Raw genomic sequence first — 115,343 nt, 5'->3', positions numbered from 1 at the left:
CGATGCCATCCTCGCGGCAGAATAGAGATGTCCTCGGGTAGCCCTGGATTGCTCGGCTTCGTGCTGCGGCGGGTCATGTTCGGGGTTCCGACCCTGTTCATCGTGGTGAGCGCCGTCTTCATGATGGTTCACCTGGCGCCGGGCAATCCGCTGAACTTCATCACGGGCGACGCGGACCTCAGCGACGCCCAACTCGCCGAGCTCAAGCGCGCATACGGTTTGGATCAGTCGCTCGGCGTCCAGTACTACCTGTACGTATCGAAGATCCTGACCGGCGATTTCGGCATGTCGTACCGGTACCAGGAATCGGTCGCGTCCCTGATCATCGACCGGCTGCCGGCGACGTTGATCCTGATGGTGCCGGCGATGATCCTCTTCATCAGCATCGGCATCCTTCTGGGGGTCCTGGCCGCGCGCTATCCGAACTCGCGGGCGGGATTGGTGCTGAGCGGCATCGGCCTGTTCGGCTGGTCGGTGCCGGTGTTCTGGCTGGGTCAGCTGCTGGTCATCGTCTTCGCCCTCAAGCTCGGGCTTTTCCCGACGCAGGGCATGCTCAACCTGCGGAACCCGACCGAGGGCTGGGGGAAAGTGCTCGACATCGCCCTGCACCTGGCGCTGCCCGCGCTGGCGCTCGGCATGCGCTTCGTCGCGCTCAGCATGCGCATGACGCGATCGAGCATGATGCAGGTGCTTCGCCTGGACTACATGACGACGGCACGCGCGAAGGGGCTCAGCGAACGCGCCATGCTGTCGACGCACGCGCTGCCGAACGCGTTGTTGCCGGTCATCACGATCGTCGGCATGGATTTCGGCACGATGCTGACCGGATCGGTCCTGGTCGAAGTCGTCTTCGCGTGGCCAGGCATGGGCCGCCTGCTCTACGACGGCGTCATGGCGCGGGACTACCCGCTGATCACCGGAATCATCCTGTGCGCGACCGTCGCGGTGATCCTGGTCAACCTGGTGACCGATATTCTCTACGCGCTCATCGACCCCCGCATTCGCTACAGCTGAACGGACCGTGCCGGCTATGTCGCAATTCTGGTCTCGCCTTCAGCGCAGCCCATCCGCCGTCGTCGGCCTGGCCGTCGTCCTGATCGCGCTGTCGATCGCGATCATCGGGCCGCTGCTCGCCGGCTCGGGCTCGGAGATGGGCGCGGAGGCGTTCTGCCCGCCCGGCCCGGGCTGCATCTTCGGCTCGGATGATCTGGGCCGCGACATGTTCGTCCGGATGGCGCGCGGCGCCCAGGTCTCGCTGATCGTCGGTTTCGCGGCGGCGATCTGCTCCTGCATCATCGGCATCCTCATCGGTTCCGTCGCGGGCTATACCGGCGGCGTCACCGACGAATTGCTGATGCGGGTCTCGGAAGGTTTCCAGATCATCCCGCAATTCTTCCTGGCGATCCTGATCGTGGCCCTGTTCGGCCCGTCCCTGACCAAGATCGTCATCGTCATCGGAATCCTGAGCTGGCCGAGTACGGCGCGCATCGTCAGGGCGGAATTCCTCCGTCTGCGCAGCACGGATTTCGTTGCCGCCGCCGAGGTCGCCGGAGCCTCCCGGGTCCGGATCATCTTCAAGGAGATCCTGCCGAACGCATTGCCGCCCGTCATCGTCAATGCGTCGCTGCAAATCGCCAGCGCCATCCTGACCGAGGCCAATCTCAGCTTTCTGGGATTGGGCGACCCGGACAAGATCAGCTGGGGCCAGCTCCTGTTCAGCGCGCAGCCCTTCCTGGCTCAGGCCTGGTGGATGGCCGTCTTTCCGGGCTGCGCGATCCTGATCACGACCCTGGGTTTCAACCTTCTGGGCGATGGCCTCAACGACTTGCTCGATCCACGCCAGAACGGAAACAGGCGGTGATTCCGGCGCAGGAAGACCGGCGCGGCCAGCGCGCGCCCGTGACGGGACGAGCGCGGCCATTATCTTTTTCAAGGCGGCTCGAAGCCGGCGAAGACTGAATTCTATCGACGGGAGCGCTCCTGATGTCCCTGGCTACCGCGTTCGCTCAATTCTGCCATGACAGCGCCGGCCGGCCGCTGCCGAAGGACGTGAGCGACCGTGCACGACTATGCTTCATCGATCACCTCCATGCGGTGCTCTACGGCCTGAGAAGCGAAACCGGAGACTTGCTGCGAGCCTATCTCCCCGCCGATGCGACCGGCCTGTCGGGTGAACAGCTGGCGCTCTGCCTCGGCGCTGCATCCACCGTCGACGAGATCGACGACGTGCATTTCGACACGTCGCTGCATACGGGATCCGTCGTCGTGGCGGCTGCGATCGCGGCGACTCGCTACCGCCCGGTGCCTTTCGACACGGTGCTCGCCGCGATTGCGGTCGGCTACGACGTCGCCGTTCGCCTCGGCGTCATCGCCGGGCCTAGCCACTATCGCTATTTTCACACCACCGCGACATGCGGTGCGATCGGCGCGGCTGCGGCCGCCTCTGTCGTCCTTGGGCTCTCGCGCGACCAGATCCGCAATGCGATCGGCATCGCCGCGACCTCGGCGAGCGGGCTCTGGGAAGGCATCAGCACCGAGGCGATCGGCCTCAAGCACATGCATTCGGGCTTTGCCGCCGAGAGGGCCGTGCGTTCCGCGAGGCTGGCCGGGCTCGGCCTCAAGGCGTCGCCGGCGAGCCTGGACGGCCAGAAGGGCTTCCTGAACGCGCTGGATGCCGAAGCTGACGGCGGCGACGGTCTGGACGCGAAAGATCGCTACGGCCTTCACGACCTCGGCCAGCGCTGGTCGATCCTGCGCAACATCTTCAAGCGCTACCCATTCTGCCTGGGTTGCTTCGAGCCGTTGGAAGGCGTGAAGGCCCTGCTGGCGGCGGCGAAGCGACCACTCCACCATCTCCGACGCGTGGATGCCGTCCTGTGTCCACCGACCGCCGAGCTCGTCTCGGTGCGGGAGCCCGGCAATCTGCTCGCGGCGAAATTCAGCGTGCAGTTCGCCATCGCATTGGTTCTGGCGGGCTACCCGGCCGAGCAGGTCCGCCCGCCCGCGGCCTGGTTGAGCGATCCGGATGTGGGCAAGTGGTATCCCCTTATCCATAGCGGCGGGGACCCGTCGCTTCCGCCAAGATTTGCCCGCGTGACCCTGACCTGGGACGACGGCACGAGGCAGGAGGGAGCGGAACCGCTCAGCAATCTCTCCGTCTCCGATGTCGAGCGCAGGTTCGCGGCCGTCTGCGCCTCATATGACGGCGCGGCAGTCGCTTCGCTGCAAAGGCTGGCGACGACCTGCGCGTCGGCAGATGACGTGGCCGGGCTCGCTCACCTCCTCGCCGGCATCGTGACCTCGATGACCCCCACGGAGCGAGCTCACCATGATGTTCGCGCTGAAGGTGCCTATATTGTGCAAGGCTGAGCGTTTCGAGGCAGCATGATCCCGCGGGGAAGCCGGGTGCCTCCCATCTGCATCCTGCCGAAGCGCGCGCCAGCCTATCCGCCGCTCGAACGCAGGATCAGTTGGACCGCTCCTTGCTTGGCAGGCTGGAGGGAAAGCGGATTGGATAGGTTCGGAGTGGCTCAATCGGCTCTCGAGGTCAGCACGAGGCATGTTCCATGAAGGCCGTTTCTCTTCATGAGCGGATCCTGAGAGACATAGAAGGCTCGATCCTGTCGGGCGAGTGGCCGCCGGGCTATCGGATCCCGATCGAGCAGGCGCTGACCGAGCGCTATAACTGCTCGCGCATGACTGTGAGCAAGGTCTTGACCCAGCTCACCGGCGCCGGGCTGATCGAGCGGCGCCGCAAGGCCGGCAGCTTCGTGCGGCAGCCCCATACCCAGCATGCGGTGCTGGAGATCATGGACATCAGGGCGGAAGTATCAGCCCTCGGAGCGCCCTACCGCTTCGACATCACGGCGAGGCGCAAGCGGCGCGCGAATTCGGCCGAGCGCATGGCTCTCAACCTGCCTCCGAACGCCTATGTCCTCGATCTGGCCTGTCGTCACTTCGCCCGCGATACGCCGTTCTGCCTCGAAGAGCGCGTCATCAGCCTGGACGGCGTTCCGGAGGCCGAAGGCGAGCGGTTCGAGACCGAGCCGCCAGGCACCTGGATGAAAAATTCCATCCCGTGGACATCGGCCGAGCACCGCATCATGGCGATCGCCGCGTCGGCGGAAGGAGCCGAGCAGCTGGATGTCGAGCAGGGGAGCCCTTGCCTCGTCGTCGAACGGCGGACATGGCGTCGCAAGCAGGGCCTGACCCAGGTGCGGCTCACCTATCCTGGAAACGCGCATGAGCTGATCGCGCGGTTTTCGCCAAGTCTTTCAACGGAATAGGGCGGTCACTCTACGGAATAGGCGCTTCGTTCGCCGCTGGATCATCGGACCTGATTGTCGTATCCGGTCCGATGATCCAGCTTCGTGTTTTCGCATCGGCTTTTCCGAAAACCGCAAGCCACTTTTCGGGCCGATGCGCCAGCCCGCCTGTGCTGGCCGCCACATCGGGCGAGCGGCTGGATGGCGATGCTCGAAACCGCATCGAAAAGGCGCGGGCGCGACCTCTGATATATAGACATAACCCTTTAAGCATAGACATTATCGGGCCGACAGCACATAGTCGAAGTGTCGGCAAAGCTGTTGCCGGCAAGAGCGAAGCCGGTCAGATACCGCTGAAGAAGCGCAAGACGCCGACACGCCAAGGACCTTCGGGAGGTTTCACATGCCAGCATTGAGTTTCAGGAGCGTGCTCCGCGCTGTGGCGCTGCTCGTCTGCGTCACGCTCTTGAGCCATTCGCCGGCTTCGGCGCAGGCGGAGAAGCCGCGCGTCGGCGGCGCGATGATCGTCGGGCTCGCCGGCGAGCCCGGCATTCTCAACGCCGCGATCAGCGCGAATCTCCTCGAGAAGACCGTCTCGAGCAATGTCTTCAGCATGCTGATCAGGCTCAATTTCAAGTTCGAGCCCGTTCCGGACCTGGCGGAAACCTGGAGCGTATCCGATGACGGCCTGAGCTACACGTTCAACCTCCGCAAGGGCGTCAAATGGCATGACGGTCAGCCATTCTCCTCGGCGGATGTGAAGTTCACGATCGAGAACGTCATCATCCCGCTGCATGGCCGTGGCTCGACCTATGGCAGCATCATCTCCAAGGTCGATGCGCCCGACGACAACACCGTCATCATCCGGCTGAAGACGCCGTTCGGCCCGCTGATGAACGCTCTGGGCTACGACTTCTTCATCCTGCCCAAGCACCTCTACGAGGGCACGGACATCCGCAGCAATCCCTACAATTCGAAGCCGATCGGAACGGGCCCGTTCAAGTTCGCCGAATGGAAGAAGGGCTCGCACATCACCCTCGAGCGGAACAAGGATTTCTACGACGCGAACAAGCCGCATCTCGATCGCCTGATCTTCCAGGTCATTCCTGACGCCTCCAGCCGCGTCCTTGCGCTCGAGTCCGGCGATATCGACTACCTGTCCTACGAGTCGGTTCCGTCCTCGGCGGCCGGGCGCCTGCTGAAGAATCCGAAGCTGACCTCGACGAAAAAGGGCTTCGAGTCGCTCGCCTCGATCGCGATGCTGACCTTCAACCAGGACAATGCGATCCTCAAGGATGTGCGCGTCCGCCGCGCGCTGGCCTATGCCACCAACAAGCAGCTGATCGCGGAGCGGGCGGATTATAGCATCGGCAAGCCCGCCACGGGACCGATCGCCTCCAGCAGCTGGGCCTATGAGCCGAATGTCGAGCTCTACAAGTTCGATCCGGCCGTGGCGGCAAAAATGCTCGACGAGGCCGGCTATCCGGTCAAGGCGGACGGGACACGGTTCAGCCTGCGCCTGACCGCCGATGGCGGCGTCGAATTCAACCGCAAGACCGCCGAGATCCTGAAGGAGCAGTACGGGCAGATCGGCGTCAAAGTCGAGATCCAGCTCGTCGAGCGCAACGTCATGCTCGATCGCGTCTACAGCAAGCGCGAGTACGACACGTTCCTGCACACGTTCTCGACGGGTGCCGACCCCGCCATCGACGTGTCGCGGCTCTACGTGTCGACGAATATCCGCCCGGTCAATTTCACGAATGGCGCCGGCTACAGGAGCGAAGCGATCGACAAGCTGATGCTCGAAGGCCAGAACACCTCGTCGACCGAGAAGAGGACGCAGGCATATCGTGAGGCCCAGCGTGTCCTGGCCCAGGACGAGCCGATGATCTGGCTGGTCGAGATCGGCATTCTCGGCGTCTGGAACAAGAAGATCCACGGCCTGCACGAATGGAGCGCCTATTCCTATTATTCGTTCTGGGACGCCTGGTCGGAGGACGGCAAGCCGTCGAAGTAAGCCGCGAATGACATCAGACATCCCGGGCCGCACGCCGCCGCCCGGGACATATGCTTTCCGCAGCGTGGTCTTGAGCATTTCCGCGTTTCTTCGGATCGCGAAAATACTCTAGGCTTTTGTTTTGTCGCATTTTCTTCACGCGAACCGGTAGCCACTTCGCTCGAAAATGCTCTAACGAGCCAGGCCCGGTTCAGCACCGCGCTGCAACCCGGACCCGTCACCCTTCCGCCTGCCGCATCAGGCATAGGCTGTCGAGCCGTCCGGGCGGCGCGGGACCTTGCGCTCCCAGTGGACGTAGTCCTCCCTGGCCAGGACGTCCATGTCCATTTCGACGCCCCAGCCGGGGCGGTCGGGTCGCAAGTCGAGATAGCCGTCCTTCGGCAAATAGGGGTCCTTGACGTACCATGCCCCCTGCGAGCGATCCGGCTGCGCATTGGCATCGCCCCTGCCGTCGCCGAAGGCGTAATTGGGGCCATGCGGGAGCCGGTACTCGAGGATCCGGAAGTTGGGCTGCGCCGCCGAGAAATGCAGGTTCACCGCGGTGGCCAGTGGTCCCATCGGGTTATGGGGCGCGATGGTCACGTAATGCGCTTCGGCAATGGCGGCGATCTTTCGCATCTCCAGCAGGCCGCCGACGACGCAGATATCGGGCTGGATGATGTCGCAGCCCTTGACCGAGAGCAGCCGCAGGAACTCGAACCGGCTGTACAGGGACTCGCCGGTCGCGAGCGTGCAGCTCAGTCCGCGCTTGAGCTCGCCCCAGGCCTCAAAGTTCTCGGGCCGCAGCGGCTCCTCGAAGAAGAGCGGATCATAGGGGGCGAGCGCATTGCCGAGTTGCATCGCCTGCCCGACCTCGAAGATCTTGGCATGGGCGTCGAAGGCGATTTCATAATCCGAACGCACGGTCTCGCGCAGGGCGCGGAAATACTCGGCGCTGGTGCGCACGACCTCGCCCCAGCGATGGGCATGCATGTCGATCCGGTAGGGGCTGAGCTTGAACGCCGTCAGCCCCCATTGCTCGTTCAGCGCATCGAGCGCATCGCGCGCGATGGCCGGGTCCGGCGCGGTATAGACGCCGGCATAGACGCGGACCCGGTCGCGGACATTGCCGCCGAGCAGCCTATAGACGGGAACGCCGAGCGCCTTGGCCGATATATCCCAAAGGCAGTGGTCGATGGCCGAGATCGCCGCCAGCCCGAGCGCGCCGGGCGGGAAACGGCTCTGCTGCAACAGATAGAGGATCAGGTATTCGATCCGTCGCGGGTCTTGGCCGCGGATGAACTCGAACAGATAGTCGAGCAGCGGCAGCAACGCCTTGTCGGGCCCGTGATTGTAGCACTCGCCCCAGCCAGTCAATCCGTCATCGGTGTCGATTGCGACAACGACGCGGGGACGATCCTTGTCGCGCGACATATAGGCCCGCAGGCGCTCGATCTTCATAGGCTCAACCCTTGAAATAGACGCCGCGCTTCCAGCGCGTCTGGACATAGACATGCTCGTGAAAGGTGCCCTCGGCATAGGAGCCGGCGCCCTCCGTCACAGGGATCGAGACGTTCATCTCGCTCGGCCATCGCGCGACGAAATCCTCGTCGATCTCGACGCCAAGGCCGTGGCGGTCGGGCACGTCGAGATAGCCGTCGCGCGAGGTCGGGTGCGGGATGACCGTCTGGGCGCGGCCATCCCAATCGTCCTCGATGCGCTCAAGGATCAGGCCGTTCGGGCAGCTCGCGAGCAGATGCAGCGCGGCATATTCCGCGACCGGCCCGAGCGAGCCGGAATGAGGCGCCAGCATGATGTGATGCGCCTCCGCCATCGCCGCGATCTTCTTGAGCTGCGTGATGCCGCCGGCCCGTCCGGTGTCGGGCTGCACCACATCGATCAGCTCGCGCTCGATCAGCTCGCGTTCGCCGAAGATCGTCGCCATGCGCTCGCCAGCCGCCAGCGTCACCGCCGAGTGGTCGCGGATACGGCGGTAGCCGTCGAGATTGTCGGGCGCAATCGGATCCTCGACCCACATCATCTTGAAGGGTTCGAGGGCACGGCAGACCTGCGTCGCATCGGCCGGCGTCAGCCATGGCGGGCCGTGCAGGTCGATGGCGATGTCCATCTCCTCACCGACCGCTTCGCGCAGCGCCGCGACCTTCCTGACGGGATCGGAGACGCCTCCGCATTTGATCGCGGTGACGCCGCGCTGCTTCAGCGACAGCGCGGTCTCCGGGGTATTCGCATGGCCATAGATGCGGATCTTGTCGCGCAGCTTGCCGCCGAGCAGGTTCCAGACCGGTGTTTTCAGCGCCTTGCCCTTGATGTCCCAGAGCGCCATGTCAATGCCGGTCATGGCGCCGGCGCCGACCACGCCGGTCATGCCGTGGCCCATGATTGCGATCTGCATCTTCTGCCAGAGCCGCTCGATATGCGTCGGATCCTCACCGACCAGCAGCGATTTCAGGTCCTCGACCGCGGTTCTGATCACGCGCGGCCAGCCCGAGCATTCGCCTATGCCGGTGATGCCTTCATCGGTGACAACCTTGACGAACAGCCAGTTGCGGCTGCCGGTGAGGTTCTTCGAGAATTGCTGCGTGCCGAATGATCCGTCGGACGCCCAGCTCTTGAGGTTGGGCGCACCCGCATGCATCAGGAAGGTCCTGATATCGACGATCTTCATGGCTATGCCCCGGGGTTCAACTAGCCGACATAGCGATGCCGGCGGTGGATGCTGCGAGCCCTGGGATCGGGCCGCGGAATCGCCGAGAGCAGTGCCTGGGTATAGGGGTGCGTCGGCGCATTGCAGACCTGCTCGGCCGGGCCGGTCTCGACCACCTTGCCGCGATACATCACCGCGACCCGGTCGCACATGTAGCGGATGACGCCGATATCGTGGCTGATGAAGACGTAGGACAGCCCGAGCTTGTCCTGCAGGCTCATCATCAGATCGAGCATCTGCGAGCGCAGCGAAACATCGAGCGCCGAGGTCGCCTCGTCGGCGACGATAATGCGCGGATTGAGCGCGATGGCGCGTGCGATGCCTATGCGCTGGCGCTGGCCGCCGGAGAAAGCATGCGGGTAGCGCTCCCGCCAGGACGGTTCAAGGCCGACCTGCCGCAACAGCGCGGCTACGCGCTCGTCGAGCTCCTTGCCCTCCGCGATCCGGTTGACGAGCAGCGGCTCGCCGATGATCTGGGCCACGGTCATGCGCGGGTTGAGTGAGCCGACCGGATCCTGGAAGATCATCCGGATCTCGCGCCGGCAGGCCTTCAGCGTCTCCTTGTCGGCCTTGAGCAGGTCGACGACCTTGCCGTCGGCGCGGCGATAGTCGATCGTTCCGGCCTGCGGCTCGTAGACCCGCAGCAGGCAGCGCCCCATCGTGGTCTTGCCTGAGCCGGATTCTCCAACGATGCCGAGTGTCTCGCCCGGCCTGACCTCCAGCGATACATCGTCGACGGCCCTGAGCGGCGTCTTCAGCGAGCCGAAATACATCGCCAGGTTCCGGACCTGCAGAACCGGCGGGGCCTCTTCCGCAATCGGCGCCCGCTTCAGCCGGATTTCGGCCTTCTGTTCCAACTTCAGCACGGAGCCGATCAGCATGCGGGTGTAGTCGTCCTGCGGCCTGTGGAAGATGGCGTCGACCGGCCCGCTCTCCCTCACTTTGCCGTGGTGCATCACCAGCACGTCGTCGGCGACCTCGGCGACCACGCCCATGTCATGAGTGATGAACATCACCGCCATGCCATGCTGCTTCTGCAGCCGCCTGATCAGGTCGAGGATCTCGGCCTGAGTGGTGACGTCGAGCGCCGTGGTCGGCTCGTCCGCGATCAGCAGCGAGGGATTGCAGGCAAGCGCCATTGCGATCATCACGCGCTGGCGCATGCCGCCCGAGAATTCGAACGTGTAGCGATCCACCGCCGTTTCGGTATTGGGGATCTCGACCTGCCTGAGCAGCTCGACGCAGCGTGCGCGGGCCTCCTTCTTGCCCATGCCGAGATGCAGCCGCAGCACCTCCATGATCTGGTCGCCGACCGTGTGGACTGGCGAGAGCGACGACATCGGCTCCTGGAAGATCATCGCGATCTCGCGGCCGCGTACCGCGCGGATGTCCCGACCGCGCGGATTCAGCTTCGCGAGATCGACCGACGTTCCGTCGGGCCGGTGCAGGATCATCGAGCCCGAGACAATACGCCCCGGCGTATCGACGATCTGCAGGATCGAGCGCGCGGTCACGCTCTTGCCCGAGCCGCTCTCGCCGACGATGCAGAGCGTCTTGCCGCGTTGCAGCGTGAAGGACACGCCGTCGACGGCCTTGACGATGCCGCTGCGCACCGGGAAATGCGTCACGAGGTTCTTCACCTCGAGGATTGTCGGCGCCTGGGTTGCGGCGCGGACCTCCTCGCCGGTGGCGAGATCGACGACGCTCATTTGTTGTACGGATCGGCGGCGTCGCGCAATCCGTCTCCCAGGAAGTTGAGGGCGATCACGGCAACCACCACGGCGACGCCAGGCGCGAACAGCCAGGGCGCTGTCGCGATCGAGCGGATGTTCTGGGCCTCGCGCAGCAGCACGCCCCAGGAGATGGTCGGCGGCTGCAGACCCAGTCCGAGGAAGCTGAGCGCGGTCTCGGCCAGGATCATCGCCGGGATCGCCAGCGAGATCGAGGCGATGATGTGGCTGGCGAAGCTCGGCAGCATATGGCGGAAGATCACCCGCCCTTCCGAGACGCCGTCGAGCCGTGCCGCAGTGACGAATTCCTCCGTGCGCAGGCTCAGGAAGCGGCCGCGCACGACCCGGGCGAGCTGAGCCCAGCCGGTCAGCGAGAGGATCAGCGTGATCATGAAGTAGTTGAGCGTCGCCGGCCAATCCTGCGGCAGGGCCGCCGAGAGCGCGAGCCAGATCGGGATGCTGGGCAATGACAGCACGAACTCGATGACGCGCTGCACCGCGAAATCGATCCGCCCGCCGAAATAGCCGGAGATGCCGCCGAGCAGGATCCCGATGGTCAGGGAGAGCAGCACGCCGACCAGGCCGACCGAGAGGGAAATCTGGGTGCCCTGGATGATGCGGCTGAAGACGCAGCGGCCGAGGCGGTCCGTCCCGAGCAGGAAGATCGGCTGAGCCTTGTTCTCCGAGGCGATCAGGTGGGTGGTCGTGCTGAACAGGCCGAACAGGCTGTACTCATAGCCCGTGCCGAAGAACCGGATATAGCTCTTGCGGGTCTTGTCCTCGCTATAGATGGCCGAGAGCGTCTGCGGATCGCGCTTGAAGACGGAGGGATGGATGAAGGGGCGGAACGCCCAGCTCCCATCCTCGGCCCTGTCGATGAAATGGATCACCTGCGGCGGATGAAAGGCAGCCCGCGCATTCTGCAGCGACGGGTCGTTGATGGCGAAGAAGCCGGGCGCGATGGCGATGATGTAGAGCAGGACCGTGACGACCAGCCCGGCCATGGCGAGGTGGTGGCGCTTGAACGCCCACCAGACGAGTTGCCATTGCGAGGCGACGGCCAGCCGCTTGCTGTCGACGGATGAGAGGGCAGCGTCGGTCATTGCCTATTCCAGCCTGATGCGTGGATCGACGAGGGCGAGCAGGATGTCGCTGATCAGCGAGCCGACCAGCGTGAGCGCGCAGATCAGCAGCACGAAGGCGCCGGCCAGATACATGTCCTGGCTCATCAGCGACTGGAGCAGGAGGGGCCCCGCCGTCGGCAGGCTGAGCACGATGGCGACGATGATCGAGCCGGAGACGAGGTTCGGCAGCAGCCAGGAAATCGTCGAGATGAACGGGTTGAGCGCGAGGCGGAGCGGGTATTTCACCAGCAGGTGGAATTCCGAGAGGCCCTTGGCGCGCGCGGTCGTGACATAGGGCTTGTTGAGCTCGTCCAGCATGTTGGCGCGCATGACGCGGATCAGGCTGGCGGTGCCGGAGACGGCCAGGATGATCACCGGAATCCAGAGGTGCTGCAGCAGGTCGATGACCTTGCCGATGCTCCAGGGGGCCGTGAGGTACTGCTCGGAGAAGAGCCCGCCGACCTCCTGCCCGAACTCGACCGCCGCGACATACATCAGCACGAGCGCGAGCAGGAAGCTCGGAATGGCAAGGCCGAGGAAGCTGAAGAAGGTGACGATATAGTCGCCGATCGAATATTTCCTGACCGCCGAGAACACGCCGATCGGCAGCGCGATGCCCCAGGTCGCGAGCAGCGTCGAGAAGGTCAGCACCAGGGTCAGCGCCATCCGTTCCCAGATCAGGTCGCCGACCGGCTGCTGCCATTCGAAGCTGAGGCCGAAATCGCCTCTGAGCACGATGCCGCTGATCCACTTGAAATATTGGACGATCATCGGCTGGTCGAGCCCGAAGCGAAGCCTGAGATCGGCAGCCGTGTTCTGGTCGACCACTTCGTTCGAGGCGGCGAGCGTGGCGATATAGGTCGTGACGAAGTCGCCCGGCGGGAGCTGGATCAGCACGAAGGCGAGAAAGCTGACGACGATCAGCGAGGGCACCATCCAGAGGAGGCGCTTGGCGATGAAGCGAAGCATGGCACTGCCTGTCTCGATTGGCGGAGCCCGGTCGCGCCGACGGCGCCACCGGGCTCCCGCCGATCAGGTCGCGAAGAAGAACTGCTGCGGCAGGGCCGGGCCGGGATTGGGCCAGGTCCAGGCGTTTGGATATTTCTGCGGCACGTTCTGCAGGTTGTTCTTGCAGATGCCGAAGGCGTTGACCGCGAGGCAGATGCCGATCGTCTCGAACGCCTCGGCCGTCAGGTCGAAGACCTGCTTCATGAGCGCCGCACGCTTCTCCAGGTCGGCGGTGGCGCGGGCCTGATCGAAGAGCTTCATCCGCTGCTTCTGGCCCTCCGGCGGCTCCTGGCCGTCCTTGCCTCCCGAGACGTACCATTGCGCCCACGGAATCGCGTAGCGCGAGCCCTGGGTGTGCTGGGCGAAGTAGTCGCGCGGATCGAGCATCGGATCGAGCCCGCCGGGTCCCGGCCAGACGGCGGCGTCATGGTCGTTATTGTCGCCGCGCGTGTAGTAGAGCGCGCGCTCGATCGTATTGACCTTGATGTCGACGCCGATCTCGGCCCAGTGCCGCTTCACCAGTTCGAGCGCGTCGACCTCGTCGGGATACAGGGTCGGGATGACGTCGATGGCGAAGAAGATCCTCTGCCCGTCCGGCCGCAGCCTGATGCCATTGGCGTCCTTTTTGGTGTAGCCGAGCTTGTCCAGGATGGCGTTGGCCTGGGCCGGGTCGTGGCTGGTGAACTGCTCGGACAGGCCCGCGTGATACCAGGGGTGGCCCGGGCGCGGTCCGGTCTGGTGCGGCTGCGACTGGCCGAGATAGACGAGGTCGATGATTTCCTTGCGGTCCATGCCCAGCGAGAGCGCCTTGCGGAACTCCTTGTTGGCGAACATCTCCCGCATCTTCGCGTCCTTGTGCGTCATGTTCAGGTAGATCTGAACCTGCTGCGACGAGGAGCTGACCAACTCGATCAGGCGGTAGCCGCCCTTCTGCATGTTCTGCGACAGGGTCGGCTTGTTCTGGAGCGTGTCGAGATGGCGCTCCTGGATGTCGAGGCGCCCGGAAATCGCATCGAGCATCAGCGACTCGACGTCCTGCGAGATGCTGAAAGTGAGCCTGTCGATATAGGGTAGCTGGTTGCCGGCGGTGTCGACCTGCCAGAAATAGGGATTGCGCTCCATCACCACGCGCGTCGCGCCGCCGGTATAGGGCTCCTTGATGACCCAGGGGTCGAGTGTCGGCTTGTCGGCATTGCCCCAGCGCGACGGAATCTCGATATCGCCGCACTTGTTGCGGAACAGCGTGCCCCAGTCGGAGAGGTTCGCCGCCTTGACCAGCTCCGCCACGCCGGGATTGTACTTCGGGTGGAACTGGCTGCAGTAGTGCTTGGCGAACAGCGTCGGGTGCTGCCCGAGCGGGGTCGCCATCATCTCGAGGAACAGGGCATAGGGGCTGGCGAAGGTGAACTTGACCGTGGTTTCGTCGATCCTGGTCGCGGTGCCCGCCTTGTTGTCGATCACGATCGGCGAAGGGGGCGACTTGTAGAGCTCGGTATTCTTGGCGCAGTCCTCGATCGAGAAGACGACGTCATCGGCCGTGAACGGCTTGCCGTCGGACCATTTCATGCCCTTGCGGAGATGGAAGGTGAATTCGGTCGAATCCGCGTTGACCTCCCATTTGTCGGCCACGTTCGGCAGGACTGCGGTGAAGGCAAGGTTCCAGCGCACGAGGCCCTGGTTGCCGACCATGCGCAGGATGCCGTTATGGTCGGACGAGCCGCGCAGGCCCCGCCTGAGCGAGCCGCCATAGCGGCCGACCTTATCCACCGTGATGACCAGCGGATTTGCCGAGATGCGCTCTGCCAGCGGCGGCAGCTTGCCTTCGGCCGCCAGCTTCGCGAGAGCCGGCGCTTCCTTGGCCGCCTGGGCGAAAGCCCTATCGGGCAGAGCCGAGAGCGCGGTGGCGCCGGCAAGCCCCTTCAGCATGTCGCGACGATCGAGGCCTGGGCGCAGACGTGGTCCGTGTTCGGTATCCCTGCTCATGCTTTCCTCCCGATAGAGATGATGCCCGGCCTTTTGGCCTTGTCGCCTTGGGTAGAATGGTCGCTGCCGCCTTTCGGCTCACCTCATGCCAGCTCGATCCACATGCTGGCCGAGATCGCCTCGCCGGCGCGCAGCACCCGGGCGCCGGTGCCCGCTTTTCCTGAAGCCGCGAGGTTGAAAGCGTCGGCGACATGGCTCACCGGCTCGAGGCACAGGTAGCGCCCGCCGGCGGGGACGTGGAACACGAGGTGGTCGAGCGGGGCGCTCGCCGCGATCACGACCTGCGTGCCATCGCGCCGATCGAGCGATGCCGTGCCGCCCCAGCCGGCGTGATAGGTCGTGACCTCATCCTCGCCATGACGTGAATCGTGGAGGCGGGCACTGCCCGTGAGCGTCAAGAGCTCCCGGCCGCAGCCGTCGGCATCCGCTTTCCACACGGCATCGGCGGCAAACCGGATGCGGTCGCCCGGCGATACCGCGAAATAGGGATGAAGTCCCAGGCCGATCGGCATCGGCGACGCCGCCCGGCTTTCGACGCCGATCTCGTGGATCACGCCGGACGCGTCCAGCGTAATGCGCTGGAGGGCTTCGAATTCCCAGGGCCAGGCATCCGGAGCGCTCTCCGGGACGTGCCGATAGCGCATCTCGACCTGCGCCTGCGAGCGCCGGGTCACGGTCCATGGCCGCATCTGGCAGAAGCCATGCAGCGCATGTGGCGCCGCGGCCGGGTGCGACGCAAGCGCGACCGGGGTTTCGCCGAACCGGAACGCAGCTGCACGGATGCGGTTGGAAAACGGAACGAGCGGATACGTGCCGGCCTTCGGCCAGAACAGCGGGTCGAAGCCGGTCTCGGGCATCGGCACCAGCACGTCCGTACGGCCGCCCCCGGGCTCCTCCCGCCACAGTGACGCGAGCCGCCCGCCATCGAGCGGCCTCACGCTCGCGCGCATCCGTCCCGCCGTCAGGGCGTGGACGTGAGGCGAGGCCTCGGCCGAACGGAGTGGTGACGTCGTCGCGTCCACCATTGCCACGTTTCGTCCCCACTGAGCCGGGAGAACCCCGATCTTGCGGAAAGGCTAGGAGTGGCTGCGCAGGCTGTCAACGACCATTCTTACTATGTATGAAAAGCAGAGTTACTTCTCGCGTTGTGCAGCTGTTATTCTCACATCGTGATACTGGTCCATTGCGGCCGATTGCGTGTCTGCGTAAGCTGCGGCCCGCTCCGCCTCAGCCCGCTCCGACAGGCCGCCCCCGTTTCATGCCTCATCGCCTCGTCAGCCTCGAACCGGATGTCGCGCCCGAAGACGAGGGGCCGAAGGGCCGTGCCGTCACCGAGATTCGCGGCACGAGGCTCGTCGGCAAGGCGCTGAACCTGATCGATCTGATCGCCGCCTCGCCGGGCGAGCACCGGGCGCAGACCCTGGCCGACGAGCTGGGCGTTCCACGCAGCACGGTCTACCGCATCATCAACACGTTGCAGCAGCGCGGCCTGGTGCGCGTCGAGGCGAGCGGGCAGGGCTTTTTCCCGGGCTTCCGGTTCCTCGAATACGCCCAGGCCGTCTGGCCGATGCCGGACCTGCCGATGCTCGCCATGACGGAGATCCGCTGGCTTCACGAGCTCAGCGGGGAGACCGTCTATTTCGCCGCGCCGGGCGGCACCAACATGATCATCATTCAGAAGATCATGAGCCTTTATCCGATCAGCACGGGAGCTCCGCTCGGCAGCCTGCGGCCGCTCTATTGCTCCGGAATGGGCAAGGCGCATCTCGCGGCGCTCGCACCTGCCGAGCGCGAGGCCCTGATCGGTGGCATGAGCTTCGAACGCGTCACGGACCGCACGATCACGGATCCGGCCCAGCTGCGCTCGCAGCTCGATGTTTTCCGGCAGCGGGGATACGCGATCGACGACGAGGAGTTCATGGAGGGGGTTCGTTGCGTCAGCGCCGCCGTGCCGGGCGAGGGCGACGTCCCGCTCGGAGCCTTCACGGTATCGGGCCCCTGCTATCGGATGACGCTGGAGCGGGTGCACCAGATCGGGCCCGAGGTTGCAACCGCCGCCCGGCGGCTCGGCGAGGCCGTCAGGCGGCAGGGCGGGGTCCGTCCGCGCGCCAGGCCCGATGGCGCGGAAGTGCCGCTCGCCGCCATCGGGCGTTCCTTCCTGGGAAAGTCGCCGAGCTGGGATGCGCAGACGGGTTCGCTGCTCTGGCTGGATGCGCTGGCACCTGCGATCATGCGTGCGGGAGCCGGCGAATCCGGGGCTCCGTCCCGCTCGGAGGTGATGGCGAAGTTTACCGCACCTGCGCTGGCCCTGACCACGATCGGGGAGGGGCGCTGGTTCGTGGCGACGGAAAAGGGCGCCATGACCGTCGACCGCAATGCGCAATTCGCCTCCCTGGACCCGCCCTTGCCGTTGGAATTGCTGGCCGGGATCTCGTCCGCCTGCCACGGGCCGGATGGGCAGATCTGGTTCGGGACCGGCGAGACGTCGTCCTCTCCTGACGGGCCCGGCCTGTACCGGTTTGCGGCCGGGAAGCCTGTTCTGGAAGTGAAATTGCCGGCCGCCGCGACCGATATCCTGATCGACCCGGCCCGGCGTCATCTCTATGCGGCCTTGAGAGATGTTGGCGAGATCATCCGTGTCCGGATCGCCCCGGACGGAACATGCGCGGGCCAGGAGCTGGTCGCGCGGGTCGACGCCATCGATGGCCGCCCCATGGCCCTTGCCCTGGAAGAGCCCGATCATCTCTGGGTTGCCCTCTGGGATGGCTGGAGCCTGGCGCGTCTGCGGCGCGATGGGTCCGACATGCGGCTCTTGTCCCTGCCGGTGCCGCGTCCCACCGGACTGGCCTTCGGCGGGCAAGACGGGGACCTGCTCTACGTCACGAGTGGCCGGATTGGACTGACGCCGCAGCAGATTGCCGAAGCCCCGGCATCCGGGAGCGTCTTTGCCCTCGACGGGCGGCTTCGTGCCGCCCTGCTGCGCTGAACCGGAGACGCATCGGGCCCACTCATTCGCTCAAGAACAAAAGCCGGGAGAAGACGCATGGTACCAAAAGAGCCGACCGTCATTCGCAACCTTCTGATCACGGGCGGCGCCGGCAATATCGGGCGAAAACTGCGCCACGAACTCGGCGCGCGCTTCACGCGCATCCGCATAATCGATGCCGTCGCTCCAGCCGCCCTTGCCGCCAACGAGGAGGCCGTACAGGCCGATGTCTCCGACATCGCCGCCGTCGAGCGGGCCATGGAGGGCATGGATGCAGTGATCCACATGGCGGGTGTGGTGCGCGAAGCGCCGTTCGAGGCCATCCTGCAGGCCAATGTCGTCGGCACCTGGAATGTCTATGAAGCGGCGCGACGCCAGGGCGTCGGGCGCGTCGTCTTCGGTTCGAGCAACCATGCCGTCGGCTTCTATCCCAGGCATCAGCGCCTCGACGAGTCGGTCCTGCCGCGCCCGGACGGCCGCTACGGGCTGAGCAAATGCTGGGGGGAGGCGGTTGGCGCCCTCTATGCCGACAAATACGGCATCCGCAGCATGCATGTCCGGATCGGCAATGCCGCCGACATTCCCGGCAATGCCCGCACGCTGAAGATCTGGATCAGCGGACGCGATCTCGCCCAGCTCTGCCTGATCGGCCTGGAGCATCCCGACATCCATAACACCATCGTCTACGGCGTCTCGGACAATGCCGGCGGCTGGTACGACAATGCCGTCGCCCGTCGACTGGGCTACAGGCCCCAGGATCATGCCGAGGCCTACACGCAGGAGGCCATGGCCGGGGAGGCCGAGCTCACGCACGAGCCGCCGGCGCTCTATTTCCAGGGCGGCGGCTTCTGCTCCCTCGAATATGCCGGCGCACCCGTTCCTCCGACCGCGCCACTTGCCTGAGTCGCCAGCTCGCCCCGCGACGATCCAACTCACTGCCCCCGACCTGCCCCCAATCCTGCCGAGGCCTCAGATGCGCATCGTTGATGTCCGTGTCACTCCGATTGCCTTCCGCGACCCGCCGCTTCTGAACGTCTCCGGCGTGCACGAGCCCTGGGCCCTGCGCAGCATCATCGAAGTCGAAACCGCCGACGGCCATGTCGGGCTCGGCGAGAGCTATGGCGATCTGGAGACCCTGGCCAATCTCGGCAAGGCGAGAGCCGGCCTGATCGGGCTCGATCCCTTCGACCTGAACGGGCTGACGCGCGTCGTCTACGCGGCTGTCGGCGACGACGCGAATCCCGGCCAGACCTTCGCGCCGGCCGGCGACAAGGCCCGCGCCTCGGCGCTCGCCGCCTTCGAGGTCGCCTTCCTCGATCTCCAGGGCCAGATCACCGGCCGCCCGCTCTACGACATCCTTGGCGGCAAGCTGCGCGACCGCGTGCCCTACAGCGCCTATCTTTTCTACAAGTTCGCACGGCACAAGGATGATCCCGGTTATCCCGCCGATGATTGGGGCGAGGCGCTCGACCATGAGCAGATGGTCGAGCAGGCGCGCCGGATGGTGAGCGAGTTCGGCTTCGGCTCCATCAAGCTCAAGGCGGGCGTGTTCGAGCCGGATTTCGAGATCGAGACGCTCCGCCACCTGCGCAAGGCGTTTCCGGACCACCCCCTGCGGATCGACCCCAATGCCGGCTGGTCGGTCGAGACGACGCGGCGCGTGATGCCGCAATTGGAGGGATTGCTCGAATATCTCGAGGATCCCACCCGGACGCTCGCCGAGATGGGGCAGGTCGCGACATTCGCGCCGATGCCGCTCGCCACCAACATGGTCACGATCGCCTTCGGCCATATTCCCGAAACGATCCGCCTGAACGCTGTTCATGTCGTCTTGTCCGACCATCATTACTGGGGCGGCCTGCGCGCCACCCAGCATCTCGCACATCTCGGCCGGGTTTTCGGCTTCGGCATCTCGATGCACTCGAACTCACATATGGGCATCAGCCTGGCGGCGATGACCCATGTCGGCGCCACGATCCCCAATCTCGCCTATGCCTGCGACACGCATTATCCTTGGCAGGTCGAGGAGGTCATCGAGGGTGGCAAGCTCAGAATCGAGGACGGCTCGCTTGCGCCGCCGGAAGGCCCCGGGCTTGGCGTGCGGCTGGACCGCACCGCACTGGCGCGCTTTCACCAGCAATATCTCGATTGCGGCATCCGGGTGCGCGACGACGCCAAGGAGATGCGCAAGTACCGGCCGGACTTCAATCCGGCGCGCCCGCGCTTCTGAAACCGGCCCTGCGCCAGGACACTTCAAGCCTGGCCGATCAGCAACGTGAAGATGAAGACGGCGCCATTTGGCTGGTTCTTCTCAGTCCACAACTGTCCGCCGTGAGACTCGACGATCGAACGGCAGATGGCGAGCCCCATGCCCATCCCGTGCTCTTTTGTCGTGAAGAACGGATCGAATATTTTCTCCGATGATTCAATGCCGACGCCCCGATCACGGATCTCGGTTCGCACGACATCCCCGATCCGGTGCACGCGCAGCTCAAGCGCCTTTTCGCCGGCAACAGAATCCATCGCATCGAAACCATTGCGAATGAGATTGATCAGAACCTGCTGAATTTGTACGCGATCGAATGCGATCGGCGGCAGATTGCGCTCAACATCAATGGTCATCCGGATACGGCGCCGTGCCGCTTCGTCGGCCATGAGGTTACGCGCTTCGTCAATGACGCCATCGAACGCGGTATAGTTCCTTGGCTCCACGGACTGCTTGAACAAGGCGCGGATGCGACCGACGACATCCGCCGCGGAGTTGGCGTCTCGGATGACCCGCTCCACAGTGGTCTGCGCGCGCTCCAGATTGGGCGGTTCAGTCTTGAGCCAACGCTGGCAGGCATGCGAATTGGCCACGATCGCGGCGAGCGGTTGATTGACCTCATGCGCGATCGAAGCCGAGAGCTCTGCCAGACTCGCCGCTTGGCTGGCACGGGCAACGGCGTCCCGAGCCAGGCGCAATTCCTCCTGCGCCCGAACCTCACCGTCGATGTCGATGGAAATGCCGTACCATTGAAGGATCGCGCCATGCTGATCCCGCACCGGCTCTCCCCGGCCTTCCATCCAGCGGTACACACCGTCAGCGCGACGGACGCGGTACCTGTTGGCATAGCTCTCACCGGTGGCAAGGGCGTGGCTGATCGTCTCTTTCAGGCTCGCAGCATCGTCCGGATGCACGAGAACCTGGACGGTTCCGGCCAATCCGCTCATGCCAAGCTTGTCCAATTCAGCCAGGTCCAGTCCGACAAAATCCACCAGGCGCTTGTTGAAGAACATCGTCTCGCCTTCGGGTGAAAGGCGCCTGATATGGACCGGCAACAGGTTCACCAGCTGCGACAACTCCCGCTCGCTCCGCTGCAACGCCTCCTGGGCTGTGACCAGGTCATGGACATCGACGCTCACGCCGTACCAGCGCAGAACCTCGCCAGACTCGTCGCGCAACGGCTCCGCCCTGCTTTCGGTCCAACGATAGGTGCCGTCGCTTCGAATCTGGCGATATCGGACGACATAGGAGCGACCGCTCTCGAATGCGCTGGCGCGGACTTGTTCCGCTGCTGCCCTGTCATCGGGATGTGCCATGGCGGCCAAGGGGGAGGAGTAGCCCCCTGTCACCGTGAAATCCTTGAGAGATGCGCCCGTCGTATTGGCGTGGCGCTTGTTGCGATAGAGTGGCGTTCCATCGCGCGCAGTGCACCAGATCGAAGCCGGTACGGCATCGACCAATTGCTGCAATTGTCGCTCGCTTTTTCGCAAAGCCTCTTCGGCATGCATCTGACCGTCGATGTCGTGGCACAGGCCGTACCATTGGACGATACGGCGGGCGTCATCCCGCATTGGCTCCGCGCGACTTGACATCCAGCGATACACGCCATCGGCGCGGCGCAAGCGGTAGCGCAAGTCGAAGCTGTCGCCAGTAATCAGACAGCTGCTGAGGGTTTTTCTCAGTAGCGCCGCGTCCTCCGGATGCACGGCGCGTTCTATGAACGCCGCCAGCCTGGTCACGCCCGGCTTATCTGTGCCCACGACGTCAAGGCCAAGAAAGTTCACCATGCGCTTGTTGAAGAAAATCGGCTCGCCGTCCGGCGCCAGGCGCCAGATGAGGCTCGGAACCATGTCGACGAGATGCGAGAGTTCGCGTTCCCGATCGCGCAAAGCCGCCACGGTTCTCTTGTAGACATCGACGTCAAGCGCGATGCCATACCATCCGGTGATGCGACCCTGCTCGTCGCGTGTCGGCCGAGCGGCCGCGCGAGCCCAGACATAGCCGCCAGTCACGCGCCGAAAGCGAAACTCCACATTGAAATGATCTCCAGTCTGCAGGCAATGACGCCATGCGTCGTCGACCCGGTCATAGTCATCAGGGTGAAGCAATTTCTTCCAGGCGGCATGCCCGTCCTCCAACGGAGCATTCAGGTCGTCCAGCGTCATTCCGAGGGAGCTCTGGGCGAACGGATGCAGGTAAATCCACCTTCCGTCCGCGTCGAACGCCCATCCGTCGCCGAACAGGCTCTCGATCACCCTCGCCGACCTCATTGGCTCGGGTTCGTTTTCGACGAACCGGCTTGACGCGGTGGCTCGTGGAGGCTCCCTCTCTGTCACCAGGTCATTGATATCGACGCTGACGACATATCCGGGCTCTGAGCGTGTTTCCGTCCAACGATAGCTGCCGTCGGACTGGCGTCGCCGATGTCTCGTGACCTGGGGGACGCCAGTCCAGAAGGCGCGGGCGGCCGCATGAGCCGCCGCTTGCCGGTCCTCCGGGTGAATAAGGTTCAAGGACGACACCACATCGGCCGCGGTCGTTTCGTCGAAACTGGCCCGGGCTGCAGCAGGTCGTGACGTTCCTTTATCGGATGGGCTCTGGGTCGCGAGCCCTGCTGTCCCGACATCACGCGATGCTGACACCCTGGTGGTCACGATGGCGCCGATGCAGAGCGCCACGGCAAAGAAGGCCGGCCACGACAAGGTGACGATGGCACCTGCACCGACGTAAGTCATAAGCAGTGACCCGGCGAACCCGATTGCCAAGGCAAGATTCAGGAACAGGACTCCACGATCGCGCACACAAAGGAAGAGTGCCGCGATGGGAACCAGCAAGCCGCACATCGTCCCGGTGAGCGATGAGACCGCGATCCCGGCCGCCGATACCACGATCAAAAAGGCCAGCTTTTGCGGAGGCACAACGATCATTAACCGGCTGCTCCTGCCGTGTTTCAGGATCTCGCTTGGCATTCCGCTTCACCGACTGGGGGATGGCTGACCGCCCAGCCTAGTGCCCGCTGCCACCGGTTGCACCCTATGGAAATCCATGCCCCCCGGCGCACCGCCTGCATCTCTGCGCTCGATCGGAAACACACGTTCCCATGGCTCACATCATTCGACCTTGATGGCCGCGTTCTTGAGGACGCGCGCCCAGCGCTGGTTCTCCTCGTTCAGGAACGAAAGAAGCGCCTCGGGACCGGCAGGCATCGGCTCGATGATCTGCGATCCAAGAAATTCACGAAACGCCTTCGACTCGGCAACAGCGCGAGACTTCTCCTGGAGCAATTCAAGCACGGCGGGAGGTGTTCCGGACGGCGCAACAAGACTGAACCAGCTCTTGTTCACCAGATCCGAAAATCCTGCCTCCTCGAAGGTTGGAACATCCGGCAAATACGGAGATCTATTCTCTGCTGAAATTGCTAGCGCCGTAACCTCGCCAGACTTGATCAACGGCATGATGGAATCAATGTTCTGGAACAGCGCATCCACATGCCGTCCAAGCAGCGCTGTCGTCGCTTGCGGGCTGCCATTGAAGGGGATGTGCACAATGTCCACTTGTGCCTGCTGCTTGAACAGTTCTCCTGCCAGATGCGGCGGGGTTGCGATGCCGCCACTCGCATAGTTCAGCGTTCCCGGCTCGGCTTTGGCACGTTTGACAAACTCGCCAATTGTTCTTGCGACTGATGGGTGAACCACAAGAACGTGCGGCGTCGCCCCCAACAACGTAATCGGCGCAAAGTCGCGTCGCACAACATAGCTCAGATTGGCGCGCAGATGCGGCAACACCGCCAGGGCGGTCGTATGTCCGAGAAGAATTGTGTATCCGTCAGGCGCCGCCTTTGCTGCAGCCGCAGTTCCGATTGCGCCGGAACCTCCACCTCGATTTTCAACGACGATTGGCTGGCCGAGCTCGGTTTCGAGCCCTCGAGCCACAGCCCGCGCGATGACATCGGCGCTTCCGCCCGGTACGAATGGAACGATCAGAGTGATGGGATGCGCAGGATAGAGTGTCTGCGAACAGGCCAGTTCTGACTGAAATACCAACGCTGCAATTGAGATAAACAAGAATTGCAAGCGTCTCATGCGCAGTTTCCGTTGAGTCAATAGCAGCAAGATCTCTCGGTCGCTGCGAGGCCACAAGCCATACTAGAACGACTGATCGAGAACAGCATTTCCAATTTGAGGCGAGAAAGAGAGTGCCACTGGCGCACCGCTTTTGCCAAATTCGGCACCAGCCAAATGGCAGGCCCGATCTCTCCGCCAGGCCCGATCTCTCCGCCAGGCTCCTGCACCGGTCGGGCTGCCAAGGACCGCGGGCAAGCCGATGCGGCCCCTCCGCCATGATTTCCGGGTTGCGGGGCAGGGGGCGGCGCGCCCGCCCCGGTATCAGCCGCGCCTGGGCGGGCGGGCGAAGCCTGCTCCGGTGATCGGCCATTCCCGCCGGCGCGGAGCCCAGGGACAGGCGGGCGTACCTGATCGCCGTTGAAGAGACGCTTCGTGAGGCAACACCGTCAACGATGCCACCCGCCAATGGCTGTCGCCGGAGCCAATGCCAAAAACCACCCGCTTGACATCTGTGTAACGTTTTAGTGTAAGGTTTTACTAGCCGCATCCAAGACGGCCGTGATGGAATTCGGGAAGGAACGTCCATGAGCATTTCACGCCGCGCCCTGCTGGGTGGCGCCGTCGGCGGCGCCGCCACGGCTGTCGTCAGCCCCTCGATCCTGCGTGCGCAAACGCCGGTCTCGTTTCGCGTCTCGTCATCGATGCCGGCGGACCGGAACGCTGCCCATTTCGTCTGGTTCGAACGCTTCCAGGCGCTGGTGAAGGACCGCGTCGGCGACAAGATCAAGCTCGACTATTTCGCCAACAGCCAGCTCGGCCGCGAGGCCGACGTGGTGCAGCAGGTCGTGCTGGGCTCGACCGACATCATGATCACCGGTTCCTCGATCTGGGCGACGTCGGTGGCGGAATGGGGCATGCTCGACCTCGGCTATGTCTTCGACAGCCAGGACCATGCCGTGAAGGCCATCGACGCCGGGCTCGGCGATGCGCTGGGCAAGCTGCTGCTCGAACGGCGCGGCGCCGAGGTGCTGGGCTGGGGCTTCCATTTCGGCGCCCGCAACGTCTACACCAAGGCCAATGTCGCGAGCCTGACCGATCTGAAGGGGGTCAAGCTGCGGGTTCTGCCGGCGCCGGCCTTCATCGAGACCTTCAAGATCATGGGCGCCGTTCCGGTGCCGATCCCGTTCAACGAGCTCTACACCGCGCTGCAGACGGGCGTCGTCGACGGCTTCGAGCACGATGCCGCCAGCGTCATCGCCAACCGGCTCTATGAAGTCACCAAGCATTGCTACCAGACCGACCATCTGTTCAGCCCGATGGTCGCGGTGATCGGCAAGCGCGGCATGGGCAAGGTCCCGCCCGAGGCGAAGGCGGCCTTCCTCGCCTGCGCCCAGGAGGCGACGGCCTTCCAACGCGCCGAGGCGGCCTCGAGGGGCGCCGGCGCGATCGCGGAACTGAAGGGGCTCGGCCTGAGCTTCACGCCGATGCCGAAGGAGGAGCGGGCCGCGATCCTGCAGCCGATGTCGGAGAAGCTCTACGCCGACTTCTCCAGGCAGTACCCGCCGACCAAGGCGCTGTTCGAGATCGTCGCCAAGGCGCGCGGCTGACGCCTGCCGCCGCAATCGTGCAGCCGGCTGCCGAACGGCGCCGGCTGCTGGCTCCTTCCTTTCGTGGTCTCGTCATGCATGCATCCGATGCGGGCGTCATGCCCATGCTCTACCCCGGCTTCGGCTCGACCGGCCGGGTCCTGCGCGGATTGCTCCACATCATGGAAGCGCTCGCCGCCTTCGCGCTCGCGGTCGACGTGCTCGTGGTCTTCGTCTCGGTGATCTTCCGCTACGCGCTGCACGAGCCGCTGGAATGGGCCGAGGAGGTCGCGCGCGCCATCATGGTGCTGTTGGTGTTCTTCGGCGCGGGCACCGTGCTGGGCCGGGGGCGGCACGCGGGCGTCGACGTCATTCGCGGGCTGCTGCCGGTCCATTGGCGCCCGGCCCTGGTGCAGATGTGCTGCTGGATCATCGTCGCGGTCGCGCTGGCGCTCTGCGTCACCTCGGTCGGCCTGACCATCGAGACCAGCGACCAGACCACCCCGCTGGGCCTGCCGCAGGCGATCTATCTCTGGCCGGTCGTCGCCGGCAGTCTGTTCATCGCGATCTTCGGCGTCGCCAACGCGCTGGAGGGGCCGCCGCGCCTGGTCTGGGGCACGCTCGCCGCCGGCCTCGCGATCGTCGCCGCGGTCTATGCCTGGAACCACCTGCTGATGCCGGGCCTGGCGTTGAGGCCGCTTTGGCTGCTGATCCTGACCTTCGTCGGCAGCGTGATCATCGGCGTGCCGATCGCCTTCGCGCTCGCCTTCGCCTCGCTGATCTATTTCCTGAACGACCCCTCGCTGCCGCTGGTGATCTACGCCCAGCAGATGGCCTCGGGCGCGGATCATTTCGTGCTGCTCGCCATCCCGTTCTTCGTTGTGGCGGGTCTGGCGATGGAGGCGAACGGCATGTCGGCGCGGCTGATCGAGCTCCTGCTGCGCATGATGGGGCGGCTGAAGGGCGGCCTCAACCTGATCAGCATCGTCGCAACCGCGCTGTTCTCCGGCATTTCGGGCTCGAAGCTCGCGGATATCGCGGCGGTCAGCGGCATCATCATGCCGGCCGTGCGCAAGACGAAGCAGGACCCCAACGAGGCCGCCGGCCTGCTCGCCTGCACGGCGGTGATGTCGGAAACCATTCCGCCCTGCGTCAACATGATCATCTTCGCCTTCGTCGCGAACATCTCGGTCGGGGGGCTGTTCATGGCGGGCCTCATCCCCGCCGCCGTGCTGGCCCTGTGCCTTGCCGCCGTGGCGATCTGGTTCGGCAGCAGGATCGACCCGTCCGACGTGACGAGCGGGCGGACCTTGCTGCAACTGATCGCCGGCTCGCTGATCGCGCTCGTCATGGTCGTCATGATCGGCCGCGGCGTCACCTCCGGCATCGCGACCTCCACCGAGATCTCGGCCTTCGCCGTGGTCTATGCGCTGGTCGTCGGCGGGCTCTCCTTCCGCGAACTGACGCTGCGCTCGACCATCGCCCTGTTCACGCAATCGGCCTCGATGGCGGGCGGTATCCTGTTCATCGTCGCGGCTGCCTCGAACTTCGCCTTCGCCCTGACCATCGAGCAGATTCCGGCGGCGCTGTCGCATTCGCTGGTCGCGTTCGGGCAGGCCTATGGCAGCCTCATGTTCATCGCGCTGGCGGCGGTGCTGATGGTGTTCTTCGGAGCCGTGCTCGAAGGCGCGCCGGCGCTGATCATCTTCGGACCGCTATTGACGCCGATCGCCCTGCAGCTCGGGGTGAACCCGCTGCATTTCGGCACGATCATGGTGATCGCCATGGGGCTCGGCCTGTTCGCGCCGCCGGTCGGGCTCGGACTCTTCGCGACCTGCGCCATGACCGGCACGAAGATGGAGGATGTCGCGCGGCCGATGGCGAAATATTTGGCGGTGCTGGTGCTTGGCCTTATCCTGCTGATCCTGTTTCCGTCGCTTTCGCTGTGGCTGCCCACCCGCCTCGGCCTGACCTGAGTTCAAGAGAGACCGTGTCGACCATCATCGACGTTGCAAGGCTGGCCGGCGTGTCGATCACGACCGTCTCGAACGTGCTCAACGGGCGTGCCGACCGGATGAAGAAGGACACGTTGTCCCGCGTCGAGCGGGCGATGGCGGAGCTCGGCTTCCAGCCCAATCGCGCCGCGCGCCAACTCAAGACCGGGCAGGCCGAGCTCTTCGGCCTGCTCGTACCGTCGCTGGCCAATCCGAGCTACAGCATGCTGGCGCGCGAGATCGAGGCTGCGGCGCGCGCGGCCCATGGCTATCGCGTCATCGTCGCCAGCACGTATCGCGATCCGGAGCAGGAGCGCGCCTTCCTCGACGATCTCTGGTCGCATGGGGCAAGAGGGGCGATCGTCGTCTCCTCCTTGCCCGACGAGCGGCATTTCGAGGAGCCGATCGCACGCGGCATGGTCGTCGTCAGCTATGACAGCCATGCCAGGCGCGATGCCATGCCGATCCTCGACTACATCTCGGTGGACAATGCCGCCGCCGCCGGGCTCGCCACCGAGCATCTGATCGGGCTCGGGCATCGCACGATCGCCTTCGTCACGCCTTCGGGCTGGACTTTCAGCCGCGCCGAGAAGCGGCAAGGCTTTTTCGATGCCGCGGCAAAGCACGGCGTCGCCACGGTCGTCGTCGAAGGCGCCACGGCCTCGACCTATTCCGACGCCGAGATGGCCGAGCTCGGCCAGGCGCTGGCGGGCGAGATCGTCGCGCATCCCGCGAAGCCGACCGCCGCAGTCACGATCAACGACATGATGGCGATCGGCCTGATCGCGGGATTGCGCGAGGTCGGGCTCACCGCGCCGGAGGACATGTCCGTCGTCGGCTTCGACGCGCTGTCGCTCGGCACCTATTTCGCACCGGCCCTGACCACGATCCGCACCCCGCTCGCGGAGATGGCCCAAACCATGGTGAACCGCATCATCACCCGTCTCGAAGCGCCCGGCACGCCGCTCGGCGAATTCCGGTTCGCGCCGGAACTGCTCGTCCGCCGTTCGACCGCCGCCGCACCCCGCCATCACGGCAGCGACAGAGCCCGGCAGCCGCAGCGGGCATGACCATGCGCGTGCTCCTGACCCACACGCCGCATGTCCGCGCGAACTACTATGGCGATGTCGCGCTGGCGCGCTTGCGCGAGCTCGTCGAGGTGCGGCTTCACGAGAGCGACGCGCCGCTCGATACGGCCGGGCTGATCGCGCAGGCCAGGGATTGCGACGTCATCATCGCCGATCGGCAGACGGACGGCGAAGCGGCGCTGTTCGAGGCGCTGCCCGGTCTCGTCGCCTTCCTGCGCTGTGCGATGGATATCCGCTCCATCGATGTTCCGGCCGCCAGCCGTGCCGGCGTCCTGGTCACGCGGGCGACCGCGGGCTTTGTCGATGCCGTCGCCGAGCTCGCCATCGGCTTCATGATCGATCTGTCGCGCGGGGTCAGCCGGGCCACCGCATCCTACCGCGCCGGTGACATGCCGGCGATCGAGATGGGCGTGCAATTGTCGACGGCGACCGTCGGCATCATCGGTTTCGGCGCGATCGGCCGGCAGGTCGGAACGCTTGCGGGCGCGCTCGGCATGACCGTCCTCGCCAGCGACCCGGTCTTGATCGCGCAGCCGGGCATCGAGCAGGTCGAAATGGCGGAGCTGCTGGGCCGGAGCGATTTCGTGATCTGCCTGGCGCCGGTGCTGCCCGAGACCGAGAACCTGATGGATGCGCGCGCCTTCGCGGCCATGCGCCGGGGAAGCTTCTTCATCAACCTGGCCCGCGGCGAACTCGTCGACGAGGCGAGCCTCATCGCGGCGCTGGATCGTGGCCATCTGCGCGGCGCAGCCGTCGATGTCGGCCGCGCGCCCAACCAGATGCCCTCTCCCGCGCTGGCGGGCCGGGCCGACGTGATCGCGACGCCCCATATCGGAGGGCTGACGCCGGAAGCGACACAGCATCAGGCCTTCGACACGGTCGAGCAGGTTGCGGCGCTGCTGCAAGGACGCCTGCCGCCCGGTGCCGTCAACGCCGAGCATGCCGACCGGCTGAAGCGCTTGCTGAGGGAAACGGCGTGACGGACAGCCTCGCGCCGCCCGGCACCTGCGACTGCCATGTCCATATCTTCGATCCCGCCCATCCCCTGCCCGGACGCCCGCCCAGTTACCCTTTATCCCATTCGCGTGGAATGACCGCTTCCGGGCAGTGAGCCCCTTATCTTCAGTCTTGTGGATGCAACACGCGCTCAGGCGAGCCTGCTGTAGGAAGGGGGCGCTACATCAGCCCCCCCCACATCGCGAGCTTTATCACCCCGGCGATGACGGCTATCGGAAGCATGCGGCTATCGCTGGGACGAAGCGCCCCGTCTGCTCCTCTATCGACTAGGCGCGAGGTTTTAGTAATCCCCATTCTCGACAAATGAGATCCGGTACTCTGGCTGCGCCTTTCCTTGTTCATCCCATCGCTGTTGGTATCGAAGCGGTTCAACGTGAAGTGGTGGCGGAACTCGGCCTAATGCACCCCACGCCCGCGAACGGGCAGCCACGGCAGCTTCCTCCTGACCGCAATCAGCAGAACGGATAGTTGCATCGAGATGCACGCAAATTACCTCAGCTTGACCGGGATAGCGAGGCGCCTGAGATATAGCAAGATTAGCCCACCATTCTAGCATCGAGCGGTTCAACCGCGGGTCCGTCAGCGTGCCAGTAGGAAACGATCCTATATATGGCAATCTTCCACCTATATAGTCAATCATCTGCTGATGAGCCGCCGCAGATCTACTAATATCAATTGGAACGCCGGGGTTATCTATTAAATTCGTCAGGAACGAAAATATCGTATCTCGAAATGCGCCATGAGCGACTAATGGTGTTTGGTAATGAATGGCATTGATAATTAATTCTGTACAATCGCGACCGCGCTTCTTACATGCCTTGGCTGCGTACTCGTGCGCCAACGCCGTCGGCAAAGCGACTATCAGATTAAATGGATTAAATGTATGCCTTCTCGCCAAGCGATCTATGCCAGCCACGACGTCAATAAGCTCGTGGAAACTATCGGTGTCGTTCATTTCCGATAGTGCAAAAGCATGTATCCGCCATGCATCTAGGCAAGCACCAACCGGGCTGGAGATGGATAAGAACGGCTTGACAATTCTCTCGACTTGCCGCGCCCTGCTTCTGGTTTCATCAATATTATTGCGATGAGCGCGCGACGCCGCCGAGAGAATAGACGCATATTGCGCCTCGACATGCATATGGCCGACCCAATTGCTCCGTCTCGAATCGATTATACTCAATAATTCGTTCCATTCGCTGATGTATGACTGTCCCTCTAATTTATCATATACAGATGATCTTTTGATGTATGCCGAATTACATAGCATAAAAGATTCATATGAACGCGCGTTCAAAGTGTTTTGCTCTATCTTTGTGTTCAATATCTCAACAAAGCGATGCGCGAGATCGTCCTGATCCACGTGAAAAGACAACGCGTTCTGCACAAGTTCGTGCAAAGTACCGTGTGCTGCGCCTATTTGAGCCACAAAATTGTTGCCATCTGACGCATAAATCTGCAAAGATTGTATTAGCTCTATGCCGTAGAGAAGGCCTACCATTTCGAGATAAGCGAGTGAACGCCAGTTATCGGCGTAAGCACCTCCCCACGCGTCGATCGCGCCTAATATCCGGTCAAATTCTGCAGATAGATCGGCCTTATCTAAGCACCTGATCCCAGCGACTGAAAGAGATACTGCAAATAGTTTGTAATTTGGACTGTGGCTCTTCGAATTTGCTAGTTCAAATACTCGTCTAAATGTCTCGGCCAAAATTTGAGAGGCTGGATTTATAAAACCATCTCCCATGCGGGCAACATGGACCATATCAGAGCGATTTTTTAAATCACTCAATACCGCGATCAATTCTGAAACTATGCCGTCTTCTTTTGCATTTCCGGTGCGGATGGATAGTATAAGGAACTTGAATAAGCCGCTCGTCCAATCAGATAGGATAATTTCTGGAAGTCCATTAACCAGTTCATCGTAGATTAGCCCATCTTGCCCTTCGCACCTGGCGAGCCAAAGCTCTCTCAGGATTCCTGCCGCAAGGTCCGCTTGAGGACTGCCTTGCAGAGCCAGTCCCCAATTATTGTTTACTTGGCGCAATCCCTCGACGATGGTCCACAGCCACGTCAGACGCGCATCTGTGAATGCGTTGATGTCCTGCAACTCCGAACGCCAGAGGTGGAGTAGAAGCACTGCAGCTTCAGGTCCTCGCACGATCTGTTTGTTACGATCTGGAATAAGCAGCGTCATCAAATGAGCGCGGGCCCTGTTCGCTTCTTCCGGCGACAGGTTGCGGCACAGTGCTTGAACATCCTCCCACAGAGGCGCCGAGACCTCACTGCAGCCGCGGTCCCAGACGGTTCTAGGTACAAGCACTGCCTCCTCGATATAGGCGATAGCCAGCGTCAGAGGAGGAATGGCCATACCGTTTAGCGGACCAACCGAGAGCGCTCGGGCCAGCACATCATCGGAGGTCTTGTCACTCCGTGTTGTGACTGCTGCACGTAGCGTTGCGCGGGGCGCGGCTTTCCAAGCAGCATCAGCAATCCGTTGAGCAATTTTTCGTTGCTCATCCTCTCCTTCGAAGGCTGCAATTATTCGACGAACTACTGCGAGCCCAATCCGTCTCGGGCGGACTGGTGGTATCCATGTCGTGAGATCGAGGCCGTCGAAGAGGTCTTGAGGAACCGCACCACCCAACGATTTGCGAGCCGCATCAGCCGGCAAAGCTTCCGGGAAACTGTGAAGAAGGGTGGATCGGGCTACAGGACCCAGGTCATCGGCCCCGCCCGCCAAAGTCGCCGCCGCAAAAAGCGCGAGGCTTTCTCGGCTATGAAGCCCTGCAGACTGAATTGCTTGGATGACACGATCCGCTCGCTCTGAGAGGAGTTTACTGGTGTCAATCGCCTCAATGCCGCGACGCTGCCAAAGAGCCACTAGTGCGAGTTCAACTAGAAACGGGTTGCCCTCGGTTGCCGCGAGGAACTCATCTATTGCAGCGGTCTGACGATTGCCCCAACTCTGATCTGAGCACTCCAGCAGCGCGCTAGGCAACCAATCACGAAAGCCGTCTAGACCCGTCAATGCTCTGATATCTGCAGCATCAAAGCCAGATGCATCGTTCAGAACAATTGGCTTTCCATCGAACCTCGCTAGTGGCGTGAGTGAGCCGCCCGCGTCGTGTTCAAGCTGCAGATCCTCAGCAACACTTGCTCCCACAATAATTAGGCGCACAGGATGGTGATGAGATGCGTGCGATAGGGCATTGATAACTCTTGCCGCATCGCCCGGATAGGCATCGTCAAGTACGAGGATCGTCGGTCGCCGAGGGCGCCAGTCCGAAAGTCGCGATAGATATGACTCAGTAAGTCGTTTGCGATGTTGGCGCGGAGTGTGGGGACTGCCGGCGACTGATATTTCCTCCACCGATCCTATCCAGCCTGCATCCCAGCGAATGCCAGCCTGCGATCGATTGAAAATGGCTTCTCGAAAGACCCGAAACCGCTGCGCTGTAGTAGCTTTTGCGGCATCGCTCGTGGGCTTCGGCCGCTGCGCCAGGTATCGCGCGAATTCCAGTGCCAGCCTGCTCTTACCGATACCGTTTCGTCCTGTTAGGATCGTCCAGCGCATTCCCCCGGCCGGCCCCGATGCGTCCACATCTGCCCTTGCGAAGCGGAGGAGATCATTCCACGCGGCTGCTAGTGCCGGCCGCCGCTTCGGATCCATGTCATCATGAGGGAATGGAAGAGGGAAAAGCAGACGCCTCCTTCTGCTCTCTGCTCCGAGGTCTTTGCGGCCCGGTTTGCCTTGATCGTCCAAAAGGGCGGCAGCTATTTTTTCACCTTCCGTTCGATTAGCCCCCAGAAAATCCGCTACTTCGAGTCCGCGAAAGGGATCGAATGGCTTTGCTCTTCCAATACGCCCTAAGAGAGCATCGTCGAATGCCCGAAACCGATTGCTAAGCCACTGCGCTGGCCACTCAACTACCGGCATCAAGACAATGGCGACGGCCACACCGGCAGCGATTTCTATTGGCCATTCAGGGGGCAGCAGTTTGGCGGCTTCGCGCACCCAAGCGCTCACACGATCGACGAACCCGCCCGGAGACCACCTCGATAGCGCGGCGAAAATACCAGCCCCAAGTAGGCCTCCAGTCGCGACCAGACCAGCGCGCCAGGCCCAGATTACACCGCCGTCTGACTTCATTGTTCGCCGCCCCCGCCCAGACTAAGCGTCATACGAACGGGGTTGAAGAATACAAGCACGACTTAATGCGTGGTTGAGCGTTGCTCGTCGTCATAGGACGGAATGGGGATTTCTGCGAAGCAGTTACCACGCAGACATCTGGCGACTTGTTAGTTGCAACCTATTTGAAAAATACAGAATTTTGTGACGAAATGCCGCCTGCAGCTACGCAGTAACGGGTGCCATCAACGCCGATCTCCGGACGCAAGGCTCCCGATCTCCGGTTTCAGGTCGATGTTTGACGTGAGGACTTGGCGCGAAGACGCCCATGGTCCCTGACCGCGAGTGCGCCGGGCCAGCCCGGTTTGGCTGGCCCGGCGCTGTCATTGATCACGCCACGAGGAAGCCGGCGTCGACCGGATCGTCGCGGTTGATCGTCCAGCGTGCCGTACCAAGCAGGCCCGCGGTGCCCTTCACGGTCGGGCGCACGGCGCGGGTGCCGTTGAGGCTGGCTTCGCCGATCAGGCAGCCCTCGAATGTGCCGGAGCCGAGCAGGCCCTCGGAGCGGATCGGCTGCTGCAGCTTCATCAGGCCGCGCGCCTCGAACATCGCCATCATCGCGCTCGTGCCGGTGCCGCCCGGCGAGCGGTCGAGCTGGCCGGCCGAGAAGACGTGGACGTTCTTGTAGAAGGCGCCTTCGATCGTCGGCTCGTGCCAGAAGGTGACGAAGTTGAAGTTGTTGATATGGGCCGAAGCCGGATGCTGGATCGCGACCTTCTGGCGGAGCTGCTCGCGCGCGATGATGCCGAGGCGCGAGAGCTCCGAGCCGTTTTCCGGCGAGATCCTGAGCGAGGTCCCGCGCAGGTCGATGATGCCGAAATAGTTGCCGCCCCAGACGATGTCGGCCTTGAGCGGGCCGACGCCCGGCAGGTCGAACGGCACGTCCTGCGCCGCGACATAGGCCGGCACGTTCTCGAAGCGCGTCCAGAGCACCTCGGGCCCGTCATTGGCGACCTCTGCCGTGACCAGCCCGGCGGTGGTCTCGAAGCGGATGGTGGTGCGGCCGTTCTCGCCGCGCCGGACGAGGCCGAGCGCGACCATCGCCATGCCGACCGCGATCGTGCCGTGCCCGCACATATGGGAATACTGCGTGCCGTCGATATAGATCAGGCCGGCATCGTAGTCCGGGCTCGACGGCGGCGTCAGGAAGACGCCGAACATGTCCTTGTGCCCGCGCGGCTCGCGCATCAGGGCGCAGCGCAGCCAGTCATAGTTCTCCTCGAGGAAGCGGCGCTTCTCCAGGATGCTCGATCCGGCCGGATACGGAATCCCGCTATGGATGATACAGAGGGGCTCACCCTCGGTATGCGTGTATACGACGTCGAAGACATTCTGCTGGCGCATGGTCGGCTCCTTGGGAAAACAGTCGGTTGAGTGGCTTAGCGGCGTCGCTCCGAGAGCACGTCGAGGCCGATGGTGAGATCGAGCACGACGATCACCACGGCGGCGACGATGATCGTCAGGCCGGAGACCGCCGCGATCGTCGGGTCGATCGTGTACTGGACGTAGTTGAACAGCTTGACCGGGATCGTCGTCAGCTCGGCCGTGGTGTTGAAGATGCTGAGCTCGACATTGATCCAGGAGGCGATGAAGGCGAAGATCGCGCCGCTGACCAGCCCGCTGCGGATCTGCGGCAGGGTCACGAGGAAGAAGGTGGTCAGCGGCCGGGCTCCGAGATCGGCGGAAGCCTCTTCCAGGCTGCGCTGCTCGTCGCTGAGCTGCGGCAGCACGGCGCGCAGGACGAAGGGCATGATGATCACGACATGCCCGACGAGCAGCGCCGGGAAGCTGCGGACCAGTCCGATCGCGCTGCCGTACTGCAGCAGCGCCGCGCCGAGCACGACATGCGGCAGGATCAGCGGCGACATCAGCGTCTCCGCGAGCAGGGTGCGGCCAGGGAAGCGATAGCGCGCGATCGCGATCGCCGCCGGCACGGCCAGCGCCACGGCGACGATGGTCGCGGCGACCGCGAGAACCGTGCTGATCAGGAAGGCCGAAACATAGGACGGATCGCCCAGCATCTTGCCGTACCAGGCAAGCGTCAGCCCCTGCGGCGGGAAGGCGAGGAAGCTGGTCGTGGTCAGGGACGCCCCGACGAGCACGACGAGGGGCAGAGCCAGATAGGCCAGTGCGGCGAAGGAGACGATCCGGATGAGAGCTGAGACCATCTCAGGCCCTCCTCGGCTCACTGAGGCGCCCGGCGATGGCGACGAGCGCCAGCGTCAGCACCAGCATGGTGATGCTGAGGGCGCCGCCATAGTTGAAATCGAAGACCGAGCTGTATTGCTGGAAGATCAGCATCGAGAAGACGGTGATCCGCCCGCCGCTGAGCAGTGCCGGCGTCACATAGGCGCTGACGGCCAGCATGAAGACCATCACCGCGCCGGCCATCAGGCCGGGCAGGCTGAGCGGGAAGATGATCGTGCGGAACGTGCCGGCCGGCGTCGCGCCGAGATCGGCGGAGGCGTCCTCCAGAGCCGGATCGACCTTGGCGAGCGCATTGCCGACGGCGAGCACGATGAAGGGCAGCAGGATGTAGACGAGGCCGATCAGGATGCCGAGCTCGGTGCCGAGGAAGCGCATCGGCCGTTCGATCAGGCCGAGCCCGATCAACCCGTCATTGACGAGGCCGTTGCGACCGAGCAGCACCATCCAGCCGAAGGAACGGACGATGTTGCTGGTGAACAGCGGCACGACCAGGAGGATCACGCAGAACCGGCGCCAGGGTCGCCATTTGACGATGCGGACGAGATACCACGCGAGCGGATAGCCGATGAGCACGCAGACGAGCGTGGTCCGCGCGCCGATCCGGAAGGTCACCCAGAGCACGTCCCAGTGATAGGCGTCGGCGAGGATGCGCAGATAATGCGCGAAGGTCGGCTGGCCCGCCGGCGTCGTCAGGCTCGCGATCAGGACGACCGCCATCGGCGCCAGGAAGAAGGCGACGAAGAAGGCCGCCGGCAGGGCGCAGAGCAGCAGGACCGGGCGCAGCGTTCCGCTCATCACGCATCCCCCGGCACGAGACTGAGGTCGGCGAGGCGGATATTGGCGAAGACGGGCTGGCTGGTAGTCAGTCCGGCCAGTGCGGACGGGGCGAGACGGGCCGTCAGGGTGGTGGCACCGACAGTCAGTGCCACCGAGGCATGGCTGCCGACATGGACGATCTCTGAAACGACGGCCGGCAGGGCGAGGCGCCCGGCGGCGGGCTCGGTCCCGACGAGGATATCCTCCGGCCGCAGCACGCCGGTGAACGCGCCTTGCTGTTCATCCGAAGCAGGCAGGATGATCGCGCCGTCGAGCAGCGAGACGCTGCCGTCGCCGCGCCGTTCGGCCGCGAGCAGATTGGCATCGCCGATGAAATCGGCGGCGAAGCGGGTCGCCGGGCGGGCATAGATGTCCTGGCCACGGCCGATCTGCTCGATGCGGCCGCGATTCATCAAGACGATCCGGTCGGCCATCGTCATCGCCTCCTCCTGGTCGTGCGTGACGAACAGGAAGGCGATGCCGAGCCGGTGCTGGATCTGCTTGAGCTCGCCCTGGACCTTCTTGCGCAGCTTCAGGTCGAGCGCGCTGAGCGGCTCGTCGAGCAGCAGCAATTGCGGCCGGTTGACGATGGCCCGCGCCAGCGCCACGCGCTGCTGCTGGCCGCCCGAAAGCTGCGCCGGCAGGCGCTCGCCGAAGCCGGCGAGGCCGACGAGCTCCAGCGCCTCGGCCGCCCGCTTCGCCGCCTGGCCCTTCGGCGTGCCTTGCCGGCACGGCCCATAGGCGACGTTGTCGGCGACGCTCATATGCGGGAACAGCGCGTAGTTCTGGAACACCGTGTTGAGCGGGCGCCGATAGGGCGGCAGCCGCGTCACGTCTTCGCCCGCCAGCCGGATCGTGCCGGCCTCGGGGCTCAGGAAGCCGGCGATGCAACGCAGCAGCGTGGTCTTGCCGCAGCCCGAGGGCCCGAGCAGCGCGATGAACTCGCCCTGCTCGACGGCGAGCTCGATCGCCGTCAGCGCCGGCTGTCCGCCGAAATGCTTGGACAGGCCGTCTATGGCGAGGATGGGGGCGCTCATGCTGCGGCTCGCGATGCTCTGACCGGTTCGCTCACTTGCGGGCGATCTGGCGGTTCCAGTCGTCTACCACGCGCGAGCGCAGGCCATTGATCTCGGCCCAATCGAACAGTTGCAGGTTCTTGACCGAGCCGGTCTCGCCCCAGGGCAGCTTGCGGGCAGTCTCGGGCTTGACCGTGACGTTCTTCACGGAGGGGCCGAGATAGAGCTTTTCCGCCAGGCAGCCGGACGCTTCCGGCGTCAGCGCCTGGTTGATGAACTTCACGGCCGCGTCCTTCTTCGGCGTGCCCTTGACCAGATGCAGGCGGGCATCGGTCGCCCAGGCGCCTTCCTTCGGCACGACGAACCCGATCGGCAGGCCCTTGTCGGCGAGGTCCCAGGCGCCGACGTTGAAATGCGCGCCGATGATCGCCTCGCCGCTCTGATAGGCGTTGGTGGCGGCGCCCGAGGAATCGAAGAACAGCGCCGCCTTCAGCTCCTTGATCTTCTTGAAGGTCGGGGCGAGATCGCTGGCCGGATGGCCCCAGATCTTCGACAGGAACATCACGAAGGGGACGCCGGAGGAATTCGCCGGCGAGGGGATGGTGACGGCGTCCTCGAATTCCGGCTTCCAGAGATCGTTCCAGGAGGTCGGGACCGCCTTGACCTTCTGGGTGTTGTAGGTCAACCCGAGCGAATAATAGCCGGTGCCGACCGCATAGGTCGTCGCGCCGCTCTTGTAGATCGCCTCCGGCAGGGTGTTGGCGAGATTGGGGATCGCCGCCGGGTCGAGATTGTCGGTCACCTCGGCGGCCAGCGCGAGCTCGCTGATCCCGCCATCCATCCAGGCGACGTCGATGGTCGGGGCCGCCTTCTGCTGCTGCAGCTTCGCCAGGGTGACGGTCGAGGTTCCGATCTCGGCATTGACGGCGATGCCGGTCGCCTTGGTGAAGGGCTCGGCGACGCACGCCTTGAAGGCGTCGCCCCAGTTGCCGCCGTACCAGGCGACCGTGATCGACGAGGGCTGCTGCGCCAGGGCCGAGGCGGGCAGCAAGGTGGTGGCGAGCATGGCCGTGGCCAGCCGGACGGTCGGGGTCATCGTCGTTCTCCTCTGCTCAGCGTCTTCGCGCTTCTGTCGGGACATGTTGGCGCGCAGGCCGCAAAAGGCACTAGAATGCGCCGGCCCAAAATTTGAATAATCGCGACATGAGCATCATCGAACTCGTCCAACCGGCCAGCGAGCGGCCACAGTCCGCGCCCGTCCCCGTGTCGCGGCTGCGGATCGGTTTCCTGCTGCTCGACCAGTTCACGCTCGCCGCCTTCTCAGGTCTGATCGACGTGCTGCGGCTGGCGGCGGACCATGGCGGACGCAGCCGCCAGCTTCATGCGAGCTGGACCGTGATGAGCCTCGATGGCGAGCCCCGGCGTTCGAGCTGCGGCGTCTCGGTCACCCCGAATGCAGGCCTGCTCGACCCTGCCGGCTTCGACTATGTCGCGGTCTGCGGCGGCAATGACTATCTCAACGACGCCTTGCCCGAGAGCCTGCTGGGCTATCTGCGCCGGGCTGCGACATCAGGCGTGCGGCTGCTCGGCATCTGCACCGGCACCTTCGCCATCGCCCGCGCCGGCCTCGTCGGCCCACGCCGGGTCTGCGTGCACTGGAATGTGCTCGACGCCTTCAAGGAGCGCTTTCCCAAGGTCTCGGCAGGGGTCGAGCGCCTCTTCATCGACGAGGGCGATCTGATCACCTGCGCCGGCTCGACCGCGGCGATCGACCTCGGACTCTATCTGGTTGCCCGCCATTGCGGCCGCGACAAGGCCCAGCAGGCGATGCGGCACATGATGCTGCAGGACATGCGCCCGGCCGAGATGACGCAACCGCATTTCTACGCCGCGCTCGGCCCGAACCTGGATGTCCGCGTGCAGCAGGCGACGCATTTCATCGAACAGCGGCTCGACAATCCCCCGCCGATCGCTGCGGTCGCGCGCTATGTCGGTGTCAGCCCGCGCCAGCTCGAGCGCTTGTTCGGCGCCTCGCTGGGCCAGAGTCCCGCGGCCTTCCAGCGCAAGCTCCGGCTCGAATATGCACGCTGGCTGATCCTCAACAGCAAGCGCTCGCTCACCGACGTCGCCATGGGCGCCGGCTTCGCCGACAGCGCCCATCTCTCGCGCGATTTCAAAGCGGCGTTCGGGGAAACGCCGCGTTCCCTGCGCCAGAATGCGGCGCCGGTCCGCTAGGGGAATTCACCGGCCAATGTCGGCTTTGCGGCCGACGCCCAGGTTCCGCCCCTGGCGGGGGGCGGATTGGCCGAGCGGCGCGCCCGAACCTCCGCTCGACCCCAATTGCAGAGCTTATCCCGGACGGCAACGGCCCGATCCACGATCGCCTGGTTGACACGTCCCGGATTCGTGGCTGCCGCCACCCTTCACCCCGCTACGACTGATCTCGCACAAGCCCCGCAGGCGGCAGCTCGCCCATGCCGATCCCGAGTGGGAGGCTTGGGCGGACCGGCGCTATAACCAGTCCGATACAGCGTTCCCGGTTTGACGTGAGGTTGCGCGGCACGATGATGTGCTGGCGCGCAAGCGAGGCATTGCATGAAGCATCGAGACAAGACGGTCATCGTGACGGGAGCCGCGCAGGGGCTGGGCCTGGCCTGCGCCGAGCGCTTTCATGCCGACGGCGCCAATGTGCTGCTCGTGGATATTCTCGCCGACGAGGCGAAGCACCAGGCGGAGCGTCTTGGCGAGCGCGCCTCCTGGTGGGCTGGCGATCTCGCCGAGGTGTCGCCGGCCATGGCGAAGGAGATCGTCGACAAGGCATCGGCTGAATTCGGCGGCGTCGATGTCCTGATCAACAATGCCGGCATCATCCACCAGGCCGAGTTCGTCGATTTTCCCGAGGATGTCTTCGACCGCATCCAGCGGATCAACCTGAAGGCGCCGTTCCTGCTCGGCCAGGCCGTCGCGAGAGCGATGATCGCGCAGAAGCGCGGCGGCTCGATCATCAACATGTCGTCGATCAACGCGATCCTGGCGATCCCGAACTCGGTCGGCTACGCCGTGTCGAAGGGCGGCATCAAGCAATTGACCGCGGTGATGGCGGTGTCGCTGATCCGTCACGGCATCCGGGTCAACGCGATCGGCCCGGGCACGATCCTCACCGATCTGGCCAAGGCCGTCATGGCGAACGACGCCCAGCGCCGGGCCGTGCTCTCGCGCACGCCGATCGGACGCTGCGGCGAGCCCTCGGAAGTGGCGAGCGTCGCCTCCTTCCTCGCCAGCGACGATGCCTCCTATATCGTCGGCCAGACGATCTATCCCGATGGCGGGCGGCTGATCCTGAACTACACCGTGCCGGTCGAGGATTGAATTGGCGCGGGCGCAGCCGGAACCCGGCGCGCCCGCGCGACCATGGCGGATTGCTCCTGGCCGAGCCGGTGCTTCAGGCGGCCGCCTTGAGCGAGCTCATGTCGATCACGAAGCGGTACTTGACGTCGTTCTTCGCCAGCCGTTCCCAGGCCTCGTTGACCTCTTGGATCGAAACGATCTCGACATCCGAGACGATGCCGTGCTCCGCGCAGAAATCGATCATCTCCTGGGTCTCTTCCATGCCGCCGATGGCCGAGCCGGCGATGCTCTTGCGGCCGATGATGAGATTGACGCCGTTGACCGCCGGCGTCAGCTCCTCCAGCGCCCCGACCAGGCACATGGTCGCGTCGCGCTTCAGCAGCGCGAGATAGGGATTGACGTCGTGGCCGACCGGGATGGTGTTGAGCAGGAAATCGAAGCTTCCGGCGTGCCTTGCCATCGCTTCCGCATCCCGCGAGACCAGCACCTCGTCGGCCCCCAGCCGCGCCGCATCGCGCCCTTTCTCGGGAGAGGTCGTGATCATCACCACATGGGCGCCCAGCGCCTTGGCGAACTTGACGCCCATATGGCCGAGGCCTCCGAGACCGATGACGCCGACCTTGTCGCCCGCTCCGACTTTCCAATGGCGCAGCGGCGAATAGGTCGTGATGCCCGCGCAGAGCAGCGGCGCGGCTCCCTTGAGGTCGAGCGTTTCCGGCACCTTCACGACGAAATGCTCCTTGACCACGATCTGGTCGGAATAGCCGCCAAAGGTCGGCGTGACGCCGTCGCACTCCATGCCGTTATAGGTGAGGGTCGGGCCGTGCTCGCAATATTGTTCGAGGTCGTCGTCGCAGGCCGAGCAGTGCAGGCAGGAATCGACGATGCAGCCGACACCGGCATAGTCGCCGACCTTGAGCTTCACGACATGGGAGCCGATTGCGGCGACGCGGCCGATGATCTAGTGACCCGGCACCATCGGGAAGATCGCGGCGCCCCAGTCGGCATGGGCCTGGTGCAGGTCGGAATGGCAGATGCCGGCATAGAGGATCTCGATCCGGACATCATGCGGACCGACCTCGCGGCGCTGGAAGCTGAAAGGCGTCAGCGGGGCATTGGCTTGAAGGGCGGCATAGCCGCGGACCTGAAGCATGGGATTGTTTCCGGGATGGTGACGCGCGAAGGACGCCGGTGGGACCGGCCGCAACGCGTCGATTGATCTGGACAGCGGGATAATTACGAGTGCCGGCGCTTTCGGACAAAAGGCTTTTCCGGCATGAGTTGTTGAGGAGATTTCAATAATCGTGCCGGCGCCCAACCTCTCGCACCTGACCGTCTTCGCTGCCGTCGCCCGGCACCTGAGCTTCCAGCGCGCCGGGCAGGAGACCGGTCTGTCGACCTCGGCGGTGAGCCATGCGATCCGCGGGCTGGAGGAGCGGCTGGGCGTGACGCTGTTCAACCGCACGACACGCAGCGTCGCGCTGACCGAGGCGGGGCAGCATTTCCTGGAGCGGCTGGCGCCGGCGCTGCACCATGTCGACGAGGCGGTCGAGGCCATGAACCTCTTCCGCGCCTCCCCGACGGGGACGGTGAGGATCAATACCTCACTGGTGGCGGCGCATATGGTGATTGCCCCGGTGGTCGCCCGTTTCCTGGCGGCCTATCCCGATCTCTGCCTCGAGATCGTCGAGGACATGGAACTGATCGACGTGGTCGGCGCCGGCTTCGACGCCGGCATCCGCTATCCCGACGCGGTGCCGGAGGACATGGTCGCAGTGCCGCTCGGGCCGTCCTGCCGTTTCGCGGTGGTGGCGACGCCGGCCTGGATCGCGGCGCATGAGCCGATCGAACATCCGCGCGACCTGCTCGCGCATGAATGCGTGCGCTACCGCCTGACCCATGGCCGAATCTTCCGCTGGGAATTCGAGAAGGACGGGCAGGAGCTCATGCTCGACGTCGCCGGGCGGCTCACGGTCGGCGAGCAGGAGCTCGCGCTACGCGCGGCGCTCGACGGCGTGGGGCCGGCCTTCGTATTCGAGCAGCCGGCTCTGCCCTTCCTGGCCTCCGGCCGTCTGGTCCGGCTGCTGGAGGATTGGTGCCCGCCGCTGCCGAGCTTCGTGCTCTATTATCCGCGCCAGCGACAGGTGAGCTCGGCACTGCGCGCCTTTATCGATATCGCGCGCGATGGAGCCGGGTAGGGGGCCGCTGCTCGTGGCGGGACCCGGTGGGTGATCTCGCCACATGTCGGTCAATGTCATCGCTATTGCTGCTATAGATCGCGCCTCAAGCGTGAGCGCAAAGCAGGAGCGGATTGTGACGGAGCGATTTGAACGGCACCGCCAACCCTGGACCTCCGAGGAGCTTCAGAAGCTGAAACTGCTCGCTGGGAAGGGCATGGCCTTGAAGGCGATTGCGAAAGCGATGACGCGCAGCGAAGAATCGATCAAGGACCGCGCGAAACTCGACGGTATCGGTATCGCCAAACTCCGCTAGAGCATTTTCGAGCGAAGTGGATTCCGGTTCGCGTGAAGAAAATGCGTTAACACAAAGGGATAGAGAATTTTCGCGATTCGGAGAAACGCGGAAATGCTCTAGACTCGGCGGCCCAGGAGCCGGCACCTCGCGCCCGGGCCTTCAGGTGGACCTGATGGCGGCGATCAAGCCGCGCTGGCCGATGATGGTCTCAGGGCCCTTTTTGGCTTGGGTGCGCGGCAGCCAGGCCCTCCGATAGCTCCTTGTAGGCCTGATGTTGCCAGCTCAATTCGAGAGCGCGCGGCGGGCAAGGCCGACCACTTGGCGGCGACGTCGTCTTCACGATCGGTGCCGAGACCTCGCTGACGCTGAAGGGCGTCCAGCTCGCCAGCCTCGCCCAGGACGACTTCCGCTTCGCCTGAGCGGCCGCGGGCCGACGCCGACAGAAAGGGCCCCGCAAGGCGCCATTTTCCTTGGGGATGGTCATTCGAGCCTAGCCGAACGACACCATGGTTTCAGGAGGCATTCGTCTCGGGTGCAGGGCGGCTCGAAGCCGCCCTGCACCCAGATCTCTCAGGCCGCGATCTGTATCGCGACCTTCCCGCGATGCTGGCCGCTGCGCAGCCGCTCGAAGGCTTCGTCTGCCCGCTCGAACGGGAAGACCTCGTCGATGACCGGGCGAATGCCGGATCGCAGCGCGGCGGACAGGTCGGACACGGATCCGACATAGACGCCACGGACATTGATGGCCTTCATCAGGATCGCGCCGGTATTGACGTCCCCGCCGAAGCCGGTGAGCACGCCGACCAGGGATACTTCCCCGCCGGGGCGTACGGCCTGGAGCGCCTGGTTGATCGTCCCGGAGCCGCCGACTTCCACCACATGGTCCACGCCTTCGCCTCCCGCGATCTGCGCCGCCCGGGCGCCCCAGTCCGGCGTGTCGCGGTAGTTGATGCCGATCTCGGCCCCCAGCTTGCGCGCCTGCGCGAGCTTGTCGTCGGAACTCGAGGTGACGATGACCCGGGCTCCGGCGGCTCGCGCAAGCTGCAAGGCGAAGGTGGAGACACCACCCGTGCCCTCGACCAGCACCGTGTCGCCCGCCCGGATGCCGCGACCGCCGAACAGGCAGTTCCACGCGGTCACGCCCGCGCACGGATAGGCAGCGCCCTCCACGAATGACCAGTCGTCGGGCAGCCGCGCGACGCCGCCGGCCGGGACGACGATCCGCTCGGCCAGGACACCGTCGACGAAACCGCCGCCCAGTGCTTCGGCCTGCTTGGCCGCGGTGAACGGTCCTTCGATCCATCTCGGCATGAAGCCGATCGCGACACGCTCGCCGATCCGCTCTTGCGGGACGCCTTCGCCGACAGCCGCGACGATTCCCGCGCCATCCGACAGGGGTATGAGGTCGGCGCGCTGCTCGCCGCCATAGCGGGCCTCGCGCACGATCGTGTCGCGATAGTTCAGGGTCGCGGCCTTCAGGTCGATCAGCAACTCGCCCGGGCCCGGTCGCGGATCCGCCTCCTCGACGCGCGCCAACGGCGCAGTCGCTCCATTCAAACGGTATGCTCGCATGACGTCTCTCCTGGTTTGTCAGCCGGGATGGACGTAGCGTCGTGGGGTGACTAGGATAAGTACGTACAAAAGGAACATGTACGCTCATGAATGATAGTGTCAGCGGCCAGCGCCGCCGCGCGACCAAGACCGGATGTGCCGTCGAGGCGACGATGAGCGTGGTCGGCGGGCTCTGGAAGCCGGTCCTGGTGTTTCACCTGCTCGAGGGGCGGGTTCGCTTCAACGCGCTGTGCCGGCTGACGCCGAATGCGACGCCGCGCATGGTCACGCTGCAACTGCGTGAGCTGGAAGCGGATGGTGTCATCTGGCGGATCGTCTATCCGGAGGTGCCGCCGCGCGTCGAGTATGAGCTGACGCCGTTCGGGAGAACGCTCGAGCCGGTGCTGATAAGCCTGCGCGACTGGGGCGAGGCGTTCCAGGCGCATACATTGCCTGACGCCGTCACCGCCACGGCCTGCGAGGCTGCGAAGAGCCCCGCCGGTGCAGAAGGGTAGGGGGGCCTCGCTGCGTCCAGGTCGCCTTGACGGGTCAGCGGGTTTTTCGCCGTCCGGGATCGGCGCTCACCAGCGCCTGCCATAGGGCTCAACAACCGGTCGATTATTATAGTATGCGGCGCGGCGAATGCCTGCACGAATGACAGGCCGGCCATAATAGCCGCCCCCGTAATAGCCGCCTCCGTAGTAACCACCGCCATAATACCCGCTGCCGCCATAATAGGTCGAGGCTGGCGTGTTGTAATAAACGGTTTGCGGATAGCCGCTCACGGTTCCCGGATCGCAATAGGTGCCGCCGGAATAAACGGTGGTGGCATAGGGCGCGGCGCTATAGCCGGCATTGCCATAGTAGCCGTAACTGGCTGGAGCGGCGTAGTCATAGCCGGAACCGTAGCCGTAGCCGGAACCGTAGCCATAGCCGCTGCCGTAATAGGCGGCACCTGCAGCGAGGCCGACACCGGCTGCGAGCGCACGGCCGCCATAATAGCGGTTGCCGTAATAGGCGCCGCGATAGGCTGCCCCACGGTAGGCTCCACGGTACCCGGCGCGGTAGGCGGCACGATATCCACCTCTGTAGCCGACGGCAGCGCCTCGGTACCCACCCCGGTAGCCACCGCCCACGGCAGCGCCGCGGTAACCCCCGCCCGCGCCGAAACCACGGCCCTGGGCTTCTGCATCACTGGCGCTGAAGACGAGACTGCCAAAGCCGATCAGAGCGGCAACAGGGAGCGCGAGCAGCGTATTCATGGCTTCACCTGCAATGTTTCGGGCGCCACACCCGCAGGCTAACGTAAGGGGATTGCTGCGAGCAATCCATCGCCATTTAGGGAAGGTTGCGCTTTGCGATGGGATGTGCAGCGCCTGGCGCCCGTCCTTGCTCGGCGATGATCTCTACCACCTTTGGGGCCTGCTCAGGCTCGCCGATATCCGGTCCGATGATCCAGATCGCGGCAACGGCCGCGCTGAAGGCCGGACATGCAAACAGCCCGGCGCAGGGCGCCGGGCTGTTCCAGAAGTCCGAAAGGCTGTGCGTCAGAACTTGTAGTTCACGCCGACGCGCAGGATGCCGCCGGCGCCGTTGCCGTCGGTGGTCGCGGTATAGAGACCGGCGGGAAGCACGCCGCCCGGCCCGTTGACGAAGGCGCGGCTCTTACGTCCCTCGCCGTTCTCGATGTAGAGACCTTCGATCTTCATCGTCCAGTTGTTGGTGAAGGCGTATTCGACGCCGCCGCCGATGGTCCAGCCGATATTGCTGGTGTTGTTGCCGGTCAGCGGATTGCTGTTCAGGCCACCATAGGCCAGACCGCCGGTGATATAGATCAGGGTCCGGTCGATGGCGTAACCGATACGGGCGCGGACGGTGCCGAGATAGCCGCCGTCATTTCCGCCGCGGGCCCACCAGCTATAGGCACCCCACGAGACGTCGCCGCCGACATCGACATACTGGATGTCGGTCTCGACACCGTAGACGATCGAGCCGACCTGGAAGTTATAGCCGATCTGGCCGCCGCCGACGAAGACGCCGTCGCCGCCGCCGCCGGACAGGATGCCGGAGGAGCCCGGCGTCGGTCCGGTGATGACGACGTTACGCGAATCCGACCAGCCCACGCCGGCGTTGAGACCGACATAGAAGCCGGTCCAGGTGAACGCAGGAGCGTAGACCATGGGAGGCTCGGCCTTACGGGACGGCAGATCGGCCGCGTAGCTCGACGTCGCCAGGAAGGTCGCCAGGACGGCCGTGGATACGAGATTTAGGCGCATACAAGTCTCCCTTATAGGCGGTTCATCAATCGCATGTTCGCATGCGCAACTAAGACTGTGAAGCACGATAATGTCTTGCTTCGGCCTGATCGTCGTCGAAAGTGCCTGGACGTGATATTTTGACAACTTTCCGTAGGGGCCGTGAAACGAATTCTTATTTATCTTGAGGTGTCTGGCTGAGGTTGCAAGAATTCTGGTTGAATATTGCCGTTGTCATTCGTGCCTGAAGTTGTCGGTGGTGCCGTTAAATAGTATTTTTGACAGGCTAAGCTATTCGGAGATTTATTCCCTGCTTCCCAATACCGCCTGGCCGGGGCTGGCCATGTCGGGGACAATTTCGCCGGGCGTTGGACGGCAGCCCGCCCGGCTCCCGATTGACCTTCGGTCGCAGCTCCGTGTCGGCGCGCTATCGGCGCATGTCCGTTCGAGGTTCCGCCCGAGGGCCTGCAAAAGTTCGGTCAGTGGGACGCACGTGTCGACCCGGTACAGGCACCGGTAGCAGTGGTATGATCCGCTGCGGTACCGCTGATGAGAAAAGCGTTCTTAGATCGATGCGGGCGAGCGCGGGCGACCGTATTCGATCGCGCGGCTCTCCGTGAGGATATCGCCCTCGCCGAAGAGGGAGAGATCGCCTGGGCGATCCGCAAGGTCAGCCCGAAGCTGAGATAAGGTGCCTGGCCATGAGGCCCGCGCGTGAATTGAGCCAGGGGGGATGGTTCAATGGACAGAAGAACGAAAGATCTCGGCACCCCGGTCACGTCTTCGACCATGATCGACATCGCGATCCGGATCGGTCTGGTGGCGTTGCTGGCCTATGCCTGCATCCGCATCGTCCTGCCCTTTGCTTTCCTGTTGATCTGGTCGGCGATCCTGGCGGTGATGCTGCATCCGCTCCACCGGCGCCTGGCGGCATGGTTGGGGAATCGTGGCTCGGCGCTGCTGCTCGGGCTGATCGGCATCGCCGTGATGCTGGGGCCGATGGTGATCGTTGTGACGTCGCTCGCGACCTCGCTCTATTCATTGCTTCCGGGATTGCAGGCCCAGGACCTGGCATTGCCACCGCCACCACAATGGCTCGACGGCACCCCTTTGGTGGGCAAGAAGCTGACGGAGATCTGGGCTCTCGTCGCCTCCAACCTGCCGGCGGCACTCAAACAATACGGTCATCTCCTCAGCGGCCCCGCGGCATGGCTGGCTTCGTTCGCCGGTGGCCTCGCCATTGGCGAGCTCTCCTTCGTGGTTTCGTTCGCGATCGCCGCGGCCCTCGTCGCCTATGGCGATGAGGGCATCAGCTTCACCCGGCAGGTGCTGGAGCGCATTACGGGAAGCAACTCGCGCGCGGTGCATCTGGTCGGCTTGACCGCGGCCACGATCCGGGGAGTGGGGCTTGGCGTGATCGGCGTCGCGCTGATCCAGTCGCTGCTGCTGGGCCTCGGCTATTTCGCCATCGGGCTTCAGGCCGCCGGGCCCTTGACGCTTGTCGCGCTTCTACTGGGCATCATGCAGGTGCCGTTGATGTTACTGACGCTGCCGGTCGTCGTTTATGTCTTCATGACCGAAGCAACGCAGCCGGCTGTCATCTTCCTGATCTGGAACATCATCGCGGGGCTAAGCGACAATGTCCTGAGACCCTTGATGCTCGGCCGGGGCCTGGAAGTCCCGATGCCGGTCATCCTGATCGGTGTCATCGGCGGCATGATCGTCGACGGGCTTCTGGGGATCTTCGTCGGGCCCGTCCTTCTGGCCGTCAGCTACGTGCTGCTGCAGGAATGGTTGCAGCAGCAGCCGACATGATCCGCCTCCAGATCCAGGGCCGGCCTTGTTGAGCTAGCGGCCGAGCGGGGAGGACATTGGCGGATCGTTGCCCTGGCGAAGGTCATCGGCCCTTTGCGGAAGTCTGTTCGGCACGCCGCGCCGGTGCGTCGTCGATGGACTCGACGCCGCCTATTCATATTCATCGGCTTCGGCGCACTCCACGCTCAGCGCCCAAGGCTGCCGAGGGGCAGCCTCAGGACCCGGTCGGCTTGTTTTCATCCTGAGCCGCAAAAACACAATGCGCGTAGGCGTCCAGAATCGACTCTGAGCGGGCGAGGCGGTCGACGGCTTCGTCTGCACGTCGGGCCTTATAGAAATCGAGCTTCTGGATCCTGGCGATCCAGGTCCTGAATTTTTGCAGTTCCTGCTCGTTTTCTTCGAGCTCCGCAAAGGTGAAATGCTTGACGCGGGTTTCTTCCTCGATCTCCGCTTCGAACGCGATGCATTTCTCGATGAATTCCTTGTATTCGTCGTCGCGATCGGCGTTGAAGCGCGCGATGATCTTCTCTTGCTGCTTCTGGTCGAGCCCGACGGTCGCCAGCAGGACGGCCTCTCCCTCGGCCTCTGCGATTTCGTTTTCGAGCATCTTCAGGCGCCGCAGATGGTCATCGGTCTTCGGCAGCACGCAGACGCCGCCCTGCAGGTAGATCGCACCCATCCCCTTGAGCTTGCGCCAGATCGAGACCCGCTTGCGGGCCGGCTCGGCCGGGACCTTGTAGGTCAGCAGCAACCACTCCAACGCAGCCATGGCACCCCTTGATTGTTACGGTCGTTACATTTAATTCGTTAGATGGGTAGGCAGAAGTGCATACCACCGTCACGTCAGAATTTGCACACTCGCTATGAGGAAGCCAAGCCATGATGTCTTGGACAACTGCCGGGCCGGCCATAACCGCGAGTTTTCTCGCCTCCCTGGTCGAGGTGGTCGAAGCCTTCACGATCGTATTGGCCGTCGGCACGGTCGGAGGCTGGCGCCCGGCCCTGACGGGCACTGCCGCAGGGCTCGGGCTGCTTGGCCTGCTGGTGCTGGCCCTTGGTCCGGTCGTTGAGCGCCTTCCGCTCGAAATCATCCAGCTCGTGATCGGCATCTTGCTGTTGCTGTTCGGGATGCGCTGGCTCCGGAAAGCGATCCTTCGCTCGGCCGGCATTATCGCCCTCCACGACGAAGAACTCGCCTATGCCAGGGAGACGGCGAGCCTGGGCGAGGCGGCCAGCCGTGAAGCGACGCGCCGAAACTGGATCGCAGGTCTTGCCGCATTCAAGGCGATCGTGCTCGAGGGCATCGAGATCGTCTTCGTCGTGGTCGCGGTCGGCGCCGGGCGCGGGCTGCTCTGGCCCGCTGCGCTGGGAGCGCTCGCCGCCTGCGCGATCGTCCTCGTGGCCGGAATCGCGATCCACAAGCCGCTCTCCCGGGTCCCTGAGAACTCGCTGAAATTCGGCGTCGGCGTCATGCTCTCCGCCTTCGGTGTCTACTGGACCGGAGAGGGGCTGGGTGTGGCGTGGCCCGGCCACGACCTCGCGCTTTTGGCACTGGCGGGAACATTTCTCGCCGCTGGCCTGGCCCTCGTTCCGATCGCTCGCCGGCCGCAAGGAGCTACGCGATGAACCTGCTCCGCAGCATTCTTGCAGAGATCATGGGTCTGTTCGTCGACGATGAGAAATTGGCCGTTTCGATCCTGGGCGTCGTGGGCGCGTGCTGGCTCATCGCCCATGTCACTCACGACGCCAGCTACCGGCTTGGCCTTCTGCTGTTGCTTGGCCTCTTGGGCGTGCTGCTGGCGAGCGTCCTGAAGGGCGCCCGCCGATAATCGGACGGGACCTTCGCTCGCTTCGCCAGGGCGTCCGCTTCGGGCCTGCGCTCCGACTGAGCGGCTGAGTTCGACGGGCGACAACGGCGCCACGCCGCCATGCGCTGTCCCGGACCGATCAGTTCTTGTCGGGGATGGTGAGTTCGGGATCGGCATCGTCGACGACGAAGACCGCGAGGATTTTTGCGGGACGGACCCGGCTCGCATTGGCGCTGACGCGATGATGGTCCCCCGGCAGTTCCGTCCAGTTCTGTCCGGTCCTGTAGGTGACGACGGGCCCGTCGCCGACCTGGCTGCGCACGGAGCCTTCGATGACGGTCGCGTAGATGACCGCGGATTTCGCGTGGGTATGTGAGGGCGAATAGCCGCCGGGGCCATATTCGACCAGAACGCCCTTGAGGCTCTTTCCGGGGATGCCCGGCAAGGCGCGCTGGTAGACTTGCGTGACCTTGGCGTTCTTTGCCCCGGCAAAGGTCACGCTCCTTCCCTGATCTCCGGGTTCTCGCGCCTTGTCCTGGGCATTCGCACTTGCGACGATCAGCAACAAGGCTGTTGCCGCAGCGCTCAGCGTCGTTCTCATTGACATGCTCCTGTCCTGAAATCTTGTCCGTCAGGCATGGGCTCGCCGGCTGCGGCGGGTTCATGCTGGCGCGCCGCGCGCTTGCCGTCATCGACCCGGCAACGGCCGCATGAAACGCAGGCCGGGGGCATCTCAATCGACTTTATACACGTGGCAGCGCATCGACGCGCGCCTTCTGCAGGGATCGTCTTGAGCTCGGCAAGCGCCGCGCCGGTCGCGAGATGGCTCGATCCGATATCCCAGCTCATGATCGTCCTCCCGCTTTGCGCCCGCCGCAGCCTCGCGAACTCTACGGTCAGTGCCCGCCTGCGATCGATCATGTCGAGGGAGGGCGTGAGCACTCCCGAAGTCCAGGTTGCGCTATCCAGGCGGCGGGGTAGCGCCATCTCGGCATGGTGAGGCGATAAATGCCGGTGGATGCAGCTTGGCGTGGGCGTCACCGACATGTTCGCGCCCCTGGCCGCAGATTTGCCTGCGCCAGCCTCTGCCGAACCGGCTGAGCTCAGCCTCGTCCAGCCTCACTGAGGCGGGAAAGGCGAAGCCTCATCATGTGATGATACAGAGACAGACCATGGACAAGCACATCCTCACCCGCGAGATGATCGAGAGCGGCGGCATCGACGCCCTCGTCGCCCGCGAAGCCCCAACGATGCGTGTCCTGACCGAGGCCGAGCGTTCGGCCTCGCTTCAGGCGACGCTTGCCGCCCGGCCGGAGGGCGATGCCTGGCTCTTCGCCTATGGCTCGCTGATCTGGAACCCGACCATCGCTGCGGTGGAAAGCCGGACGGCCCGCATCATCGGCTGGCACCGCGCCTTCTGCCTCTCGACCATGATCGGGCGCGGCTCGCTCGCCAATCCCGGCCTCGTGCTCGGCCTCGACGCGGGCGGCGAGTGCACCGGCGTCGCCCTCCGCCTCTGCGAGGAGAAGCTCGAATCCGAGCTCTCCATCCTGTGGAAGCGCGAGATGCTGTCAGGCGCCTATATCCCGCGCTGGCTCGACCTGTTCGACGAGAGCGGCGCGCGCTTCGGCAGCGCCATCGCCTTCACCATCGACCCGGCCGGCCTCAACTATGCCGGCGGATTGGCCCCTGCCGACATGATCCGACGGTTGGCGACGGCGACCGGGGCTCTCGGCAGCTCGGCGGATTATCTCTTCCAGACCCGCGACGGGCTGCACGCCCACGGCATTCCCGATCCGGCGCTCGACCGGCTCGCTGAGAGCGTGCTGGCAGCCCAGGCGGCGGGCAAAACAGGCGAATAGGGCCGCTCGGGGACTTGATCGATCCAGGCCGCGGGCCGACCTGGATTTGGATCCCGCTGCCTCGTCCCGAGCGCGGGTCGCTACCGGTTGGCCATCGAGCTCAGTCATATCGCGCTCATCGCTGGGCGCGACCGCTCGTACCGTCCATTCGATCGTCGAGATATCCTGGCCGCGTTATACGCAGGAGACGATGCTTGACAGCGTATTGGCGCAAAATGGCAAGTAATCTCGCTGACTCCGAGCGATTGATGCGCGTCAAAGTCTTACCGGCCCAAACGGCCAGGCGTCCGGTGAGCGCGCCGGTACGGCGCATCGTCGGGAGCCTCCATGCCGCTGTCCACCGTCACCGATCCGGCAAAGCTGAAAAAGCTGGTTGAAGCATTCGACGACGCCTGGTTGCTGGTCAACCGCCAGGCTCCAGTGCCGCCCGAAGCACAGATGACGGCGAAAGACGACCTGGGCGAGATTGTCGTTCGCCTCTGGCGCGCGGACCCGGATGGCCCGCTAGCCGAGCTGGCGGCAGCGCTGTATGGCGCAAACCGTGGCGCCGACCGGATGGGTGGTCGGTAGCCTTCATCATCTCACCTCAGGAGTTGGCGCGCCGACCTTGCCGCAACCGGGGGGAGGAGTCGATAAAGGCCTTCCGCACATTCGGCAGGCATGGCGACCACGATCCTCTCCGCGCTGGCCCGTATTCGCGCTTCTCGGGCAGCCGAAGCCGGATGAGACCGGGCGCGATGCGCACGCGGCGCAGGACGCGGTTCCCGACAATCGTTGCGCTCAAGCGCCGGCACCAGGGCTCTTGCCCTCGTAGTATTTCGCGAGCTGCAACGCGCGTGGGCCGCCTTCGGCAAGGCGGCGCATGATCGCGCCGAGCTGCCTGAATTCCTCTTCCGTCAGGGTCTCGAATAGCGCGTCGTTGACGGGCCTCTGGAAGGCCGCCAGATGCGTCAGCTTCTCCCAGCCGGCCTTGGTCGCGACGAGCTGGACCCGCCGACCATCGGTCGGGTGCGGTCTCTTGTCGACCAGCCCCTCCTGGACGAGCTTGTTGATCTCGTTGGTGACGAACGCGCCGGAGAGATGGAGCCGGGCGGCGACCTGGTTGACGCCGACCGGAGCCTTCGGATCGGCGCGCGCGATCACGATCAGGCTGAAATATTGCGTGGGCGTCAGCCCGACATAGCTCGCAAACCCGGTCCGGGCCGTCTCGAGCGTGCTCCCGAAAGCGAAGAAATCATAGAGCATCGCGCGGAACGCCGTGTCCTGCGCCTCGCTGAGCAATTCTGGCCGCGTCACCGTCAAAAGCCTCTCATCCATCGCCGTCTCGACCTCGCGCTCCACGCCCCAAGTCTAGGTCCGTTCCGATCCCGTGGGGAGCACGAAATCTTGCTTGACTAGGTTTTAAAACTAGCTTTCTATGAAAGCTATCTTAAAAAGCATAGCCGTGATCGGAGTTGGCGATGACCGATCGATCGTTCAGGCGTGCCTTGGGAGAATTCGCGACAGGCGTGGCCATCGTCACCGCCCGCGGCTCCGGAAACGGACTCATCGGCATGACGATGAGCTCCTTCAACTCCGTATCGGTCGATCCGCCACTCGTGCTGTTCAGCGTCGACCGCCGGGCGAACAGCCTGCCGGCCATGCTCGAGGCCGACGTCTTCGCTGTGAACGTGCTGGCCCGGGATCAGGAGGCGCTCTCGAACCAGTTCGCGCGCGCCATGTCGGACAAATGGAGCACTGTCCGGGCCATCCTCGCCGAACGGAAAGCGCCGCTGATCGCCGGTGCGCTGGTCCATTTCGAATGCGAGCCCTACGCCCATCACGACGGTGGCGACCATGTCATCTTCGTCGCGCGGGTCCGTGACTACAGCGTTGGGCCCGAGGCCGCCGCCCCCCTGATCTTTTTCCGCGGGCGTTACCGCGACCTGCGCGAGGAGTCCGAGCGCGAACCAGCCTGGCCGCTGCCGATCCACTACTGATCCATCATTTCAACCAGAGGGGAGACGGGTGATGAGGACCGGAGCCGATTATCTCGCAAGCCTCAAGGACGAACGCTGCATCTATATCGATGGCGAGCGTGTCGCGGACGTCACGTCTTCGAGCGCCTTTCGCAACGTCGCGGCATCGATGGCCGGGCTGTTCGATTTCTCCGGCGACCCCGGCAATCGCGAGCTGATGACCTACGAGACAAGCGAGGGCGGCCGCGCCAACCGGATCTGGCAGCTGCCGACGACGCTGGCGGAGTTGCAGCAGCGGCGCAAGGCCCTGGAGGCCTGGGCCGGGCTGCATGCCGGGTTCATGGGGCGGGCGCCCGACCATGTCGCTTCCTGCGTTTCGGGAATGGTCATGGGGCTCGATGTCTTCGAGGCCTACGATCACGCGCGCGCCTCGGCGCTGGCCGAGTACTATCGCTTTGCGCGCGATCGCGACCTCTACCTCACCTATGTCATCATCAATCCCCAGGCCGACCGCTCGAAGGAGGCGGGGCAACAGGCCGATCCGTTCCTGACGGCCGGCATCGTCGACCGCGACGCGAGCGGCATCACGGTGCGCGGCGCCAAGATGCTGGCGACGGGCGGTGTCATCGCCGACGAGGTCTTCGTCAGCTGCATCCAGCCGCTCGCGCCGGGCGAGGAGCGTTATGCGCTGTCCTTCGCCGTTCCGATGAATGCCAGGGGCCTCACGATGCTGTCGCGCAAATCCTACGAGCGCGCGGCCGGGTCCGTCTTCGACAACCCGCTCTCCAGCCGCTACGACGAGAACGATTCCGTCCTCTATTTCGAGGATGTGCACGTCCCCTGGGAGCGGGTCTTCGTGCATGGCGATGTCGCGATGTGCCAGAAGCAGTTCCACGCGACGCCCTGCCATGTCTACCAGAACTACCAGGCCATGGTGCGGCTCAGCGTCAAGCTGAGGTTCCTGGTCGGGCTCGGCCACCGCATCGCCGAGATCAATGGCGTCACCGCCTTCCCGCAGGTCAGGGAGATCCTCGGCCAGCTCGCGGCCGAAGCCGCCATGGTCGACGCGCTCGTCACGGCGATCGAGGTGAAGGGAAGCATGGCCGGCGGCTACTTCGTCCCCGACCGCCACACGCTCTATACGGCGCAGGTGCTGACCCAGCAGCTCTACCCGAAAGTGCTCAACACGCTGCGCGAGCTCGCCGGCGGCGGCATGATCATGCTGCCTTCATCCGCGGCTGATTTCGCCGACCCCGCCATCGCGGCCCTGATCGACAGGACGCAACGCTCCCCGAGCTCCGCCTCGCGCGACCGCGTCAAGTTCTACAAGCTGGCCTGGGACGCGGTCGGCTCCGAATTCGGCTCGCGCCATCACCAGTATGAGATGTTCTACGCGGGAGCGACCTTCGTCACCAAGGGCCACTCCTTCCGCACCTATGACTGGTCGGCGGCGGACCGCCTCGTCCAGACGATGCTCAACTCCTACCAGCTCGATATCGCGGAGAGGCCCGCCGCCGTGGCGTGAGGATGGGGCGCAGCTTGTGCCACGGCGCCGTCAACCGATGCCGGTGGCGGTAGCCGGAGGCATGGTTGGATGCCATTCGGCCTGCCTGTCCGTTCGGAGCGTGGGCGGCAGCGCCTCCGCCGCCCGCAGCGCGCGCTCTCGGCCTCCGCGAGTTCTTCGCACATGTCGCGAAAGTCGCCGTCGCGAGCGATCAGCGCCTCGATCGTCCGGCAGCACGCCGGAAACCGTCGCAATAGAGCAAGCTCTCCCGCCCTTAGTTGCCCGTCCGACATCGACGTTGCCTTCGTCGTTCTGCTCGGAATTTCTGTGGGTGATCTACAGGCGGTGGCGGCGAAACCTGCGTAAATTACGCAGGTAACACGGGGGTAGCGCGCGTACCCCGACCGCATTGCCAGAGAGAACGGGTGCTTTGCTATGTCGCTCGGCCTCAGACAACGCCGGCCCCCGCCTTGCGCGGTCGCTCCTTCACTATGTCTGGACATGGAGACGCGCGGCTCGTTCGGCTTCGTCGGTTCGTCGGTGGTTGTGGAAGCTCGGGCTCGGCGTGGCAAAGGCCGCCGCCGTACAGCCTGATCACCTGGTGGGCATGGCTTGTGTCCGGCGGGGGCTTGAGCTGAACTGACGTGGTGCTCCGCGCCTCACACAGGAAAGCATGACGTGCTGTTTATTCCGGATATCGCTCGCCTTGCTGCCATCTTCTCGCAGGCGACCGCACCCGCCTTTTTCCTCGGCGCTGTCGCTGGCTTCGTGTCGTTGATGTCGGGGCGCCTGAACGTGGTCGTGACGCGGATGCAAAAGCTCAGTCGGATCGAGGATGACCACCCGATGCACGCGCAGCTCAAGTCCGATCTCTCGCGGCTCCGGCGCCGCGCGAGGTTGCTCAGCAATGGGATTTCGTCGGCTCTCATTGCGGGAGTATGCGCAACGGTACTGCTGGCAATCCTCTTCATAAGCGAGCTTCTCGGCGTCCATCACGCTTACGGAGGGGCGCTCCTTTTCATCGTCGCAACACTCTCGCTCGGCTGGGGCCTCGTGAGCTTCCTGAGGGAGACGTATCTGGGCCTGGCCGAGGCCGACGAATATGAATAAGCGGCGTAGCATTCGTCGATGATGCGCCGGGCGTGCGCCGAATAAAGCATCAAACGAGTTTCATCTCGCTGCCGTTCGATCGCCCAAGCCGTCCGCGTCACACTGTCGGCGGTCATGCGCCCAGAGCAGGCTTGGCACGCTCCGGAACAGGAACGATACCTGCAACCGAAGCGGCCAATCAGCGCCGCCGGTCGGCTTCACGACATTGTCGTAGGCGGAGAGTTGCGCGGTGACCGGCTGGGAGCCGACACTGAACACCCGCCCAAAGCCGCCTCCGATCGGCCCGGTCCAGCGCTCTCCGTGGGACGCTTTCCAGTCGGCCGTGATGATCGGTCGAGCACGATCGCTGCATGAGCGCGCTCACGCGGCGTCGGTTTCCGCGGCTTTCTTTCGTTCGGCGTGGCGGGTGTCGAGGGTCCCGAACTGGGTCATGACATAGACGAGCACGCTCGACGTCCACCCGAAGGTGAACAGTCCGGAGACGGCGATGATGGGGCCGAGTTGCCGCCAGCTCATCGGCAGCCGGACAGCACCTTCCCCAAGGGTCGTATAGGCTTCGGCGGCAAAGAAGGTTGCGGCGGAGAAGTCGGGAATGAGGTTGAGCCAGTAAAGCGGCAGCGCCCAGATCATCGCCTCGACCAGGTGAACGATGACGAGTTGCGCGATCACGCTGGCGAACAGGAGTTCGACCCGCCAACGGGGTGTGTCCGTGGTGACATGCACCCACCGCCCCGCGAAGCTGCGCGAAATCCGCCGAATGCCGGCCCCGTGGATGGCAACCACCACGACAAGGATCGCGATGCCAAGCGCGATCAGCAAGAGGTCGAAGGATGTGGAAACAACTTCGGCGGGCAGTTGGGCCAACGGGTCCTGTGGAATCATGCCATCCTCGCTTCAAGCGTCACACCCAAGCTGTTCCGAACCCTTGTGCGACGGATCGGGACCGCCCTCAACCACGGTGAATTCGTGCCTCCGTGTGCCACCTCCGACAGCTGCAACCTCGAGCCCACCAAGGCAGCGATTTTCAGCACCAACGCACGAGCAAGCGAGGGTCGAGCGCACGTTCGGCTGCGGTGATCGACCATTCCTGCCGGCGCGGTGTGCGAGGGACAGGCGGGCGCGACCGATCGCCATGCATTTGGGCGTGATCGTTCATGCAAAATCGCAGTTTGACGGCGGCCTGCGCCCGGGAGCCAAGACATGGGCGGTTGCCAGCTCGGGTGACGCCCGGCTGCGGGGTAATTGCCTTGGGCGGGATGCTTGCCTTTCGGCAGGGTGATTGGGTTGGGGGGAGACATGGTGAAGGCGGCTATGGATCATCGCGGGATCGAGAAGCTCCTCAGTGAGATGACGCTGAAGGAGAAGGTCGGCCAGCTCACCATGCTGAGCGGCGAACTGGTGCAGACGGGCCCTGCCTCGGCTCCGGTGACCTCCGACGCCATCAAGAATGGCGAGGTCGGCAGCCTCCTCAACCTGGTCGGGTCGGAGCGCGTCCGGGATGCGCAGCGCCACGCGGTCGAGGGCTCGCGCCTCGGGATTCCGCTCTTCTTCTCGCTGGATGTCCTCTATGGCCTGCGGACGATGTTCCCGATCCCGCTCGGGGAATCATCGGCCTTCGACCCGGCCCTGTGGGAGGCGACGGCGCGCGTCGCGGCGGAGGAATGCGCCGTCGAGGGCATCGACCTCACCTTCGCTCCGATGATCGACATCGCCAGGGATCCGCGCTGGGGCCGCACGCTCGAAGGGCCGGGCGAGGACGCGCTTGTCGGCCAGCGGGTCGCGCGGGCGAAGGTGCGGGGCTATCAGACGGACGATCTCGCCGCGCCGACGGCCATAGCCGCGACCGCGAAGCACTTCGCCGGTTACGGCGCCGTCCTCGCCGGCCGGGAATATGCCTCGGTCGACATGTCCGAGCGGCTGCTGCACGAGGTCTACCTGCCGCCGTTCAGGGCAGCGGTCGAAGCGGGCGTCGCCTGCCTGATGCCGGCCTTCATCGATCTCAACGGCACGCCGATGTCGATCCACGTGCCGCTTCTGCGCAAGTTGGTGCGCGAGCGCTGGGGATTCGACGGCGTGATCGTCAGCGACTGGAGCTCCATCGCCGAGCTCCTGCTGCACGGCGTCGCGGCCAGGCCAGAGGCCGCCGCGCTCGCGCTGAACGCGGGCGTCGACATCGACATGATGGGCAAGGGCGCCTATGTCGACGGCCTGCCCGAAGCGCTCGATCGCGGCCTCGTGACCATGGCGCGGATCGATGAAGCGGTGCGCCGCGTCCTGATGCTCAAGCTGAAGCTCGGCCTGTTCGACGATCCATACCGCCGCTGCGGCTCGCCGGAGGCGATCGCGGCAAGTGCCGCCCAGCCGGCGCGGCGCGCCCTGGCGCGCGAGGCCGCGCGCAAGTCGATCGTGCTCCTGACCAATACCGGGGCGACCTTACCGCTCAAAGGGAGCCTCAAGTCGATCGCGATCGTCGGCCCCTTCGGCGAGATCGCCGGCGGCAATTCGGAACCGCCGCCGGCCGAGCGCGTCGCCGCCCTGGTCGACCAGGTCAAGGCCGCCTTTCCCGAGGCGGCGGTCTCGGTCGCCGCCGGCAGCCATGTCGAACAACCCCGTGAAGGCGGCCTCGCCGAGGCGCTTCGCAATGCGGAGCAAAGCGATGTGATCCTGCTTTGCCTCGGCGAAAGGGTCGACATGGCCGGCGAAGCCAGCAGCCGGGCCTATCCCGGGCTGCCCCAGCCCCAGCAGGACCTGGCGCGCGCGCTCCTGGAGACGGGCAAGCCCGTCGTCGTCCTGCTGTTCTCGGGCCGGCCGCTAATCGTGCCGGACTGGCTCGCGGCATTCGCCAAAGCGATCCTGGCGGTCTGGCATCCGGGCTCAGAAGGCGAGGGCGCCATCGCCGACGTGCTGAGCGGCGCCTATAATCCGAGCGGCCGGCTCTCGATGTCCTGGCCGGCCGATGTCGGACAGATCCCGATCTTCTTCGCGGAACGGCCGACCGGGCGCCCGCGGCTGGAGAACGAGCATTTCTCCAGCAAATATCTCGATATTCCGAACGATCCCCGGTTCCGCTTCGGCCATGGCCTGTCCTATACCAGCTTCCTGCTGAGTAATCCGCGCGCGACCCGATGGACGATCGCGGCGGGCGAGACGACCGAGATCCTGGTCGACGTCAAGAATACCGGGGCGATGGCGGGCGAGCACACCGTGTTCCTGTTCATCCGCGACGTCGCATCATCGATCACGCGGCCTGCCCTGGAGCTGGAGGACTTCACCAAGGTCATGGTCGCGCCGGGCGAGATGAAGACGGTGCGCTTCGCCCTGTCTTCCGATCAGCTTCGCTTCCTCGGAGCCGATCTCGAGCCGGTTCTCGAACCAGGCGCCTTCGAGATTTTCGTCGGACCGAGCGCCAATCCTGCTCAGCTGCAGATGCTCGAGCTGCAAGTGCGGCAGGTGGAGGCGCGTCAGGCGCAGCCGAGTCCGAAGTCGATGTGAGGCGTCGCTTGCCGATCCGTGTCCGAACACGGCTCTGCGCCTGAATGCTGGATCATCGGACCGGACATCGTAGCCGGTGCGATGATCCAGCTCCTTGTTCTCGCGTCGGCTTTCTCCGAAAACCGCAATCCACTTTTCGGGCGATGCGCCACTCCCGGAGCTGCGACGGACCATGGACGACATTGCTTCGCGGCCCGCGCCCGCCTCCGCCCTGGACGTGCCGGCAAGCGGCATCCTGGATCAGCTCTGGATCCTGATCAAAGCGATGAGCGCGTCGCCCCGCCGGCTGGCGCTGCTGTTCCTGCCCCTGGGCAGCGTCGTCGTCATCGCGACCAATGCGGTGTTCCAGATCCGGCTGAACAACTGGCAGGGCGCGCTCTATGACGCGCTCCAGAACCGCGACCTCGCCGCCTTCGGCCATCAGCTGCTGGTGTTCCTGTCGATCATCGCCGTTCTTCTGCTGCTCGTCGTCGCCCAGGCCTGGCTCACCGAGGTCGGCAAGGTCCGGCTGAGGGGCTGGCTGACGCGGGACCTGCTCGACGAATGGCTGAAGCCGAAAAGGGCCTATCTGCTCGCCTTCGCGGGGGATGTCGGCGTCAATCCCGACCAGCGCATCCACGAGGATGCCCGCCACCTGACCGAGCTCTCCGTCGATCTCGGCAATGGCCTGCTGCAGGCCTCGCTGATGCTGCTGAGCTTCATCGGCGTGCTCTGGATCCTCTCGGCGCAGGTCGTGTTCAATTTCGGCCATGGCGACATCACGATCCCCGGCTACATGGTCTGGTGCGCGATCGCCTATGCGGCGGTGGGGTCCTGGCTGGCCTGGCGGGTCGGACGGCCGCTGATCGCCCTGAATGCCGAGCGCTACGCACGTGAGGCCGATTTCAGGGTGTCCCTGATCAAGGTCGTCGATCGCTCGGAAGCGATCGTGCTCTATCAGGGGGAGGGCGACGAACGCAGCGATCTCGACCAGAGCTTTCACAGGATCCAGACCGTGGCGCGCCGGCTCGCCAACGGTATCGTTTCGCTGACCTGGGTCACGTCGGGCCATGGCTGGCTCGCCATGGCCGCGCCTTTCCTGATCGCATCGCCCGGCTATTTCAGCGGCCACCTCTCGCTGGGAACGCTGATGATTGCGGTCGGCGCCTTCAACCAGGTCCAGTACGCCCTGCGCTGGTTCGTCGATAATTTCTCGAAGATCGCCGACTGGCGCGCGACGCTGCTGCGGATCATGGCCTTGCGCGACACGCTGCAGAGCATCGAGCGCCTGCACGGCGACCAGCACCGGATCAGCTTCTACGACGCTCCGGCCGGCGCGCTGATCCTGGACAAGCTGGAAGCCTATCTGCCGGGTTCTTCGGTCGAATGCGCAGCGCTGGAGGAGAGCAACGTCACGCTGAAACTCGGCGAGCATGTCCTGATCGAGGGGGCGAACTCCGCGGCCGAAACGACCTTGTTCATGAGCCTTGCCGGCCTCTGGTCCTGGGGAGACGGCCGCATCGGCCTGCCGCCGCGCAGCGACATGCTGTTCCTGCCGCAGCGCCCCTATTTCCCGCGCGGCACGCTGAAGGCCGCCATCGCCTATCCGGCCGCCGTGCAGGACTACACGGATGATCACTATGCGAACGCGCTGCGTGCGATCGGCCTCGCGCGCCTCGAGGACGAGCTCGACCGTGAGCGCGACTGGGACAGACATCTCTCGCTCGAGGAACAGCAGACGCTCGGATTTGCCCGTCTTTTCCTGCACGCGCCGCGCTGGATCTTCCTGAACGATTCACTCGGCGCCGTGTCCGAGATCAACCGCGTGGCCCTGCTGGAGGCTGTCTCCGCCAGGCTCGGCGACTGCACGATCGTCAGCACGGGCGCCGATATCGGCCATTTCTTCCAGCGCCGGATCCAGCTCAGGCGCGCGCCCCGCAGCAGGCTCGAGATTTAGCGCATTTTCGAGCGAAGTGGGCACCGGTTCGCGTGAAGAAAATGCGTCAAAACAAAGGGATAGAGGATTTTCGCGCTTCGAAGAAACGCGGCAATGCTCTAGGTGGTGTGCACTCTTAGGATTCCCATTTTGGGAGGCATGTGATTCAAGGCTGTTTTTTGGAGGCAGTCGTAGGTGTGATGGATCGCCTTGTGCTGAATGATGCGGTCTGGGAGCGGATTGCGCCGCTGATCATTCGGTCGCCCGGATCAGAAAGGCTCAACAGGCGCGACAACCTGATGTTTGTCGAGGCAGTGCTCTGGCTGGTTCGCACGGGCGCGCCTTGACGCGACCTGCCCGAGGTCTTCAGCGACTGGAACAGCGTGTTCCGTCGATTCAGCCGGTGGAGCGCCTAGGGGTCTGTGCCTTCCGCTGGCTGGCGGCGGGCGTAGGGGAACTGCCTTGCTGGGGCTCAGCGCTTGTCGCAGGGAAAGACGCCTCGTAGCGAATAGAAAAGGGCGGCTCCAAGAGGCGCATCGGCAATGTCCGGGTTTCGCCTGGAAGCCTCTCTCAGGATGCTGACGATCTGCTTGTCCTGCAGGACCAGATTACCGGGTGGGCAGATGGTCTTCTCCGTCTTCAAGCTCGCCTGCACCCACGAGATACCATTTTCGATCGATCGGATCTGGATTTCGTAGACGGGCTTGCCGTCACCTGCTGCGTCGTAGCGCTCAAGCCAGAGCTTGGCCGCCATTTCGGCGCGTGCAGATGTTGCCGTGACCATCACGGCCACGAATCCAGCCAGAGCTAGCCATCGGCGCATAGCGGTTCCCAAGGTTGTTTCCCGCACTCACATACTCACAGAGACGACATCCGCACGATCGCAAGTAGCTCCGCAGCTATCGAGCCACATAGCTCAATCCTCACGATAGGGCTCGCTTGGTAATCGAGATCGAGCGGATTTCGGAGGAAATGCCTCGCCCGCTTTCCAGAACGAGGTTGGAGATATCGCCAATATCGCTAAATGCCGCCTCACTCTGGCTCTGGAAGCCGATGAAGCCGACAACGAGGCGCATCTCAAAGTCGGCCGCCGATAGGTAGAGGTGCTTCAGCAGTCGCGCAAAAACCTCCTCCGTCAGGATGCAACTGACCAGCAAATCTCGGTCATATACGGCCGTCCGGCAGAGCGGATTAGGCCCAGCGACAATTCTGATCCGAAAACCCTCGACGGGGCCCAGGAAGTTCGATTTTGCGAAGCAGAATACCTTGGCGTTCTCCGGGGTCGCGTCGGCCGTCGCATACATCGATTCGGCGACGCTTCCCAATCTCACGACGGGGTAGGGAGTTCGCTTCAGCATCTCCGGCTGCTCGAAGATCGAGGTAACGCCTGGACCATCTAAATCTTCAGGATCGTGCCAGGAATTCTCGCACATGATTGCAGTCGTGACCTGCACTGATTTCGCGTTCAGCACCAGCTGCACCATGTCGCGCTCGAGCTTAAAAACATGCCCGCGCTTCACGCGGAGTGCGAGCTGATTGGCGCCCTCAAATGACAGCGCCTCGACGTCTTCGAACATAGATTTCTCCCCCAGCGAAGCAATCCTAGCTCGGGTCCGATCATGCGTCATCGGGGACAGGGGAGGCCGGAACTGGGGATCCGTGAGCTGGGACGCCTGGTGCCGAGCGCACCGATCCGGACAGGGGAGGATAGGATGCCAAGTATTGGTGCGCCAGAAGGTATCTACATCAAAGCATTGGCTCCATTGACCTCGCTAAGATGACCTCGTCGAACAACGTTCGATTTCGGCAACGCGAAAAAGAAAGGCAAGACAATGACTCAGGCTGCCTACATCGCTGCTATGACTGCGCGCGTTGCTGCTGCTGCGACGAAAGAAACGACGTCTGAGAGCAACTTCAAGAAGCTCGACAAAATTATTGACGTGCTCACGACGTCAAGCGAACTGTGCGCAACGCTTGTTGCGAGCGACGTGCAAGCGCTGCCGTGAATAACGCTTGCCATAGCGCATCCTCCTCCTGACGTCTCAGGATCGATGATGCACCATCACTCCAAGGGACTACACGCCTAGCGTTTCAACGAGCGCAGCACGGCCTTGAGCCCGGGCTCCTCGACCAGGTCCACGGCGTCTTCCTGCCTGAACCAATGGTGGTGCCGTTGATCGCGCTCCAGCCAGGTATCGAGCCTGGTTTCGACCGTGAGCAGGAACAGTTTGACCTTGCATAGCTGGAAGTGGTCATCCATCCGCTTCCAATAGAGATAGCGGCCCACTGCCTTCCGGTGAATTTTGCCGACGGCGCCTGCTTCCTCGAGGGCTTCGCGCGCGGCCGCCTCATGCGCCTTGAGGCCCTTGATCGGCCAGCCCTTCGGGATGGTCCACCGCTTCGTCGTGCGCGTGGTGATCAGGAGGATTTCGAGCGAGCCGTCCGCCGCGCTGCGAACCGGGATGGCGCCGAGCTGCAGTCGGGTCTTTCCCCGCGCGGGCCGCCCCTTCTTCATCGCGTCCTTGCTCCGCTCACGGTCATCAGCGCCCCGTCAGGAACAGGCTGGAGGCGGCATAGGCGGCCGCCGCGATCAGGCCCGCCATCGGCATGGTCACGATCCAGGCGAAGACGATGCCGCGCGCCACACCCCACCTGACCGCGCTCACCCGCCGCGCCGCGCCGACGCCGATGATGGCGCCGGTGATCGTGTGCGTCGTCGAGACCGGGATCCCGAGATAGGTCGCCATGAACAGGGTGATCGCGCCGCCGGTCTCGGCACAGAAGCCCTGTTGCGGCGACAGGCGCGTGATCTTCGAGCCCATCGTGTGCACGATGCGCCAGCCGCCGCAAAGCGTGCCGAGCGCCATGGCAGCCTGACAGGAGATCACCACCCAGAACGGCACCGAGAAGGTGTCGCCCATCATGCCATGCGAGAACAGCAGCACCGCGATGATGCCCATCGTCTTCTGGGCGTCATTGGCGCCATGCCCGAGCGAATAGAGCGACGCCGAGGCGAATTGCAGGATGCGGAAGGTGCTGTCGACCTTCATCGGCGCCACGCGCAGGAAGCTCCAGGAGACGATCAGCACGAGCAGCAGCGCCAGCGCGAAGCCGATGGCCGGCGACATGAAGATCGCCACGAAGGTCTTGCCGAGCCCCCACCAGACGATCGACGAAAAGCCGGCCTTGCTCAGCCCCGCGCCGACGAGCCCGCCAATCAGCGCATGCGAGGAACTCGAGGGGATGCCGGCCATCCAGGTGATGACGTTCCAGGCGATCGCGCCGGTCAGCGCGCCGAAGATAACGCGGTCATCGACGATGGCGGCCTGAACGATGCCGGAACCGACCGTCTGGGCGACATGCAGGCCGAAGAAGAGGAAGGCGATGAAGTTGAAGAAGGCCGCCCAGAACACCGCCCAGCGTGGCGCCAGCACGCGCGTCGAAACGATCGTGGCAATCGAATTCGCGGCGTCGTGCAGACCGTTGAGGAAATCGAAGAGCAGGGCGACCGCGATCAGGAAGACGAGGGCGAAGGCGAAGCTCGAAGGATCCACCGGAACCGCCGTTCAGAGATGCTCGAGGACGATGCGGCTGGCGCGCTTGGCGACATCCTCGAAGCGGTCGACGACCTTCTCGAGATGGTCGTAGATCTCGGCCCCGACGATGAAGGGCATGGCATCCCCGCCCTGGTGCGCCTTGAACAGCGCCTTCAGGCCCTGATCGTGCAGCTCGTCGGACTTCTCCTCGATGGCGCCGATCTCCCGCGCCAGCGCGCCGATCGAAACCGCGTGCTTCTTGATGTCGCGCAGCATCGGCAGGAGGACGGCAATGCGCTCGGAGGCCTGCACGATGATGCCGCCGAGTTCCTTCATGCAGGGCTCGAAGCGCTCGACCTCGAACAGCGAGATCGACTTCACCGTCTTCTGCATCTGGTCGATCGCATCATCCATCGAGCCGATCAGCTCTTCGATATCGCCGCGGTCGAAAGGCGTGATGAAGGTCCGGCCGACCTCGAGCATGACCTGGCCGGCGATGTCGTCGGCGCGATTCTCCTGCGCCATCACCTCGGCGCAGCCGGCCGCGATTGCCGTCGAACCGTTCAGCAGACTGTTCAGCGCATCGGCGCCGGCAACCAGCGTCGCCGCATGCTGCTCGAACAGATCGAAGAACTTGGTTTCCTTGGGAAGAAGCTTCTGGAACCAGCCGAGCATCGAGACCTTGCTGTCATCAAACTGTCATAAATCTGGCGATAGGCGCTCGGCGTTGCGCTGTAAAGCCGCGTTTGGGCTGCCCGCCGGACGTCGTTTCACCCGCATTAGCCGAAAGTCTGCCGCCTTCCGCTGGTCGGCGGCATTTGAGGGGGTGACGGCGCGCGCGTCGATGTGACAGTTTTGCGACGAACCGTTGCCAGGCGCAGTGGCCCGTCTCGCCCGCCAGCCTCGACGCCGGCGGTGCCTATAACTGGGAGGATATCATGATCACGCGCAGGATTGCGGTCGCGGCCGCATTCGGCTTCAGCCTCGTGGCGGCTTCGCTCGCCTTCGCCCAGGCGCCGTCCGGGAAGGTCACCGTGGTGACCTCGTTTTCCAAGGATGTCACCGATCCGATCAAGAAGGCCTTCGAGAAGGCCGTGCCGGGCGTCACGCTGGAAGTCCAGAACCGCAACACCAATGCCGGCGTGAAATATCTCGAGGAGACCAGGGCGAACAACCAGGTCGACCTGTTCTGGGCCTCGGCGCCGGACGCTTTCGAGGTGCTGAAGGGCAAGCAACTGCTGATGCAGTACAAGCCGAAGGCGACCGGCATTCCCGACAAGATCGGCTCCTACCCGGTCAACGATCCGCAGGGCTTCTATTTCGGCTTCGCCGCCTCGGGCTACGGCATCATGTGGAACGAGCGCTACGCCAAGGCCAACAAGCTGCCCGAGCCGAAGGATTGGCAGGATCTCGCCAGGCCGGCCTTCTACGACCATGTCTCGATCGCCTCGCCGGCCCGTTCCGGCACGACGCACCTCACCGTCGAGACGATCCTGCAGGGCGAGGGCTGGGACAAGGGCTGGCGCACGATCAAGGAGATGGCCGGCAACTTCAATTCCATCACCGAGCGCTCCTTCGGCGTGCCGGAGGCGGTGAATTCCGGGCAGGTCGGCGTCGGCATCGTCATCGACTTCTTCGCCTTCTCGGCGCAGGCATCGGGCTTTCCGGTGAAGTTCGTCTACCCGACGGTGACCACGGTGGTGCCCGCCAATGTCGGCGTGATCGCCAACGCGCCCAACAAAGCGGCGGCGGAGGCTTTCGTCGAGTTCCTGCTCTCGCCGGCCGGCCAGGAGGTCCTGCTCGAGCCTGGCATCCGCCGTCTGCCGATCAACCCGGCTGTCTATGCCAAGGCCGGCGCCGATTATCCCAATCCGTTCACCGATCCGCGCTTCCAGAAGATGATCGGCTTTGACGTCGACAAGTCGGAGGCGCGCACCGCCGCCGTCGATACCCTGTTCGACCAGCTGATCTCCTTCCAGCTCGACGCGCTGAAGGGCGTCACCAAGGTCTTGCACGAGGTCGATGCCGCCCTCGCCAAGAAGCCGAACCCGCAGGCCAAGGCGCTTGCCGACGAGGCGCGCGGCCTGATCGCCGCCATGCCGGTCAGCGAGGCCCAGGCTGCGAGCCCCGAGATCAAGGCGGCCTTCACCGGCGGCAAGGAGAAGGGCGCCCGCCAGGCCGAGCTCGAAAGCCAATGGGCCAGCTTCGCCCGCGACAACTACGCCAAGGCCAAGGCAAAGGCGGAGGAGGCGCTGAAGGCGGCGAAGTGACGGATGTCGGTCTCGGCCGGCGCGCATGCGCCGGTCCGGGACCCTGCTGGCCCGGGACCCTGCTGGCCCGGGACCCTGCGGCCCGGGAAGCCCATGCCGGACATGGCTCTGCTGACGCCACGCCGCCCGTCCGGAGATGCCCGGGTCAAGCCCGGGCATGACGCCCCCTCGCAAGGCTGATCATGACCGCCGTTTCCACGACCCCGCACCGCACCCGGCGCCTCTCGGCCACGCCCGGCCAGATCGCGCTGGCGCTGGCGATCGCCTGCTTCCTGCTGTTCTTCCTGGTGCTGCCGGTCGCGACCGTGCTCTATGTCGCCTTCACCGAGAAGGGCACGGGCAGCTTCACGCTCGTCAATTTCTACGATTTCGCCCGCACCGAGCTGTTCATGCGCTCGTTGTGGAATTCCTTCTATGTCTCTGCAATGTCGGTGGTCTGGGCCTCGGTCCTCGCGCTGCCGCTGGCCTATCTGACCACGCGCTTCGCCTTCCGGGGCGCGGCGCTGGTGCAGACGCTGGGCTTCCTGCCGCTGATCATGCCGCCCTTTGTCGGCGCGGTGGCGATGCAGCTCTTCTTCGGTCGCAACGGCTCGATCAACCTGCTGCTGGACGACTGGTTCGGCTTCAAGATCGGCTTCATGGAGGGGCTGAACGGCGTCATCTTTGTCCAGTCCGTCCACTATTTCCCGTTCATCCTGATCAATCTCTCGGCCGCCCTGCGCAATATCGACCGGGCCATGGAGGAAGCCGCGCAGAACCTCGGCTCCTCCGGCCTGCGCCTGTTCCGCCGCATCGTCTTCCCGCTGGCGCTGCCCGGCTATCTCGCCGGCGCCTCGCTGGTCTTCGTCAAGGTCTTCGACGACCTGGCGACGCCGCTCCTGCTCAACGTCAAGGACATGCTGGCGCCGCAGGCCTATCTCAGGGTCACCTCGATCGGCATCGCCGATCCGATGGGCTATGTCATCTCGGTCGTGCTGGTCGTCGCCTCGGTGCTGGCGATGTGGCTCTCGGCCCTGGCGCTCAAGGGCAGGGACTACGCCACGACCCAGCGCGGCGGCGGCGGCCTCGCCAAGCGCCGGATGACGCCCTGGGAAGCCGCGCTCGGTTATGGCGTCGTCATCCTCATCCTGGCCCTTGTGCTGGCGCCGCATCTCGGCCTGCTGCTGCTCTCCTTCGCCACGGTCTGGTCGTTCTCGCCGCTGCCCGATGGTTTCACCACCGCGCATTACCTGCGCGTCTTCGGCGAGAGCTCGCTCTACATCAAGAACACGCTGATCTACGCCAGCATCGCCGGCGGCATCGACGTCGTGCTCGGCGTCGCCATCGCCTATCTGGTGCTGCGCACCAAGCTCGTCGGCCGGGAATGGCTCGACTGGGCGGCTTCGGCGGCGCTGGCCATCCCCGGCGTCGTCCTCGGCATCGGCTATCTCAGGACCTATTACGGCATCACCTTGCCCGACGGCACGCCGCTCGCCACGCTCTGGATCACCATCGTGCTGGCGCTGGCGATCCGCCGGCTGCCCTATGCGCTGCGCGCCTGCTACGCCGCGCTCCAGCAGATCTCGGTCTCGCTCGAGGAGGCGGCCGAGAATCTGGGCGCGACCAAGGCCCGCACCGTCAGGCGCATCGTGGTGCCGCTGATGGCCGGCGGCATCCTCGCCGGCTTCGTCACCAGCTTCTCCACCGCCGCGGTCGAGCTTTCGGCGACGCTGATGCTGGTGCAGTCGAATTCGGACGCACCGCTCGCCTACGGGCTCTACGTCTTCATGCAATCGGCGGCCGGGCGCGGGCCGGGCGCGGCGCTCGGCGTCGTCGCGGTCGTGCTCGTCGCGCTCTGCACGCTGCTCTCCCACCTCATCATCGAACGCAGCCAGAAGGCCAAGGGAATGGGTCACTGACGATGAACGCGACCATGCCCCCGTCCGTCGCCACGGCCTCGGTCGAGATCGAGGGCGTCAACCTGTCCTATGGGGCGAACCATGTCCTCAAGGACGTCGACCTGAGCATCCGCCCGGGCGAGTACTTCGCCTTTCTCGGCCCCTCCGGCTGCGGCAAGACGACCTTGCTGCGGCTGATCGCCGGTTTCAACGAGGCCGATACCGGCCGTGTCCTGATCGGCGGCCGCGACATCTCCAGCCTGCCGCCATGGAAGCGCGATGTCGGCATGGTCTTCCAGTCCTACGCGCTCTGGCCGCATATGAGCGTGCGCCGCAACGTCGCCTTCGGCCTGGAGGAGCGGCGGCTGCCGCGCGCCGAGATCGAGCGGCGCGTGTCGGTCGCGCTCGATCTCGTCGGCCTCGGCCATCTCGCCGAGCGTCGGCCCTCGCAGCTCTCGGGCGGCCAGCAGCAGCGTGTCGCGGTCGCCCGCACGATCGCGGTCGAGCCGAAGGTGCTGCTGCTGGACGAGCCGCTCTCCAACCTCGATGCCAAGATGCGCGTGCAGGTCCGCCGCGAGCTGCGCGACCTGCAGCAGCGTCTCGGCCTGACCACGATCTTCGTCACCCACGACCAGGAGGAGGCGAACACGATCTGCGACCGCATCGCGGTGATGAACGACGGCGTCGTGCAGCAAGTCGGCACGCCGATGGAGCTCTACGAGCGCCCGGCCAACCTGTTCGTCGCGAATTTCCTCGGCACGGCCAATATTCTCGCCGGCAAGATGGCCGGTTCCGGGCCTGGGCGGCACTTCGTCATCGATGGCGGCATCGCCATACCGGTACCGGCCGAGATCTCGGTGCCGGACGGCGCAAAGCTGGTGTTTCGCCCGCAGCATGCCGAGCTGAGGGAGGCGGACGCCGCTCCCGGCGACGATCTCGCACTTCCCTGCATCATCACGCATCGCGAGTTCCTGGGGGCGAGCGTTCGCTATGGCGTGCGGATCGGCGCGAGCGAGGCGGCGGTCGATGTGCCCTTCCAGTCCGGCAAGGATTTGCGCGAGATCGGCGCGAAGGCGACGCTCGCGCTGTCCCCACGCTCGCTGCGCTGGCTATGCGGCTGATGGCGGCTCGGCGCTTGCAGGAAGTCGGAAACAGAGAACAAAGGAATTCGCGGCTCGGTCGCTGAGGCCGTCCGGGTTTGGGCGGGATAGGGCACGCCCTCCCTCACCAGTGGTGTGCGCCAGAAGCGGCTTCCGGATCTCGGCCCGAAACCGGACCTCGAGCGCTTCGGCTTGGCAGGGCCGCAAGCGACTCTGCAAGACCGAGGCGCCATTCGGGGCGTCTGCCTCCATCATCTAGCTGAAACGGGGTGCGGCTTCTGCCTTTGCGGCAGCAGACGATATCCGAAATCCACCCGTAGGCCGGCTGGCGAGAAGCAGCAGGATCGCCACAAGGATCAGGTTGAGGGCCCCGGCCGCTGAGCCGATCATGAAGCCGCCTGCGTAGTCGCCGGTGAGGTCGTAGGCGACGGCGCCCTGATAGCCGCCAAAAGCGTGTCCTAGCCAGGCGAAGGACAGGATGACGCCCATGGATGCGCCTCTCCGATTGGCCGGCGTCAGCGCGCGGGCCGAGACCAGCAGGCTGGTCATCACGCCCGCATAGGCGAAGCCGTAGAGGACGCCGAAAATCCGGAACCCCTGCAGGGAGGTGAACTGCGTGAAGGCGAGGACGCCAAGCGTCTGCAGGAACGAGGCGAGCGCCCATGACAGCATCGGCCCGATCACGTCGCACAGCTTGCCATAGGCGATGCGGCCGAGGATGGCGGCAAGCAGCATCGCGAACATCACGCCGCCGGCGTCCCGCGCCGGGATGCAGAAGCCCTGGATCAGCGGCATCAGATGCATGAGCGGCAGGGCCATGCAGGCGCAGCAGAAAAACACCGCCGCGCTGAGGAGCGGCACGGCAACCGACGCGGCGATCGCAGGCACCTGCGTCGTCTCGGTTGCGGCGGCAGACCGGGGCGCATCGCGCATCAGCGCCGCCAGCGGCAGCAGCACGGCGAGGATCGCAAGGCCCAGCGCCGTCATCGCGCCGCGCCAGCCCAGATGCTCGATCAGGATGGCCGACAGGAAGGGCACGCCGCCCTGGCCGACGGCCTGTCCGGCCGCGGCGATGCCGATCGCCAGTCCGGCCATGCCGGGGAACCAGTTGCCGACCGTCGCGAAGAGCGGGGCGAACAGCGCGCCGCCACCCAGCGCGCCCGCGATGAAGAAGAGCAGGTAGATCTGCCAGAGCGCCTGCGCCTGCGCCGTCAGGAGAAGGCAGGCGCTCATCACCGTGACGGCGATCAGGCAGGTGGCCCGGATGCCGATCCGATCCGCGACAAAGCCCATGACCACGCTGCCGAGCGCCAGGCCGAGCAGCCCAAAGCTGTTGATGGCTGCGACCGAGGCGCGTCCCCAGCCTTCCGCGGTCTCCATCGGGATGAAGAAGGCGGTGAGGCCGTTGACGAGCGTGCCCATCACGAGCGCCAGCATGATGGCCGCGGACCCGACGACCAGCCAGCGGCGAGCGTTTTGGGACATCGGCCTGGCCATGGCTGCCGTGGTGCCAGGGAGCGGCCGGCGAGGCGAGGGGGCGCGGCGGCTGGCGCTCTCGCCGATCTGCCGCAGGCGGCTCGCGGTGGCGCTGATCAGAGACCAGAGTCCGACCAGCGCCGCCCGGCGCGCCTCGCGCCGAAGCGCGGTGGCGCGCGCCCGGTAGAAATCATAGTCGATGACGCCATCGCGGCGGATGGGATGCGCCTGATCGGGCTGTTGCATGATCGGTCCCCATGGCGAGTTGGCTGGACCGCTGCAGGATGACCGGGAACGCGCGCGTTCGCTTTGAGAGCAGCTTGACGAGAGCTTGGGATTTCCTTGATTTTGCTTCGGCTGATCGCTGCTACGCCTGAACCCGGCAGCCAGGATCGACCGCGGCATGACGTTCCTGTTCGAGGACTTCTCGCTGGATGTACCCTCCCGGGAGCTGCGCCGCGGCGCGGAGCGCATCGCGCTCGAACCGCAGGTCTTCGACCTTCTGGTCTATCTCGTCGAAAACCACGACCGGGTGGTCAGCCGGGATGACCTGATCGCCTCGGTCTGGGGCGGACGGATCGTCTCGGAATCCACGCTCGCCAGCCGCATCAATGCGGTGCGCCACGCGCTCGGCGACGATGGCCAGGCGCAGCGGCTGGTCAGGACGGTGATGCGCAAGGGGGTGCGCTTCGTCGGCGAGGTCGCCTCAGCTGCGCCGCACCCGGCGACTCAAGGGGGAGGGCCCGGCCGATCGCCGCCGGGCGGCACGGACATGACGCAGAGCGTCACCTTCTGCCGCACCGCGGACGGCGTCCATCTCGCTCTCGCCTGCACGGGCGCGGGCCCGCCGCTGGTCAAGGCGGCGAACTGGCTGAACCATGTCGAGTTCGACCGCGAGAGCCCGGTCTGGTCGCCGTTCATCGACATGCTCTCCAGCCATTGCCGGCTCCTGCGCTACGATGCGCGCGGCAACGGCCTGTCCGACTGGGATGTCGAGGACATTTCCTTCAAGACCTTCGTGCGCGATTTGGAGACGGTGGTCGATGCCGCCGGCCTCGAGCGCTTTGCCCTGCTCGGCATGTCGCAGGGTGCGGCGGTCTCGATCGCCTACGCGACGCGCCATCCCGAACGGGTCTCGAAGCTGATCCTGATCGGAGGCTTCGCCCAGGGCTGGCGCAGGATCTGCAGCAAGGAGGAGATCGCCCAGCGCGAGGCCTTGGAAGGCCTCATCCGTCTCGGCTGGGGTCGCGACAACCCGGCATTCCGGCAAGTCTTCACCTCGCTCTTCATCCCGGGCGGCACGCCGGAGCAGATGCGCTGGTTCAACAACCTGCAGCGGATCTCGACCTCGCCGGACAATGCCTTGCGGATCTTCCGGGCGCTGGCCGATATCGACGTGCTGCCGCTGCTGCCGCGCGTGCAGGCGCCGACACTCGTCCTGCATTCCCGCGGCGACGCCCGCATCCCCTTCTCCCAGGGGCTCGCCCTCGCTCACGGGATTCCCGATGCCCGCTTCGTCGCCCTGGATAGCGACAATCACGTGATCCTGTCGCACGAACCGGCCTGGCAGCGTCTCAGCTCCGAAATCAGGACCTTTTTGGCGTAGCCGTGATCCGGTCGAAGCGGAGCGGGGGGACGTGGCCTGCACTTCGCCAACTCCTCGTCGCCGGGCGGCCAGAGCATTTTCGAGCGAAGTGGATGCCGGTTCGCGTGAAGAAAATGCGTCAGCTCCAGAGCATTTTCGAGCGAAGTGGGCACCGGTTCGCGTGAAGAAAATGCGTTAAAACAAATGGCTAAAGCGCTTCGGCGATTCAGAGAATCGCAGAAATGCTCTAGCGGCAGAAATCGGCGCAGCCCGCGTCCCAGAAGGGCCGGCCGGCCGCGGGCCTGGGGACCGAAGGACGCTCCTTCCGCCCCGGCAGGTCGGCCGGAACGGGCGCGACCAGCTCCCACCAGCCATGGGCGCATTGCGAGCGAAACGCCATCTGCTCGGCGATCGACGTGCCCTCGCGGGCCAGCGCCGCGTCGAGCGCCTGCGCGCCGGCCGCGACGCGCGCATCGTTCGCCTCGCTCGGCTCGTTCGCATAGTCGTGGAACGCCTCGGTGAAGACGCGCATCTCGCGGGCGATATGGGGCCAGTCGGAGCGGGCGAGGTTCCAGGCATCCATCCATTCGCCGACGACGGTCTCGACCGCCTCGGCCCTGGGGCGGTCCTTCACCTTGCGCGCGGTGGTCAGCATATGGCGCATCAGCTCGGCATGGGCATGGATGCGGCGGGCCTCGAGAGCCGCCTCGCGCATGCGGGCGATGGCCTCGGCGGCGTCCTGCTGCAGGGTATCGACGAAATGGGGCATGGTCGGCTCCGTCAAGCGGGCGGTCAGGGCCAGGTGGTCAAGGTAAAGTGGCGAGGCGCGCAATCATGCGCTCGAAGAGCTCGTTCGCTTCCACTGCCGCGACGACATGGGCATTGGGCTCGCGCTTGAGGCGGCCGTTCCAGTCGATCGTGGTCCGCCCGCGCAATGCGTTGTCCGTGGTCTCGACCTCGACGAAACAGTCGCGGCCGGAGAACAGCTCGGGCCAGAGCAGGAAGGCGATCACGCAAGGGTCGTGCATCGGGTGGCCGGCGCTGCCGAGCCCGCCCGGGCGCGGACGGGTCAGCATGCCGTGGATGGACCGGCCCGTCGCCGTGCCGAGCGCGGCGATCCGGGCGATCTGCTCATGCGCGACGATGGCCTGCAAGGTCACGCCGAGCCCGAACATCACGATCGGGCGTCCGGCGCCGAAGATGACGGCCGCGGCGTGCGGATCGACATAGACGTTGAATTCCGCCGCCGGCGTCATGTTGCCGAGGCCGATCGCGCCGCCCATCAGGACGATGCGCCTGACCTTGGGCAGGATATCGGGCGCCAGGCGGAAGGCGAGCGCGAGATTGGTCAGCGGCCCGAGCGGGCAGAGCGTGATGCCGTCCTCCGGCGCCGCGCGGCAAAGATCGACGATGGCCTGGACGGCGTGTCCGGGCGTGGCTTCGCTCGTCGCTGCCGGAAGCCCGGCTCCGGCGAGCCCGTCTGGCCCGCAGACGAATTCCGCGGTTTCGAGCGGCAGCACCAGCGGGCCTTCCGCGCCCTGATGGACCGGCACGGCCGCGCCGGCGAGATCGCGGATCCGCAGTGCGTTGGCCGTGCTCTGCGCGACCGGCACGTTTCCGGCGACCGTGGTGATGGCCTTGAGGTCGATCGCGTCGCGGCTGGCGAAGGCGAGCAGCAGGGCGACGGCGTCGTCCTGCCCGGGATCGGTGTCGATGATGACAGGCTCAGACATCACGCCGCCCTGGCATTGCCGGCCATGATCATATGGGCGATGTCGTCGGCCTGCAGGCTGCCAAGCGGCTGGTCGACATATTTCCGGCCCGCGCCCATGATCACGACGCGATCGGCCAGCGCCACGACGTCGCGCATGTTGTGGCTGATCAGGATGACGGTGCGCCCGTCGGCCTTCAGCTTGCGGATCAGGTCCAGCACCAGCGCACTCTCCTTGACGCCGAGCGCGGCGGTCGGCTCGTCCATGATGATGATCTCGGCATTCCAGCGCAGCGCCCGCGAGATCGCGACCGCCTGGCGCTGGCCGCCGGACAGGCGCTCGACCGGGCGGGTCATGTCGGTGACCGCGGCGGAGAGCTGGGCGAGGTAGCGCTGCGATTCCGCGATCATCTTCTTCTTGTCGAGGATGCGCAGGAAGGGCAGCAGCACCGGCTTGGTCAGCTCGGAGCCCATGAAGACGTTCTGGGCGATCGAGAGGCGCGGCGCCAGCGCCAGGTCCTGGTAGATCGTCGCCACGCCGCGTTCGAGCGCGTCATGCGGCGAGGCGAAGCTCACGGGCTCGCCGCGCAGGTGCATCGTGCCGGCGGTCGCGTCCTCGGCGCCCGAGATCACCTTGATCAGGCTCGACTTGCCGGCGCCATTGTCGCCGCAGAGCGCGACGACCTCGCCCGGAAAGATGTCGAGATCGACATCGCGCACGGCCACGACCGGGCCATAGCTCTTGCCGATGCCGCGGAGCGAGAGAAGGGGGGTGGTGCCGGGATTGTCGCGAGGCATCGCACACTCCTTTCCTTCTCCCCTCGGGGGAGAAGGTGGCCCGGCGAAGCCGGGTCGGATGAGGGCAAGACGGATGAGGGCAGGACGGATGACGGTATGACGGATGAGGTGGTGTGGGGCTTCCCTCATCCGTCGGCGCTTCGCGCTGCCACCTTCTCCCCCCAGGGGAGAAGGAGAGCGCTCACTTCCCGAGGAATTGCTGCACGTTGGACTTGTCGACCAGCACGGCATCGGTGAACAGGTACGGCCCGGCCGTGATGCTCTCCTTCGGCTTCTTGTCGATGACGATGGCCTGGATCGCGTCGACCGCCTGCTTGCCCATCTCCTCGAACGGGATCGAGACCGTCGCCATCAACGTCGAGGCCGGATCGGCAATGCGCTCATAGGTCTCCTTGCCGCCATCGACCGAGACCAGCGGGATCTGGCCCTTCTTCACGCCCTGCGCCTGCAGCAGGTCGTCGATGATATAGGCCTGCCCGTCGAACGAGGCCCAGACGCCGTTGATCTTGCCCTGGTTCTGCAGCAGCAGCGCCTGCATGCCGGAGCGCACATCGTCGCGCCAGCTCTGGGTGCGGGCCATCGAGAACTTGCCGAGTTCCTTCACCGCCTGGTTCTCGGAGAGCACCACGTCGAGCAGCTTGCCGCGGATACGCGAGGCGACGTTCAGGTCGAAGCGGGCCGTGATGATGTTGCCCTGATAGCCGAGCTGGCCGAGCAGATAGAGCGCCGCCTCGGCGCCGACCTTGTACTCGTTGGTCTGGATGTCGAAGAGCGCGTGCGGGCTGGAGCCCGACTGCACGGTGATGACCGGGATCTTGGCGTCCTTGGCCGCCTTGAACTGGGCGTCGGCCTCGACCGGCTTGCCCATGGCGATGATGATCGCATCGACCTTCTTGGCGATCAGCGCGTCGAACTGCTCGGCATGCTTGGGCAGCGCGCCCTCCGAGTTCAGCAGCGTGACGCCCCAGCCCTTGGCCTTGGCCGCGGCCGCGGCGGCATTGGCGACGCGGGCATGCGTCTCCGACGAGAACTGGAAGCCGATGATGCCGACTTCGAAGGCCTGGGCGGATTGGCCGAGCGCGACGAAGGCCGCGGCGGCCACCAGCAAAGTCCTGAATCCAGATTTGGGTTTGCCAGAAATGGGCTTGCCGAACATGTTCTTAACTCCCCTGGTTTTGCTTTTGAGCGTCAGACCTTGAAGGCCGCCTTCTTCATCGCGCTGGCCGAGAAGGCGACCGAGCCGATGATGATGGCGCCGAGAACGATATCCTGCACGTAATACGGTGCGCCGAGGAGCACGAGCCCGTTGCCGAGCACCTTGAGCACCAGCGCGGCGAAAACCGTGCCGGGAATGTTCGGCTTGCCGGGATCGAACATCGTCATGCCCAGCAGCACGGCGGCGATGGCGTAGAGCAGGTAGTCGCCCGCCATGTTCGGCGCGGCCGAGGACAGGTTGGCGGCGAGCAGCACCGCCATGATCGCCGACATCACGCCGGCGAGCAGCAGGCCGATGCGCTTCATCCTGGCGGTCGCGATTCCGGCCAGCCGCGCCGCCTCGTCGGCCTCGCCGGTCGCGGTCATATGCGCGCCGGTCTTGGTCCATTTCACCAGGCCATAGGCGAAGAGCGTGGCGCCCGCCATCCAGAGCACGAGATTGGGGATGCCGAAGCTGTAGCCGCGGGCGAGCCCGGTGAAACCGGTCGGCCAGCGCCCGACGAAGGCGACGCCCTGGGTGATCATGAAGGCGAGGCCCTTGGCGATCGCCGCCGTGCCCAGCGTCATGATCAGCGAGGGAATGCGCAGCACGGTGACGCCGAAACCGTTGAGCGAGCCGAGCGCGACGCCGACCGCCAGGGCAGCCGCGACCGCCGCCGCCGGCGGATATTGCTGCTGGACGAGCCAGCCGCAGACGACCGCCGCGAGGCTCGCGATTTCCGCCACGGAGAGGTCGAGCTCGGCCACGACGAAGGCGAGCGTGAAGCCCAGCGCCAGGATGGCGAGAAAGCTCGTATCCTTCAGCACGTTGATGATGTTCATCGTGCTGGCGAAGTTCGGCGCGAACAGCAGGAAGAAGCCGATCAGCAGCAGCCCGGCGAAGGCCGTGCCGTAATGGCCGATCAGATCGCGCAGGCGGCTTGCCTCCATCGCCTCAGGCTCGCTTCGCCATGGTGGTGAGCGACGACAGGATCTCGATGCCGCCGGTGATCGGAATCAGGGCTCCGGTGACGAAGGCCGCGCCGGGCGAGAGCAGGAATGCGATCACGTTGGCGACATCCTCCGGCCGGCCCAGCCGTCCAAGCGGCGTCCGCGCTGCCGCGCCCTCGACCAGGGCGCTGAACTGCTGCACGAATCCGTTCCTCACCATTGGCGTATCGATGATGCCCGGCGCAACCGCATTCACGCGGATGCCGTGCTTTCCGAGCTGCTGCGCCATGCCATAGGTCAGCGTCGCGACGCCGCCCTTGGCTGCGCCATAGGCGAGATTGGCGCCGCCATTGGCATGGGCGATTGAGGAGATATGGACGATGGCGCCGCCGTCGCCCTGCGCGATCAGGCGCCGCGTGGCCGCCTTCGCGACGCGGAAGACGGCGGAGAGATTGATGTCGACGAACGTGTCCCACTCGTCATCCTCCATCTCGACCATCGGGACCGGGCGCGAGGCGCCGGCGCCGGTGACGAGATTGTCGAGCCGGCCGAAGCGGCTCGCGGCCAGCGCGACCAGCGCCTCCGGCAAGTCGTGATCGCGCACGTCGCCCGCCAGCGTCACCGCCTCGCCTCCGGCCGTGGAAATCTCGGCCGCGACGGCGTCGAGCCCGGATTGATCGAGCCCCGAGAGGACGAGACGGTGCCCGCGCGCGGCGAGCATGATTGCGAGCGCGCCGCAAATGCCGCCGGAGGCGCCGGTGATCAGGGTGACGGGGGCGGGGCTGGCGGTCATTGGCGTCAGTCCTTCGGGCTGGTGGAGCAGGGGCCGTGCATGCCGGGCAGGGCGCCCGCGCTGCGCGAGAGCGCGACGAGATCGGCCGAGACCGGGGCGAGCGCGGCCTCGGCCCGGCGATAGAGCGGGAAGAGCGCATCATAGGCCGCGCGGCGGCCAGGCTCCGGATCGAAGCGGCGCGCGATCGAGACCAGCCTGTCCTGCGCCTGCGCAAGCGACGCGAAGCGCCCGAGCCCCGTCCAGGCGACGATGGCGGCGCCGAGGATGCCGGGCTCCCTGGCGGTGCCGACGAGCACGGGCCGCCCGCAAATATCGGCCTTGATCTGGCTCCAGACCGGGTTCGATGCGGCGCCGCCGCCGAAACGGATTTCCTTTGCCGGCTCGCCGAGTGCGGCCTCCGCGCGCTCCAGGACGATCCGGTTCAGGAAGGCCACGCCCTCCAGCACCGCATAGGCGAGGTCGCTCGCGCCATGCGCGCGGTTGAGGCCAATGAAGGCGCCGCGCAGGGCCGGGTCCCAATAGGGCACCCGTTCGCCCTGAAGATAGGGCAGGAAGAGCAGCGGCTGCGGATCGCGCCGGCCGGAGAGCAGCGCTTCCATGGTCGCGCCGACATCAGCCGCGGCGCCGGCCTTGCCGAGCAGCGCCAGCAGCCAGGTGACGGTGTCGGCGCCGTTCTGGCTGGGGCCGCCGAGCTGCCACATGCCGCGCCAGTCGACCGTCATCAGCCCCTCGGCCTCGGCCGGCGCCTCGCCGACGACGCCGAGCACCTCCGTCGTGCCCGAGATATTATAGGCATGGCCCGGGCGCAGCGCGCCGAGCCCGGCGACCGCGGCCCAGGTGTCGTTCGAGCAGCAGAACACCGGCACGCCGGCGAGCCGGTCGAGGGGCGCCGGCAGGCCGGGCTGGACCGGGCCGACCTCTTCCTGCGCTTCCAGCATCCGGGGCAGGATCGAACGCGTCAGCCCGGCCGCGGCGAGGGCATCGCTGCCGGCGACAACCTCCGCGCAGGCGAGGAGCCGGGCGACCGAGACCGGGTCTCCGGCCTGCTCGCCGGTCAGCCGGAAATTGAGCCAATCCTTAGGTTCGAGCACGCAGGCGAGGCTGCGGAACGTCGCCTCTTCCTCCTCCCGCAGCCAGGCGAGGCGCGCGAGCGGATGGAAGGCGTTGATGCGCACGCGCTCGGGGTGGCCGCCGAGTTTTTCACGCAGCCGCTCGGCCGCTTCCTCCGAACGCGTGTCCTTCCAGGTCATCGCGGGGCGGAGCTGGCCTCCGTCGCTGCCGATGAAGACCTGGCTGCGCGTGACCCCGCAGATCGCGATGCCGGCGACCGTGGCGAAGAGTTCGGGCGCGCTCGCGGCGATCCTGCCGGCCGCCTCGACCAGGATGCGCCACCATTCATCGGCATCGATCTCCGACCAGCCCATGCGGTCGCGCGCGGCGGGGCCGGGCACGACAGCCTCGGCCAGGGTCGCGCCGGCCGCATCGACGAGCGCGGCGCGGAAGCTGGTGCCGCCGAGATCGCAGGCCAGAACAACACTCACAGGACGACGCTCACCGGCGCTTCGCTCCGACACCGTGGGTTTCACGGACGCGATCCAGCTCAGCGCCCATGGCACCGTCGAACGCGCTTTCGGCCGCGATCACATCGGGCGCGGTGCCATGAACCGACCGGGCCGGCGCGGGGAGCGCGACCTGCGAGCCGTTCGTGCGGGAACAGCCGCCATGGGCCGCGAGGCCGGAGGCAGGGCTGCGGACGATGTTCAGATTGCAGATCAAAGGAGGCCTTCAGCGGAGCGCCGGGAATGAAAGAGACAAATCCGATCTAAATCAAGCGCCCAGATGAGGCCAAGGTGGCACCGGTCCCGGCGAAGGGGGCGCCAGATGTCGCCGATCGGCCGGCGTCGGCCTCTGCACTATTCGGCGACCTCGACGACGAAGCGCAGCATCGCGATGGACGCTGCGACAAGCGTCACCCATTTCCAGAGGGCGTGGCGGTCCTCTTTGCCAGCCGGGCCGAGCCGGTCCTCGCGATCGAGCATCGCGCCGGAGCGGCGAGCCTGTCCGCGCCGGCCGCGGCCGGCGAATGCCGGGGCATGATCGGGCGGCGAACGCTCGCCTCCACCAGTCAGCATGCGGGTCAGTTCCCGCGCGACCGACCGGGCGGCGGCGGCGGAGAGCCTCGGCCGGCCGTCATCCCCCGGCGCAGGCCCAAACTCGACCCTGGCGATGATCCTGCCCCCGGCATCGACGATGACAAATGCGCCCGGATGCGCCTCGATGCGGAGAGGGCGGCGAACAAAGGGACAGCTCGCGCCGGCTGCCGCGCATTCATGCTCCATCGGGGCATCTTGCGTCACGCCACCCTAGCCTCCCTCGACGCTGAGATCGTCGGGAACATTGCCGTGGACGGTGCCGCGCAGCTTTGGCTTGGTGAGCGGCGCGGGGATCGGCGCGTTGCCATGCAGGAGGTCCCGCCCGGCGTTGATGTCGCTCGCGACCTGGAGATCGAGGCGCTCGTCGTCGCGCCGGCGGACATCGGCCGCGATCTCGACGACCTCGTCCTCGGGCACCCCCATGGCGCGAAGCACCTGGGTGCCGAAGGTCATCGCGGATTCGAAGGTCTCACGGATCTGGTAGTCGACGCCGGCACGGATCAGGTCCATCGAATGGCCGCGATCGAAGGAGCGGACAAACAGCTTGGCATGCGGGAAATCGGCCTGCGCGACACGGACGATGGCGTTGGCCGTGGCGCGGCCGTCGACGCAGACCAGGATCGCCTCGGCCCGGTGGGCGCCCGAGGCATGCAGGATCTCCGGCCGCGTTCCGTCGCCATAATAGACCTTGAAGCCGAAATCTGCCGCGGCCCGGATCAGCTCGACATCGACCTCGATGATCGAGACGCTGAAGCCGCGCGCCAGCAGCGCCTGGCTCGCGACCTGGCCGAAGCGGCCGAAGCCGACGATCAGCACGCGCGCCTGCAGCCCGTCGGCCTGCTCGACGCCATCGAGCGATTCCTGTTCGGGTGGCAGGAAGCGGTCGAGCGCGAGCACCAGCACGGGCGTCAGCGCCATCGACAGGATCACGACGGCGGTGACGATCGCATTGACCCGCGTATCGAAGATGCCTGCTGCGGTCGCTGCCGCGTAGAGCACGAAGGCGAACTCGCCGCCCTGCGAGAACAGCGCGACGCGGGTGATCGCATTGCGCGAGGACGAGCCGAATAGCTTCGCGACGATGAAGATGCCGGCGGCCTTGACGAGCATGAAGGAGGCGACGCCGAGGGCGACTACCTGCCATTCGAGCGCGATCGCCGACAGGTCGAGCGACATGCCGACGGCCAGGAAGAACATCCCGAGCAGCAGGCCGCGAAACGGCTCGATATCCGCTTCGAGCTGGTGGCGGAAGCTCGACTCCGAGAGCAGCACGCCGGCCAGGAACGCGCCCATCGCCATCGAGAGGCCGCCGAGCTGCATCAGCAGCGCCGAGCCGAGCACGACGAGCAGCGCCGCCCCGGTCATGACCTCCCGCGCCCGGGCCTCGGCGAGCAGCCTGAACATCGGGTTCAGCAGCCATCGTCCGGCCGCGACCAGGCCGATCAGGCAGGCTGCTCCGATGAGAAGCGGCATGAAGCCGTCGCTCGTCCCGGCCTTGACCGGCGCGAGGACGGCCACGATGGCGAGCAGCGGGACGATCGCGAGATCCTCGAGCAGCAGGATCGACACCGCCTGCTGGCCCTGCGGCGTCGACGTCTCGCCGCGTTCGTTCAGCATCTGCATCACGACGGCGGTCGAGGACAGCACGAAGCCCATCCCGGCAAGGAAGGCCGCTGGCGGGCTCAGTCCGGCGAGCAGCCCCACGATGGTGAGCAGGCCGCCGCAGACCGCGACCTGCGCCACGCCCAGCCCGAAAATCTCCCGGCGCAGGTTCCAGAGCCGCGAGGGCTGCATCTCCAGCCCGATGATGAAGAGGAACATGACCACGCCGAATTCGGCGACATGCAACACGGTCTCGGGGTTGGAGAACAGGCCGATGCCGGATGGGCCGATCGCGACGCCGGCGGCGAAATAGCCGAGAACCGAGCCGAGCTTGAGCCGCTGGAAGATCGGGACGGCGACGACGCCTGCCCCCAAGAGTGCGACGGCCTTGACGAGATCTTCCGAGAGCGCCTCGGCTGCCATCTTTCCCCCTTTTGCGCTTGATGAGGCCAATTCCCCATAAGCAACGCCTGCAACGCCCTTGTCCGGCGTCAGGAACACAATGGAACTATCGCGACAATATCAGATCAGTTGGCCTCGAGCGTATGAGCTGGGGAAATGAGCTGCAATCACAAATCGAAGCGTGCCCGATGACTAATCTGTCATCGGTAAATGATACTGTGAGCAGAGCCTCCGGGCGGGCCCGTCAGGCAATCTCCGCTTCGCGCTGATCATCCATGATCGGCCGATTGCGTGCCGGGATCGCTCGCCTCGTCTGCAAACGACCGGCTTGCCCGCCCCGAGGATGGATTCTGGGCTTCCGGCGGAAAACTGCTTGCTGGCACGACGGGCGCAAGCGGAGTATCGTAAACCCTGTGAACGACACGAGCGATGTCGCCGCAAGGATTCATTGTTGGATCGGCGGAGTTTGCCTGGGCTCGGAGTCGGAGCTCACGCTGGATACTCCAAGTCCCGCAGCCTGACGCCTGACATGACGACCGGCCTGGATTGGCGCAGAGGAGCAATCCTCCGCGTGCTGGAGCCGTGTGTCTATTGATCTCTGACCGACCAACTCTGGCAAAGAAGGATGCCGGCGATGGTACAGTTGCTGGTGAACGGCGCCAAATACCAATATGACGGCGACCAGGACATGCCGCTTCTCTGGTATCTCCGCGATGTGCTTGGTCTCACCGGCACCAAGTTCGGCTGCGGCATCGCTGCCTGCGGGGCCTGCACCATTCACCTCGACGGCATCGCCGTGCGCGCTTGCCAGACGCCTGTCTCGGCCGCCGAGGGGCTTCCGGTCACCACCATCGAGGGGCTTTCGCCTGGCGGCGATCATCCGGTGCAGGTCGCATGGCGCACACTCAACGTGTCCCAGTGCGGCTACTGCCAGCCCGGCCAGATCATGCAGGCCGCCGCGCTCCTGAAGGAGAGCCCCAATCCCAGCGATGACGACATCGACACCGCCATGAGCGGCAACCTGTGCCGGTGCGGCACCTATCCCCGGATCCGGGCCGCCATCAAGCAGGCAGCGAGGGGAGGTCGGCCATGACGGCGCATCGGACCGGTCGCTCAGTTCTGACCAATGCGAGCCGGCGCGGCTTTATCGCCGGCGCCTCCGCTGGCGCCTTCGTTCTGGCTGTCGGCCTTCCCAGGTTTGCGAGGGCCCAGGACAAGAAATTCGGCGCCGACGGGATGCCGAATGGCTGGCGGGACGATCCCCGGATCTTCATCGCCATCGACAGCGAGGGCGTCGTGACCGTCACCTGCCACCGCTCCGAGATGGGGCAGGGCGCGCGCACATCGGTCGCGATGGTGGTCGCCGACGAGCTCGATGCCGATTGGGACAAGGTGCGCGTCAGCCAGGCCTGGGCCGACGAGGAGCGCTTCGGCAACCAGGATACCGATGGCTCCCGCAGCCTGCGGCACAACTTCATGCCCTTGCGGCGCGCCGGCGCGGCGGCCCGCACCATGTTGGAAATGGCCGCGGCCCAGCGCTGGAACGTGCCTGTCGCGAGTGTTGTCGCCCTGGATCACGGCGTGCTCCATGCAGCGAGCGGCCAGAGACTCGAATACGGCGAGCTTGCGCAGGCGGCGGCCGGGATGCCGATCCCGGATCCCGCTCAGATCAGGCTCAAGGACCCGCGTGCCTTCCGCTATATCGGCAAGGACAATGTCGGCCTGGTCGATAATTTCGACATCACGACCGGACGCGCGGTCTACGGCATCGATGCCCGCGTCGACGGCATGCTCTACGCCGTGATCGCGCGACCCCCGGTCTTTGGCGGAAAGGTCGCGTCCTATGACGCCGCCGAAGCCGAGAAGGTCCCGGACGTCGTCAAGGTCATCAAGCTCGATGCCCCCGCCATTCCCTCGGAATTCGCTCCGCTCGGCGGCGTGGCGGTCATCGCCCGCAACAGCTGGGCCGCCATTCGCGGGCGCGAGAAGCTGAGGATCAGCTGGGATGACGGCCCCAATGCCGCCTATTCCTCGGACAGCTATCGGGCCGAGCTGACGCAGGCGGTGCGAGCGCCAGGCAAGGTCGTGAGACGCGAGGGCGATGTCGACGGCGCGCTGTCCCGGGCCGATCGGCGCGTCCAGGCCGAATACTATATCCCGCACCTGGCGCAGTCCGCGATGGAGCCGCCCGCGGCGCTGGTTCGCATCGTCGACGGCGCGGCGGAGGCCTGGGCCTGCACGCAGGCGCCCCAGGTCACGCGGGCGCGGCTCGCCAGCAATCTGGGGCTTCCCCTGGAGAAGGTGAAGGTCAACGTCACCCTGCTGGGCGGTGGCTTCGGCCGGAAATCAAAACCGGACTTCGTGATCGAGGCTGGCCTCTGCTCGAAGGCCATGGACGGCGTCCCGGTCAAGCTCGTCTGGACGCGGGAAGACGATCTCCATCACGGCTATTACCACACGGTTTCAGTGCAGCGCCTCGAGGCTGGTCTCGATAGCCAGGGAAAGCCGGTCGCCTGGCTTCATCGCGCCGCCGAACCAACGATAGGTTCGACATTTGCTCCGGACCCGAAGCACGCCTTGCCGTTCGAACTCGGGATGGGTCTCGTCAACTTGCCGTTCGCGATCCCGAATATTCGCGTCGAGAACCCGGAAGCGGCGGCGCATGTGCGCATCGGCTGGTACCGGGCCGTGTCCAATGTTCCCCATGCCTTTGCCGTGCAGTCCTTCGTCGCCGAACTCGCCCACGCGGCCGGACGCGATCCCAGGGACTATCTGCTCGAGATCATCGGGCCCGATCGCCTGATCGATCCGACCGCGCTCGGCGATGTCTGGAACCACGGGGAGGATCCCAGGCTCTATCCGATCGACACAGGCCGCCTGAGGCGCGTCATCGCGGCGGCGGCCGAGGGCATCGGCTGGGGGCGCCCGCTCGACAAGGGCAGGGGCCTCGGCATTGCCGGCCATTACAGCTTCGTCACCTATGTCGCCGCGGCTGTCGAAGTCGAGGTCAACGATCGCGGACGGCTCGCGATCCCGCGCATCGATATCGCCATCGACTGTGGCCCCGTGGTCAATCCCGAGCGGATCCGGTCGCAGATGGAAGGCGCGGCGATCATGGGTGCCGGCCTCGCCAGCTCGGCCGAGATCTCGTTCAAGAACGGGCGCGCCGAGCAGAACAACTTCGATACCTACGAGCTGACACGGATGGACTCGGCGCCGCGGGACATCCGGGTGCACATCATCCGCTCCGACGATTACGCCCGTCCGCTCGGCGGTGTCGGCGAACCCGGCCTGCCGCCTGTCGCGCCCGCCATCGCCAATGCGGTTTTCGCGGCAACCGGAAAGCGCATCAGGCAATTGCCGATCAGGGATCAGCTCAGCGCCTGACCGGCTCGGCCCTTGAAGCGGAGCGGAGGGACAGCCTGCGCTTCGGCGAGTGCCAGGGGCCACATCGGCATGGTCAGCGGGAGCAGATTCAGGGAGGCTGCCCTCGGCGGAGTGAAAGCGACGGTGGCCAAATCAGGAGATCGCTTCGCCTTCAGCGGCGCTCCGTGAAGAACCGTGTTGCGGGACCAACGTCCCCGGTCCGCAGCGAGAAGCCAGAGACCACTGTTACAAGCGCCGTCCAGGCCTCGCCTCGACGGACAGCGCCATTGGCTTTGACAGCCTGTGCGATACTCAAGGCAGACGCCTGTCGTGCGAGATCACCGATCGTGGTGAATTCGCTCCAAGCCCATCGCCCGTATGCGTAGCCAACCCCAATGGCTGAAAGCAGCCCGATCAGCCCCGCTGCAAAGAGGGACCCACCCGACAGGCCCATGACGGAAACCGCACTTCCGGCGGCAATCGCAAAGACAGCGACCAGGGGAGCCATATTCGGAAGCGACGGGTTGGGAAGGTGCAGGCCGGTCTCGCTCGCAAGGTAGTCACGCCAAGCTCGATGGTCGGGCCCGTCGATCATTCTGTCCAAGCGGGTATTTGGCCGAATGCCGAGGCCGGGGTGCCGCGCCCGGATCGCTCGGCGAATAGCTCTGAAGGCCGTTGCGGTGAGACAAGGCAACTGATCGCTGGCATCGACGGTTGGCACTTTTGCGCAGACAAGCGCAAATAAATCGCTGACCGTGAAGCAAGCGCCTGCCTCAGCATCGCTGATCGTGATGCCGAATGCTTCTTCTACCGCCTCGACGATAGAAACATCGTCATCGTCGTCGATCTCCAGTGCGTCGAGCATTGCGACCGCCTCCTGCATGTAAGGTTTTATCTCGCAATGGTTGCCACCTTCAATGCGCACCTGCTTCGCTGCCGGCAGTGACCGGACTGTCGACAGGGTTTTTGGATCGGCGTATTGAGGCTTGCCCCGGTGAGATCGCGGGGCCCGCCCCAACGGCCTTTTCCAGATTGACGGCGGATCATGCAGGTGGTGAAGCCGCAACGACCTTATCCGACAGCCTTGGCTAAATGCACCGTGGTCATCAACATGGGAGCAAGCAAATGGCGACGAAGAAACCGAATATTCTGGTTATGTGGGGCGATGACATCGGTCAGTCGAACCTGAGTTGCTACTCAAAGGGAATGATGGGCTACAAGACGCCCAATATCGACCGCCTCGCAGACGAGGGTATACTCTTCACCGATTCATACGCGGAGCAGAGCTGTACCGCCGGCCGTGCGTCGTTCATCACCGGCCAATGCGGGCTCCGCACGGGGCTCACCAAGGTTGGACTTCCTGGTGCCGAACTCGGGCTCAAAGCCGAGGACATCACCATCGCCGAAGCGCTCAAGCCGCTCGGCTATCGCACGGGTCAGTTCGGCAAGAACCATCTCGGTGACCGTGATGAGCACTTGCCGACAATGCATGGCTTCGACGAATTCTTCGGCAACCTTTACCATCTGAATGCAGAGGAAGAGCCGGAGGAAGTCGATTATCCCAACCCCAAGGACTTCCCCAAATTCAAGAAGAAATACGGTCCACGCGGCGTGCTGCACTGCTGGGCCGACGGCAAGGGGGGCCAGAAGATCGAGAACACCGGGCCCCTGACTAAAAAGCGCATGGAGACCTGCGATGACGAATTCCTTGCGGCGGCCAAGAAGTTCATCAAGGCGGCCCACGACGCTGGCGAACCGTTCTTCGTCTGGTTCAACACTTCGCATATGCATGCCTGGACGCATGTGAAGCCGGAGAGCCGTGGTCAGTCCGGCCGCTGGCAGTCCGAGTATCACGACGTGATGATCGACCACGACAAGTGCATCGGCGAGATGCTCGACTTCCTCGACGAGCTCGGCATCGCCAACAACACCTTCGTCCAGTACAGCACCGATAATGGCCCGCATATGAATACCTGGCCGGACGCGGGCACGACGCCGTTCCGCTCCGAGAAGAACACGAGCTGGGAAGGCGCCTATCGCGTGCCTTGCATGGTTCGCTACCCCGGCAAGATCCCGGCCAGATCGGTGTCCAACGAGATCATCAGCCACCAGGACTGGTTTCCGACCATTCTCGCGGTCGCCGGGGAACCCGACATCGCCGAGAAGCTGAAAAAGGGCCACAAGATCGGCAAGAACACCTACAAGGTGCATCTCGACGGCTACAACCTGCTCCCGCACCTCACCGGCACGGCGAAGGAATGCCCGCGCAAGGGCTTCATCTACTTCACCGACGAGGGCGATGTCGCCGCCCTGCGCTACGACAACTGGAAGATGCTGTTCATGGAGCAGCGGGTCGAACATACGCTGAAGATCTGGCAGGAACCGTTCGTCACGCTCCGCACGCCCTACATCTTCAATCTACGGATGGACCCCTACGAGCGCGCGCAGCAAACGTCGAATACGTTCTACGACTGGATGTTCCGGCACATTTTCCTGCTCGTTCCGGCGCAAGCCATCGTCGCGGAGTTTCTGGAGACGTTCAAGGAGTTCCCGCCGCGACAGAAGGCGGCGAGCTTCAGCCTCGAACAAGTCATCGAGAAGATGACGCACGCCTCGGCGTCTGGCGGGCACTAGAGGGCGCTCCCCATGGAAACCCGCCCGGCAGCAGGCCGGGCGGGCCTTGCAGCCAATGCGGAAAGAGCGCTGCTATTCTATGCCTTATCGCTGACCGCCGGGGGCCGGCGTCAATCGGCTGCTCCGGCGGCCAGGCGCTGGTTGCCCGGAGGTGGCGCCGCCAACGTGAGACATGTCGGCCGCTGTCACTGCGCTGCCCGGCATGCCCGAGCTTTCGATATCGCGACGGGGGCATCCCGGCTTTGCCTGCGTCCTTCGCAGCGTTCGGGCCCGATGGAGCAGAACCGATGAGTGGTCATCCCGATGATATGAGGCCGGTCGTCACGGCACAGTCCAGCGATGGGCAGATTTCCACGGAGCTCGCTGCGCGCCGGACGGGCATGTCGTTCCAGCGAACCCGGATGAGCGCCGACCGGACCCTGATGTCGGTGATCCGCACATCGCTGTCGTTGATCGGCTTCGGCTTCACGATCTTCCAGTTCTTCCAGAAGCTCCGCGAGGCCGGGACGTTGACGACCGGCTCGCCGCGGAATTTCGGCTTGGCTCTGGTCTGCCTGGGGGTCGGCATGCTGGTCGTCGGCATCATCTACCATCTCCAGTTCATGCTGGGCCTCCGGCACGAGCGCGCCGAGATGACCCAGGCAGGCCTGATCCATGGTCGGAGCGTTTTCCCGACGTCGCTGACATTGATCGTCGCCGTGCTCCTCCTGCTCGCCGGCCTGTTAGCGATCATGGGGATGGTGCTGAATATCGGGCCTTTCGCATGAGCGATCGGGTGACCTTTGCAGTATGGTTCCTGGTGCGGGCGCGCTCTGGAGCATTTTCGAGCGAAGTGGCTCCCGGTTCGCGTGAAGACAATGCGCCCAGTCGCCTTGGGCGCATTGCGGGAGGGGAGCCATGACCCTGGCCCAGGCGATACCGATCGTGATCTCGATCAGCATCTTCCTGATGGTCACGACGATCGGCCTGAGCGCCAATGTGCGGGACGCCACCGTTCTCTTGCGCCGGCCCGGGCTCTTGGCTCGTTCGGTCCTGGCGATGAACGTGGTGATGGTCGCCTTCGCCGCGATGATGTGTCTGTGGCTCGATCTGGCATTTGCGACCAAGGTCGCGATCCTGGCGATCGCGGTCTCGCCGGTCCCGCCCATCATGCCACGGAAGCAACTGAAGGCCGGTGGCGACGGGTCCTATGCCATCGGGCTGCTCGTGGCGGAGATCTTGCTGGCGATCGTACTGGTGCCGCTATCGATCGAACTGATCGGAAAGCTCTTTCGCGTCGAGGCTCACGCCCCGGTTGCCAGGGTGCTTACCATCGTCCTGATCTCGGTCATGGCGCCGCTTCTTCTCGGCATGCTGGTCCGCCGTCTCGCTCCGGACATGGCCGGAAGAATTGCGCGCCCACTGTCGTTGGCTGCCACCCTCCTTCTGGCCTCCGCGGTGCTTCCCATCCTGTTCACCACGTCCGGAGCGATCTGGAGCCTCCTCGGCCAAGGTGGCCTCAGGGTGCTTCTGGCTTTTTCACTGCTCGGGCTTGCGGTGGGGCATCTCCTCGGTGGCCCTGATGCGAAGGACCGGCCGGTTCTGGCTTTGGCCGCCAGCGCGCGCCATCCCGGAATGGCGCTGGCAATCGCGACATTCAACTTTCCGGAGCAGAAGCCGGAGATCATGGCCGTGATCGTCTGCCATCTCATCATCAGCATCGTCGCCGCGGCCGGCTACATCGCGCTTGTCAGGCGCAGCCGCAGAATGCAGGCCGGCTAAAGCATTTTCGAGCGAAGTGGGTACCGGTTCGCGTGAAGACAATGCGTCACTACAAAGAGATCGAGCATTTTCGAGCGAAGTGGGCACCGGTTCGCGTGAAGACAATGCGCCAATACAAAGGGTCAGAGTATTTTCGAGCGAAGTGGCTACCGGTTCGCGTGGAGACAATGCTCGAGGCAAGTAGATCGAGAATTTTCGCGTTTCGGAGACGCGCGAAAATGCTCTCGTTGGACGATCGATCTCGCATCGGAGGCATGCCGGGATGGAAGAGTGGCTGATCTATCTGACGCGCCAGGCGGTGCTGCTCATCAAGGGCTTTGCCCTGATCGTCGTCGTTTTCGGGGCCGTGCAGGCCTTCGCTGTCGCGGCCAGATTGTTCTTCTATCCGAACGACACGGTTTTCAGGCCGGTCTGGCTTCGGTTTGGGCGCTGGCTGGTCGCGGGCCTTACCTTCCAACTTGCCGCCGACATCATCGAAACAGCGATTACGCCGAGTTGGGAAGATATCGGCCGATTGGCGGCGATCGCAGTCATTCGGACGTTCCTCAATATCTTCCTCGAGCGGGATCTGAGCGAGCTGCGCGAGCGAGGTGAGGGGGCGGACACCGCCTGACGCCCCCCTCGATCACCGCGGCGCCACCTTCCGATCCAGAAAGCCGCGGATCAGCGGCGCCATTTCGGCCAGACGGTCCTCGAGAGCGAAATGGCCGCTGTCGAGGAGATGGAATTCCGCGTCCGGTAGGTCGCGCAGATAGGGGTGCGCTCCTTCGGCGGGAAAGATCTTGTCGTTCTTCCCCCAAACGATGATCGTCGGCGGCTTGCGCTCTCTGAAGAACTGCTGGAATTGCGGGTATAGCGGTACGTTGGTGCGATAGTCGTAGAAGAGGTCGAGCTGGATCTCTTTGTTGCCCGGGCGATCGAGCAGCGCCTGGTCATGGACCCAGTTGTCCGGGCTGATGCGCGAGAGATCGCCCATCCCGTCGGTGTACTGAAACTTCGTCGTCTCGAGCGAGACCAGCCCCGACAGTGCCTGGCGGCGTCCCGGCGTGTTTTCCGACCAATAGGCCTTGATCGGATCCCAGAACTCCCGGAGCCCTTCTTCATAGGCGTTGCCGTTCTGCACGATCAGCGCGCTGACACGCTCTGGGTGCTTGATGGCGAGGCGGTAGCCGACCGGGGCACCGTAATCCATGAGGTACAGTGCGTAGCGCTTCGCACCCAGGCGCTGCATGAGCGTGTCGACCATGTCGGCGAAGTGCCCGAACGAATAGGTGAACTGTGTGTGGTCGGGTGCGTCGCTCTGGCCGAAGCCGGGGTAGTCGGGCGCGATGACACGGTATCTGTCCGCCAGAAGCGGGATCAGGTTACGGAACATGTGCGACGAGGTCGGAAAACCGTGCAGAAGCAATACGACAGGACCCTCGGCAGGGCCCGCCTCGCGATAGAAGAGCTTCACACCGTCGATCGTCTCGAACCGGTAGTGCACCGTGACGGGCGCCTGCGGTAACCTCGCCGTGACCACATCCGCGGAGGCGGGCTTCGGCTGAACAGACGCCAGGCTGAGTGTGAGCATCACGGCAACGAGCAGTCTCCTCATACCGACCCCCAATTGATTGAGCTTGTCAGGAGGGCCTCATGGGAACGCCCAATGAACCCTGCGGGCGCGGCCGTGGCCTCTTCCACCCCGGAGCGCCGGCCGGATGGCAGGGCGGCGCGATGGAGGGCGCCGCGCCCGGTCAGTTCGTTGCGCCGGCGGCGCTCGCGATGAACTTGGCCACATCCTGCGGATGCGACAGCATCACCGCATGGCTGCTGCCGATCTCGACGACCTTGGCGCCGGCACGCGCCGCCATCGAGCGCTGTTGGCTAGGAGGAACCATGTGGTCATTCGTCGTGACCATGAAGTAGGTCGGCTTTTGCTTCCATGCCGGGACGGTGATCTTGGTCTCGACCGCGCCCAGCCCCCACGGCACCTGCGAGGCCGCCATGAACCGGGTTTTCTTTTCATCGACATCAGCCGCGAACGCGGCGGGAAACTTGGCCTGATCGACCAGTAGGAAGCCGTCGGCCGGGGGCAACAGCGGTGCCTGGTCCTCGCCGGGCGTAGGCTTGGTGGCGAGCTCGAATACCGATTCCCCGGCCTCCGGGGCGAAGGCCGCGATATAGACGAGGCTTTTCACCTTCGGCATGTCGCCCGCCTCGGTGATGACCGCGCCACCATAGGAATGGCCGACCAGCACCACTGGCTTAGCGGTGCGGGCGATGACCTGCCGGGTCGATTCCACGTCACCTTTGAGAGTGACGGTCGGGTTCTGCACGGCAAGCACCTCGTACCCGTCGGCCGTCAGGATGTCATAGACCGCCTGCCAGCCCGAGGCGTCCACGAAGGCACCGTGGACCAGGACGATGGAAACCGGCTTAGCGCCTGAAGTCTGAGCCGGCGCAGGGGAGGCGATGGCCATTGCGATGAGCACTCCTATGATCGTGGTCTTCATCATCGTCTCTCCAGCGCTGTGGCTGTCGCGCGTCGCCGCCCGACGACACGGTGGGGTCAAAGCAGGGGCCGTGCACGGCGCCGGTCGCGTCAGAGCCAGCAGCGCGAGTGTTCCCTGCTCGTGGTTTTCTCGGACGCTTTGCGTTGAGTGGTAGCGGGGTCTTGTCTAATCGTTCAGGCTCAGATTGCTCGTTAAGCCTTGTAAAATCCGGTAAGTGGGCCGGACGCGACGCGCTGACAGGAGCGACAACAAGGGCTCTTGCCACCTGGAGCATTTTCGAGCGAAGTGGACAGCGGTTCGCATGAAAAAGCGCGTTACTACAAAGAGATAGGGAATTTTCGCGATTCGAGGAAACGCGGAATTGCTCTGCTATTCCTGTCCAGGCGAGGCGATGGCTACCCAAACCGACAATATCGATCCGCCGTCCCGGTTTCCGGGCGTCCTCAACTCTCAGGAGCTGCTCGTCGCCGAGGCGGTCCATGCCAGGGCCTGGCATGCGCTGCAAAGCGGGGTTGATATCGATCTCGAGAACACGGCCGAAGCCAGGGATCGGCTCGGCCGGATCGTGGTGCAGCTCATGCTCGGACGTAACGCTTCGACCGCGGAGCTCGCCAGCGCGGCTATTTCCCTTTTCAGGGACGAACAGCCGAAGCGGTCCCCGGCCTAAAGCATTTCCGCGTTTCTCCGAAGCGCGAAAATGCTCTATCTATTTGTTCTGACGCATTTTCTTCACGCGAACCGGTACCAACTTCGCTCGAAAATGCTCCGGAGCACTACTCCCGCAGCGCCCTGCCGATAGCGGCATCGAGCGAGGCCAGGTTATAGGGTTTGCGCAATGTCACGGCGTCCTGCAGGTTCAGGACCGCGAGATCGTCGTAGCCCGTGGCGAAGATGAACGGAACCGCGGACTCGCGCAGGCGATCGCTGATCGGCTCCGATGTCTTGGAACCGAGATTGACGTCGAGAACCGCCAGATCGGGCATGACCTGATCAAGTCGCGTCATCGCTTCCGGCACGGAAGAACAGATATCGACCTGTTCGGCCCCGAGCTGGAACAGCATGTCCTCGCAATCCAGGGCGATGACGAACTGGTCCTCCACCAGCAGCACGCGCTTGCCTGCGAGCGGCCGGCTGCCACCGGAGGCGGGCAGGGGCGGGGCGCTGCGCTGCTCGGCCACCGGGCTCTCCCAACGCACGAATTTCGCGGGGATGCGCAGGAGAGCCGTGACGCCATCCGGATCGAACGCGAGCTCGCTGCTTCCTCCAAGATCGAACGGGATGCTGCGGTCGATCAGAATGCTGCCGAAACCCTGGCGCGACGGCGGTGCGACGGAAGGACCTCCGCTCTCCCGCCACGCGATCTCGCAATCCCCGTTGTCTTTCGCTGCCCAGCGGATGGTCAGCTTCCCCGTCTTGACCGCCAGGGCGCCGTATTTCGCGGCATTGGTCATGAGTTCGTGAATGACGAGTGCAACGACCGAGAAGGCGCGCGCGTCGAGGGCGACCGGGGCGCCTTCGATCGTGACGGACCCTTCGCTCGTCCGATAGGGCGAGGATTCCGCCAGGATCAGATCGAGCAGCAGGCCGCCGCCGCTGGCGAGCATCGCCTGGTCATGGGCCACGGCGAGAGCTTCGATGCGCCCCTTCAGCGAGGCGACATAGGCCGTGATCGTCTCGCCACCCGCAAGCGGATGCGCGACGATCGACTTGATCAGGGAGAGGATGTTCTTGACGCGGTGATTGAGCTCCTGATTGAGCATTTTCTGGCGGACATCCGCCCTGTGCCGCTCGTCCGCCAAGAGCTCGCTCTGCCGCAGCACCACCTCGATCAGCGTCCGCCGTGCCGATTCGGCCAATTCGCGTTCGACGGCGCTCCACGGCTTCGAGTGCCCTGCGACGGTCTCCTTCCAGACCGCGAAGCTCTGCCGCGGTGTCAGCCGGTCCCCGTGCGGGCCGGTCGAATAGGTCTTGTTGGGATCACCGCCCCACTCGATCGTGTGCACCAGCTCCTGGCGGAAGAAGAAGAGATAGTCCCGCGGTATCTGCGAGAGCGGAATGATGAGCAGGCCGGCGAATTGCCGGGCATAGGCCCCGGCCGAGGGCAGCACCTCGCTGAGCGATGTCGTGGCCCAGATCCGCCCCTCGCAGACTTGCGTGGCGAATGCGGCCAGTTCCTCGGCGAAAGCGGCCGGTGGCGCATGGCCTTCCGCGCGCCATTGCCCGCGGACCCAGACCCCGACGCCGTCGCTTTCCACGAGATCGCGGAACTCGGCGAGGTGATGTCCGAGGAAGTCCGAGGCATCGGTCACATAGGATGCCGAGGTCAGCATGCCGTTGAGAAAGCTGCGCGCCCGCTCGGCGGCGACGAGCAGCTGCTTCTGCGTCAGCGCCCCAAGTTGCAGCGCGAAGAACTCGCCGAAGATTTCCGCGGCGATGCGGCGGTTCATCGACAGCGACCGCGGGCTGTAGTGATGGCAGGCGATCAGCCCCCAAAGCTCGCCCTCGACGATGATCGACACCGACATCGAGGCGGACACGCCCATATTGCGCAGGTACTCGCAATGGATCGGCGAAACGCTGCGCAAATGCGCATAGGACAGATCGAGCGGCTCGCCGGCACTGTCGAGCACGGGCATGATCGGGAAACGCTCGCCGCTCGAATCCGAGACCACGCGAATGGGATTGAGCAGATAGAGCTGCCGCGCCTGCTGCGGGATGTCGCTCGCCGGAAAATGCTGGCCGAGAAAGCTCTCGAGATCGGGCCGCTTGGCCTCGCTGACCACCTTGCCCGAACCGTCGGCGGCGAACTGGTAGATCATCACCCGATCATATTGCAGGACCGCCCGCAGCAGCCGTGCGGCGTTCTTGATCAACTGCGTCGGGCTCGTGACGCTGGCCAGCCGGCCGACGAGCGTGCGTGCGAATTCGAGGGGCGAGCTCGGCCCTTCCGGGCGGGCCTGCTCGAACTCGATGATCGCATTGCCCTTGTGGGAATGAATCGAGATATCGAATTCGCGGTCCAGTCCGGCGATGTGATAGCGCGGCAGCAGCCCGGCCCGGGAGGGCGCGCCCGAACGCGCCAGCGCGTTGCGCATGTCGTGAACGACAGGGCCGCCAAGCACCTCTTCCAGCTTGCGTCCGATCAGCTCGAATTCCTTGAGCCCGAGGAAGTCGCTCGCATTGGCGGAGTGCCGTCGAATGGTCACCGCCTCGGCATCGCAGACGATCAGGCAGCCATGCGGCTGAATGCTGCCAGGCACATGGATCGGCTCGCGATCGCAATTCGTGAGGTCAACGGTCGTCATGCGGCAGGAAGCTTTTCCGAGGAGAAGGCCTGGATCGCGTGGGAGAAAACCTGTCTGGCCGAATCCGCTGCCCTGTTCCAGTCAGCGCGGCCGAGGCTCTCCAGGCAGGCGAGGAAATCGCGCCAGGTCTCGGGGGAGGCCGACTGGGCCGAAAGATATCGGGCGCCACGATCCGCTTCGAATCCCAATCGCAAGGCATCCCTGACCAGCACGCGCGCTCCCAAGGCGGAGCCTTCGAGAACATAGGATGCCCCCAGCACCGAGGCGATGTCATTTGACAGGGAGAACGGCATCGCTCGGGGCCTGTGCACACCAAGCTCGGCGAGATCCAGCTCCAGAACCGAAGCCAGCTCCCGGGGCCGCCATCCCAAGGGCAAGCTGACGCAGGTTTCGCGCAGGGCGGCCTCGACCGCGGCGCGATGCCGGTAGGTTCCCGCCAGGAACCGCCCGTAATCGGACGGGCTGGCAAGAGGGCCGATGAGGTCGTCCAGGTCTCGATGAAGTTCGTTCGTCTCCGCCCGCAGGAAGCTTCGTAACGGTGTCATTCCATCCCTTGTCTGCTGCTTTTCAACCGAAGCCCGGATTGACCGCTGGTCAAGACGAGTAATCGCGTCATTCCGGCCTGATGAGACTCTTGACCCGGCGCGCGAAGGCATCGAGCTGGAACGGCTTGGTCATCACGTGCATGCCATGGGCGAGGTGCCCGTGGTTCAGCACCGCATTTTCGGCGTAGCCGGTGATGAACAGAACCTCCAGGTCCGGACGTCCGACGCGCGCGGCATCGGCGAGCTGCCGGCCGTTCATGCCGCCGGGCAAGCCGACATCGGTGATGAGCAGGCTGATCGGCGTGGTGGAGTTGAGAATGCGCAAGGCCGACGCTGCGTCCCCCGCTTCGATGACGCTGTAGCCGAGCTCCTCGAGCTGATCGACGGCGAGCATCCTGACGAGCGGCTCGTCATCGACCACCAGGACCGTCTCGCCTCCGCCCGAGCGCGGCGCGTCCCCGCCTCCCGCGAGCGGCTCCTCTTCCGCCTTCGCATCGCCGGCATAGCGCGGGAGATAGATGCAGATCATCGTCCCCTTGCCGGGTTCGGAATAGATCCGGGCCGCGCCGCCCGACTGGCCGGCAAAGCCATAGACCATCGACAGCCCGAGGCCCGTGCCCTGGCCGATCGGCTTCGTCGTGAAGAAGGGGTCGAAGGCCCGCGCCGCCACGTCCGGCGTCATGCCCGTGCCGGTGTCGGACACGCACAGCGAAACATATTGCCCGGGATCGAGGCCCCGCAGGCGCGCCGCGCGTTCATCCATCCAGCGGTTGGACGTCTCGATCGTCAGCTTGCCGCCTTCGGGCATGGCGTCCCGGGCGTTGATGCACAGGTTCAGCAATGCGTTCTCGAGCTGGCCGGCGTCGACATTGGCTGTCCACAGGCCTGTCGCGCCCGCGGTTTCGACCTCTATCCCCGGCCCGACGCTGCGCGCGATCAGGTCCAGCATGCCGTTGATCAGCGTGTTGACGACGATCGGCTTGGGATCGAGCGTCTGCCTGCGCGAGAAGGCGAGGAGCCGCTGGGTCAGGCTCGCCGCCCGCTTGGTCGCGCTCATGGCGCCGTTCAGGAACCGGTCCAGCTCGCCGACCCGGCCCTGCGCGAGCCGCGTCGAGATCATCTCCAGGCTTCCGCCGATGCCGGCGAGGATGTTGTTGAAATCATGCGCCAGCCCGCCCGTCAGCTGACCCACCGCCTCCATCTTCTGGCTGTGACGCAGGGCCTCTTCGGCGGTCATCAGCTCGGCGGTGCGTTCCGCAACCTGTTGCTCCAATGTGGCATTGAGCTCGGCCAGCGCCAGCTCCGCCCGCCGGCGTCCGGTGATGTCCTGGAACAGCACGGCGACCTGGCGCCGGCTCGCGGGCTCGATCCTGACGGCGGCGAGCTCCAGGAAGCGGCCGGTCTTCACCAGCTCCTGCTGGAACCGGATCGGTTCGCCGGAGTGCAGCACGGCCCCGTAGCGCGCGACCCAGGAATCGGCCTCGTCGGGAACCATCTCGCGCAGCTTCTGACCGACGACATCGGGGATGCCGGCGTGCCGGGCATAGGCGGCATTGGCCTGGACATGGATATAGTCGCTATCGGGACCATGCGGCCCGTCGAAGAACTCGATGATGCAGAAGCCTTCGTCGATCGCGTCGAACAGGCCTTTGTAGAGTGCCTCGCTCTCGCGCCGGGAGCGCTCGGCCAATGCCCTTTCGGTCACGTCGGCGCCTTCGACGAAGATGCCGCTGACGCTGCCATCCGCGCCGCGCAGCGGCTGGTAGACGAAGTCGAGATAGCGCTCCGTCACAGGCCCGTCCGGCTCGACCTGCATCGAGAAGAGCGCGCCGGTCGCGGTGTAGGGCGTGCCCGAACGATAGACGCTGTCGAGGATCGTGACGAAGCCCTGGGCGGCTGCATCCGGCAGGGCTTCGGCCACGGTACGCCCGAGCACGTCGCGGCCGCCGATCAGCTTGAGATAGCTTGGATTGGCCAGCTCGTAGCGGTGGTCCGGACCCCGCAACAGCGCCATGAAGGTCGGCGCCTGCTCGAACATCTGCGTCAGGATGGGAGCGATGCTCCCTGCTTCGATCTGCACGTTTGGATTTTCCCCGGCCCGCCGACCAGGCAAGGGCGGCTACGCAGTAACGCAGAGGCTGGCTAAAGTTTCCATATCGCGCTTTGCCGGTTCGGAGCGGCCCGGCGACGCAACAGCAGCGTCTTGATGATCGCTCCCCTCTGCACGACCGGCCGATATCGCAGGTTTCCGCTGCTCGACCGGGCGCCGATATGTCCAAGGACCCTGCGAGCCCAGAGCATAGTCGAGCGAAATGGGCACCGGTTCGTGAGAAGAAGGTGTGTCAAAACAAATAGATAGAGTATTTCCGCGTTTTGTGGACACGCGGAAATACTCTAGTCGATCGCCTCCAGCACGATGCCATAGTGAAACGGTGGCAGCTCGACGATCTTGCTGGTCCTGAAGCCGGCCGGCTCGACGACGGTGCTGACCTGGTCCGGCGCCATCCTCATCTCCGTCTTCGGCCCGCGCGGCTGGCCGAGCACGACGGTCTGCTCCCGCGGCTGCCTGTGCCAGTTCAGCAGGCCGAAGCTCCCGCCCGGCTTCGTGACGCTGCGGACGGCGCGGGCGAGCGAGGCCTGGTCCGGCACGCCGTGAAACGTGTTGGCGAGCAGCACATAGTCGACCGGCTCCGGCAGAACCGCGCCCATGTCGCGAGCATCGGCGCAAATCCATTGCCGCACCGTCGCGCCGACACCTGCAACCTCTGCCTTGGCCTGCTCGATCAGCCCGGCATCGAGGTCGAGCGCGAAAACCCGGCCGGCAACGCGTTTCGCCAGCGCTGCCGTGAAATACCCATCGCCGCAGCACAGATCGAGGACGATCATCCCGGGCTCGACGCCGATCTGCCGCATGACGAGGGCGGGATCGGGCCAAAGCACCGACCACCAGTCACGATCGGGCATGGACGTGGCTGGAAAGAGAGCGTCTTCGGCAAGCCGCTGATCTCTGGGCAAGCGAGGCTCCTGCCATTGCGCTGACCACATCGGCCGAATGCTACAGCACGCATCGGTCCTGCGCACGAACGCAGCCTTCTTGCTGCGCCGGGCGCCCAGTTCCGCGCGGGCGCTCAGATTTGCGATCGGGCCAGGCTCGCGAGCCAGTCCGAAAACCGCTCATGCGCCGAGCGCTGCTGCCAGTCCGCGACGCTATAGGGCCTGGAGGCTGCGGCGTCCTTGTCGAAGAGGAGGGCCTGCGAGCGCGCGAATTGCTGATCGAACAAATTGATGTTGGCTTCGTCGTTGAGCCGCAAGGCGCGGTCGTCGATATTCGTCGAGCCGACCGAGGTCCAGGCCTCGTCCACGATCACCAGCTTGCAGTGGAAGAAGGTGGGCTGGTACTCGCTGATCCTGACGCCCGCCTGGAGCAGGTCGCCCCACAGGTGCCGCGACGCTTTCCTGACGATGCGCGCATCGGTCCGGGGACCGGGAACGATGATCTGGATATCGACGCCGCGCTTGCGCGCCTCGAGCATCTGCTGGCGCATCAGCTCGTCGGGAACGAAATAGGGCGTCGCGATCCGGATGGTCTTCTGCGCCGAGGCGAGGGCGGTCATCAGCATGAGATGCATGACATTGCGCTGGTGGGTCGAGCTGATCACGACCTGCGCGGCCTGGTCGCCTGCCGGCGCGATCTCCGGGAAGAAGCGATCGCCGAGCAGCAGCTCCCCGGTCGCCTCGATCCAGTGCTCGGCGAAAGCCGCCTGGAGTTCCGCTGCGGCCGGGCCTTCCAGGCGGTAGTGATTGTCGCGCCATTCGTTCGGCGCGCGCGCATCGCCGTTCCACTCGTCGGCAATGCCGACACCGCCGGTGAAGGCGACGCGCCCGTCGGCGATCAGCAGCTTGCGATGGGTCCGGTTGTTGACCCGGTCGATCGTGTACCAGCTGACCGGCCGGAAGCGGACGACCTCGGCCCCCGCATCCTGCATCCGCTGGATCAGCCGCTCGTCCATCGGCAGGCTGCCGACCCAGTCGAGCAGCACTTTGACGCTCAGCCCCTCGCGCGCCTTGGCTGCGAGCGCATCGGCGAATTCCTCCGCAATGGCGCCGCGCCAGTAGATATAGGTCTCGAAGCTGATGGTTTTCCTGGCCTCGCGGATGGCGCGCAGCATCGACGGAAAGATCTGGACGCCGTTGACGAGCGTCTCGACCCGGTTCCCCGGGACATAGTTCGACCCGAAGAGCGCGCCCATGGAGGTCCTGAGCTGCTGGTCCGATGACGCCAGGTTATGCGGCAGCGGCGCCTTCAGCTCCTGGGGCTCGGGCAGCAGGCTGCCGACCAGCAGGCAGCCCAGCACGCCCAGGCAGGCCGAGAGGACTCCGATGATGACCGGATGCCGTCGAAGCTTCATTGGCTCGCGTACCTGGAAGGCAGGGGCGTCAATTGCGTGCGGGGGCCTGCGTCGGCGGCTGTGCCCGGCTGGAGTCGCCCGGCGGAACCGACCAGGTCGCCGTCCAGGTCTCGCTCAATGTCCGGTTTCGCGCGCGCAGGAACATGCGCAGCTCGGCCGATTGACCGTCGGGCAAGGTCGCATCGACGATCGCGCGCACGCCTTTCAAGGGGCCGTGGAACGCGACGATCCTTGAATTGACCGCGCCGCCGGTCATGGTCGCGACCAGCTCCAGTCGCTCGGGCTCGCTCTGGTAATAGGCGAGGTCGCCGCCGGCAAAGTCGACGATGAAGCGCTTGGTGCCGTTGCCGTCGACGACGCCGTCCTCGATATCAGAGCCGTTGAAGCTCTGCTGCACCTGCGCATAGGGGTGAAGGTGCCAGGTCGTCGTGATCGCCGAGATGCGATACTTGAATTCTGCGGCCTGTCCGCTCGGCAAGGGCGTTTTCGGTGTCCAGCAGGCGACGATATTGTCGAGGGCCTCGTTCGTCGTCGGGATCTCGATCAGCTCGACCCGGCCTTCACCCCAATCGCCCTGGGGCTCGACCCAATAGCTCGGCCTCGCGTCGTAGCGTGCCTCGAGATCCTGGTAGCTGCCGAAGTCGCGGTCGCGTTGCATCAGGCCGAAGCCGCGCGGGTTCTTGTCGCCGAAGCTCGAGATGCGCAGCTCTTTCGGATTGCGGATCGGCCGCCAGATCCATTCTCCGCTGCCGGACTGCATCATCAGCCCGTCGGAATCGTGGATCTCGGGACGGAAATCGGTGCGCTGGCCGAGGTCGCCTTCGCCGGCCTGGAACATCGAGGTCAGCGGCGCGATGCCGATCCGCTCGATCTCCCGGCGCGGGATGATCGTCGCGGTGACGTCGACATGGGTGTCCCGGCCCGGGCTGACGACATAGCGGAAGGCTCCGGCGACCGACGGCGAGTCGAGCAGGGCATAGATCACGAGCTCGGTGCTGTCGCGCGACGGCTCCTCCAGCCAGAGCGCCCGCATGAACGGGAATTCCTCGGGCCCCTTGCCGCCGACATCCAGGGCCAGCGAGCGCGCCGAGAGGCCGTAGCGCTGGCCCCGTCCGATCAGCCGGAAATAGCTCGCCCCCAGGAAGGAGATGACCTCGTCCTGCACCTTCGGCTCGTTCAGGTTGGTGGTTATCGCAAAGCCGGCGAAGCCCAGCGCCGGCGAGAGCCCCTTGGGGACAGGCACCTTGCCGTATTCGAACAGGCTGGTCGTGAACGGGATCGGGATCGCGCTGCCGTGGCTGATGATGTGGACCTGGACCGGCTTGTTGTGCAGGAAGCCGAGATGGAACGGCAACAGGCGGAAATCCGAGCCGCCCTCGCGCCAGAAGGCCTTGTCGCGGCGAAACCGGATCTCGCGATAGCTGTCATAGCTCAGCTTCGACAGCTCGTCCGGGATCCTGGCGCTCTCTGCGTCGAAAGGCTGCTTCGCCAGGGCCGTCGCCTGCTCGACGACATCGCGGTAGCCGAAGCTGTTCGTCGGGCGCGCCGGCGCCTGGGCCGGCACGGAGCGAGGCGCAAGCAGGCACGTGCCGGAGAGCAAGCCGAGAATCGCGCGGCGAGACGGTGCTGACAATGCTTCCCCCAACCCAATGAACCGAGCCGCCCGGCGAGCGGGCGGCTTCCTTAGAACATTGATAAAGAGCTGGGGTTCCCGGGACTCTCTTGGGGAAATGGGCCTTCACGCTCGTCGGTGCGACCGGCGGGCTGCGTCACGTTCCTGTCTCCCATACCGAGTTCTGCGGAGGGGCTTGCCTGATGTCCATGCGGCTTGCGGAGCCAATGCAGGGCATTCCCGGTCTATGGCCCCCTCACAAGTCGGGGACCTCGCCGATCTTTTCGACGGCCACGCTGACAGTCATGCCGAGATAATCATTCGCGTCACCGAACCACGAGCCTGCCAGCGGAATGGCCTGGGCCGGATGTCGGGCCACGGCAACCGGGATCAAATCGAAGCCGGCGCTGATCTGGTTGGTCGGGTCGTAATCCAGCCACCCGGCACCGGGCAGGAAGACCTGGAGCCATGCATGGGTCGCGCCCGCCCCGCATGTGCCGACGGCACTGCCATCGACCGCCCCATCATACAGGTAGCCGGTGACGAAGCGGGAGGCGAAGCCGAGCCGCCGCAAGGCCTCGATCATCAGCCAGGCATAGTCCCGGCAGGTTCCCGATCTCAGGCGCAGGGTCTCGCCGGGCGCCTGGGTCCCTTCCTCTTCCCTTGCCTGATAGTGGAAGCTGTCGCGAAAACTGCGCAGCATGCGGCGCAGGACATCGGTCGCCTGGTCCTGGTCGCCGGCAACGAAACTCTTCGCCCATGCGGCCAGGCTGCCATCGGGATCCTCGGCATGAGGGCGCAGATAGCCGGCGAGGTCGGTCCACTCGTCCGGAGTGTATTGGACCGGGACTTCCTCGGCCCGACGGTCCAGCGGAAACGCCTCGACCCCGTTTACTCCGAAATACACCCCGCTGACCTCAAAGGTAAATGCCAGCTCACTGCCGGGTTCAGTGAAGTCCATCACCGTGACGGAGTTGGAGCGTGAATCGCTGATCCAATGGATTTTCGACGGAATACTGGTCTCCGCCGACCAGCCGAGAAGACGTGCACTTGCTCCGCGCCGCGGCAGGAACATGGCCCTGTGCGTGCCGAAGGTGACGGGCTTCGCATAGCGATAGGTGGTGACGTGCCTGATTCTGCCTAGTATCGCCATGGCGTCCTCCTTGCATAGCAGAGCAGTCGCTTCCCGACACGAATTCTCGCCCGGCCTCGCGCCGTTACTTGCCGGGCGCGCTTGCCGCCTCAGTCTTCGTCGCCTCGGCCCTTGCGGCGGTTATGATCTGCTGTGCGGCTGCGGCGTCCTCCTCGCGGCCTTCGACATGAACCGTCGGATGGGCGAATTTGATGCCGGCCTGGTCGAACGCGGTCTTGAGCCGCAGCAGAGCCTTTCGACGTACGGCCGCCTGTTGGCCGGGCCGCGTCGTCATCTTGAAACGAAGCTGTATGGCGTAGTCGCCGAACTGCTCCACGCCCTGCATCTTCATGGGTGCGATGATGTCCGGCGCCAGTTCAGGGTCCGCTGTAAGCTCCTGGCCGACTTTCTTCGCGGTCTTCCGCGCCTTCTCAAGATCGGTGTCGTAGGTGACATTGATCATGAACTTGTCGATGACCCAGTCGCGGCTCATGTTCTGTATCGCGCCCAATTGCCCGAACGGGACTGTAAAGACCGGGCCGCGGTGATGGCGCAGGCGAACGGAGCGCAACGAGAATGACTCGACCGTTCCCTTGAAGCTTCCGCTCTGGATGTATTCGCCGACGCGGAACGCATCGTCCAGCAGGTAGAACATGCCGCTGATGATGTCCTTGACCAGCGATTGGGCGCCAAAGCCGATGGCGACGCCTAGGACGCCCGCCCCGGCGATCAGAGGGCCGATCTCGAAGCCGAGCGCGGCAAGTGCCGTCAAACCCGCCATGACCGCAATGACCACAAACAGGATATTCCGGAAGATCGGCAGCAGCGTGCGAAGCCGCGCCCGGCGGATGTCCTCGTTGGACCCGGGAACGATACTCTCCGTCGGGTCCGCGAGGGCACCATCCACAGCGGCCTTGATGATCTGCCACAGGAAATCGGCGAGCAGGAGAATGACGACGCTCGCCAGCGCACCACGCAACAGCCGCATGAGCAGGTTGTCCTGGTTCGTCAGCCCGACCAGGTCGATGTGCCAGATATGGGCTAGCCAAAACGTGGCGGCGATCAGGATGATCAGCCGGACCCCGCGCTCGAGGCACACTTCCAGGATGTTGTGTCTGATCGGCGCCGGCGCGCCGCTCTCGGTCGGTCTCAAGAGATGTCCGACTGTGGCTTGTCCGATCGATATGGCCTTGGGCAGCAGAGTCGCAAAAACGGCAATCCAGAACATGCCGAGGAGTCCGGCAGCCCAAAGGAACCACAAGGCGACTGCGTAGGCGGACAGGGCGATGCTCTTTATAAGTCTCGCGAACCTGAAAGCCGGGTCGCGATCGCCGCCCGGTCGGCTCCAGATCGCTTCGAGGCCGATCAGCAAGAGGCCAAGTCCAAGCAGATAGGCCGCCGCAAAGCGGAAATTGTCGGGAAAGCCGAGATCGACCAGGATACCGACGATGGACCACCCGAAGGCGAAATATCCGACAAACAGAGCGATGCGCCGCCGCCAGTAGATGGCGTGGTCAGGCTTGATCGGAACAATCTGATGGTCCGACCAGTCACCCTTTGCGTCCTTCGGCGGAAACATCGCGAAGTCCAGCAGAGCCAGGGTGCCGCGCGTGATCAGCACGGCCACGAGAAGCGACAGTGTGATCTGCTTGAGCAGCGGGGGCCACGCGAACAGAAGGAAGGCTCCCAGGCTGCCCGCGGCAAAGATCGCGATGCCGGCGGCGAGGGTGGCCAGCCGCAGCGCTGCGATGCGGAAGCGTTCCTTGACCGAAAGGACGGGCTGTCGCTCGAGCGACGCCCGGTAGGGTGAGCTCAGGGCCCGCCAGAATTGCTCGGAGCCGACGCCGAGCACCAGAATGCTCGAAAGCAACAGTGCAAGTCGGGCAAGGCCTGTCGTTTCCAACTCGCTCCTCAGCAAGCCGGCGGCCCGCACGAGTTGCGTCGGCAGTTGTGGGATCGCGGCAGCGGTTGCCGCGATATGATCGCGCACGCTGGTGAGGCGCGCAGCCAGTCGGCTGGAAAGCGGCGGTTCCGGAATGGCCGTATCAGCGGGGGCTGCGGCGGCTTCGATCTTGCCGGACTGTTGGATCCAGCGCCGCACGCCTGGATCGTCGAGCAGGCGCAACAGCTCCTTGGCCTCGGCGGGAGGATCTGCCTGCCGTTCCTGCCCACGCGCCCCAACCGGTCCCCAGGCGGCAAAGACGCACAAGAACAGGATCAGCAAGCCGCGCATCGAGCCCTCAAGGCCGCGTCATGAAGGAGCTGGATTTCGTCGCGTCGACACAGCTTCGTGGGTCATCGGCCATCCCAAGCCATTCCCGTGACGCTTCACGACTGTCGGCACGCAGCAAGCGATATCGGGGCGCCGGCCGGCGCGCCTGAGACACTCGCGTTGGATTGGGAACGTCAGCACAGCGCGGCCCGCCGGCCTATTGTCCTTTGGGACATCTGACGCGCGTGCAAAATCTGCTAGAGTGCAGTGCACAACGACGCTGCCTGGAGCATTTTCGAGCGAAGTGGATACCGGTTCGCGTGAAGAAAATGCGTCAAGACAAATAGATAGAGCATTTTCGAGCGAAGTGGATACCGGTTCGCCTGAAGAAAATGCTCACGCGCCAGGTTCGAACGCGTGACGATGGATATGCCCGCCGCGGAGCGCGCGAACTGTGCCGCCGCGTGACGTCAACCTCGCCGGCAGAGACTGCGGCAGCGGAGTCTCGCTCTCGACCGCAAGGCGCTGCGCTTTCGCGGGCCGCTGATGCGGATGCCCGCCGATTCAGACCTGGAGAAGCTTCGGAGGGAGGCGATATGCGCGAGAACCCGGCTGGCGTCCTGAGCGATGGCCTGTCCTACACGGTCGATGCCGGGCAGCGCTGGCTCCTGTTCCTCGACGCGTTGCGCCAGCGCGGCTTGCAATATGAGGAACATATCGCGCAGCAGGCGCCGCATGTCCTCGACTACGACGCCGAACTGATCTGCGACGGCCGCGGGCTTGCCCGGCCGGTGAACTATGTGCTGGCGCGGATCAAGCCGCCTGATGGCGTCGTCCTCGACGAGACCAGGCGGCCCTTCGTCATCGTCGACCCGCGTGCCGGCCACGGACCCGGCATTGGTGGCTTCAAGGCCGATAGCGAGATCGGCGTGGCGATGAAGGCCGGGCATCCCTGCTATTTCGTCGGCTTCCTGCCCGATCCGGTTCCCGGCCAGACGATCGAGGATATCGCCCATGCCGAGGCGGCCTTCCTGGAGAGGGTGATCTCCCGCCATCCGAAGGCCGAGGGCAGGCCCTGCGTGATCGGGAATTGCCAGGCAGGCTGGGCCGTCATGATGCTCGCGGCGATGCGGCCCGAGCTGTTCGGCCCGATCATCCTGGCCGGCTCTCCCTTGTCCTACTGGGCCGGAGTGAAGGGCGAGAACCCGATGCGCTACACAGGCGGCCTTCTCGGGGGCAGCTGGCTGACGGCGCTCACCAGCGATCTCGGCGCGGGAACCTTCGACGGGGCCTGGCTGGTCCAGAATTTCGAGAACCAGAACCCGGCAAACACGCTCTGGAGCAAGCAGTACAATCTCTATTCGAAGATCGACAGCGAGGTGGAACGCTATCTCGGCTTCGAGAAATGGTGGGGCGGGCATGTCACGCTGAATGCGCAGGAGATCCAGTTCATCGTCGACGAGCTCTTCATCGGCAACAAGCTGGCCTGCGGCGACATCAGGACCTCCGATGGCACCGCCATCGACCTGCGCAATATCCGGTCGCCGATCGTGGTGTTCTGCTCGAAGGGTGACAATATCACCCCGCCCCAGCAGGCGCTCGGCTGGATCCTCGATCTCTACGGCAGCGTCGACGAGATCCGCTCATACGGGCAGACGATCGTCTATGCCGTTCACGACAGGATCGGCCATCTCGGCATTTTCGTCTCGGCGGGCGTGGCCCGAAAGGAGCACGACGAATTCGCCTCCAATATCGATCTCATCGACGTGCTGCCGCCCGGCCTTTACGAGGCGGTCTTCGAGCCCAAGGCCGGGGCCGATACCAGCCCGGACCTGGTGACCGGCGATTGGGTCATGCGCTGTGAGGCGCGCAGCCTCGACGACATCCGCGCGCTCGGCGGCAATGATCTCGACGATGAGCGCCGCTTCGCCGCCGCGGCGCGCGTATCCGAGATCAACCTCTCGCTCTACCGCGCCCTCGTCCAGCCCTGGGTCCAGGCCGCAGCCAACCCGGCCGCCGCCGAGGCGATGCGCAAGCTGCATCCGCTGCGCCTGCAATACGCGCTGTTCGGCTCGCAGAACCCATTCCTGTCCTGGCTCGGGACGGCGGCCGACAAGGTGCGCGACGAGCGCCAGCCGGTCGGCGACGACAACCCCTTCCTGAAGGCGCAGGAGATCGCCTCCGCCCAGATCGTCAGCGCACTCGACGGCTGGCGGCAGATGGTCGAGCGCATGTCCGAACAGACATTCCGGGCCGTCTACGGCTCGCCTCTGCTGCAATCGGCGCTCGGAATCGACGCAGGCTCGCCGCGCCGGCCGCGAAGCGCGGCACGGAGCAAGCTCCATGGCGAGCTCGTCGAGAAGCGGATCGGCGAATTGCGCAGCGGCTTGTCCCGCGGCGGGCTGGTCCACGCCTGTGTGCGGGCCATCCTCTATGTCGGAATGGCCCGGGAGAGCGTCGACGAGCGCAGCTTCGAAGCCATCCGGCGCCTGCGCCGGCAGGGCGAGCAGGCCCGCCGCCTGACGCTCGGCGAATTCAAGGCGCTGACCCGCGAGCAGTTCTTCATGCTGCTGATCGACCAGGCCGAGGCGCTGCGGACGCTTCCGGCGCTGCTGCCATCCGATGCCGAGGCCAGGGAGGCCGCGTTAGCGCTGATCGAGCAGGTCGCGACCGCCCGCGGCCCGCTTGCGGGGGAGGCGGCGGACCGGCTGGAGGAGATCAGGACCCTGTTCGAGGCCGCCTCGCCACGCGACGACCGGCCGCCCGGCAAGCTCGACCTCGCCATGCGACGGAAGGCCTCGTGATGCGCGCGGCAGATGGCACAGCAGGCGAGGACGATGCGAAGCTCGCTTCCAAGTACGACCGGCTGATCGCCGCGGCTCGCGCCGGCGCTCCCGCGCTGACGGTCGTCGCTCACCCCTGCGACGCGACCTCTCTCCAGGGGGCATTGGCGGCGCGCGACGCGGGACTGATCGCGCCGGTTCTCGTCGGACCGCAGCACAGGATCAGCGCTGTCGCGCAGGCCGAAGGGCTGGATCTCGGTGCGGTGGAAATCATCGACACGCCACACAGCCATGCCTCCGCGGCCGAGGCGGTGAGGCTCGTCCGCGAAGGGCGCGGCGAGCTGCTGATGAAAGGCAGCCTGCATACCGACGAACTGATGCGCGAGGTCGCCGCCTCCGCCACCGGCCTGCGCACCGAGCGGCGCATCAGCCATGTCTTCATCATGGACGTGCCCGGCCATGCCGAGACGCTCTTCATCACCGATGCGGCGATCAACATCTTCCCCGATCTCGATGCCAAGCGCGACATCGTCCAGAACGCCATCGATCTCTGGGCCGGGGTCGGCCTCGGCATGCCGCGCGTCGCGATCCTCTCGGCCGTCGAGACGGTGACCACCAAGATCCCGTCGACGCTCGATGCGGCCGCCCTGTGCAAGATGGCCGATCGAGGCCAGATCACCGGCGCCTTGGTCGATGGGCCGCTCGCCTTCGACAATGCGATCTCGCCGGAAGCCGCCGCGATCAAGGGCATCGTCTCGCCCGTCGCCGGACATGCGCAGATCCTCGTAGTGCCCGATCTCGAGGCCGGCAACATGCTCGCCAAGAACCTGACCTTTCTCTCTCGCGCCGATGCCGCCGGCGTCGTCCTGGGCGCACGCGTGCCGATCGTGCTGACGTCGCGGGCCGATTCCGTCCGCACACGCCTGGCATCATGCGCCGTGGCGGCGCTCTATGCGGCCGCCCGGCGAGGGACCCCCGCCGTGGCGGCGGTCTAGGGTCTGGCCAATGGATGCGATCCTTGTGGTGAACGCCGGCTCGTCGAGCCTCAAGTTCCAGATCTTCACCGTCTCCGAGGGGACGCTGGCGCGGCAGGTGCGCGGGCAGCTCGACGGCATCGGGCAACGGCCGCGCCTGCGCGCCAGCGATGCCAAGGGCAAGTCCCTGGTCGATCTGACCTTCGAGCGCGAGGAGGTGCCGGACCTGCCCACGGCGATCGACAGGACGCGAACCTGGCTGCGCAGCCTGGAGGGTTTCAGCCTTCTGGCGATCGGCCATCGCGTCGTGCATGGCGGACCGGACCATGCCGCCCCGACCATCATCGACCACGCGCTCCTCGACAGGCTCGCGACCTATGCCGAACTGGCGCCGCTGCACCAGCCCAACAATCTGCTGCCGATCAGGCTCGCGATGGAGATCAACCCGGATGTGCCGCAGGTCGCCTGCTTCGACACGGCCTTCCATCGCGACCATCCGGAGCTCGCCGATTGCTACGCGCTGCCGCTGAGCTTCCATCGCGAGGGCATCAGGCGCTACGGCTTCCACGGGCTATCCTACGAATACATCGCCGGGCGTCTGCGCGAGACCCGTCCGGAGCTGGCCGCCGGGCGGGTGATCGTCGCCCATCTCGGCAGCGGCGCCTCGATGTGCGCCTTGCTGGACGGACGCAGCATCGAGAGCACGATGGGGTTCACGGCGCTCGACGGGCTGCCGATGGGGACGCGCGCCGGGCAGCTCGACCCCGGCGTCGTGCTGCACCTGATCATGCAGAACGGGATGACGGCCGAGGCCGTTTCGAGCCTGCTCTATCACGAAGCCGGTCTCAAGGGATTGTCAGGTATCTCCAATGACATGCGCGATCTTCTTGCGAGCGAGGATCCGCGCGCGGCCTTCGCGATCGAGCATTTCGTCTATCGCTGCGCCCTCAATATCGGCGCGCTGACGGCGGCTCTCGGCGGGCTCGATGGCTTCGTCTTCACGGCCGGCATCGGGGAGAACGCACCCGAGCTGCGGGAGCGCATCATCCGCCGCATGGCGTGGCTGGGAGCCGAGCTCGACCCCGAAGCCAACCGGGCCGGGACCTTCCTGATCTCGACGCCGGCGAGCCGCATCGACCTCTGCATCGTTCCGACCGACGAGGAACTGATGATCGCCGACCATACCCTGAGACTGATCAGCGCCACCCCCTGAGCCGAGGCCGCCATGACCATTCCGACCGTGAAAGCAAAGCTGCTCGAGGGAAAGCGGGGCCTGATCGTCGGCATCGCCAATGAGAGCTCGATCGCCTGGGGCTGCGCCCGGGCCTTCCGCGCCTTCGGCGCCGAGCTGGCCGTGACCTATCTCAACGAGAAGGCGCGCCCCCATGTCGAGCCGCTCGCCCGGCAGTTGGAGGCCCCGATCGTCCTGCCGCTGGACGTCGCCGTGCCCGGGCAGATGGAGGCTGTGTTCGAGCGGATCGCGCAGAGCTGGGGCGAGCTCGACTTCGTCATCCATTCCATCGCCTTCGCGCCGCGCGACACCCTGGCCGGGCGCGTCACCGATGCGCCGCTCGACGGCTTCCTCAAGACGATGGAGATTTCCTGCTGGTCCTTCATCCGCATGGCGCAGCTGGCGGAGCCCTTGATGAAGCGCGGCGGGACGCTCTTCACCATGACCTATTACGGCTCCCAGATGGTCGTCGAGAACTACAACATCATGGGCGTGGCGAAGGCGGCCCTCGAATCGGCGGTGCGCTACATGGCCGCCGAACTGGGACCGAAGGGCATCCGCGTGCATGCGATCTCGCCCGGCCCGCTGGCGACGCGCGCGGCCTCCGCCATCCCCGAATTCGACGCCCTGCTCGACAAGGCCAAGCGCAAGGCGCCGGCCCGCGAACTCGTCGCCATCGACGATGTCGGCGCCGCGACCGCCTTCCTCGCCCATGACGCGGCCCGGCTGATGACCGGGCAGGTCCTCTATATCGACGGCGGCTACCACATCATCGATTGAGCGGGAGCCAGCCGGAGCTGTCCGCTATCCCGCCATCCGGGGATGCGTCTCGCTCAATCTGTGACGCTGCGGCCGTTCATATCGTCTGCTTGCGACCCGTTGCGGTCATTGTCGCGCAGGCAGAGCCCGGATATCTCGCCAGTACTCCTCCGCAACATCCGCATCGATTTCAACCGGCACCGTGCTGCCGGGATGGAGCCGGTCCGCCCCGTCCTTGCGAGGCCCGGAAATCCAATAGTGATCCCCTGTTGCCGCATCGAAGTAGTTTGCCTTGAAGCCCCGCCCGCCTAAGCGCTGGAACTCTTGCCTGCCGTAACGCAGCGATTGTCCAGACTTGGACAGCGTGACCCGGCCTATCCGTGCAGGCCCGTTCAGCCCTTCGGACTTGTTCTCGATATACATGATGCGTGTTTTTCGGGCACTCATGGCGCGGCACTATTGTTCGAAATCGTCAATGATCGCTTTCCGCCCGTTGCGAACATTTGATTGGCCCGGTTCGGGAAGCTAGGTTCCGGAGGCCAAGTCATTGCGCCGGGTCATGACGATGCAGCTTCTGGTCGAAGAGATGCGAGTTCGCTGGAACGGGCTTGAGCGGGGCGAAATCGATCGCTCCGCGGCGGCTCTGTCCGAGACGGACATTCATCGTTGGAGCACTTTGTTCACAGCCGGCGACGTGGATGAACTCTTTCGACGCATCGCCGATGCCCTTGCTCGCGGCTTTCATCGCGGAGAGATCGAGTTCGAGTTGGGCGACTTTATTGTGAATGGCCTACATTGGCCCATGGTGAACCGGGCGAGTGAAAGCACGCCCGTGCACCCGCTACTCTGGGACGTATTCCTGGCGTTCGACGCGGGCGAATTTGGCGAGGATCCGATTCAAACCAAAACGGCGCCAATGATTGCGGCGATTGTCGCCCAATTGGACGCGCAAACGTCTAGGTCATGACTGCTCCCGACCCGGAGCGGACCTCGACCTACGCGAATATGGGTGCTCGCGCTTCGGTTGTATGTGCGAACCGATCTCATATCATGATCGCACTGTAATGGGAGCGGATGATGACCCACGCCGAACTTGACGACCTTCAGGAATTGGAGGCCGTCTCAACTCCCGGCCCTTGGTATGTGCGGCGAATGGACGACATGTCTTGCATGAGCGCAGTGGTCGTTTCGACAAAGCCGGAAACCGGACTGAACGAATGTATGCGCTTCGACACCTGGCCGACGGGAGAAGTAGTAGCTGGCTGCCTTATCCAAGAGCCCAGATACGTCGACGTCGCCGATGAACGATGGGATCAAAACGCGGAATTGATCGCTCGTGTCCGGACCTCGCTCCCTGAGTTGTTGAAGTTGGCCCGGCTTGGCCTTGCGACATTAGAGGCCCCAGCATAATTCTCGGTCCGCTTCCGACCGATACCGTTGAAAAAGTCGGCCTGCGAGCGAGGCGATCACGGGCGGCGATTTGCCGGCGAGCGTCTTCGCCCGTCACGCGGCCCTGATTT

Annotated in this window: 95 protein-coding genes and 2 pseudogenes (1 of these 97 running past the window's edge); 46 read left to right on the top strand and 51 right to left on the bottom strand. The window is 65.0% G+C overall.

Annotated features, from left to right (window positions below):
* The 6 genes from EV560_RS25690 to EV560_RS25665 form a co-directional block, all read left to right on the top strand.
* Nucleotides 1–25 carry the final stretch of a lyase family protein gene (locus EV560_RS25690; RefSeq protein ID WP_165923617.1) on the top strand. Its footprint begins 1,445 nt before the window's first position, so 25 of the gene's 1,470 nt are visible here — the last part of the coding sequence; its start codon lies off the left edge, out of view; the stop codon is at nucleotides 23–25.
* Between the two features lie 23 nt (nucleotides 26–48).
* Complete coding sequence (locus EV560_RS25685; RefSeq protein ID WP_165923616.1) at nucleotides 49–1,014, top strand: ABC transporter permease; 966 nt, start codon at nucleotides 49–51, stop codon at nucleotides 1,012–1,014.
* A 16-nt stretch (nucleotides 1,015–1,030) separates the two neighbouring features.
* Complete coding sequence (locus EV560_RS25680) at nucleotides 1,031–1,861, top strand: ABC transporter permease (RefSeq protein WP_131858681.1); 831 nt, start codon at nucleotides 1,031–1,033, stop codon at nucleotides 1,859–1,861.
* 122 nt (nucleotides 1,862–1,983) lie between these two features.
* The gene (locus EV560_RS25675) at nucleotides 1,984–3,369 is read left to right on the top strand and encodes an MmgE/PrpD family protein (RefSeq protein WP_131858680.1); all 1,386 of its coding nucleotides are present in this window, start codon (nucleotides 1,984–1,986) and stop codon (nucleotides 3,367–3,369) included.
* A gap of 197 nt (nucleotides 3,370–3,566) precedes the next feature.
* Nucleotides 3,567–4,286, top strand: a complete 720-nt coding sequence (gene hutC, locus EV560_RS25670) for a histidine utilization repressor (protein ID WP_131858679.1) — start codon at nucleotides 3,567–3,569, stop codon at nucleotides 4,284–4,286.
* Nucleotides 4,287–4,668: 382 nt separating this feature from the next.
* The gene (locus EV560_RS25665; RefSeq protein WP_131858678.1) at nucleotides 4,669–6,282 is read left to right on the top strand and encodes an ABC transporter substrate-binding protein; all 1,614 of its coding nucleotides are present in this window, start codon (nucleotides 4,669–4,671) and stop codon (nucleotides 6,280–6,282) included.
* A gap of 237 nt (nucleotides 6,283–6,519) precedes the next feature.
* On the opposite strand, the gene EV560_RS25660 is transcribed toward EV560_RS25665, so the two are convergent.
* The 7 genes from EV560_RS25660 to EV560_RS25630 all read right to left on the bottom strand — a co-directional run bounded on the left by EV560_RS25660 (nucleotide 6,520) and on the right by EV560_RS25630 (nucleotide 15,856).
* Complete coding sequence (locus tag EV560_RS25660; protein WP_131858677.1) at nucleotides 6,520–7,722, bottom strand: mandelate racemase/muconate lactonizing enzyme family protein; 1,203 nt, start codon at nucleotides 7,720–7,722, stop codon at nucleotides 6,520–6,522.
* Nucleotides 7,723–7,726: 4 nt separating this feature from the next.
* Entirely contained in the window at nucleotides 7,727–8,947 is a 1,221-nt protein-coding gene (locus EV560_RS25655) for a mandelate racemase/muconate lactonizing enzyme family protein (protein ID WP_131858676.1), read from the bottom strand.
* A gap of 20 nt (nucleotides 8,948–8,967) precedes the next feature.
* A complete protein-coding gene (locus EV560_RS25650; RefSeq protein ID WP_131858675.1) occupies nucleotides 8,968–10,695 on the bottom strand; it encodes an ABC transporter ATP-binding protein in 1,728 nt (575 codons plus the stop codon).
* On the bottom strand, nucleotides 10,692–11,819 hold the full coding sequence (locus EV560_RS25645; RefSeq protein WP_131858674.1) for an ABC transporter permease: 1,128 nt from the start codon (nucleotides 11,817–11,819) through the stop codon (nucleotides 10,692–10,694). The genes EV560_RS25650 and EV560_RS25645 overlap by 4 nt, the downstream gene beginning before the upstream one ends.
* Before the next feature lie 3 nt (nucleotides 11,820–11,822).
* Nucleotides 11,823–12,809 (bottom strand): ABC transporter permease, encoded by a 987-nt coding sequence (locus EV560_RS25640; protein WP_131858673.1) that lies wholly within the window; start codon nucleotides 12,807–12,809, stop codon nucleotides 11,823–11,825.
* A 63-nt stretch (nucleotides 12,810–12,872) separates the two neighbouring features.
* Nucleotides 12,873–14,831 (bottom strand): ABC transporter substrate-binding protein, encoded by a 1,959-nt coding sequence (locus EV560_RS25635; RefSeq protein ID WP_131858672.1) that lies wholly within the window; start codon nucleotides 14,829–14,831, stop codon nucleotides 12,873–12,875.
* A gap of 83 nt (nucleotides 14,832–14,914) precedes the next feature.
* Nucleotides 14,915–15,856: an aldose epimerase family protein gene (locus tag EV560_RS25630; protein ID WP_131858671.1), complete on the bottom strand. Its 942-nt coding sequence runs from the start codon at nucleotides 15,854–15,856 to the stop codon at nucleotides 14,915–14,917.
* A 233-nt stretch (nucleotides 15,857–16,089) separates the two neighbouring features.
* On the opposite strand from EV560_RS25630, the gene EV560_RS25625 reads away from it, so the two are divergent.
* From EV560_RS25625 to EV560_RS25615, 3 genes are all read left to right on the top strand, one after another.
* The gene (locus EV560_RS25625; RefSeq protein ID WP_165923615.1) at nucleotides 16,090–17,817 is read left to right on the top strand and encodes an IclR family transcriptional regulator domain-containing protein; all 1,728 of its coding nucleotides are present in this window, start codon (nucleotides 16,090–16,092) and stop codon (nucleotides 17,815–17,817) included.
* 81 nt (nucleotides 17,818–17,898) lie between these two features.
* Nucleotides 17,899–18,720, top strand: coding sequence for an NAD-dependent epimerase/dehydratase family protein (locus tag EV560_RS25620; protein ID WP_131858877.1), 822 nt, complete (start codon nucleotides 17,899–17,901; stop codon nucleotides 18,718–18,720).
* A 70-nt stretch (nucleotides 18,721–18,790) separates the two neighbouring features.
* Nucleotides 18,791–20,047, top strand: coding sequence for a glucarate dehydratase family protein (locus EV560_RS25615; protein ID WP_131858669.1), 1,257 nt, complete (start codon nucleotides 18,791–18,793; stop codon nucleotides 20,045–20,047).
* 23 nt (nucleotides 20,048–20,070) lie between these two features.
* On the opposite strand, the gene EV560_RS25610 is transcribed toward EV560_RS25615, so the two are convergent.
* Both EV560_RS25610 and EV560_RS25605 read right to left on the bottom strand, forming a co-directional pair.
* The gene (locus EV560_RS25610; protein WP_248312207.1) at nucleotides 20,071–23,052 is read right to left on the bottom strand and encodes a PAS domain-containing protein; all 2,982 of its coding nucleotides are present in this window, start codon (nucleotides 23,050–23,052) and stop codon (nucleotides 20,071–20,073) included.
* Nucleotides 23,053–23,193: 141 nt separating this feature from the next.
* Entirely contained in the window at nucleotides 23,194–24,165 is a 972-nt protein-coding gene (locus tag EV560_RS25605) for a Bug family tripartite tricarboxylate transporter substrate binding protein (RefSeq protein ID WP_131858668.1), read from the bottom strand.
* Nucleotides 24,166–24,731: 566 nt separating this feature from the next.
* On the opposite strand from EV560_RS25605, the gene EV560_RS25600 reads away from it, so the two are divergent.
* From EV560_RS25600 to EV560_RS25585, 4 genes are all read left to right on the top strand, one after another.
* A complete protein-coding gene (locus EV560_RS25600) occupies nucleotides 24,732–25,754 on the top strand; it encodes a TRAP transporter substrate-binding protein (protein WP_131858667.1) in 1,023 nt (340 codons plus the stop codon).
* 98 nt (nucleotides 25,755–25,852) lie between these two features.
* Nucleotides 25,853–27,709 (top strand): TRAP transporter large permease, encoded by a 1,857-nt coding sequence (locus tag EV560_RS25595; RefSeq protein WP_207908118.1) that lies wholly within the window; start codon nucleotides 25,853–25,855, stop codon nucleotides 27,707–27,709.
* Between the two features lie 14 nt (nucleotides 27,710–27,723).
* Nucleotides 27,724–28,797: a LacI family DNA-binding transcriptional regulator gene (locus EV560_RS25590; protein ID WP_131858665.1), complete on the top strand. Its 1,074-nt coding sequence runs from the start codon at nucleotides 27,724–27,726 to the stop codon at nucleotides 28,795–28,797.
* Nucleotides 28,794–29,795, top strand: a complete 1,002-nt coding sequence (locus EV560_RS25585) for an NAD(P)-dependent oxidoreductase (protein WP_248312206.1) — start codon at nucleotides 28,794–28,796, stop codon at nucleotides 29,793–29,795. The genes EV560_RS25590 and EV560_RS25585 overlap by 4 nt, the downstream gene beginning before the upstream one ends.
* A 317-nt stretch (nucleotides 29,796–30,112) precedes the next feature.
* Here the strand turns inward: EV560_RS25585 and EV560_RS25580 are convergent, their stop codons facing one another.
* From EV560_RS25580 to EV560_RS25555, 6 genes are all read right to left on the bottom strand, one after another.
* Nucleotides 30,113–33,985 carry an ATP-binding protein gene (locus tag EV560_RS25580; RefSeq protein WP_131858664.1) on the bottom strand — a complete coding sequence of 1,291 codons (3,873 nt, stop codon included), beginning with the start codon at nucleotides 33,983–33,985 and terminating at the stop codon, nucleotides 30,113–30,115.
* A 369-nt stretch (nucleotides 33,986–34,354) separates the two neighbouring features.
* The gene (locus EV560_RS25575; protein ID WP_131858663.1) at nucleotides 34,355–35,368 is read right to left on the bottom strand and encodes a proline racemase family protein; all 1,014 of its coding nucleotides are present in this window, start codon (nucleotides 35,366–35,368) and stop codon (nucleotides 34,355–34,357) included.
* 35 nt (nucleotides 35,369–35,403) lie between these two features.
* A complete protein-coding gene (locus EV560_RS25570; protein ID WP_131858662.1) occupies nucleotides 35,404–36,192 on the bottom strand; it encodes an ABC transporter permease in 789 nt (262 codons plus the stop codon).
* A 1-nt stretch (nucleotide 36,193) separates the two neighbouring features.
* On the bottom strand, nucleotides 36,194–37,027 hold the full coding sequence (locus EV560_RS25565; protein WP_131858661.1) for an ABC transporter permease: 834 nt from the start codon (nucleotides 37,025–37,027) through the stop codon (nucleotides 36,194–36,196).
* Nucleotides 37,027–38,085 (bottom strand): ABC transporter ATP-binding protein, encoded by a 1,059-nt coding sequence (locus EV560_RS25560; RefSeq protein WP_131858660.1) that lies wholly within the window; start codon nucleotides 38,083–38,085, stop codon nucleotides 37,027–37,029. The genes EV560_RS25565 and EV560_RS25560 overlap by 1 nt, the downstream gene beginning before the upstream one ends.
* Before the next feature lie 31 nt (nucleotides 38,086–38,116).
* Nucleotides 38,117–39,160 carry an ABC transporter substrate-binding protein gene (locus EV560_RS25555; RefSeq protein WP_131858659.1) on the bottom strand — a complete coding sequence of 348 codons (1,044 nt, stop codon included), beginning with the start codon at nucleotides 39,158–39,160 and terminating at the stop codon, nucleotides 38,117–38,119.
* Nucleotides 39,161–39,267: 107 nt separating this feature from the next.
* Between EV560_RS25555 and EV560_RS25550 the strand changes: the two genes are divergently transcribed.
* Nucleotides 39,268–40,299, top strand: a complete 1,032-nt coding sequence (locus EV560_RS25550; protein ID WP_131858658.1) for a GlxA family transcriptional regulator — start codon at nucleotides 39,268–39,270, stop codon at nucleotides 40,297–40,299.
* Between the two features lie 360 nt (nucleotides 40,300–40,659).
* Complete coding sequence (locus EV560_RS25545) at nucleotides 40,660–41,433, top strand: SDR family NAD(P)-dependent oxidoreductase (protein ID WP_131858657.1); 774 nt, start codon at nucleotides 40,660–40,662, stop codon at nucleotides 41,431–41,433.
* Between the two features lie 73 nt (nucleotides 41,434–41,506).
* Here the strand turns inward: EV560_RS25545 and EV560_RS25540 are convergent.
* Nucleotides 41,507–42,565, bottom strand: a pseudogene (locus tag EV560_RS25540) (NAD(P)-dependent alcohol dehydrogenase).
* Between the two features lie 151 nt (nucleotides 42,566–42,716).
* Here EV560_RS25540 and EV560_RS25535 point away from each other — a divergent pair.
* Together EV560_RS25535 and EV560_RS25530 are read left to right on the top strand one after the other, a co-directional pair.
* Nucleotides 42,717–43,610: a LysR family transcriptional regulator gene (locus EV560_RS25535; protein ID WP_131858656.1), complete on the top strand. Its 894-nt coding sequence runs from the start codon at nucleotides 42,717–42,719 to the stop codon at nucleotides 43,608–43,610.
* A gap of 43 nt (nucleotides 43,611–43,653) precedes the next feature.
* Nucleotides 43,654–43,905 (top strand): SANT/Myb-like DNA-binding domain-containing protein, encoded by a 252-nt coding sequence (locus tag EV560_RS25530; RefSeq protein ID WP_248312205.1) that lies wholly within the window; start codon nucleotides 43,654–43,656, stop codon nucleotides 43,903–43,905.
* A 552-nt stretch (nucleotides 43,906–44,457) separates the two neighbouring features.
* On the opposite strand, the gene EV560_RS25525 is transcribed toward EV560_RS25530, so the two are convergent.
* Complete coding sequence (locus tag EV560_RS25525) at nucleotides 44,458–45,459, bottom strand: zinc-dependent alcohol dehydrogenase family protein (RefSeq protein ID WP_131858655.1); 1,002 nt, start codon at nucleotides 45,457–45,459, stop codon at nucleotides 44,458–44,460.
* A gap of 86 nt (nucleotides 45,460–45,545) precedes the next feature.
* On the opposite strand from EV560_RS25525, the gene EV560_RS25520 reads away from it, so the two are divergent.
* Complete coding sequence (locus tag EV560_RS25520) at nucleotides 45,546–45,953, top strand: winged helix-turn-helix transcriptional regulator (RefSeq protein ID WP_131858654.1); 408 nt, start codon at nucleotides 45,546–45,548, stop codon at nucleotides 45,951–45,953.
* 66 nt (nucleotides 45,954–46,019) lie between these two features.
* Here the strand turns inward: EV560_RS25520 and EV560_RS36125 are convergent, their stop codons facing one another.
* Nucleotides 46,020–46,700: a hypothetical protein gene (locus EV560_RS36125; protein WP_207908117.1), complete on the bottom strand. Its 681-nt coding sequence runs from the start codon at nucleotides 46,698–46,700 to the stop codon at nucleotides 46,020–46,022.
* Nucleotides 46,701–46,985: 285 nt separating this feature from the next.
* Nucleotides 46,986–47,714 (bottom strand): outer membrane protein, encoded by a 729-nt coding sequence (locus EV560_RS25510; RefSeq protein ID WP_131858653.1) that lies wholly within the window; start codon nucleotides 47,712–47,714, stop codon nucleotides 46,986–46,988.
* Between the two features lie 720 nt (nucleotides 47,715–48,434).
* Here EV560_RS25510 and EV560_RS25505 point away from each other — a divergent pair.
* Entirely contained in the window at nucleotides 48,435–49,508 is a 1,074-nt protein-coding gene (locus EV560_RS25505; RefSeq protein ID WP_131858652.1) for an AI-2E family transporter, read from the top strand.
* Nucleotides 49,509–49,722: 214 nt separating this feature from the next.
* On the opposite strand, the gene EV560_RS25500 is transcribed toward EV560_RS25505, so the two are convergent.
* Nucleotides 49,723–50,259 (bottom strand): Chromate resistance protein ChrB, encoded by a 537-nt coding sequence (locus tag EV560_RS25500; RefSeq protein ID WP_348982262.1) that lies wholly within the window; start codon nucleotides 50,257–50,259, stop codon nucleotides 49,723–49,725.
* Nucleotides 50,260–50,387: 128 nt separating this feature from the next.
* Between EV560_RS25500 and EV560_RS25495 the strand changes: the two genes are divergently transcribed.
* The gene (locus EV560_RS25495) at nucleotides 50,388–51,134 is read left to right on the top strand and encodes a COG4280 domain-containing protein (RefSeq protein WP_131858650.1); all 747 of its coding nucleotides are present in this window, start codon (nucleotides 50,388–50,390) and stop codon (nucleotides 51,132–51,134) included.
* On the top strand, nucleotides 51,131–51,337 hold the full coding sequence (locus EV560_RS25490; RefSeq protein WP_131858649.1) for a hypothetical protein: 207 nt from the start codon (nucleotides 51,131–51,133) through the stop codon (nucleotides 51,335–51,337). The genes EV560_RS25495 and EV560_RS25490 overlap by 4 nt, the downstream gene beginning before the upstream one ends.
* A gap of 118 nt (nucleotides 51,338–51,455) precedes the next feature.
* Here EV560_RS25490 and EV560_RS25485 read toward each other — a convergent pair whose 3' ends face one another.
* Nucleotides 51,456–51,917 (bottom strand): cupin domain-containing protein, encoded by a 462-nt coding sequence (locus EV560_RS25485; RefSeq protein ID WP_131858648.1) that lies wholly within the window; start codon nucleotides 51,915–51,917, stop codon nucleotides 51,456–51,458.
* Between the two features lie 571 nt (nucleotides 51,918–52,488).
* On the opposite strand from EV560_RS25485, the gene EV560_RS25480 reads away from it, so the two are divergent.
* Both EV560_RS25480 and EV560_RS25475 read left to right on the top strand, forming a co-directional pair.
* Complete coding sequence (locus tag EV560_RS25480) at nucleotides 52,489–53,178, top strand: gamma-glutamylcyclotransferase (protein WP_248312204.1); 690 nt, start codon at nucleotides 52,489–52,491, stop codon at nucleotides 53,176–53,178.
* 327 nt (nucleotides 53,179–53,505) lie between these two features.
* A complete protein-coding gene (locus EV560_RS25475; protein WP_131858646.1) occupies nucleotides 53,506–53,748 on the top strand; it encodes a hypothetical protein in 243 nt (80 codons plus the stop codon).
* 210 nt (nucleotides 53,749–53,958) lie between these two features.
* Here the strand turns inward: EV560_RS25475 and EV560_RS25470 are convergent, their stop codons facing one another.
* Entirely contained in the window at nucleotides 53,959–54,495 is a 537-nt protein-coding gene (locus tag EV560_RS25470; protein WP_131858645.1) for a MarR family winged helix-turn-helix transcriptional regulator, read from the bottom strand.
* A gap of 143 nt (nucleotides 54,496–54,638) precedes the next feature.
* Between EV560_RS25470 and EV560_RS25465 the strand changes: the two genes are divergently transcribed.
* The 3 genes from EV560_RS25465 (at nucleotide 54,639) to EV560_RS25455 (ending at nucleotide 57,750) form a co-directional block, all read left to right on the top strand.
* The gene (locus tag EV560_RS25465; RefSeq protein ID WP_131858644.1) at nucleotides 54,639–55,157 is read left to right on the top strand and encodes a flavin reductase family protein; all 519 of its coding nucleotides are present in this window, start codon (nucleotides 54,639–54,641) and stop codon (nucleotides 55,155–55,157) included.
* 31 nt (nucleotides 55,158–55,188) lie between these two features.
* Entirely contained in the window at nucleotides 55,189–56,661 is a 1,473-nt protein-coding gene (locus EV560_RS25460; protein WP_207908116.1) for a 4-hydroxyphenylacetate 3-hydroxylase family protein, read from the top strand.
* Between the two features lie 657 nt (nucleotides 56,662–57,318).
* Complete coding sequence (locus EV560_RS25455; RefSeq protein ID WP_165923614.1) at nucleotides 57,319–57,750, top strand: DUF2721 domain-containing protein; 432 nt, start codon at nucleotides 57,319–57,321, stop codon at nucleotides 57,748–57,750.
* Nucleotides 57,751–58,110: 360 nt separating this feature from the next.
* Here EV560_RS25455 and EV560_RS25450 read toward each other — a convergent pair whose 3' ends face one another.
* Nucleotides 58,111–58,632, bottom strand: coding sequence for a two pore domain potassium channel family protein (locus EV560_RS25450; RefSeq protein ID WP_248312202.1), 522 nt, complete (start codon nucleotides 58,630–58,632; stop codon nucleotides 58,111–58,113).
* 414 nt (nucleotides 58,633–59,046) lie between these two features.
* Here EV560_RS25450 and EV560_RS25445 point away from each other — a divergent pair, with 414 nt between their 5' ends.
* From EV560_RS25445 to EV560_RS25435, 3 genes and pseudogenes are all read left to right on the top strand, one after another.
* Nucleotides 59,047–61,242 (top strand): glycoside hydrolase family 3 N-terminal domain-containing protein, encoded by a 2,196-nt coding sequence (locus EV560_RS25445; RefSeq protein ID WP_207908115.1) that lies wholly within the window; start codon nucleotides 59,047–59,049, stop codon nucleotides 61,240–61,242.
* 172 nt (nucleotides 61,243–61,414) lie between these two features.
* On the top strand, nucleotides 61,415–63,178 hold the full coding sequence (locus EV560_RS25440; RefSeq protein WP_131858641.1) for an ABC transporter ATP-binding protein/permease: 1,764 nt from the start codon (nucleotides 61,415–61,417) through the stop codon (nucleotides 63,176–63,178).
* A 179-nt stretch (nucleotides 63,179–63,357) separates the two neighbouring features.
* Nucleotides 63,358–63,567, top strand: a pseudogene (locus EV560_RS25435) (transposase); the annotation flags it as partial.
* Between the two features lie 62 nt (nucleotides 63,568–63,629).
* On the opposite strand, the gene EV560_RS25430 reads toward EV560_RS25435, so the two are convergent.
* Together EV560_RS25430 and EV560_RS25425 are read right to left on the bottom strand one after the other, a co-directional pair.
* A complete protein-coding gene (locus EV560_RS25430) occupies nucleotides 63,630–63,950 on the bottom strand; it encodes a hypothetical protein (protein WP_131858640.1) in 321 nt (106 codons plus the stop codon).
* Nucleotides 63,951–64,080: 130 nt separating this feature from the next.
* Nucleotides 64,081–64,734, bottom strand: a complete 654-nt coding sequence (locus tag EV560_RS25425; protein ID WP_131858639.1) for a hypothetical protein — start codon at nucleotides 64,732–64,734, stop codon at nucleotides 64,081–64,083.
* Between the two features lie 255 nt (nucleotides 64,735–64,989).
* On the opposite strand from EV560_RS25425, the gene EV560_RS35865 reads away from it, so the two are divergent.
* Complete coding sequence (locus EV560_RS35865; RefSeq protein WP_165923613.1) at nucleotides 64,990–65,163, top strand: hypothetical protein; 174 nt, start codon at nucleotides 64,990–64,992, stop codon at nucleotides 65,161–65,163.
* A 77-nt stretch (nucleotides 65,164–65,240) separates the two neighbouring features.
* Here the strand turns inward: EV560_RS35865 and EV560_RS25420 are convergent, their stop codons facing one another.
* From EV560_RS25420 to EV560_RS25410, 3 genes are read right to left on the bottom strand one after another with little or no spacing between them, the layout of a single operon-like run.
* Entirely contained in the window at nucleotides 65,241–65,672 is a 432-nt protein-coding gene (locus tag EV560_RS25420; protein ID WP_131858638.1) for an NUDIX hydrolase, read from the bottom strand.
* A 25-nt stretch (nucleotides 65,673–65,697) separates the two neighbouring features.
* Nucleotides 65,698–66,711 (bottom strand): inorganic phosphate transporter, encoded by a 1,014-nt coding sequence (locus EV560_RS25415; protein ID WP_131858637.1) that lies wholly within the window; start codon nucleotides 66,709–66,711, stop codon nucleotides 65,698–65,700.
* Nucleotides 66,712–66,723: 12 nt separating this feature from the next.
* Nucleotides 66,724–67,368 (bottom strand): DUF47 domain-containing protein, encoded by a 645-nt coding sequence (locus tag EV560_RS25410; protein WP_131858636.1) that lies wholly within the window; start codon nucleotides 67,366–67,368, stop codon nucleotides 66,724–66,726.
* Between the two features lie 263 nt (nucleotides 67,369–67,631).
* Here EV560_RS25410 and EV560_RS25405 point away from each other — a divergent pair, with 263 nt between their 5' ends.
* The 3 genes from EV560_RS25405 (at nucleotide 67,632) to EV560_RS25395 (ending at nucleotide 71,961) form a co-directional block, all read left to right on the top strand.
* Nucleotides 67,632–68,963: an ABC transporter substrate-binding protein gene (locus EV560_RS25405; RefSeq protein WP_131858635.1), complete on the top strand. Its 1,332-nt coding sequence runs from the start codon at nucleotides 67,632–67,634 to the stop codon at nucleotides 68,961–68,963.
* 182 nt (nucleotides 68,964–69,145) lie between these two features.
* The gene (locus EV560_RS25400) at nucleotides 69,146–70,861 is read left to right on the top strand and encodes an ABC transporter permease (protein ID WP_131858634.1); all 1,716 of its coding nucleotides are present in this window, start codon (nucleotides 69,146–69,148) and stop codon (nucleotides 70,859–70,861) included.
* Nucleotides 70,862–70,875: 14 nt separating this feature from the next.
* Nucleotides 70,876–71,961 carry an ABC transporter ATP-binding protein gene (locus tag EV560_RS25395; protein WP_248312201.1) on the top strand — a complete coding sequence of 362 codons (1,086 nt, stop codon included), beginning with the start codon at nucleotides 70,876–70,878 and terminating at the stop codon, nucleotides 71,959–71,961.
* A gap of 234 nt (nucleotides 71,962–72,195) precedes the next feature.
* On the opposite strand, the gene EV560_RS25390 is transcribed toward EV560_RS25395, so the two are convergent.
* A complete protein-coding gene (locus EV560_RS25390; protein ID WP_248312200.1) occupies nucleotides 72,196–73,662 on the bottom strand; it encodes an MFS transporter in 1,467 nt (488 codons plus the stop codon).
* Nucleotides 73,663–73,819: 157 nt separating this feature from the next.
* Here EV560_RS25390 and EV560_RS25385 point away from each other — a divergent pair, with 157 nt between their 5' ends.
* Nucleotides 73,820–75,022, top strand: coding sequence for an alpha/beta hydrolase (locus EV560_RS25385; protein WP_131858632.1), 1,203 nt, complete (start codon nucleotides 73,820–73,822; stop codon nucleotides 75,020–75,022).
* 226 nt (nucleotides 75,023–75,248) lie between these two features.
* Here EV560_RS25385 and EV560_RS25380 read toward each other — a convergent pair whose 3' ends face one another.
* The 10 genes from EV560_RS25380 to EV560_RS25335 all read right to left on the bottom strand — a co-directional run bounded on the left by EV560_RS25380 (nucleotide 75,249) and on the right by EV560_RS25335 (nucleotide 84,626).
* Nucleotides 75,249–75,770 carry a hypothetical protein gene (locus EV560_RS25380; protein WP_131858631.1) on the bottom strand — a complete coding sequence of 174 codons (522 nt, stop codon included), beginning with the start codon at nucleotides 75,768–75,770 and terminating at the stop codon, nucleotides 75,249–75,251.
* Nucleotides 75,771–75,807: 37 nt separating this feature from the next.
* Nucleotides 75,808–76,734: a nucleoside hydrolase gene (locus EV560_RS25375; protein ID WP_131858630.1), complete on the bottom strand. Its 927-nt coding sequence runs from the start codon at nucleotides 76,732–76,734 to the stop codon at nucleotides 75,808–75,810.
* Nucleotides 76,734–77,510 (bottom strand): ATP-binding cassette domain-containing protein, encoded by a 777-nt coding sequence (locus EV560_RS25370; protein WP_131858629.1) that lies wholly within the window; start codon nucleotides 77,508–77,510, stop codon nucleotides 76,734–76,736. Before EV560_RS25370 ends, EV560_RS25375 begins: the two co-directional genes overlap by 1 nt.
* 181 nt (nucleotides 77,511–77,691) lie before the next feature.
* Nucleotides 77,692–78,612 (bottom strand): sugar ABC transporter substrate-binding protein, encoded by a 921-nt coding sequence (locus EV560_RS25365; RefSeq protein ID WP_248312199.1) that lies wholly within the window; start codon nucleotides 78,610–78,612, stop codon nucleotides 77,692–77,694.
* An 86-nt stretch (nucleotides 78,613–78,698) separates the two neighbouring features.
* Nucleotides 78,699–79,655, bottom strand: a complete 957-nt coding sequence (locus EV560_RS25360) for an ABC transporter permease (protein ID WP_207908114.1) — start codon at nucleotides 79,653–79,655, stop codon at nucleotides 78,699–78,701.
* Between the two features lie 4 nt (nucleotides 79,656–79,659).
* Nucleotides 79,660–80,448 (bottom strand): SDR family NAD(P)-dependent oxidoreductase, encoded by a 789-nt coding sequence (locus tag EV560_RS25355; protein ID WP_131858627.1) that lies wholly within the window; start codon nucleotides 80,446–80,448, stop codon nucleotides 79,660–79,662.
* Nucleotides 80,449–80,453: 5 nt separating this feature from the next.
* Entirely contained in the window at nucleotides 80,454–81,989 is a 1,536-nt protein-coding gene (locus EV560_RS25350) for a xylulokinase (protein ID WP_131858626.1), read from the bottom strand.
* Between the two features lie 10 nt (nucleotides 81,990–81,999).
* The gene (locus tag EV560_RS25345; protein ID WP_131858625.1) at nucleotides 82,000–82,224 is read right to left on the bottom strand and encodes a hypothetical protein; all 225 of its coding nucleotides are present in this window, start codon (nucleotides 82,222–82,224) and stop codon (nucleotides 82,000–82,002) included.
* A gap of 137 nt (nucleotides 82,225–82,361) precedes the next feature.
* Nucleotides 82,362–82,805, bottom strand: a complete 444-nt coding sequence (locus EV560_RS25340; protein ID WP_131858624.1) for a hypothetical protein — start codon at nucleotides 82,803–82,805, stop codon at nucleotides 82,362–82,364.
* 6 nt (nucleotides 82,806–82,811) lie between these two features.
* The gene (locus EV560_RS25335) at nucleotides 82,812–84,626 is read right to left on the bottom strand and encodes a monovalent cation:proton antiporter-2 (CPA2) family protein (RefSeq protein ID WP_131858623.1); all 1,815 of its coding nucleotides are present in this window, start codon (nucleotides 84,624–84,626) and stop codon (nucleotides 82,812–82,814) included.
* 613 nt (nucleotides 84,627–85,239) lie between these two features.
* Here EV560_RS25335 and EV560_RS25330 point away from each other — a divergent pair.
* Nucleotides 85,240–85,698, top strand: a complete 459-nt coding sequence (locus EV560_RS25330) for a (2Fe-2S)-binding protein (protein WP_131858622.1) — start codon at nucleotides 85,240–85,242, stop codon at nucleotides 85,696–85,698.
* A complete protein-coding gene (locus EV560_RS25325) occupies nucleotides 85,695–87,992 on the top strand; it encodes a xanthine dehydrogenase family protein molybdopterin-binding subunit (protein ID WP_131858621.1) in 2,298 nt (765 codons plus the stop codon). The genes EV560_RS25330 and EV560_RS25325 overlap by 4 nt, the downstream gene beginning before the upstream one ends.
* 151 nt (nucleotides 87,993–88,143) lie before the next feature.
* Here EV560_RS25325 and EV560_RS25320 read toward each other — a convergent pair whose 3' ends face one another.
* Complete coding sequence (locus EV560_RS25320; RefSeq protein ID WP_131858620.1) at nucleotides 88,144–88,836, bottom strand: acyl carrier protein; 693 nt, start codon at nucleotides 88,834–88,836, stop codon at nucleotides 88,144–88,146.
* 260 nt (nucleotides 88,837–89,096) lie between these two features.
* On the opposite strand from EV560_RS25320, the gene EV560_RS25315 reads away from it, so the two are divergent.
* The 4 genes from EV560_RS25315 (at nucleotide 89,097) to EV560_RS25300 (ending at nucleotide 92,979) form a co-directional block, all read left to right on the top strand.
* A complete protein-coding gene (locus EV560_RS25315; protein WP_131858619.1) occupies nucleotides 89,097–90,605 on the top strand; it encodes an arylsulfatase in 1,509 nt (502 codons plus the stop codon).
* A gap of 287 nt (nucleotides 90,606–90,892) precedes the next feature.
* Nucleotides 90,893–91,372: a YidH family protein gene (locus EV560_RS25310; RefSeq protein WP_248312198.1), complete on the top strand. Its 480-nt coding sequence runs from the start codon at nucleotides 90,893–90,895 to the stop codon at nucleotides 91,370–91,372.
* 130 nt (nucleotides 91,373–91,502) lie between these two features.
* Complete coding sequence (locus EV560_RS25305) at nucleotides 91,503–92,366, top strand: bile acid:sodium symporter family protein (protein ID WP_282568876.1); 864 nt, start codon at nucleotides 91,503–91,505, stop codon at nucleotides 92,364–92,366.
* Nucleotides 92,367–92,628: 262 nt separating this feature from the next.
* Entirely contained in the window at nucleotides 92,629–92,979 is a 351-nt protein-coding gene (locus EV560_RS25300; RefSeq protein WP_131858617.1) for a DUF1622 domain-containing protein, read from the top strand.
* A gap of 12 nt (nucleotides 92,980–92,991) precedes the next feature.
* Here the strand turns inward: EV560_RS25300 and EV560_RS25295 are convergent, their stop codons facing one another.
* Nucleotides 92,992–93,963 (bottom strand): alpha/beta fold hydrolase, encoded by a 972-nt coding sequence (locus EV560_RS25295; protein WP_131858616.1) that lies wholly within the window; start codon nucleotides 93,961–93,963, stop codon nucleotides 92,992–92,994.
* A gap of 139 nt (nucleotides 93,964–94,102) precedes the next feature.
* On the bottom strand, nucleotides 94,103–94,861 hold the full coding sequence (locus EV560_RS25290; RefSeq protein WP_131858615.1) for an alpha/beta hydrolase: 759 nt from the start codon (nucleotides 94,859–94,861) through the stop codon (nucleotides 94,103–94,105).
* Nucleotides 94,862–95,222: 361 nt separating this feature from the next.
* On the opposite strand from EV560_RS25290, the gene EV560_RS25285 reads away from it, so the two are divergent.
* Nucleotides 95,223–95,528: a hypothetical protein gene (locus tag EV560_RS25285; RefSeq protein ID WP_131858614.1), complete on the top strand. Its 306-nt coding sequence runs from the start codon at nucleotides 95,223–95,225 to the stop codon at nucleotides 95,526–95,528.
* Nucleotides 95,529–95,634: 106 nt separating this feature from the next.
* On the opposite strand, the gene EV560_RS25280 is transcribed toward EV560_RS25285, so the two are convergent.
* From EV560_RS25280 to EV560_RS25245, 8 genes are all read right to left on the bottom strand, one after another.
* A complete protein-coding gene (locus EV560_RS25280) occupies nucleotides 95,635–98,166 on the bottom strand; it encodes a GAF domain-containing protein (protein WP_131858613.1) in 2,532 nt (843 codons plus the stop codon).
* The gene (locus EV560_RS36120; RefSeq protein WP_207908112.1) at nucleotides 98,163–98,711 is read right to left on the bottom strand and encodes a biliverdin-producing heme oxygenase; all 549 of its coding nucleotides are present in this window, start codon (nucleotides 98,709–98,711) and stop codon (nucleotides 98,163–98,165) included. Before EV560_RS36120 ends, EV560_RS25280 begins: the two co-directional genes overlap by 4 nt.
* Before the next feature lie 67 nt (nucleotides 98,712–98,778).
* Nucleotides 98,779–100,791 carry a PAS domain-containing protein gene (locus tag EV560_RS25270; RefSeq protein ID WP_248312197.1) on the bottom strand — a complete coding sequence of 671 codons (2,013 nt, stop codon included), beginning with the start codon at nucleotides 100,789–100,791 and terminating at the stop codon, nucleotides 98,779–98,781.
* 314 nt (nucleotides 100,792–101,105) lie between these two features.
* Nucleotides 101,106–101,726 carry a class I SAM-dependent methyltransferase gene (locus EV560_RS25265; RefSeq protein ID WP_348982261.1) on the bottom strand — a complete coding sequence of 207 codons (621 nt, stop codon included), beginning with the start codon at nucleotides 101,724–101,726 and terminating at the stop codon, nucleotides 101,106–101,108.
* 113 nt (nucleotides 101,727–101,839) lie between these two features.
* Nucleotides 101,840–103,120, bottom strand: a complete 1,281-nt coding sequence (locus EV560_RS25260) for a phospholipase D-like domain-containing protein (protein ID WP_131858612.1) — start codon at nucleotides 103,118–103,120, stop codon at nucleotides 101,840–101,842.
* Between the two features lie 28 nt (nucleotides 103,121–103,148).
* Nucleotides 103,149–104,753, bottom strand: coding sequence for an OpgD/OpgG family glucan biosynthesis protein (locus EV560_RS25255; protein WP_165923612.1), 1,605 nt, complete (start codon nucleotides 104,751–104,753; stop codon nucleotides 103,149–103,151).
* A gap of 235 nt (nucleotides 104,754–104,988) precedes the next feature.
* Nucleotides 104,989–105,885, bottom strand: a complete 897-nt coding sequence (locus EV560_RS25250) for a transglutaminase family protein (RefSeq protein ID WP_131858610.1) — start codon at nucleotides 105,883–105,885, stop codon at nucleotides 104,989–104,991.
* A 64-nt stretch (nucleotides 105,886–105,949) separates the two neighbouring features.
* Nucleotides 105,950–108,097, bottom strand: coding sequence for a mechanosensitive ion channel family protein (locus tag EV560_RS25245; protein ID WP_131858609.1), 2,148 nt, complete (start codon nucleotides 108,095–108,097; stop codon nucleotides 105,950–105,952).
* A gap of 575 nt (nucleotides 108,098–108,672) precedes the next feature.
* On the opposite strand from EV560_RS25245, the gene EV560_RS25240 reads away from it, so the two are divergent.
* From EV560_RS25240 to fabI, 4 genes are read left to right on the top strand one after another with little or no spacing between them, the layout of a single operon-like run.
* Nucleotides 108,673–110,880, top strand: coding sequence for a DUF3141 domain-containing protein (locus EV560_RS25240; RefSeq protein WP_131858608.1), 2,208 nt, complete (start codon nucleotides 108,673–108,675; stop codon nucleotides 110,878–110,880).
* Nucleotides 110,880–111,854: a phosphate acetyltransferase gene (locus EV560_RS25235; RefSeq protein WP_131858607.1), complete on the top strand. Its 975-nt coding sequence runs from the start codon at nucleotides 110,880–110,882 to the stop codon at nucleotides 111,852–111,854. Before EV560_RS25240 ends, EV560_RS25235 begins: the two co-directional genes overlap by 1 nt.
* A gap of 10 nt (nucleotides 111,855–111,864) precedes the next feature.
* Nucleotides 111,865–113,046, top strand: a complete 1,182-nt coding sequence (locus EV560_RS25230) for an acetate/propionate family kinase (RefSeq protein WP_131858606.1) — start codon at nucleotides 111,865–111,867, stop codon at nucleotides 113,044–113,046.
* Nucleotides 113,047–113,058: 12 nt separating this feature from the next.
* Complete coding sequence (fabI, locus tag EV560_RS25225) at nucleotides 113,059–113,844, top strand: enoyl-ACP reductase FabI (protein WP_131858605.1); 786 nt, start codon at nucleotides 113,059–113,061, stop codon at nucleotides 113,842–113,844.
* A gap of 105 nt (nucleotides 113,845–113,949) precedes the next feature.
* On the opposite strand, the gene EV560_RS25220 is transcribed toward fabI, so the two are convergent.
* Nucleotides 113,950–114,246, bottom strand: coding sequence for a 1-deoxy-D-xylulose-5-phosphate synthase (locus EV560_RS25220; RefSeq protein ID WP_248312196.1), 297 nt, complete (start codon nucleotides 114,244–114,246; stop codon nucleotides 113,950–113,952).
* 136 nt (nucleotides 114,247–114,382) lie between these two features.
* Here EV560_RS25220 and EV560_RS25215 point away from each other — a divergent pair, with 136 nt between their 5' ends.
* Entirely contained in the window at nucleotides 114,383–114,790 is a 408-nt protein-coding gene (locus EV560_RS25215) for a hypothetical protein (RefSeq protein ID WP_131858603.1), read from the top strand.
* Nucleotides 114,791–115,343: the final 553 nt, after the last annotated feature.

The sequence above is a fragment of the Allobosea sp. BK604 genome (genome assembly GCF_004341515.1).
Lineage (GTDB): Bacteria > Pseudomonadota > Alphaproteobacteria > Rhizobiales > Beijerinckiaceae > Allobosea.
Note: the sequence above shows the minus strand (reverse complement) of the source record. Positions and strands in the feature narration are given on the sequence as shown.

Coding starts and splice junctions, on each gene's coding strand:
- EV560_RS25440 (WP_131858641.1), top strand. CDS start 61,415: ATGGACGACATTGCTTCGCGGCCCGCGCCCGCCTCCGCCCTGGACGTG.
- EV560_RS25630 (WP_131858671.1), bottom strand. CDS start 15,856: ATGGTGGACGCGACGACGTCACCACTCCGTTCGGCCGAGGCCTCGCCT.
- EV560_RS25530 (WP_248312205.1), top strand. CDS start 43,654: ATGTCGGTCAATGTCATCGCTATTGCTGCTATAGATCGCGCCTCAAGC.
- EV560_RS25585 (WP_248312206.1), top strand. CDS start 28,794: ATGACCATGCGCGTGCTCCTGACCCACACGCCGCATGTCCGCGCGAAC.
- EV560_RS25595 (WP_207908118.1), top strand. CDS start 25,853: ATGCCCATGCTCTACCCCGGCTTCGGCTCGACCGGCCGGGTCCTGCGC.
- EV560_RS25395 (WP_248312201.1), top strand. CDS start 70,876: ATGCCCCCGTCCGTCGCCACGGCCTCGGTCGAGATCGAGGGCGTCAAC.
- EV560_RS25650 (WP_131858675.1), bottom strand. CDS start 10,695: ATGAGCGTCGTCGATCTCGCCACCGGCGAGGAGGTCCGCGCCGCAACC.
- EV560_RS25215 (WP_131858603.1), top strand. CDS start 114,383: ATGACGATGCAGCTTCTGGTCGAAGAGATGCGAGTTCGCTGGAACGGG.
- EV560_RS25315 (WP_131858619.1), top strand. CDS start 89,097: ATGGCGACGAAGAAACCGAATATTCTGGTTATGTGGGGCGATGACATC.
- EV560_RS25380 (WP_131858631.1), bottom strand. CDS start 75,770: ATGCCCCATTTCGTCGATACCCTGCAGCAGGACGCCGCCGAGGCCATC.
- EV560_RS36120 (WP_207908112.1), bottom strand. CDS start 98,711: ATGACACCGTTACGAAGCTTCCTGCGGGCGGAGACGAACGAACTTCAT.
- EV560_RS25605 (WP_131858668.1), bottom strand. CDS start 24,165: ATGAGACGCTTGCAATTCTTGTTTATCTCAATTGCAGCGTTGGTATTT.
- EV560_RS25475 (WP_131858646.1), top strand. CDS start 53,506: ATGCCGCTGTCCACCGTCACCGATCCGGCAAAGCTGAAAAAGCTGGTT.
- EV560_RS25655 (WP_131858676.1), bottom strand. CDS start 8,947: ATGAAGATCGTCGATATCAGGACCTTCCTGATGCATGCGGGTGCGCCC.
- EV560_RS25330 (WP_131858622.1), top strand. CDS start 85,240: ATGGTACAGTTGCTGGTGAACGGCGCCAAATACCAATATGACGGCGAC.
- EV560_RS25220 (WP_248312196.1), bottom strand. CDS start 114,246: ATGTATATCGAGAACAAGTCCGAAGGGCTGAACGGGCCTGCACGGATA.
- EV560_RS25635 (WP_131858672.1), bottom strand. CDS start 14,831: ATGAGCAGGGATACCGAACACGGACCACGTCTGCGCCCAGGCCTCGAT.
- EV560_RS25385 (WP_131858632.1), top strand. CDS start 73,820: ATGACGTTCCTGTTCGAGGACTTCTCGCTGGATGTACCCTCCCGGGAG.
- EV560_RS25555 (WP_131858659.1), bottom strand. CDS start 39,160: ATGACCCCGACCGTCCGGCTGGCCACGGCCATGCTCGCCACCACCTTG.
- EV560_RS25565 (WP_131858661.1), bottom strand. CDS start 37,027: ATGAGCGGAACGCTGCGCCCGGTCCTGCTGCTCTGCGCCCTGCCGGCG.
- EV560_RS25645 (WP_131858674.1), bottom strand. CDS start 11,819: ATGACCGACGCTGCCCTCTCATCCGTCGACAGCAAGCGGCTGGCCGTC.
- EV560_RS25230 (WP_131858606.1), top strand. CDS start 111,865: ATGGATGCGATCCTTGTGGTGAACGCCGGCTCGTCGAGCCTCAAGTTC.
- EV560_RS25580 (WP_131858664.1), bottom strand. CDS start 33,985: ATGAAGTCAGACGGCGGTGTAATCTGGGCCTGGCGCGCTGGTCTGGTC.
- EV560_RS25640 (WP_131858673.1), bottom strand. CDS start 12,809: ATGCTTCGCTTCATCGCCAAGCGCCTCCTCTGGATGGTGCCCTCGCTG.
- EV560_RS25520 (WP_131858654.1), top strand. CDS start 45,546: ATGAATGATAGTGTCAGCGGCCAGCGCCGCCGCGCGACCAAGACCGGA.
- EV560_RS25525 (WP_131858655.1), bottom strand. CDS start 45,459: ATGCGAGCATACCGTTTGAATGGAGCGACTGCGCCGTTGGCGCGCGTC.
- EV560_RS25665 (WP_131858678.1), top strand. CDS start 4,669: ATGCCAGCATTGAGTTTCAGGAGCGTGCTCCGCGCTGTGGCGCTGCTC.
- EV560_RS25660 (WP_131858677.1), bottom strand. CDS start 7,722: ATGAAGATCGAGCGCCTGCGGGCCTATATGTCGCGCGACAAGGATCGT.
- EV560_RS25465 (WP_131858644.1), top strand. CDS start 54,639: ATGACCGATCGATCGTTCAGGCGTGCCTTGGGAGAATTCGCGACAGGC.
- EV560_RS25305 (WP_282568876.1), top strand. CDS start 91,503: ATGACCCTGGCCCAGGCGATACCGATCGTGATCTCGATCAGCATCTTC.
- EV560_RS25405 (WP_131858635.1), top strand. CDS start 67,632: ATGATCACGCGCAGGATTGCGGTCGCGGCCGCATTCGGCTTCAGCCTC.
- EV560_RS25445 (WP_207908115.1), top strand. CDS start 59,047: ATGGTGAAGGCGGCTATGGATCATCGCGGGATCGAGAAGCTCCTCAGT.
- EV560_RS25245 (WP_131858609.1), bottom strand. CDS start 108,097: ATGCGCGGCTTGCTGATCCTGTTCTTGTGCGTCTTTGCCGCCTGGGGA.
- EV560_RS25420 (WP_131858638.1), bottom strand. CDS start 65,672: ATGAAGAAGGGGCGGCCCGCGCGGGGAAAGACCCGACTGCAGCTCGGC.
- EV560_RS25235 (WP_131858607.1), top strand. CDS start 110,880: ATGCGCGCGGCAGATGGCACAGCAGGCGAGGACGATGCGAAGCTCGCT.
- EV560_RS25425 (WP_131858639.1), bottom strand. CDS start 64,734: ATGTTCGAAGACGTCGAGGCGCTGTCATTTGAGGGCGCCAATCAGCTC.
- EV560_RS25320 (WP_131858620.1), bottom strand. CDS start 88,836: ATGCTCGACGCACTGGAGATCGACGACGATGACGATGTTTCTATCGTC.
- EV560_RS25505 (WP_131858652.1), top strand. CDS start 48,435: ATGGACAGAAGAACGAAAGATCTCGGCACCCCGGTCACGTCTTCGACC.
- EV560_RS25300 (WP_131858617.1), top strand. CDS start 92,629: ATGGAAGAGTGGCTGATCTATCTGACGCGCCAGGCGGTGCTGCTCATC.
- EV560_RS25675 (WP_131858680.1), top strand. CDS start 1,984: ATGTCCCTGGCTACCGCGTTCGCTCAATTCTGCCATGACAGCGCCGGC.
- EV560_RS25460 (WP_207908116.1), top strand. CDS start 55,189: ATGAGGACCGGAGCCGATTATCTCGCAAGCCTCAAGGACGAACGCTGC.
- EV560_RS25615 (WP_131858669.1), top strand. CDS start 18,791: ATGCGCATCGTTGATGTCCGTGTCACTCCGATTGCCTTCCGCGACCCG.
- EV560_RS25260 (WP_131858612.1), bottom strand. CDS start 103,120: ATGAAGCTTCGACGGCATCCGGTCATCATCGGAGTCCTCTCGGCCTGC.
- EV560_RS25610 (WP_248312207.1), bottom strand. CDS start 23,052: ATGCCAAGCGAGATCCTGAAACACGGCAGGAGCAGCCGGTTAATGATC.
- EV560_RS25680 (WP_131858681.1), top strand. CDS start 1,031: ATGTCGCAATTCTGGTCTCGCCTTCAGCGCAGCCCATCCGCCGTCGTC.
- EV560_RS25295 (WP_131858616.1), bottom strand. CDS start 93,963: ATGAGGAGACTGCTCGTTGCCGTGATGCTCACACTCAGCCTGGCGTCT.
- EV560_RS36125 (WP_207908117.1), bottom strand. CDS start 46,700: ATGAATACGCTGCTCGCGCTCCCTGTTGCCGCTCTGATCGGCTTTGGC.
- EV560_RS25240 (WP_131858608.1), top strand. CDS start 108,673: ATGCGCGAGAACCCGGCTGGCGTCCTGAGCGATGGCCTGTCCTACACG.
- EV560_RS25400 (WP_131858634.1), top strand. CDS start 69,146: ATGACCGCCGTTTCCACGACCCCGCACCGCACCCGGCGCCTCTCGGCC.
- EV560_RS25550 (WP_131858658.1), top strand. CDS start 39,268: ATGAGCATCATCGAACTCGTCCAACCGGCCAGCGAGCGGCCACAGTCC.
- EV560_RS25570 (WP_131858662.1), bottom strand. CDS start 36,192: ATGGTCTCAGCTCTCATCCGGATCGTCTCCTTCGCCGCACTGGCCTAT.
- EV560_RS25410 (WP_131858636.1), bottom strand. CDS start 67,368: ATGCTCGGCTGGTTCCAGAAGCTTCTTCCCAAGGAAACCAAGTTCTTC.
- EV560_RS25335 (WP_131858623.1), bottom strand. CDS start 84,626: ATGGCAGCCGAGGCGCTCTCGGAAGATCTCGTCAAGGCCGTCGCACTC.
- EV560_RS25355 (WP_131858627.1), bottom strand. CDS start 80,448: ATGACCGCCAGCCCCGCCCCCGTCACCCTGATCACCGGCGCCTCCGGC.
- EV560_RS25600 (WP_131858667.1), top strand. CDS start 24,732: ATGAGCATTTCACGCCGCGCCCTGCTGGGTGGCGCCGTCGGCGGCGCC.
- EV560_RS25625 (WP_165923615.1), top strand. CDS start 16,090: ATGCCTCATCGCCTCGTCAGCCTCGAACCGGATGTCGCGCCCGAAGAC.
- EV560_RS25510 (WP_131858653.1), bottom strand. CDS start 47,714: ATGCGCCTAAATCTCGTATCCACGGCCGTCCTGGCGACCTTCCTGGCG.
- EV560_RS25545 (WP_131858657.1), top strand. CDS start 40,660: ATGAAGCATCGAGACAAGACGGTCATCGTGACGGGAGCCGCGCAGGGG.
- EV560_RS35865 (WP_165923613.1), top strand. CDS start 64,990: ATGACTCAGGCTGCCTACATCGCTGCTATGACTGCGCGCGTTGCTGCT.
- EV560_RS25360 (WP_207908114.1), bottom strand. CDS start 79,655: ATGGAGGCAAGCCGCCTGCGCGATCTGATCGGCCATTACGGCACGGCC.
- EV560_RS25490 (WP_131858649.1), top strand. CDS start 51,131: ATGAACCTGCTCCGCAGCATTCTTGCAGAGATCATGGGTCTGTTCGTC.
- EV560_RS25325 (WP_131858621.1), top strand. CDS start 85,695: ATGACGGCGCATCGGACCGGTCGCTCAGTTCTGACCAATGCGAGCCGG.
- EV560_RS25250 (WP_131858610.1), bottom strand. CDS start 105,885: ATGGCGATACTAGGCAGAATCAGGCACGTCACCACCTATCGCTATGCG.
- fabI (WP_131858605.1), top strand. CDS start 113,059: ATGACCATTCCGACCGTGAAAGCAAAGCTGCTCGAGGGAAAGCGGGGC.
- EV560_RS25480 (WP_248312204.1), top strand. CDS start 52,489: ATGGACAAGCACATCCTCACCCGCGAGATGATCGAGAGCGGCGGCATC.
- EV560_RS25450 (WP_248312202.1), bottom strand. CDS start 58,632: ATGATTCCACAGGACCCGTTGGCCCAACTGCCCGCCGAAGTTGTTTCC.
- EV560_RS25375 (WP_131858630.1), bottom strand. CDS start 76,734: ATGTCTGAGCCTGTCATCATCGACACCGATCCCGGGCAGGACGACGCC.
- EV560_RS25575 (WP_131858663.1), bottom strand. CDS start 35,368: ATGCGCCAGCAGAATGTCTTCGACGTCGTATACACGCATACCGAGGGT.
- EV560_RS25485 (WP_131858648.1), bottom strand. CDS start 51,917: ATGAGAACGACGCTGAGCGCTGCGGCAACAGCCTTGTTGCTGATCGTC.
- EV560_RS25390 (WP_248312200.1), bottom strand. CDS start 73,662: ATGCAACAGCCCGATCAGGCGCATCCCATCCGCCGCGATGGCGTCATC.
- EV560_RS25290 (WP_131858615.1), bottom strand. CDS start 94,861: ATGAAGACCACGATCATAGGAGTGCTCATCGCAATGGCCATCGCCTCC.
- EV560_RS25560 (WP_131858660.1), bottom strand. CDS start 38,085: ATGAGCGCCCCCATCCTCGCCATAGACGGCCTGTCCAAGCATTTCGGC.
- hutC (WP_131858679.1), top strand. CDS start 3,567: ATGAAGGCCGTTTCTCTTCATGAGCGGATCCTGAGAGACATAGAAGGC.
- EV560_RS25370 (WP_131858629.1), bottom strand. CDS start 77,510: ATGCCTCGCGACAATCCCGGCACCACCCCCCTTCTCTCGCTCCGCGGC.
- EV560_RS25310 (WP_248312198.1), top strand. CDS start 90,893: ATGAGTGGTCATCCCGATGATATGAGGCCGGTCGTCACGGCACAGTCC.
- EV560_RS25470 (WP_131858645.1), bottom strand. CDS start 54,495: ATGGATGAGAGGCTTTTGACGGTGACGCGGCCAGAATTGCTCAGCGAG.
- EV560_RS25280 (WP_131858613.1), bottom strand. CDS start 98,166: ATGACGACCGTTGACCTCACGAATTGCGATCGCGAGCCGATCCATGTG.
- EV560_RS25495 (WP_131858650.1), top strand. CDS start 50,388: ATGATGTCTTGGACAACTGCCGGGCCGGCCATAACCGCGAGTTTTCTC.